This is a genomic window from Lacrimispora sphenoides JCM 1415, from assembly GCF_900105615.1.
GTDB lineage: Bacteria > Bacillota > Clostridia > Lachnospirales > Lachnospiraceae > Lacrimispora > Lacrimispora sphenoides.
In genome coordinates, this window is record NZ_LT630003.1 from 3,480,172 (window position 1) to 3,595,514 (window position 115,343).

Here is a 115,343-nt window from a genome sequence, read left to right on the forward strand (position 1 = left end):
AAAGAAGAAAGGTCATAAAGCTTTGATAAAAAGCCAAATGTGGCATCAGCAGTTTCTTCTTCACCCGGTTCTTGTTTCAAGAGCAACAGCATGTCCATTAATACAGTAAAGAGATACGGATTCATTCTAAGAGACAGAACCCCATATCGGATCACATCAGACGGAGTCCCGTACATTTTGCAGATTCCAAAAAGCATCTGATATACCTCAGCGAGAACCCCCACCATTGCTACCTTACCATCTCCTTTATACTGATCCAGCAAATTCAAAGCCTGTTCCAGATAACGTTTGGCCTTTTGCATCTCTCCCCGCTGATAAAACCATAATCCCGTCCAATATTCCAGATCAGGGGAAGAGCCTGCGAAATCCTTTGCCTCTTGATAAATAGCTATAATATCTTCTTCCTGTCCAGAATTCTTTCTATATTTTATCTTAATCAGCTTTGTAAAGTCTCCCCTTTTTCTATCTTTACCGAAAGAAGACTCTTCCCGCTCTATGGCCTTTAAACAAGCCTCTTCTGCTTCATTAAACCGATTTACCACATAAAGAGAATCTGCCAGATAGGACCATGTATCTCCATTTAAAGGATTTTCTTCTAATTCTCTTTTTAAAAGAGAAATATTCCGATCTATCTTCCCCGTCTCTTCGTAGACAGACTCTGCATAGCCGGTATGGCTAATGGTAAGATCCTCTGTTGCATCAAGAATTGTTAATTTTATATCAGCAGAAAGGGATAACGATTCATGTATCCTGTTTTTATAACGAAGTTCCGGGATGTTCCTGAAAATCCGGCATTGAGGAAATATGTTAATCACTCCTCCCGAATCATTAAGGTTAGCCATTGTACAATTCAATGCCACGGCCCGTAGGGCAGGGGAAAGGTCTTTATCCAGTTTTCTTAATAGGGGCAGGATCTTTTTCGCCTCCCCGTCAGAAAAATACTCATCCGCATCCAGAAATGCAATCCAGTTTCCTTTCGCCTGTTCCAAGGCAAAATTCTTGGCAGCAGAAAAATCATCGTTCCAGGAATAATGAAAAACCTTTGCCCCCATCTCTTTTGCAATCTCAACGGTATTGTCAGAAGAACCAGTGTCCACAACGATTTGCTCCCAGACAATATCTTTTCCCCAGCTTAAAGCACGCCGGATATTCTTTTCTTCATTTTTAACAATCATGCATTGGGAAAGCCGCGTTACAGACTTCATAATAAAAACTCCTCCTGATTTATTATAAAATTCCCCCGGAAGAAAGTTCTTCCGGGGGAAGTGTTGTCAAAACGGAATAGCAAGAGAATTACTTTAATAACTGTAAAACTCCCTGAGGAAGCTGATTTGCCTGAGCAAGCATAGCCTGAGAAGCCTGTACAAGAATGTTGTTCTTGGTATAAGACATCATTTCCTTAGCCATATCAACGTCACGGATGCGGCTCTCAGCTGCTGTCATGTTTTCGCTGGTAACTCCAAGGTTGTTGATTGTATGCTCAAGACGGTTCTGTAAAGCACCTAAATCACCACGGGTACTGGATACAGCATTGATTGCATCCTTAATCGTAGCAACTGCAGCCTGAGCGCCAGTCTGAGTGCTGATATCTACACCGCTAAGTGTAAGGCTAGCAGCATCCATATTACCGATTGTTACTGTTAACTGGTTGAAGGTATCGGAAGTATCACCAATCTGTAGTGTTAAACCAGAAGACTGAGTACCATCAAGCAGATTAAGACCATTGAAGTTTGTGCCTTTGGCGATACGGTCAATTTCAGATGTTAAGGAAGTTACTTCCTTCTGAAGGTTCTCACGATCAATATCATTCTGATAAGTTCCGTTAGCTGACTGGTGAGCCAGTTCAACCATACGATTTAACATAGAGTGAACTTCTGTTAAAGCGCCTTCAGCGGTCTGTACCAGAGAGATACCATCATTAGCGTTCTTCTGAGCTGTCTCAAGACCTGTAATCTGTGCTCTCATCTTCTCAGAAATAGCCAGACCAGCTGCGTCGTCGCCTGCACGGTTGATTTTGTAACCAGAAGATAATTTCTCAAGGTTCTTGCTTACTGCTGTGTTGTTGGTTCCTAACTGTCTGTGTGAGTTTAAAGCTGCGATGTTGTGTTGAATTCTCATATGTATTTCCTCCTTGAATGTGTTACAGGGAAATCCTTTTCCCTGAATGTAATGTTTTCCTAATTAAAATTAGGAAATAAGAAAATAATTTTGACGGAACCTATGCGGGGTACCATCCGCAATTATGGCTCCAAATTTCTGACACTTGTGTCTTCGGAAGAGTAGATGACTTAGGATTCTAAAGAATTTAACTATGTCTCTATTTAACTTCCTTTCATGTACATTATCGTATCAAAGGGAATAAAAGATAAGTCTTTTTTTAATATTTTTAAATATTTTTCCATCTTCATTTTTAATAGAAATACCGGTCTGCCAAATACCATGTAAATAAGTGTTATCTTGTCACTATCTAAAAGGGGATATGCCTCGGCATCCCCCTTTCCCTCTTTATGCTTTAGTATTAACAATCTGCCCAATCCCATTTACAGGCATCTGTTTAGGAAACGCCGTCTCCACCATCTTAAGCAATCCCTCCGCAGCAACTTCCTGAGAGTCCATAGCTTTCTTCGCAACGCTGATTCCTGCACTCTGCTGTACTCTAGCAAGGCTCATCTCCATGCTCATTGCGCCAATATCCATCCCTTTCAATCTCCTTTCACAGAATACACCTCATGGCAATTCCCGGTTTATCTTCCTATATTTATATCGGCTATATTATTCACTTATATAATATACTACATATTTTCTTTATAACAATCCAAAGTAAACCAAAACTCCACACCGCCCTTCACATTGCGGGCACCGCAGGACTTATTATGGGAATCCATAATAGCCTTAACAATGGAAAGGCCAATACCACTACCCCCATATCCCCTTGTATGTGCCTTATCCACCTTAAAAAACTTAGTCCAAATATTAGGTAAGTCTTCATCCGGGATATTTTGACCGGTGTTAAATACGGTTACAAGAGCTTCCTCTCCATTCTCCTCTGCCGTAAATACAATCTTACGCTCACCCTCCAAATGATTCAACGCATTATTTAAGTAGTTTGTAATAACTTCTTCTATTTTAAATTCATCAGCAGATACATAAATTGGACCGCAATCCTCCAGCTTCACTTCTGCCCCTTTTTGCTGTATCAGAATTCGTGCCGAATTAATGACTCCGCGGATCAGCTCCGTCAGATCAAAGCGCTCCATCTCAATACTGTCATTGCCGAATTCAAGAGCAGTAAGATTAAGTAATTGACGGACCATGGTATTCATTTTACCTGCCTCGTCCATAATGACTCCGCAGTAATAATCTCTGCTGTCCGGATCTTCCGCCATCCCTTCCGTAAGACCCTCCGCATATCCCTGAATGAGGGCAATGGGTGTCTTTAATTCGTGGGAAACATTGGCGATAAAATCCTTACGCATTTCATCTATCTTTATCTTTTCATCAATATCCTTCTGCAGCTTTTCGTTAGCTGCCCTAAGCTGCCCAATGGTATCCTTTAAGGTGTTGGACAGCTGGTTCATACTGTTGCCCAGTACCCCGACCTCATCCTCCTCTGCACCGGTGTATTTGGCATCAAAGTCCAACGCCGACATTTTTTCTGACAAGTTGGCAAGCTGTAAAATAGGAGACGTAATTCTTTTTGTGGTAAAATATATAAATATGCTTCCTATGAACAGCGCCACCACTCCTACATAAGCAAGGAATCGGTTCGCCAGTGCCACACTTTCCGTAATGCTGGCAAGAGGGACAGACATGAGGAAAATAGTTTTATTATCAGAAAAATACCCCCAGCTTTCCAGATAATAAGAATCGGAACGCCTGTCATATGTCTTCTGAACAATGTAATTGTCGTGTCTTTCTAAAATACTGGCTTCCGGTACGTTCTTTCCGAATATATATGCCTCTACCCTGTTTTTTAAAAAGAGCTGATCCCCGTTTGTGGACATAAGGGCCTCGTCAGTGGTGCTGTCGATCAACACCACCATCAGATTATATTTTTCTCCCATGGTTCGGAACATCTTCTGGGCCGGACCTTCATTTTTAAAATTCGGATCATAAGAATCCTTGTAATAATCAATGATTCCTTTCCCGCTTTCATTCGCCTGTGTTACTAACCTGTCGATCTGCGTATAGGCTCTCTCCAGAGTGTGCACCTTATCGTTGGTGTAAAAACTCTCCAGAAACCAGTTGTTTACAAACCATGTAGAAATTAGGACCAAGGCCATCAGACATACAAAAATTATAGCAAAACGCGCCCTGATGGAATGCTTCATTTAATCACCTCAAATGGTATCCTTTCCTTATACTTCGAATTTATATCCCATTCCCCATATAGTCTTTATATAGTCTCCCTTATCTCCCATCTTGTTTCTCAACTTTTTCACATGGGTATCTATGGTCCGGGCATCTCCAAAGTAATCATAATTCCAGACATTGTTCAATATCTTCTCCCTGGACAGAGCAATTCCCTGATTTTCCAAAAAATAAGCCAAAAGCTCAAATTCCTTGTAACTTAGCTCGATGTCTTTACCGTCAATGGTGACCTGGTGGGCCGCTTTGTCAATGCAGATCCCCCCTATTTCCACTGCATCTGCGGGAACGGCATTGCTGCGCCTTAATATGGCCTCCACGCGGGCCACTAAAATCTTTGGGCTGAAAGGTTTTGAAATGTATTCATCTACTCCCAGATCAAAGCCCTGTAGCTCGTCACGTTCTTCGCTTCTTGCAGTCAGCATGATAATGGGAACCTGGGAGTATTTACGGATTGTTTTGCAGGTCTCCCAGCCATCCATTTTAGGCATCATCACGTCCAGGATAATCAGCACAATATCTTTTTGTTCAAAAAAGATATCTACAGCTTCTTCGCCGTTGGACGCCTCGACCACGGAAAAACCCTTTACGCTCAAAAAATCCTTTACCAGTTTTCTCATTCTGGCTTCATCATCCACTACTAATATCTTTAACTGTTCCATATATAACCTCCTGAAATCAGATCCTTTAAATCACAAAGTATTTATTAGTGTTATTGTATCAAATGGAAAGGCGTATTTCTACATTTTCACAGAGATTTCACACGATTTAGAAAGAAATAGCTGATCACCAGATTATTCCCCTGACCTAGAAACGATATTCCGATTCGGGCAAACAAAAGGCAGATGCACTGGAAATAGCGCATCTGCCTTATTATAAAAATAAATTATCTTAACTCAGTTGTAGGAATGGTATCCATATCATCGAATGCCTGGTTTTCTCCGCCCATTGCCCAGATAAAGGTATAGTTACTGGTACCAGCACCGGAATGGATGCTCCAGGATGGGCTGATTACTGCCTGCTCATTCTGCATAACAATGTGTCTAGTCTCATTACCTTCGCCCATCATATGGAATACTACATTGTTCTCCGGAATCTCAAAATACATGTAAATCTCCATACGTCTCTCGTGGGTATGGGATGGCATGGTGTTCCATACGCTGCCCGGATCCAGAACAGTCATACCCATAGACAACTGGCAGGTCTCCAGTACGTCCGGATGGATGAACTGGTTGATCACGCGCTTGTTGGAGGTTTCCATAGCGCCCAGAGGCTTCTTAGCTGCCTTTTCAATAGGAATAAATGTGGTCTTACATGCTTTATGAGCAGGAGCACTCACCATGTAGAATTTAGCCGGATTGGATCCATCTTCGCTGGAGAAAGTCACTTCCTTTGTTCCCTTGGTGATATATAAGCAGTCCTTATATCCCATCTTGAATTCTTCCCCATCTGCAATGATCTTTCCTGCGCCGCCAATGTTGAAGATACCAACCTCACGTCTCTCAAGGAAATAGCTTGTACCAAAATTTTTCCAGATATCAATGCCCTTGTCTATGGAAACTGTCTCTGTTGTTGGCATGCAGCCTAAGGTAACCATACGATCTACGTGAGAATATACTGCAACTACCTCATTGGCTACGTATAAATTTTCAATTAAAAACTCATTTCTGGTTTCTTCTGTTGTGTAACGTTTGAAATCCTTCTGATTTGCTGAATAACGGATATCCATTTATAAAAAACCTCCTTATATAATTAATTTAGAAATAACTGACCAGCTTCATCGTATCATAAGGAGATTTTTAATTCAATATCTTCTTGGATAAATCGTCAAAAAGAACATAAAATCCAGTTTTTAACCTGGAAAATGAACAAATGTTTGTTGAATGGCTTTCTTATTTACGATTAGTAATTTTAAATTTTTCACTTCTTCACGCAGTAAATTGGCCTTTGAGGAAATCTCTTCACTGGAAGTAGAGCTCTGCTTAGCAGTGGATGTATCGCTCTGAACTACCGCAGATATCTGTGTAATGCTGTAATACACTTGATTAATGGCATTGGTCTCTTTACGGGATGTGTCTTCCACTGATTCCATATGTTCACCCACATACCTTACCTAATTTGAAACCTCCTTGAGGCACACAACCCGTCAGGTATATCTGCCCAGAAATAACCTTCTCCATCACCATAACGGGGATCCGCACAATACTCTCCGCATTTCTACGCGCTCGTTTTCATAGTATTTATAGTTATCTTTTAGTTTAACCATGATGTCCCTCCTCCGAAATTGCATTAACTTTTCTTAACTGCAATAATACCTCCCCAGCGAAAATTGTGCAATGGAACATTGTTCAGAATTATGAGGATAATTTAATTTTCTTGTTTTCTATTAATATAGATTTAGAAATAATCCATAGACATGAAAAAGAGGTGTTGAGGATCTACAATAAACAAGTTATCCCGAAGTTTATGCATATTCTTAAATTACATATAGCATTTGAATAAACTTCGAGATAACTTTTATAATATAATTAAATTTAATATTGCAATTCTATTATACTATACAATCTGATGAACAGACCATATGATTCCTCCAGTATTGGCTCCTCCAAGATTGAGAGTTAAGAATAAACCACTTGATACATAAAACAAACCAATTACGTCACCGCTGTTTAATTCTGCATCACAAGCTAGGGTAACAGTTCCATTACCTAATACGGCTCTCAAGGTCAGGAGAGTTACGGTGGACCTGTCGGACCCGTTGGACCTGTAGGCCCCATAGAACAGCATCCTTTGTTACATCTGCAAACTTTTCCTGAACACTCCTGTATAGCCGCCGCTGGGTTAATTTCATGGCCATCACTGGCATATTGCATATTACGACACCCTTTCTAAAAATCCATTAAGGAACATATTAGAATGTCATCAATAATACGTTCCATTTTTAAGGATGATTTGATTTTTGTGCGGCTGCAATAATGTTAAAATTGCTTTTTAGCCGTTCATTATCGGGGGCATATTCAAGAGCACTCTTTGCATGTTCCAGGGATTCCTTCGGCATGCCCAGCCAATAGGCAGCTATGGCGCAATAGTCATCCAGTGTATAATCCCAGGAATATCCCATATTGACAAAGGTCCTCGACTTTTCCTTTATCTTTAAAGCTTCTTTTGTTAAAAAGTAAGTCATGGCCCAATCTTTTATTTCATAGCACATTTTAGAGAACTCCACATAGGAATCACGCATATCCGGCACTTCTGCAATGGCTTTAAAATACCAGGCATATGCTCCATTCAAGTCTCCCATTTTATAGCAGGATTTTGCAATCCAGCGCATAGCGGCACATCGCTCATCACTCCATACAGCAGCCTGCATAGCCAGATAATCCTTAAGTGTTTCCATGCATTTTATCCATTGGCTTTTATACATATATTCTCTTCCAAGATAATACCGCATCCTCTCATCCTCCGGAGCTTCCTTCACAGCAAGCTCCAAAAGGGGAAGATAGGAACCCCGGGATTTTTCAGGGTCTGGGTAATGGCTGAGAATCATTCCTTCGATATATATGGTTTCAACAGGTAAATTTCCCGTATATTGGATATATTCATGGATAGGGCATTTCCAACGGAACCCCTGCCGGCTATGCACTTTAAAATAATAAAACTGAATGTCTGGAGTCCCATCTTCCTTAAGGCTCCAGTTATAAGGGTATCTTCCCATTTTTGCAGTAGACACAGAACCTTCCGGTCTATGGTTAAGCCATGCTTCCTCCAGCTGATTACGCCAGCCTGGCTCAAATAATTCATCAAGGTCCGTGCAGACGCAGATATCAATATCCTCCGGTACATGATCCAGGGAAATATTCCGCGCCACATCGAACCTCCACGGCTTAACTATGTCCACATATACAACCGCACCCCGTTCTTTCAACCTTTCAACAGTCCCATCATCAGAACCGGTATCCGTGACTACAATCAGGTCAGCTTCACTCATGGAGTCCATCCACTTATCTACAAATTGGACCTCATTTTTGCAAATAGCATAAACACAGATTTTTAGTTTCATGATGATTCCTCCGCCTTTTCCTGTTTTTTGATCCTGTCTTCAATCAATAGCAGATTATTTTGCAGCCTTTTATTAGAAGAATTTATGCTCAAGGCCATACGGGCATAATCCCTGGCCTTCTCATACATACCCATATTGTAAGCACTGACGGAAGCGTAATCATGCAAAGCATTTCCCCAGCTTTCTGGGTCAACCAGATAACTTCCTGAATTTCTTGAGATGGTTAAACCCTTTTCTGCCATGGCGAAGGTCAACGGCCAGTTTTTTTCCTTATAGGCTGATTTTACCAGAGCAAGATATGGTTCCCTGACATCCGGGCATTCCGCCAAAGCCCGAAAGAGCCATGATCTGGCCTCTTTCATATTCCCTTTCTCTTCATAACATTGAGCAATAAAGCGCATGGAGGCACTTCGTTCCTCACTCCATTGAGCAGTTTCAAGGGAAAGGTGTTTCTTCAGCGTTTCAATACCCTTATCAAAATTTCCATGATACACGTATTCTCTTCCTAACCAGAACATAGACCTGTCATCAAGCGGGTTCTCCTGAACAGATAGTTCCAAAAGGGGAAGATATTGACTTCTTGGCTTTGATAAATCCGGATAGTGATTGAGGGCCAACCCGTTGATCCATGAGATTTTCTCAGAACCTGAACCGCTGTATTCCAGAACCTCATGTACCGGATGTACCCAGCGATAGCCATGCCTGATATGGATTTTTTCCATAGGATACTGCTTTTGGGGGGTACCATCGGGATTAAAAGCAAAAGTAAATAAGTATCGTGCACGTGTGTATTCCGGCCTCCATAGCTCTTCCAGCTTTTGCCGCCATCCTGACTCAAAGACCTCGTCTAAATCGTTAGAAACACAGATGTCCATATCCTCGGGGACATGGCTTAGCGCCACATTGCGGGCTGTGTCGAACCGCCATGGGGATATAGTTTCTTCATAAACAATGGCTCCTCTTTCCCGAAGTCTTTCAACCGTATGATCGGTTGAGCCTGTATCCGTCACAATGACAGCATCGGCTTCGGATACTGCATCCATCCAGCGGTCTACAAATTGTTCTTCATTTTTACTGATTGCATATACGCAAATTTTATATTGATTCACTTCCACCGACTCCTTCAGTCATTTTAATTACAATTTTTATTCTACTAAAACCAATATATGCATCTTGCAGCCCATCCTGTGAAGAAACGGCTTTTGTGAATATTTGAGCGAACTAAAAAAGCCGGCTTAATGCCGGCCAAAAATCTTTATGTGAAAAAACATAATAAAAAGCTCCATCAACTTCCTAGTTTCACTTACCCCTATAGACGAATTGAACTTCATACTCCTATTTTGAGTTTTATAACTAAAAATATCTTCTATATTCTCCTATAGGAAACGGATTCTCTAATCCCAACACTCTTGGCCATAAGCCTGTGTCGTCAATGATAAATCCCATTATCATTCCCATATGGCTATGTAAATGCCTGAACTGCGCTAAAATCAAAGTGAATTTGTTGTATCCGCAATCAGGCGGAGTATCTAGAAGTTGGCTATCTGTTAGTTGTGAAAGGTAAACCTTTACTTTTATATCAATATCAGCAAAATAATCATTTATTTCTTCTCTTATAAGATATTTACTGGGAATTACATCTAAGTTATTCAAGTCCTTTTCATGTATTTCAGGCTCTACAAACTCTTTATCACTGGGATTGATAAACCATAAATCAAGCGAATGAAGCATATGATAAATATGTTTCCAACAAGGCATTTCACAATACTCTTTATTCCATAACTCATCTGGTACACAATCAATAACATTTTTCACTTCCCATAAAGCACGGACTGTCTGATCTTTTATAATCTCAACTAATAAATTTACTTCCATATTAATACCACCTCTCGAATTCAAATTTATATTTGTGATAATCATGATAGAAAATCCACTTGATACGTCTGACTTTGATCTTTCATATTTTAACCTCATCAAGTAAGTCCCCCACTGCAATGCTGGAAGGACATAAGTGGTGTGTTGGACTTACTTGTGACCGATAAAGCAGTGCATGCTCCTATATTCAGAAGGGATGCAAGCCCCTTCTGACAAGCTGCGAAAGCAGATATGAGGCTATGCCTGATAAAGCGGTGCACGCTGTGAGCAAATAGTGAAGCGTATTGGGAATATCCGATTGACTATTCTATTTTCTAAGTGAAAATATGGATTTAATATCTCGCCGTAACTTTATAGAAACAGAATTAATAATTAATTCTTCTATCGCCGAAATGCTTGCAATCAAACAAACCAAAATAGCCGCCGCATATAATCCTGTTCCAATATATAGAAATGGAAAGGTAAACAAAGCAATCCCTGTCAGCTTATTAGCATACGTGTGTAAAAATGCAAGTTGTCTATAACGAATAAAACCAACACCTAACGATATCAGGCGGACAACAGCAATCGCAGCGATCCAATATATTCCCCATAAAGGCAATTGAAAGCTTGGAACAAATATGGACAACAAAACTATAACCATGAAAGCATCAGCAATGCTATCCAGCATCTGACCTCTTTTGCTTACGGCATTCATCTTTCGCGCAATCATTCCGTCCAAAACATCACTGATGCCGCATAAAAAATATACAATGAGAAATTGTCTTGAAAATGGTTCCATTGTCAACAAAACCACGGTTCCTAACACTCTCGTCATTGTAATTAAGTTAGGAATATTCTTCATCTGAGCCTCCGGTATTCCCCTACAGCTGAAGCCGGCATATTGCCGGCTTCTCTGACAGTACGTGGCTTCACTCTCAATTATTTTTCAAAAGTCTCCACACCATATACTATTTCATAGATTTCTTTCTTATACGGAAGAAATTCCTCTTCCGTCACAGGTTTTCCATAACTCATAACCCACAGCTGAATCGGCTTATCCAAAGGCTTTAAAGGCAATTGCTCATAGTAAAAGGAATTGGAGTGAAATCCCAGCCTTTCATAAAATACTGCCCTGCTTCTGGTTATAGGGTTCTCCTCCGTGATTGGTTCTATTTCCAGAAATACAGGTTTTTCCGTTTCCTCCATAGCCTCTTGTACCAGCTGTTTTCCATATCCTTTTCCCCTGCATACTTCCGTTGTGGCCAAATGTTCCATAAAAACACAAGAGGTAAGATCCCAGTATCCCAGAAAGGCCACAATCTTTCCTTCCTCTTCTATCACACGGACTTTATAACAGGGATTACCGAAAACCCTTTTCTGATCGTCTTTTGTCCGGCGCTCAATATTTGGAAATGATTCCTTATAAATCTGGTATATTTCCTCAAAACGGGTCTGCGGGTTTTTTAATAACATAATATCAATCTCCTAATCTTTATCTGTAATTGTTTCTGCCTTTAAGTGTATCATTTCCTGCGAAAAGAAGCAATGGAAAAGCCTGCCCCCATTTTACCGGGGCAGGCTATCTTCATTTTATTTAATGGTAATTCTACCCTGTCCTGCAGGATTTGCATAATCAGCGCCTACATTGCCGCCTAAATTGCTGCGGATATAAGTGGAAAGCAAATCTACATCAGTCATGACTTCATCCCGGATCACCTTACTTCCCTTAAACATGGTCATACCATCACCGGCAGATTTTAACATGTAGTTATGGGAGGCTACAGTATAAGTCTTATTCACATCAAGAGGAGCGCCGCCTACCATAATATCGGATACCCGGTATGCTCCGTTTACTTTTATAAAATTGTCTTTTTCATCCAACTGTACATTGGAAGCCTTAGAGGTATCGATGGTATAAGTAAGACCTGATACTTGCAGGAAACCGCCATTTTCCTTCGGGCAGTTCCGGGAAGCCATTTCCAGGGCATCCTTGATCTGCTGGCCGGTTACTTCCACAATACAACCCATATTGCCGAATGGGAATACGGTGAGGGTATCATTATAGGTAATGTTGCCGGCTTTTATGTTGGCTCTGACACCGCCGCCATTGGAAAAGCCGATCTCTGCTCCAAGCACATAACGATATGCATCAGCAGACAGATCCCCAAGGTTTGTCTCCCCGCTTCTGACCGCACGGTTTCCGGTTGACGGGTCATTTACTGTAAGTTCTACATCCGTATGTCCGATCACAGCCTTCAATGTCTCATTGTACTGAGCCTGGATCGCCTTTACGAATTTGTCTGTATCATAGTCAATGGCCTTTCCGTCAGCTGTGACAGCGCTCTTTCCAGGAATCACCAGCTGAACTCCTACAGTCAGGACATTAGGATCCTTAATTTTATCTCTGTTTGCTTCATAGATTTCATTCCAACGGTTATAGGAGCCTAATTCTCTCTTAGCGATCCGGCTTAAGGAATCCCCATTCTTTACGGTATAAGCACTGGTGCCCGCTCCTGCCGGAACCTGGGAAACCAGTTCACTGGAAAATGTTCCATCTGTATGAAGTGTCAGCTTTCCGAAGTTCTTTAACTTTGTACCTGTCTGGGTAAGAAGTACATCCTGGCCATCCTTATTCTTTACGTACTTTCCATATTCCTCATGGGAATGGCCGTCGATTAATACATTAATGCCCGTAGTATTCTTGATCACGTTATCAGAGGTCCAACGGTCTGTTGTCCCGTTTACGCCCAGATGTCCTACCAAAATTACGTAATTAGCTCCCTCTGCTTTTGCACTGTTTACAGATGACTGGATCTGGTTATAGAGTCTTTGTCCATTTTCATCTTCACAAAAACCGTAAATATAGTTTCCATTTCCATCCTGGAAATAAGCTGGAGTGGATTTAGTAAAGCTTTCCGGTGTAGTTGCACCCACAAACGCGACCTTCGTATCCCCATATGTAAAGATCTTATAAGGAGCAAATACCGTTGAGCCAGTCCTTAAATCCATAAAATTGCTGGAATAGTAACCGCAGCTTAACTTTCCTGCCAATTCCAGAAAACGAGGCATCCCATAATCAAACTCATGGTTACCCGGCACTGCGAAGTCATAACCGACCTTATTCATAATGTCGATCAAATAACCTCCGTCTGACAGTGTCCCAATGGGCGCGCCCTGAATGGCATCTCCGGCGTCAATCAGCGTCACATATGGAGTCTGAGCCTGCATCTCTTTCTTATAGAGAGCAAGTCCCGCATATCCTATGTTTTCATCAACCCCGCAGTGGACATCATTGGTATAGAGAACCACGATATCCCTGTCTGCTGCCAGAGAAGAAAAGGATATGCCTGTCGTCAGGGACAGGACCATGAGCAGAGCCAGCCATAGTGACAGAAACCTTCTTGTCTTACTTCCTTTCATTGTTGAAACCCTCCTTTTGAAAAGTACGTTTTCCTCTATTATATCAGATAAATGTAAAAATAGTATATTATTTTTCCATATTTTAAAATTATTTCTTCCTTTTCTCAGGTTTCTTTTAGACCTGATACTTATAAATATAGAAAAGGGATACCCCTTCCGCCAAAAGCTGACACTTTTAGCAGAAGGGCATCCCTCATCAATCAATTATTCATTTTCTTCACTGATTTCTATTCCCAGCTCTACAAGCTGCTTCGGATCTACCATTGAAGGTGCCTCGGTCATCAGACAGGACGCATCTTTTACCTTAGGGAATGCGATTACATCACGGATGCTGTCTGCGCCTACCATCAGCATAACAACCCGGTCCAGACCGTAAGCAAGTCCTGCGTGAGGCGGAACACCATATTTAAATGCTTCCAAAAGGAAGCCGAACTGATCCTCAGCCTGTTCCTTTGTAAAGCCCAGCACTTCAAACATCTTGGACTGGATATCGCTCTGGTGGATACGGACAGAACCTCCGCCAAGCTCCGTACCATTTAACACGATATCATAAGCCTTTGCACGGACAGCGCCAGGATTGCTGTCAATAAGCGCCCAGTCTTCATCCATAGGCATGGTAAATGGGTGATGCATTGCAGTAAAGCGGCCCTGTTCTTCGGAATACTCAAGCAGCGGGAATTCCGTTACCCATAAGAATTTATAGTCATCCTTCTTCAGAAGCTCAAGCTGTCTAGCCAGCTCCAGTCTCAAGTTGCCTAATACGTCAAATACCACTTTATCCCGGTCTGCCGCAAATAAAAGCAGGTCTCCGGGCTTTGCTCCCATTGCATCTGCCAGAGTGTGAAGCTCTTCCTCTGACATGAATTTTGCAAAGGAACATTTATAGGTTCCGTCTTCATTCACAGCAAGATAAGCCAGACCCTTGGCGCCAAAGCCTTTTGCATATTCCACCAGGGCGTCAATTTTTTTACGAGGCATCGCTCCCTGTCCTTCGGCATTGATACCGCGGACAGAACCGCCGTTTTCAAGCGCACCCTTGAACACTGCAAATTCCGTATCCTTTACTACATCGGAAACATTTTTAAGTTCCATTCCAAAACGCATATCCGGCTTGTCTGAACCAAAGCGGTCCATAGCTTCTTTCCATGTCATTCTGGTAATTGGAAGCTGGATTTCAAACCCAGTGATTTCCTTAAATAATTTCTTTAACAGCCTTTCATTGACTTCCAGCACGTCCTCCACATCCACAAAGGAAAGCTCCATATCGATCTGGGTAAATTCCGGCTGTCTGTCTGCACGGAGGTCCTCGTCACGATAGCATCTTGCCAGCTGGAAATAACGGTCATAACCGGAACACATCAGCAGCTGCTTAAAAAGCTGGGGAGACTGGGGAAGTGCGTAGAAAGAGCCAGGGTGGACACGGCTTGGAACCAAATAGTCCCGGGCGCCTTCCGGAGTGCTCTTAATAAGTGTCGGCGTTTCGATCTCTAAAAAGCCCTCTTCTGCCAAAAATGCTCTTGTTAAGGTGGCAACCTGGCTTCTCACTTTGATGTTCTTCTGGATATCAGGTCTTCTAAGATCAAGGAAACGGTATTTTAATCTCAGTTCTTCCTTTGTCTTGCTGTTCTCTTCGATGGGGAATGGAGGTGTTTCAGATTCGGATAATATCCTTAAGCTTTTTGCCCGTACTTCAATGGCTCCTGTGGCCAGGTTCTCATTCACTCCTCCTGCCCTTGTTTCCACTTCGCCGGTCACTGCGATAACAAATTCACTTCTTAATTTTTCAGCCTTTGCAAAGCTTTCAGCTCCGCAATCACTTTCTTCAAAAATGATCTGCAGAATTCCGGTACGGTCTCTTAAATCAACAAAAATGATTCCTCCCTTATTTCTGCTTTTCTGGACCCAGCCCATAACTGTTATTTCACTGCCCACATTGGCTGTTGTAACCTCTGTGCATCTATGTGTTCTTTTTAAGCCTAACATTGATTCTGCCATAATATCCTCTTTCCTGCCCATGTTTTTTGGCATATCAGTATGCCCTTAGGGCGTTCCTCCTGATAAATTTACTTAAGTGCATCCTTATAGAATTCCTTAAACAGTGTATAGCCTTCCTTCTCAAGGCCTTCTTTCTGGAACTTTTTGTTTTTATTCATCTGGGAAACCAGAACGGTCACACCCTTGGCCCGTTCTTCCATCGCCTCTTTGATGGCTCCATTCATCACATCATCACTTACACCCTTTTCGATCAGAAAGGCCACCTTGTCTTCCTTTCCGGGGACCGTGAAGCCCTCATCCATCAGGATGGTGATGATCCGTTCAAATCCAATGGAAAAACCACAGGCAGGCGTATCCATGCCGGTGAATTTTCCGATCATCTTATCATATCGGCCGCCGCCGCCTACAGAACCAGGGAATCCGTCAACCTGGATCTCAAAAATGGTTCCGGTGTAATAAGACATTCCTCTCACGAGGGTAGGGTCAAATACGATGTGAAACTGGCTGGTGGTAATCTGGCTCACACTGTCAATGATAGCCGCCAGGTTTTCCGCCTGTTCCTGATCCATCGCATCCTTTAAGACGCTGCCCAGGCTGCGCACTCCGGCAGCATCGGTTGTCGCTGACTCAAAAAGGGAAAGATATTTTTTAATTTTTTCCTCATCATAACCTACTTCTGCCAGTTCCCTTGCCACACCATCCATACCAATCTTGTCCATCTTATCCAGAATGATGAACACCTGGTCGTAAGATTCTTCCGGAAAGCCGCAGAAAGCTGCCATTCCTTTTAAGATATTCCGGTCATTGATCCTTACGGTATACCCCTTAAAACCAATCTTTCCAAGCAATGTGGTGGTAGCCAGGATCAGCTCGATCTCTGCAAGCCTGGTGGAATCCCCCAATATGTCGATGTCACACTGGACAAACTGTCTGAAGCGCCCTTTTTGTGGACGGTCCGCCCTCCACACGCTTCCCATCTGAAGGGATTTAAAGGGAGCGGCCAGGGATGCCGCATTATTAGAATAATATCTGGATAAGGGAACGGTCAGGTCATACCGGAGGCCGCTGTCAACCAGATCATTTTCAGCCTGTGCTGTCTCCAGATTTAACTTTTCTCCCCGCTTCATGATCTTGAAAATCAGCTTTTCATTATCTCCGCCCTGTTTGCTGGTCAGGTTCTCGATGTGCTCCACACAGGGAGTCTCGATGGAATGAAAGCCGAAGCCGCCATAGGTTTCACGTATCTGGTTCATCACATATTCCCGTACCTGCATTTCGGCGGGAAGAATATCCTTCATTCCGGTAACCGGTTTCTTTTTCAATGCCATTTCGTTCACTCCGTTATTTTCTTAATTTTTAACATGCCTCTATTGTAAATTACATTTCCAATTTTGCAAGCATTTTTTCTTTTCTTTCCAGCATTTCGTCGATTCTTGCAATATACTGTTCCACATCCTTGACATTTTCCACCCGCTCCAGACGGTTTTCAGATGGGAATATCACCTTTGTGGTAGTTCCTGCCCCGCAGGCTATAATGGTCTGCTTTTCTTCCATAATTAAAATATTATAGATGCAGGCTTTGCCTGGAAGAGAATAGCCGACGTTTTCAAAGTTTCCGGCCATGTTTTTCTGACGGTAAAGGTAATAGGGCTCCTGCCCCATGCTTCTGGCATAGGAGGCAGTCAAATCGATCATTTCCTGAGTATTGGTGATCTTTAAATCCCCGTACTTTTCCTTAAACATATTAAGGCGGGCCGCACGCTTGATGGCAAGGGAATGAACGGTAATGCCATCTGGCCCGAGTGCCTTTATCTCCTCCATGGTCCGGGTCACATCTTCCATATCCTCTTCCGGCAGGCCAATGATTAAATCCATGTTGATATTGTCAAAGCCCAAAGACCTTGCCATGGAATACCGGTCCTTTACCATGTCTACGGTATGGCGCCGGCCGATGATATCCAGGGTTTCCTGCTTCATGGTCTGAGGATTAATGGATATACGGGACACACCATGGCTTTTTAGAACCTGAAGCTTTTCTATGGTAATGCTGTCCGGGCGTCCGGCCTCAACGGTAAATTCCTTTACCGTGGTAAAATCAAAGGTTGTTTTCATCCTGCGAATCAGCTTATCCAGATGAAGGGCGGAAAGGGAGGTAGGCGTACCTCCGCCGATATAAACCGTATCAAGGGTCCTTCCTGCCATTTTCTTTGCCGTATAATCCATTTCCTTAAATAAAGCTTCCAGATACTCTTCCATGCGCTTTTCCCATTGTCCGATGGGAAAAGATGTGAAGGAGCAGTAAAGGCAGGTGGTGGGGCAAAAGGGGATACCTACATACAAGCTGTAGCCGCGGCTGTAATCAATGGCGGAAATGAGTTCCATCTCCCGCCTGGCAATCTCCAGGCTTAAATCCACTTTTCCGTCACTGGTTAAATAGGTATCCTTCATGTATCTGCGGACTTCGCCATCTGTATACCCTTCCAAAAGCTTTGTCATGGCGATTTTGGTAGGCCGGATTCCCGTTAAGGTACCCCAGGGAAGCTCAATCCCTGTAAGCTCCTGAACCATGCCATATAGCATCCGTTTAATCCGGTTCTTGGTTTCAAAGCGGTCTGTAAAATCCACTTTAGTGGATGAAGAACTTACAATGCCCTTCTCAAAATCCTGGATTGCCAGCTCAAAATCAGCCTCTCCTGTCCTGCCCCGGACAAGAAGACGGTATGCCTCTTCTGGGCTTTCCTTGTGAACGAAGCCCTCTCCCGGATAAAATGCCATTAAAAGCTCTCTGATATCCTGCTCAAAGGACTGGTCGTCTAATATTAATCCTATCATGTGTTTTCCTCATCTGTACCCATGCTTTTTGGGCATATCGGGATACCCGCAGGGTGCTTTCCTCTTGATGCTTCCTATCCTCTGTATAATGCCACCGGGTTGTATACTTTCTCATGACCAATCGTGGTCGCCTCCCCATGGCCCGGATAAACAAGAGTATCGTCAGGCAGGACAAAAAGCCGCTCCTTTATGGAGTTTAAGATCTGGGACTGACTTCCCGTAGGAAAATCTGTTCTTCCCAAAGACTCCAAAAAGAGTGTGTCCCCGCTTATGAGGACATCTTCAGACTCTATTAAATAACAGACCGAACCTGAAGTATGGCCTGGGGTAAACAAAACCTTAAAGGCCATTCCTGCAAGGGAGAGGATGGCTCCATCCTCCTCATATCCGTCTGCATGAAGCGCACAAGCCTTACCAAAGGAGGAAGACAAATTGACAGACGGTTCTGCCAGCATCTCTTTTTCCTGCTTTCCAGCATAAATTTTCACATCGGGAAATGCCTCTTTGATATCTTTTACCGCCATAATATGATCAAAATGCCCATGAGTCAGGATAATCGCCTCCGGAATCAGGGAAAGCTCCCGGCACAGATCCAGGATATATGCCCCGTCTGCACCCGGATCCACGATTACCGCTTTTTTAAGGGATTCCCGGTATATTACATAACAATTGGTTCCAAGCTGGCCCACAGGACAGGTCTTTATTCTGAAATCACTCATATTATTATCTCCTAACTGAAACTATCTTTATGTAAACCTGATACAAATCCGGTTCAGACTACTTAGAAAAACACGCGTTCCAAATTTTATCATTGGGCTCAATGCTCGTGCAAAAAGAGAAAACTGCGTTATCCCGCAGTCCTCTCAATGTCTATGACTCCTTCGATTTGTCTCAGCTTGTCAACCAGCTTGCCAAGTTCTTCCACGCCATGAATATCAAAGGTCATGGTAATGGTCGCCTTGCCCTGCTTGTTGGTTCTGGAGTTCATGGAGGTGATGTCGATCTGCCTCTCTGTAAATACCTTGGATATATCGACAAACATGCCGATCCGGTTATTGGCAAATATCTTGATCTCCGAGGAATACCGTTCCTTGGTGTCATCACCCTCCGATTCCTGCCATTCCGCATCAATCAGACGATTCCGCTCGTCCTCAGGCAGGTTTAAGACGTTGACGCAGTCTGTCCTGTGGATAGAAATCCCCCGTCCGCGAGTTACAAAGCCTACGATCTCATCTCCCGGAACCGGGCTGCAGCACTTGGAAAAACGGACTGCAAGGTCGTGGATTCCCTTAACCACGATTCCGCTGCCCGAGCGTCTCTTGACTGGCAGCCTGTTGCTCATATCCTCTATGTCATTTAAAATGCTGTTGTCCGTAACATCTTTCTTAAGTTTCTTATTCCGTTCATCCACCATCTTATTGATGACCTGGCCTTCTTTCAGGCCTCCGTGTCCGATGGATGCAAGAACGGATTCCCAGTCACGGAACGCATAACGCTTCATGACCTTTTCCTGGTATTCCGGCTTGCTGATCTCAGAATAAATGATTCCCTTTGTCTTACAGTAGCGATCCACCATTTCCTTGCCGCGAAGGATGTTATCTTCCTTCAGCTCTGTTTTGAACCATTGGTTGATCTTGTTCTTAGCCTGGGTGCTTTTCACTATATTCAGCCAGTCCCGGCTGGGGCCCCTGCTGTTCTGGGAAGTGATGATCTCCACCTGGTCGCCGTTCTCAATCACGTAATCAATGTTCACCAGTTTTCCATTGACTCTGGATCCCACCATCTTATTGCCTACCGCACTGTGTATGGAGTATGCAAAATCAATGGGCGTAGAGCCGGCGGGAAGATTCTTCACATCTCCGGAAGGGGTGAAGCAGTAAACACTGTCGGAGAATAAATCCAGATCTCCCTTTACCATGTTTAAGAATTCCTTGTTATCGGACATGTCCTTCTGCCATTCCAGGATCTGACGCAGCCAGCTTAACTTCTCTTCCTCTTTGCCTGCTGCCACCTGTCCGCTTCCGCTCTCTTTATACTTCCAATGGGCGGCAATACCGTATTCTGCGGTACGGTGCATATCATAAGTACGGATCTGGATCTCAAAGGGCTGCCCATTGTTTCCGATCAGAGTGGTATGAAGAGACTGGTACATGTTGGGTTTCGGCATCGCAATATAATCTTTGAAACGGCCGGGAATGGGCTTATACATCTCATGGATCACCCCAAGTGCGGCATAGCAGTCCTTTACGCTGTCAACGATAATACGAACCGCAAACAGATCATAAATCTGGTCCAGAGTCTTGTTCTGGTTCACCATCTTTTTATAGATGCTGAAAAAATGCTTCACGCGGCCATCTACTCTGGCTTCGATCCCGCCGGTCCGTAAATGTTCCTGTACTTCATCTACAATGCTCTTTACAAAAGTTTCCCTGGCATCCTTTTTTAAAGATATTTTCTCTGCCAGCTCATAATATATTTCCGGCTGCAGATATCTTAAGGACAGATCATCAAGCTCGATCTTTATCTTGGAAATACCAAGGCGGTGGGCAATGGGAGCATAGATTTCCATGGTCTCCTTTGCCTTTTCCTTTTGTTTTTCCGGTTTCATGTACTGCAGCGTCCGCATGTTGTGGAGGCGGTCCGCCAATTTGATGATAATGACGCGGATATCCTTTGCCATGGCTAAAAACATCTTCCTTAAGTTCTCAGCCTGAATCTCCATCTTATCCATGGACCAGGATATCTGGGTCAGTTTGGTGACGCCGTCCACTAAAAGGGCCACCTCTTCCCCGAATTCCGCCTTCAGCTCATCTAAGGACATGATCGTGTCCTCGACCACATCATGAAGGATCCCGGCGGCAATGGTCTCTTTATCCATCTCTAAATCAGCCAGAATAATGGCAACACAAAGAGGGTGAATGATATACGGTTCACCCGATTTTCGCCTTTGGTCCTTATGCGCATTATCCGCAATATGATATGCCTTTTCTATCATGGTGATATCATCGGAAGGGTGATATCTCCTTATACTGCGGACCAGTTCTTCATAAAGTACGTCCGGGCTGGTAAAATCAGCCGGAGCTTCCAGATCCACATCCACCTTCCGCTTTTCCGGACGTTCCTTTTCCAAAGCCGCCAAATTATTCTTTTCCATCATTGGATTATCTGCCATATGCCGTCACCCTTTTGTTGCATTCCTGGTTTCCACCTATTTTTAAACGTAGTTATCATTCATTATAATTATTATTGTCGAAAAATGCAAATATTTTTTCTTTCTGTCTATTTTCAAGGAAAGCTCCTTCCAGCGCATACCGGTTCATCTGTCTTAGATCCGCTTCCGTAAATCCCATATATTTCTTAATGAGCTCTGCTTCCTTTTCCAGTGTGGTATCTGAAACAGTCATGTTATCCGTATTGTAGGTAACCCTGATTCCCCGGTCATAAAAGGCCTTTAACGGATGCTCCTCTATGGAAGGAACGGCTTTTGTCTGAAGGTTGCTGATCACACACATCTCTAAGGTAATCTTTTCCTTTTTTAAGAGGTCCATACATGCCTCTGACTTGATTGCGGCACATCCATGTCCGATTCTCTTTGCTCCGTAATGGACCGCTTTTGTGATATTTTCATAATCACCGCACTCTCCCGCATGTATGGTAAACGGAATGTCTCTCCTGCCGGCCTCCTTAAAAAGAGGCTCAAAGTGCTCCATGGGGATCATACCCTCCGGCCCTGCAAGATCCACTCCCACTACACCCTTCCCAAGATAGGCCTGGGCCAGTTCAAAGGTTTCCTCATTTTCCCGGTCGGGCCCGTTTACCATTGCACAAAGAAGGATCCCTGCATGCATATGGGACTTTTCTGTGCCCTTCCTCACTCCTCTTATGACCGCTTCTAAAGCTTTTTCCTTTGTCAGTCCCTTTCCCGTATGGAGCTGTGGAGCAAAACGGATTTCACTGAGAATCAGTCCCTGGGAAGCCAGCTCTTTTGTCAAATGATGGGAAGCCAGTTCCAGAGCTTCTTCTGTCTGAAGCAGCATCCCCGGCAGATCAAAGCACTTTAAATAATCCACTAAGCTTTCACAGTTTTCCCCTGCAACAAGGCTTTTCCTTCCGCCTAACCCTTCAAAGTCATATCCGACCTGCGCCGCAAGCAGCTTTACAGTCTCAATGGATAAAGATCCATCCAAATGGAGATGAAGGTCAGTTTCCAATCGTTTCATAACAATCCCTCCTTTTGTTAATGAAAACATTTTAACATACTACTGGGAAAGTAACAATTATTTCATGATATACTTCTGCTGCATCCGCCTCTTTATGTATATAAAATCAAACAAATGCTACTATTGGTGAGGAAGCCTCACCCTCAAAAGGGATAAGTATCACTACAAAGAATGTTTATATTGTATGAGAAAAGATTGAGAATGGGAAGATAGACGTTAAGAATTCCAAAAAATAGAAAATTCATATAATTTTTCAGTTCTTTTTAAGAAACGTGCGTTATAATCAACCACATCAGATACACCCTATCTGAAATCAAAACCATGAAAGGTGTGAGAAGCTTGAAAAAATATACAATAAACCTATTATGTGCAGGCATCTGCATCCTGGCGCTCACCGGCTGCAGCACAAACAGCAATGCCACCACCGCAGCAGCAGCCCAGACTGAAGCTCAGCAGGAGCAGCCGACAAAAGACTCCGGCATTCTGGCTAAGATCACTTCAGTTGATAACCAGACCATGACGGTGATTCTTGCAAACAAAGGGGAGAAACCAGAAGGTTCCCCTGCACAAGAGGGCAGGAATAACGGAACAACTCCGCCGGATAGGTCTTCAGATGGCATGTCTCCTCCCGAAAAACCGGCTGATGATGTGACCCTTCCCGAAAAATCAGAGGAAGGAGCCTCCCTTCCTGATAAACAGGCAGATGACAGCGGAAAGACAGGTTCCGCTAACAGGGAACGAAAGCAGCCGGAAATGAATTTCGACGGGGAATCAAAAACCTATACCATTTCTGATTCTGCTGTCATTACGAGAGGCATGGAAAAAGAAAGCGCTTCTGTTTCTGATCTGTCCGCGGACACCGTGGTACAAATCACTTTAGATGGAGATACTGTTTCCAGCATCAGCATTATGAATTAACTGTATTCCGTCTGCAGATATTCTGCAGACGGTTCTCTCCGTTACTTAAAGATAAGGGGATTTATATCCGTTCTATGGAATTTCCCCCTTTACAACTTCACTGCTTAAACAAAAGCACCACCACCTCAAAGGATTGTCTGCTGTATTCATAAGCCGCAATTTTATCAACCTCATCACCGACTTCATCCAGATCATAGGGATTTCGAAATGCCGCCATAGCCATCGGTATCTTTAACTTTTCCAGTTCTTTTGCCAGGAAACTCTGACCACGGTTTAAATGTCCATTGTAAGTGCCAAGTACAAGATTGGTATATCCCTTACCGTTTACCTTATCCAGTATTTCGTTTATTTCCCTTGAATCCGGATCTATGGAAAAAGAATACGCATCTCCCCCAAACCTTTCCTGCATATATACAGCAAACAGCAGATCCTCCATCACACGGCTGGAGGCCAAAGTGGAACGGTAGGCAAAACAGCTTAAAAATACTGGATTTTCTCCTATAAGATGGCCATATCCCCTTTCCCGGTTCGTAAACCGTATGCTGTCACGAAACAGTGATTTTACAAACTCTCCCGGTTCCTTAAGGGATTTCTTTCCCACAACTGCATTGGGCGCTGCATATCTTTTTTTGTATGCCAGGATCCGATCCACAGCATCATCTATCCGGGATAATGGAATCTCGCCGGTTTCCACTGCCCTCTCTATTTCCCTGGCCGCTTCCGCTGCAAGACCTGCCGTATGGGAAATGAATACAAGATCCACACCTGCCATTATGGCCTTTTTGGCTCCGGAAGCAGTACTAAAGTATTCTTTAATGGCATTCATTTCCAGGCAATCGGAAATCACCAGTCCTTCAAATCCCAGCCGGTTTCTCAAGATTTCCCGGATCATGGTTTCTGACATGGTTACCGGTAAATTTTCTTTTTCGATTTTGGGAAACAAAATGTGGGCCAGGGTTACGGCTGTGGCTCCTCGCCGGAAGGCTTCTATAAACGGGATCAGCTCCTCCTGCTCCAGCTCTTCATAGGATTTCCGGATGCTGGGCAGGGAAAGATGAGAATCCACTGCCGTATCGCCATGGCCCGGAAAATGCTTCACCGAACACATGATTCCGGAATCTAAATATCCTTTCACCATTGCACAGCCAAATTCGGTTACCACGGCCTTATCCGGTCCAAAGCTTCTCACACCGATCACCGGATTATCCGGGTTGTTATTAATATCCAGTACCGGAGCCAGATTGAAATTGATTCCCAGCTCTCTTAATTCCTGCCCCGTAAGAAGAGCCGCCTCATATGCATTTTCCTTATCTCCGGTCTGTGCAAGAGCCATTTCTCCCGGTATGCTGACCGATCCTTCGGGAAGTCTTCTTACAACTCCACCCTCCTGGTCGATGGTGATAAAGGCATATTCTCCGGTTTCTTCCTTTACCAGCCTTTGAATGGACTCACAAAGTCCCTTCAGCTGGTTCCTGCTTTCTATGTTATGGGAAAACAAGATAACGTTCCCAACCTTATACTCTCTTACCAGCCGTATCATGTCTTCACTTAACTCTCCGGTGGGAAAACCGGCCACGATCATTTGTCCGATCTTTTGTTTTAATGTCATTTCCCCCATACTCCAGTCACCTCTTTCATTTATAAAGATGATATGCTTTTTTGCGCTCTGAAAACGCTTTTGCATCCCTCTCAAACCCGGCCAGCAATTCTTCTTTTGAAGAGGTATTCTTTGTCAGCTGATCTGATCCGAACAAAAGATCTTCCATCCGCATGGTGCTTCCCTTATAAGGATCCAGAAAAGAAAAGCGGTCTTCATAAATGGTCTTTATTGCATCAAGAAGCTCCAGACCGCAGATCGTGGACCGGAAGGCCCGGCTGTCCGTAACATGAATATGGATTCCTTCGCAGGCTTCTCCCTTAAACTTTGAAAAATAGGGTGTAAAATAAGCCGGGGAAAACAACACGCCTGGAAGTCTTTTTTCTGTCATATGCTTTACAAGCTTACCTGCATCTATAAATGGCGCACCGATTATTTCAAAAGGTGCCGTAGTTCCCCTTCCTTCTGATATATTTGTTCCTTCAAAAAGGCAGGTTCCCGCATATACCAGGGCAGTTTCATATCTTGGAATTCCCGGGCTTGGCATCACCCACACATGACCGGTCTCCGGATGCATGGTATGCCTGCTCCATCCCTCACAGGGAATTACCGTCAGCCGGCATCCAAGGTTTTTCTCCTCATTTACCATAAGGGCCAGCTCTCCCACCGTAAGACCATAGCGCATACACAGAGGATAAGCCCCTACAAAGCTTTCAAATCCGGGGTTTAAGCAGTTGCCCTCCGCCAGATCCCCCAGAGGATTATACCGGTCCAGTATAATAAGCTCTTTTTCATATCTAGCGCACTCTTCCAACGCATAGATCATCGTTGATATAAAGGTGTAATATCTCACCCCAAGATCCTGAATATCATATACTACGGCATCCACTTTATCTAACATATCCCAGGTCAGCCTCTTTGAATTTTTACGGTACAGGCTATATACCGGCAATCCGGTATCCGTGTCTATGTAGTCCTCTACATCACCGCCTGCGCCAACATTTCCCCTGACTCCGTGCTCAGGTCCAAACAGGGCTGTCAGCCGGTATTTTATATGAAGTATGTCGATGGTAGAATTTAAATGCCTGTCAACGCCTGAAATAGAAGTGATCAGGCCAAGACGTTTCCCATCTAAAACCTTATGCCAGCGGTCCACACAATCGATCCCGTTTTTTACCATATTGACCCTCTTTATAATTCCGATGATATTACCTTTTTTTGTTCCTGATCCACATCAAATGCCTCTGCGTACCCGGTTCTTGCCAGACAGCCGTTTACTCTCATGAGATGCTCATAATACTCTTTATAGGGAAACGATGGACTGTGCACGGCAAACCAATGGGTGTCAATGGCTTTTTTCCATAATTCAAATCCTTCTTTTGATACTTCCAGATAAATATATTTTTCAAAGCCAACAGAATCTTCCCAGTTTTCCGCATAGTAGGGCCCTTTTGCAAAATGAGCGCCGTTTTCCCTTTGAAGTCCGGAAAGTCCTGCGAAAAACTGGGCATCCTTAACGATCCTGTGGGTTGTTTCATGATCTTTGTGCATGCTGTTCTTCCAATGGGTCAGCAATGCAGCGGGCCGGTATTGCCGGATCGTATCACAAAGCCGGAACCTTACCTCCTCATTGTCCGGCAATTCTCCATCCGTGTAAGGGAATACCACTGCCTCCCCTCCCAGCATTTTGGCAAAGGAAACGGCTTCCATTTCTTTTTGTATTCTGTATTCTTTCACAGACCTATCAGGCGGATTCCCTCTTTCCCCGCCGGTTAATGCCACGGTAACGATCTGGTAACCCTTAAGCGCCATAGTCGCCAGAAATCCACCGCTCGTCAGCTCTGCATCTCCCACATGGCCTCCTATTGCCATGATGCACTTTCTTTCTCCATTCATCCGTCTTTCCATTCCTTCCTCATATCCGCCCAGGTCCTTACAATCCGGAAACCTGCAGCTTCATAAATATTTCTTGCCGGATTATTTTCTCCTGTAAAAAGGCTCATAAAATCTGCCCCCTTTTTCTTCAGGCTTATGCATAACCTGCAAAACAGAATTGTTGATATCCTTTTCCCCCGGTAATCGGGATCCACACCGATTCCGCAAAAATATCCCCTTCCGCTCTTTTCTACATCCAGCGGTCCTGTAAAGCCGATCACTTTGCCATTGTGTGCTGCGATCAGAATGGGACGGCTGTTTTCTCCCTTTGCCGCCTCCCCCAGAATGTCTCTTTCCCACAAAGGATTTTGGAACTTATGTATCATTTCTTCCATGCCGTAATGCCTGTCAGAATTATAAATCTCTATGGTAATATCCTCTTTTTCCAACCTTTCTTTGATGTCTGCTGCAAAATCAGGTTCAGAATAATCATCAAGGTCTAAATAATAGCTGTTCTGCATGGCATAATCCCGGTACCTGCAGTTTTTGAAGAAAAGGTAGGCATTACTACCCACGTCCACTCCCGGAGCATTGGGGTGATCTGCCGCCTTTTTCCCCGGAATCTGCCAGGGAAAGGTCATGGGATTAAAGAAAACAATTTCTATCCTTGAAACTCCGCTTTCTTTACGTAGTCTGTCTTCCAGACAGGCAAGCATTGCTTTTCCGATTCCCTGTCTCTGCATTTCCTTTTTTACAGCAATCATGGAAAGATAGGCTCTGCTCTCGCCGCTTAAAAAGCAGCCGGACGCAAATCCCCAGCCGTGTTCTTCCAGAATGGTGATTTTGTGCACTTCTTCTGCCTGGTCTTCCATAAAAAACTTAAAAAAGTCACTCTGGCTTTCAAAGGGACAGAACAATACCTCTTTTGTACGGACCGCATCTTCAAACAATTCATAGGCGGTTCCTACATTCTCTTTGTTCAGATCCAAAAATATCATCCAAATCACTCCTTATGGCTGAAAAACTGAGGCAGATATTCTTTATGTGCTTCCAGCAGCTCATAAAGCACGGCCTTTGCTTCTTTCTGGGATCCCACCAGGGGATTGATCATTAGTGCCAGCAGGGCCTTCTGCGGGCTTCCGGTTATGGCCGCCCGGCACCCGGCTATTTCAAAAGATTTGATCTGCTGCAAAAGACCGTTGACCGTCCATGGCAGTTCCACACCGTTTACCGGAACCGGTCCATCCTTTGTTATCCTGCAGCTGACTTCCACGATCTCATGATTTTTGAAATTTTTTATGGCTCCTCTGTTTACGGTGTTTACTACCTGAATATCTCCCTTGTCATTATAAATGGAATGGATCAGATTACATGCAGAATCACTGTAATAAGCACCGCCCCGCTGAGAAAGTAATTCCGGTTTTTCATCCAATTCAGGGTCCTGATAAAGCTCAAACAGCTTTTTTTCCACCTGTTCCACAAGCTCTGCTCTTGTCTCATGTTTTTCATACTTTTCCAGGGCTTCTTCCAGATATTCTTTTGCCATATAATAATATCTGTGATAGGAGCATGGCAGCACTCCAAGCTCTTTAACAAAATCTTTGTCCCAGCTGACTGCCTTTATATTTTTCACAACGCCGCCTTCCCCCCAATGGCTGACCACGTCTTCCGTTATGTCCTTTCCATCTGCCTCCACTCTGGTCACGTACACCATATGATTCAGACCGCCCATGGTGACATTCACCTCTTCCATAGGCCTTCCAAGCTGATCTGCCACCGCTTTATGCATTCCGTAAGGGACGTTGCACAGCCCGATGAACTTCCGGAAACCGCTGTAATGGTTTACTCCCTCCATGACCATGCCCACCGGATTTGTAAAGTTGATCAGCCATGCTTCCGGGCACAGTTCCTCCATGTCTTTACAGATATCCAAAATAACCGGTATGGTCCTCATTCCTTTGAACATACCGCCTGCACCATTGGTTTCCTGGCCCAGAAGTCCGTGCTTTAAGGGGATCCTTTCGTCTTTCACTCTTGCCTGCAGCTGTCCCACCCGCAGCTGGGTTATGACAAAATCAGCTCCGGGAAGGGCCTCTCTCCGGTCCAGTGTTGTACGGATTTTCATTGGAACTCCTGCTTTTTTTACCATACGCATTGCAAATTCAGCTACAATCTGTAATTTTTTCTCACCCTCAGGGATATCCACCAGCCATAGCTCCTTCACAGGCAGGGTTTTGTACCTTTTTAAAAATCCATCCACCAGCTCCGGTGTGTAACTGGACCCTCCTCCGATTGCTACGATTTTCACACCTTTTTTCATGACTGAACGCCTCCTTCTCCGCTTTGCAGTAATAAATACAGGGCCCCCATTCTCCCTGCCAAATTTCCCTGTTCACAGGCCTCGATGGCCGTATATGGTTCCAGGTGGGGATAAAGGGCATATACCGCTTCTTTCATATCCCTTATAAATATCTTATTTTCACTGATTCCCCCGCCGATCAGCAGTATTTCAGGATCTACCGTGACAGCAAAGTTGCCGATCACCATTGCACCCTTGTAAAGCCATTCCCGGTATACCCGGTCAATGTCCGGCTGGTCCAGGTGGTTGAATATATACGCTCCATCCACCTCCCTGTCAAGGATCTCCGATACCTTTCTGACCAGAAGAGAGGTTGCTCCTGCCCCTTCTGCCGCCGGCTTTCCATCTGCATCCCGGAGGCCGACTCTGGTAAATCCCACCTCCCCGGATTTAAAGTGGCTGCCCCGGTATAATTCCCGGTTTATGATGATGGCACCGCCAATCCCGGTTCCAAAGGTGACCATGCAAATATCCCTAAAACCCCTTCCCGCTCCTCGTACCATTTCTCCCAGTGCGGCACAATTGCTGTCATTTTCAAGCGCAACGGGAATCGGATAGTTCCTGTTGATCTCTTCCTTTAAACGATATGCCCTGAAATTAGCCCCCACGCTGAAATCAGTATTTTCTCCTGTTACCGGATGGATAAAACCCCCCATGCAGATTGCAACGCCGCTTATCTGATCCACATAGGTCTCCACGATCCCCATGAACTGCCGGAGAAATTCGGCCGGCCGTTTTTCCGTTGGTGTACTTCCTTCATGAAGAACCCGGTATTCCGGATCCATAAGGCTGTACTTAATGTAAGTACCTCCTATATCAATTGCCAGGTATTGTTTCATAGCCGTTCCTTTCCGCTATCTCCCGTAATATGATCCTGACGGCCCCCTGGGCAGCTTCCCCCCTCATCTTCATGATCTCCAGCTGGGGAAATCTTTTTTTCGCCTTTTCACGAAACAGGCAGTATATCTCGTTATTTTTCATTAAAACACTTCCGCTTACAACCAGGGAAACCGGAGACTGAAAATGAGTCAGTACGGCTCCCGCCAGCTCCGTCAGTTCTTCCCCGCAATGATCCAGAATCTCCGTGGAAGCCTGATCCTTCTCCCTGATTCCTTCCTCCAGAAGGGGAGCCAGGGCGGCGATCTCTTTTTTGCTTCTCCCCGGCTGATACAGCCAGGTGATAAGACCCTCCACAGAATCCATCTTTAGATAGCGGAATGTTTTTTCCTTCAATACGGTCTGCCCCTGTCTTCCATCCGATGACCTTACCACTGCTTTTAAAATATCCCTTCCAATGGCATAGGCACTTCCGGCATCATCAATGATATGGCCGTAGCCCCCGGCCCGGAACTTAGCACCGGACTCATTGACCCCATAACAAATCGAACCGGTCCCGGCAATGAGTATAACACCGGCTGGCTCCTCTAACGCCCCTGCCAGGGCAGTTTCATGGTCTCCCACCAGCCTGATCACTCCCTGCATCCCCTGTTCTCTTAAACTCCGGGTCAGCAATTTTGCCGTATCCCGGTTGCTGATTCCGGCGGCGCCAATGCAGATACCTATGCAGCCACTCATATTCATACCTGACAGTTCCAGTTCTCTCTTTAAATCCGTCAGCGTATGTTCTGCCGCTTCCCGGGACTGTCCGTTGATGTTTAAAGGCCCTAAACGGAAACTTTTCGCTGGATCACCATGAAGTCCGGCTACCATTACAGTGGTGGCGGTCCCGCCCCCATCCATTCCTATTACAAACGGTCCGTTCATTTGATTACCCCCCTTTTCCTTCCGTTATCCCTTCACCGCACCCACCGTTACTCCTTCCAGAAAATATTTCTGCAAGGTAAAGAACAGTATAAACATAGGCAATGCCGAAATCGTTGCCCCTGCCATCATGGGTGAAAAATAAGTGGTATTTGCAAAACTGAAATTTTTAAGTCCGACCTGAATGGTCTGCATCTGTTCATTGTTGCATATCAGAAACGGCCAGAAAAAGGTATTCCAGCTGCCCATAAAGGTCATGATCGCCATAACGGATAAAATTGTTTTTGAAATAGGTATGACTATTTTTATCAGGATCTGAAACTGATTGCAGCCTTCTGTCCTTGCCGCTTCCAGAATAGAAGTGGGTAGGGAAGAAAAGAACTGTTTCGCCATAAATACATTGTAGAAGGTGACCAGAGACGGCACGATCAATGCGGTGTAAGTATCTGTCAGCTTCAGCACATTGGCTACCAATATGTACAACGGAACCTGCGTGACCTGATAGGGTACCATCATCGCAAACAACAGCAGGAAAAATAATATCTTACTTCCCGGAAACCTTACTTTTGCAAATGCATACCCAGCCATCCCGGCAAAGACCACATTGCTTAATGTGACGACACCCGCGACGATCATAGAATTTACGATCCAGCGGAACGAGCTTTTGCTGAATCCAAAAAAGAATTTATAGGAATCCAATGTTACAAATTTAGGAAACAGAGTATAACTGGCTGCCCCAATCTCATTTGGCGTTCCAAAGGATGAGATAACCATGTAATAAATTGGAAACAGAGTCAGGACGGCCAAGAAGAGCAGGATGGCTGCCATTGCCCCGTTTCTTAACACTGATTTATATTTTTGATCGTCCCCATATTGCCTGAATAAACCCATACCAGCCCTCCTTCCTAGTACTCAACATCTGCAGCCATTACCTTAAACTGTAAGACTGCAAAAACCGCAATGATTCCTGCCAATAATAATGCTTGTGCACATGCTTCCCCATAGTTAAAATATTTGAAAGCATTGTTAAATATTAGCAATCCTACCATAGTAGTGGCATGATCCGGTCCGCCCCCTGTCATTAAATACGCCGTCTGAAATGCCTGAAACGCATTGATCACTCCGGTGATAGTCAGAAAAACAGTGGTCGGTTTGACCATAGGCCATACTACGTATTTGATTCTCTGCATAAAGGTGGCTCCGTCAATATTGGCAACCTCATAATAAGTAGGATCAATCCCAAGCAATGCAGCTACATAAATAATGACAGTAGAACCAAGGCCTGAGAATATTGTCATGATAATCAGTGACAGCATAGCCGTCTGAGAGCTCCCCAGCCAATTCTGATTCTGGATCCCAAATGCCCGGATCACCGAATTTAACAGGCCGCTTGGCAGAGGATCAAATATCCATTTCCATACAAAGGAGAGAGCTACTCCCGATGCAATCCCGGGCAGATAAAATACTGCTTTAAAAAATGACTGGCTTCTCTTCTTAAAGGGAACCAGCAGAATGGAGATGATAAATGCCACCAGTATGGAGATGGGCACCGTTACGGCCGTATACACGGCAGTGTTCCAGATGGATTTAAAGAAAAGTCCGTTTTTCAATGTGTTACTGTAATTGGCAAATCCCACAAACTCTGTTTTTAGGGGCTTGTAGGATTGAAAGCTTACAATTGCCGCCTGGACTACCGGATATAATGTGAAGATAATAAATGACACAATGGGCACGAATACGAAAACATACCCCCATTTGGCATCATTGTTTAACCGCTTTCTTTTCTTTGCTGTCTGCATACGCCTTCCCCTCTCCCTTCATTCTAAAAAGCATAATGATCCCCCAAATAAGAAATGGGCATTGGCACCTGTTACGATTACCAATGCCCGTAAATCATGAAAACCTATGGATCTCATCTTCCATTAATCCATGACACAGCCTTCCTCACCAAACGCCTCAACAGCAGCCTTTTTAATGGCTTCGTGCATCTCCTCCGGGGTAATTTCACCTGCTAATAACCCCTGGAATTTTGGCAGAATAACCTCATCCTCAATTTTTATCGCCTTTGCTCCTAAATCAGCCGGGATATCAGGTCTGGCTTCCGCCACCTGGGTGGCAAGATTTTTAACTGCATTTGTATTATTCTCATTTTTTCCTTCCATCGGAGGAAGGGAAGCAAATGCTTCTTCTCCGGATTTGCATATGGGGCTGATATAAAGCTCCTGACAGGTTTCTGCCGCTCTTTTACCGCTTGCCAGGAAATAGGCAGCCTTTGCTACGTTCTTTAAATGATCCGGGCTTGGTTCATCCTTGCCGCGGAAGCACACATATCCATCTACCGCTCCCTGGGCCTGCTGCTTATTTCCCTGGAACGTAGGAACCGGCAACACGATGTATTCCACTTCCTGGCTTCCTTCAACCGCACTTCCGTCATTTGCGGCCAGCTTTTTATTATTATCGGCAGCTAACTTTTCAAATACCGACAGTCCCTTGCCGGTGATCATGGTCTGCCCGGTCAGGAACATGTTCCATCGTTTTCCCGCATCCACGGAGCTTAATTCTTTCGGCATGGAGCCATCGTCGATTAAAGCTCTGATATCTTTTAAAAATGGAACCATGTGACTGCTCGTATATGTATATTTTGAATCCTTGTCAAAGGCGGCAGGCATACCTGCATTTTTTACAAAGATTGAAAAATAATCCTTTGCCGCTACTCCTGAACAGGCAAAAACAAAGCCGTACCGGGAATAGCTGTCTCCGTCCTTTACCACTCCTTTTTTGATGGCTTCCCGAAATTCTTCGTAGGTCCAGCCATTTTTCTGTATTCCCTGCCAGTCGATCCCTGCTTCCTCCAGCATGGCCTTATTACCGCCGATAGCCTGTATCTCCACATAGGCGGGGAATCCATAAAGCCCGTCACCATTTTTAAAATAGTTGATAATATCTGCATTGTAATCTTCTATCATTTCCTTATCCGCATATTTGGTAATGTCTACCAGCATTTCCGTGTCCAGATATTTTGTAACCCCGGTAGAGCCGATAAAGGCAATATCAGGCGGAGAGCCGGCATTTACCTGAACATCCAGTTTTTCCGTAATGTCTTCCCAGCTTGCCGTTGTGATCTGCAGCTCCAAATCGGGATTGGCTTCGTTAAATTCCTTTGCATATTCCATCAGTTTATCCTGATAGGATGCAGAAACAGGCGGAAGCAATGCCTTAACAATGTCTTTTCCATTGCTTTGCTGCACCGCAGTGCCCTTTGCGGTAGTTCCGCAGCCCGCCAGTGTACTGGCGATCATGGCTGCTGCCAACAATACGGATAGTTTTCTTTTTTTCATGTTTTCTCCTCCATTATTTTTTATATCTGCTCTATGGCGTAATGCACATGTCCATGTGCTTTTGCCAACTTCTCCCTCGCCTTTATGGGAATGCGATCCCTGCCCCAAGAGCTGCCATTTCCTCATGGCTGTTTCCATTATATATTTATGAATTCTTTTTGTCAAAGAATTCATATAATTACGAAATATTGTTTCACACCTTGAAATAATATTTCAAATTTCACCATCATTTTCGACATTTATTCTTATATTTTCCCACAATATTCCATTCTATTTAAGCATTTTTATCATTGCATTCTTAAAGAATATCTTTTTCCATCACTCTCCATAGTTTCGTAAAAAGAAGCAGGTCAGATAGTCTGTATATACAAGACATTTCTGACCTGCAAATGCAATGAATTCTGTGGTCAAGCTTTGTATTATCTGATTTGTACTACTCCATCCACTACCCACTCTCCATTTGCGTTGACAGCGTAACCATCTGGAGTGATGGTGCTATTAAGCATTGCGCCATATTTGTATTGCGTTGCCTGATTAACCGGATTGAAGAAGAAACATTTTCCGTTAATCCATCTCCAGCCTGTGACCATAGCGCCGTATGAGCCATCATGATTTTCGCTTAAGTAGTACCAGCTGCCATCTCCGTCCAAATACCAGCCTGAAATCATATACCCCTCTGCATCAAAGCGATACCATGACATCTGGCCATTATAGGAACACTGATACCATTCATTTTTCGCATATGTTCCATTATTCTTGAGAACCTTCCAGCCTCTGGCATTCTGTTTCCATGTAACCATGCCATAATCTTTATCTCTGTCTGAATCACTGGAACGGTCTGGCCTTTCGGGATTCTCTGGCCCTCCCGGATTTTCTGGTCCGCCAGGATTTTCTGGTCCTTCCGGATTCTCTGGCCCTTCCGGATTTTCTGGTTCCTTTGCAAGTTTCACATCGTCTCTGTCACGAATACGTATACGAGACACAGAATCCTCGGAGTCACCTATGACAGTTCTGGACGAGAGTCCTATTGCCGACATATATGCACCGATTTTTAAATCCTCTATCACCTTATCCTTTGTAATATATCCATCAATGAATATTCTTGCGGGCTTACCTGACTGATCCTGCAGCATAATCGTTTCTACCAGATTATTCGGCGCATCAATGGAAATAACCTTGCCGCTTACCGTGACTAAACTGCCGAGGTTTTTGCCCTCATAGGCTTCTTTCGTAGTTTCTTTAACAGGCTCTGGAAGTTCCTTTATATTTGTATCAATTACCATAATCTTCTCTACTGCCAGCTGTCTCTCTCCTTGATAAGAAGAAGTTTTTCCAAATACCCTGACGGTCTGACCCGCTCTTATATCTCCGGATACAGGGAAAAGATTAATTCCGCCGGTATGATCCTGCACATAGATACTATCGAAGAAAGCAGTATCTTTATCATAACCGGAGGCGTTAGATGTAGCTATGCCTTCAATAATAAACCGCTCGCCCTCGCCAGCCGCCTGTACTTCCTTAATAGGCGTAATCTGCAATTGATTCGTCTTCTCTAATAAATTTGCCATAATCTGGTAGTTGCTGTAATCATTGGTGGCTGCACTGTCAAATGTCAGCTGGAAATCACTCATAGTCGAACATCCTGATAAATATAGTGTCGACGATTCGCCATCGCTGAAATAAAGCTCCTGAGTAGCTGCCAATACAAAACGTCCGTCCAATTTTGCCAATGCATCTCCTGATAATCCTACACCATCATTATCCAGACTCTTTGTATCTGCCGGTGCATAAACCAGAGGCGCCGCTCCTGATGGAAGCATGGCGGTGTCATGGATTGGATTTTCACTTTCATCCACTGCATAAATGTCCGCATTGCCATATGTGTTGAATTTAAGACCTGCATCCACTCCGGTTATATATGGGTTCAGCAGATTATAATCGGTGCTAAGGATCCCCCACAATCTGCCATCATTGCTGCCGGCGCTTTGTAACTCATCATCTGCAAAACGGAATGTACTTTGAAGAGCTTTAAGGATCTTATTCTGCTGAGCCGACATATGATCCCCTGCCTTGGAAACATCACCTTTGAAGCCATCATATGCCTCATAGGAATCACTCCAGGAACAGATCATAATCGTCTTTCCGCCCTTTTTAGCAAAAGCTCTGATAGCATCAAGTTCTTCCTCTGAGTAGTTCTTATAATCCTCTCTCAGCTTTGTACCATCACGTCTGGAAGGTGCATTGAACAGAACGCCAACATATTTGTCATCCTTTAAAGCGGCTAACAGCTCCTCACTGGTGTAAAGGGTGACCATCCGGATATCGTAATCACCCGCTAAAGAGGTGAAATTACCCATACTGTCCTTGTAGTTTCCATTCACATATTCATTATAATGACTGGCATCTATTGCAAAATATTTCATCTTCGAACTGTCACGTACATCAATTTGCAGAGTAAAGCTGAATGTCTTGCGATCACCTTCCAGTTCCATTTTGGCAATGACTTCTATTTCATTTACTCCTACCTTATCAAGTATAAACGCTTTGTTAACCGTGTAAGTTTCCAATGACTTTAAACTCACGTTCAGTTCTTTACTTTCAAGCACCTTATCACCAGTTTTAAATGTCAGGCTGGTAAGCGTGGCATCTGATTCTTCATTGTTGAAAGCTGTGACTGTAAACTTCACCGGTTCGCCTGTCACTGGTACATCTGTATCACAAGTAAAGGAAGATATGCCTGCTTTTGCGGCTGAACCATACCACACAGGAGCCGTTACGGCTATATTTTTATCAGCCTGGGTAACACGTATGTAATAATATCCTTTCTTTGCAGGAAGCTCAAAGGTGAACTCTCCACTATTTCCGGTGCCTTCTTTTTTCCCTGCTATTGCGCCGCCATTTGTCACTACCTCTACACTTTTTATGACATCTGTCGGATCCGGGTCATATACGCTTACAGAAATATTCAGCGTTTTTACGTCCTCTGACGCATCCAGGACACTTCCCATAAGCTCATCATTCAAAGTATACATGATATTTAAATTCTTATCTTCTGTCGCGTATACATGCATATCTTTCAGCGCACTTAAAATCCCTGTCTCCGATAAATCATCTGTGATGACGACTGTCCTGGCCGTATTCGCATTGCCCCAACGCCCTTTATGATTATCCTGGTTATTGGAAGGCGCTAAATGCCATCCCTTATCCAGTGCTTTCGTATATTCATTGTAGCTTGGGAAATATCCGCCTGAACCGATGGAGCCTTCGCCATTGCCTACTTCTACCAAGACCATTTTGGCATCTCTTGCCGGTGTATAGTATGCAAAATCTGAAAATGTACCAAACGTCTTTCCTGGGTGGTTGAACTGTGAAAGATTCGCCAACGGGTCTGAATCAGCAGTCAGAATGTCATAGTACGCCTTCAAACCCGCATCATTTTTCTTGTCATTAAGCGTGGTATTGTTGCGGCTTACCAATCCTGCTGAGCCAAATGTATTGATGTGACCGGGACCGCCGGACCAGGTCATCTCAAAACCGGATAACGCCTTTCTGGTACTGGTTTCATTAAACGATCTCGTCTGCTCCCTGTATTCCTCCCATATGGCCCTGCTCCCAGGTGTCATAAGAGACGGATCATTAAGCGCCTCTTTTGGATTGGGTGCATCTTTTGTATCAAAATAGTTGGAATGATCTGTAAAAGATACAAATTGTACATTGTCTTCTTCCGGTATATTGGCAAGATAATTAAGACCATCTTTAACAGATCCGGAACCATCCGAATAGTTCGTATGCCCATGAAGCTGTCCGAAATATGCGGTGAAGGCAGACTTACCGATCGCAAACTTCCAAGTCTCAGTAAAAGACACTTTATCTTCCCGAACAACCGTCACCTGCGCATTATAAGTGCTGTCTTCCAGCACCTTGGGCGTAAAAGCATATGTTGCGCCGTCAGCAGCTGTCTCTTTGAGATTCATAGGCTGGTTTGTATAAATAGCAGTGCCGTCTGCCTTACTGAGAGTGAGACTTACCGAAGGGTTAGTTCCGCTATTTGCCAGCTTGATAGAAATCTCAGGCGCTTTCACGTCTCCTGTCGCCTTATTTCTCTCAGGAGTAACCGCCAGTACCTGCGGTTTGTCATTGATAGCGATCGTAACGATCCCACTTTCTGTTTCGAGACCGGTTTTATCCTTCGCTTTGAATTTTATGTATAAGGCCTGCTGACCCTTAGCAAAATTTTCTGCCGGAATAACAGCTTCATAATTGTTCGTATCCTGATTAAATGTCATGGAAATTGACTTGTCTTGCATCGCCTCTGAGGGCCCGAAAAGAACCTCTACACTTGCCACGCCCACATTATCCCTGACCTGGACGGATATTGGATACTCCTGATCCGGTCTTGCATCAATATAGGTGCCTAAGGTAATAACTGGTGGTTTGGTGTCATTTTTCACATAATAAACAGGAAAACCATTTTTCTCTTCTGTGCCGGTGTAAAGCTGAATCGTCTGATTATATCTGCCTATCATAGCAGTCAGATCTACTGTCTCTCCTTCTTCAACGCCTTCCGGATATGGAGCTGCCTGATAAATATTAATCGTACCTGTTGCATCAGTTACAGGCGTACTGCCTGATGTATTAAGCTTGCCCAGTTTGACATCCTCTATCAGAACAACTCTGTTAATAAGTCCGCTTTTCTCTACATCAGCAGTACCAGCCATGGCTTTTATCTGACTGATGGTATACGTTACAGGCGGTATCGTCGCCTCATCCTGCTTAACAGCGACTTTAGCTTTATCTTTCGTGGATGTTATCTGAGGCATACCATAGCGGATCTGGTAATCTCCCGTGATTTCCAGGATATCACCTATCCTGGCATCATCCGGCGCAGCTCCATAGATATAAATGCTGTACTGGCTGCCATCGATCTCGGACTGGAGCACCGGATTTCCATATGTAGTAGCCAGATATGACAGTTCCCCTCTAACAGTCACATCTTTTGTGTTCTGTCCTAATGCCAGCACATCTTTAATTGTCATCACTTTGCCGGCTTCACGGATTGTATAGGAAAACTCAGCTATTTCACTGTCTTCCAGCCCTTCCTTAACTGCGCGCACATAGTATGTAACCGGTTCATCAATCGTCAGCTTGTCAGCGTTTGAATATTTTATCCATTCATCGGCATCAAAAGACTCCGTATTGTACTCGATTACAGCATCTGATGTTGCCGTAGAGAATGTGAGCTGCGTTCCTTTCAGTACCTGTCCGGCTGCCGGTGTTGCAATAGGTGTCTTGCATTTTGTCTCTCCCGGTTGATTCCCGCCTTCCTCATAGGAACTGTTGTGTGGCTCAGGCTTTCCAATCTTAAAATCAGCTTTATTATTGTCGGTATCCACTGCCGGGTCCTTACGGATAGCTGCGGTGGAACTTGACATTGCAGCGGTAGGTTCGGTCTCATATTCCTTCGCCGTGGTGCCAACTCCTACTAAATCAACGAAATTCTCATCTTCTTTGCCTGATAACTTCTCGCTGCTTTTGGACAATGCCGCTGCCCCGCCTCCTTGAGCCATGTTGATGTTACCCACAGCATCAGGTTCTGGAAGTTCTGGCGCATCTTTATTATTCCCATCTGCTTCTTTTATCAGGTAGTAACCGCCAGCTTCGATGGTCCCTGAAAGTTTTGTTAATTGAATGTTTGCAGAACCAAATACGTTGCCACCCAACCACTGGATTGACCACCCATCCATGTCCACATCTTCATCCGTAGGATTGTACAATTCAATAAAATCACTCTTCCATATACAGCCACTATTGCCACCGCCGCCATATACCTGACTGATCACTACGTGGTCTGCCAGAATGATGTCACTAAGTGCGGACTTATCTTCTACAGGTTCCAAAGCACTTGCTTCCTCTTTTACAGCGCCCGTATCTCCCTTATCCTCCGTATCTCCCGTATCTCCCTTATCGCCTGTATCTCCCTTGACGCCTGTATCTCCCTTATCGCCTGTCTCTTCTTCCGGCTTTTCTGGAATGTCTGCATCCGTGTCCTTGTCCGCCTCACTGGGGCTGGCTTTATTCCCTCCCCCACTGGAACGTTCTACCCCATACCCGTTTGTCAGGTTCGAATCTGTCTTCATCGCAAAACCAGGCACGACTAACAGATTCATACACATGGCAACTGACAGAAACAAACTTAACAGCTTCCTTAAGTTCATAACTTTTCTTCTCCTTCCATTTTTAATGGTATCACTTAATTAACCTTATTATAATGAATTATAAAAAAGTACCAATTTTATATATACTTTAAATACAAAATATGTGAATATCGTCACTACTTTTTCCTATATTTTTTATTCTTTTCATTTAGCGCCATGACCGGCTTGTCCACCCCATTCTTCCTGCTGCATATAAACGCGCTTAGGAATGCTACTAATGGCACAGTCATTACAATACCTATGGAACCCGAGATACCCTGTATAATCTCCAACGCCATCATGTCACTGTTAATAATCTGCAAATATGGATAATCAAAGATTCGAAACAGTATCAACATATTAAGTGCCGATCCAGCAAAAGCTAATATCAGCGTGTTGGCCATAGTCCCCATGGCATCCCTGCCTATATTAATACCCGACTGAATCAGCTTTTGTCTGTTCAGCTCTGGATTCAGCTGATGCATCTCAAATACTGCAGACGTAATAGTCAAAGCCACATCCATAACTGCGCCAAGTGCAGCTATGAGTATGGCACTGATCAATAATCCGCTGATTTTCAGACTTGTCCCATCTGCACGGAGAATTAATTCTTCCGCCTCCGACATATTAAAACCGTTTATCGGCGTAGCAACTGCCGTAAGAGCTGCTGCGGCCCCGGCCATCGCTACGCCGCCCACACACCCAATGGTTGCACATAAAGTTTTCATGGATAAGCCATTTAACAGTACCAATGAAACAGCTGTAGTAACAGCTGCTATGACAACAGATGAAAATATAGGATTAATGCCATGCCTTATCATGGGTATAAGCAAAAACCATATATCTACAATAGCAAATGCAAGCCCCAGTATAGCGGCTATTCCTTTCTTTCCCCCGAAAACAGCTAAAAACAGCACGAATATCACCGTCAATCCAAGCAATGCCGGACCCCTGTTATAATTGGGGATGGATGCGATATAGGAAAGCCCATTGGCATCTGTATCCATCCTGGCGATTATTTTCGTACCTACTTTTAAGTCCACATTATTGTATGCATTCATATAATTAACTGCCGGTAATGTCTTACCTCTGTCCTCACCGCTGTCTATCTGCACATAGACTTCCTGTACTCCGATACGCAGCCCTTCTGTCCAGTCTTCTGCCTTTGCCTCGTCTCTGATGATTTCAGTCACATGTGCCCTGGCAAACCTTATCTGGCTTGCCGCCGTTGGTACTTCCCCTGGCAGTGGTTGATTGATCCATATGAGAATTGCTATAAATACCATGCAGAAGAGGAATGAGGCCAATAGTTTCATGCAGAATGTTTTCTGATTTTTCATTTTAAGTACACCTTTCTTCGAAAGGCATCAATGTTGTTATGAACCCTGCGCCCTTCGTCCTGTTTATTTTGTATGTTTATTAAGTTGCATTGCCGACACACTTCAGAGCCCTTATAGGCGGTAACATATACAAAATTTTCCGCTAATAATGCTCTGGAAGCGTTTAACAAGTAACAACTGGAAATATAGCGTTCTGTATAATTCTATTCCGGTCTTAACAACTTAAGTACACCTTATGAATAAAAATGAAAGGTTTCAATCTCATTTTAAAATAGACCCTGCAATAACATAGACTTTTTTGTTTTACGGCTCAAATAAATTAAAGCACTCTAAGCTGCCGCAGTCACTCCTGTATAGCAGGCAGCTGATGAAAAGATTGCAAAAAAACAGGCCAGAATGTCTGTAAAATAAGACATTTCTGACCTGTAAAGGCAGCAAATTATGAAGCTGTTATAGCAGTGCTTTTAACAGCAGATATTCGGTATATTAAAGGACCATACACCACAGAGGAATGGTCACCAGGGATAGCAGGGTAGTCACAACCACGCATTTTGTGGCAAAAATATAATCCCCCTCATATTTGGACGCCAATATGGCAGTAGTGCTTCCGGCGGGCATTCCGGTCAAAAGGACGGATACTCCGGTCAAAAGGGGTTTTACATGGAAGGCCCGGCAGCATGCGTAAACCAGAAGAGGGAGCAAAAACAGGCGGATGAAGGCATACCTTACAATCCCCCAGTCTAATATGCTTCCCGGCTCTACCTCCGCCAGTATAGCGCCGATTAAGACCATAGATACGGTGGTGGTACAGCCGCCTACGCTCCTGATGGTGTTTTGCAGGAATGGGGGCAGAGGCAGCTGGGTGATCATGAGAACCAGGCCAATATAGACCGCTATGATACAGGGATGTGTCAAAACCTTTTTCACAACGGTCTTCCGGTCCGGGCTTTCCGTAAAATACGAAACCCCGGCAGACCACATAACGATCCTTTGAGGGATCAGAAATATGGAAGCATACATGAGCCCTTCTGCCCCATAAACGCCTTCTGCGATGGGATTTCCCATAAAGCCCGCATTGGAACAGACCGTACCATACTGAAGCACTTTTTTACGGCTTTCCGGTTCCCTGTTATAGAATACCTTTGCAAACATAAGGCACCCAATCTGGATCAGACCGGCAATGGTAAGGATTACAGCAAAGCCCTTTAAGATATCCAGATTAAACTCAATAAAAAATGAATTGATGATGTTGCAGGGAAGGATCAGATAGATCACGAGGTCCGTGAGAATGGACTTTGCCCCCTCGGGCAGGATCCCTTTCTTTCTCAGCACAACACCTGCTGCTACCAGGAGAAACAGCATCCCCTGGAGATTTAAAAGACGATTATAATCCATGTTTAGCTCTCTTCTTTGGATTTCATATATTCATCCATGGCCAAAGCAACGACCTTTGAGTAGGCAACTGCTTCCACCACGGTCCTTGCTCCCAGCACCACATCTCCGGAAGCGAATATGCCCGGAATGGTTGTCTGGCCTTTTTCATCTGTCATTAATAATCCGTTCTGGCTGGCCAGTAAGCCCTTGGTGGTATTCACCAGCTTGCTTTTCGGCCCCTGGCTGATGGAGATGATGGTAGAATCCGCCAAAACCTGTTCCCGTTCCTCATCGATGCCAATCTGGTTTCCTTCCATATCATAACGGACATTCTCAAATACCGGACCTTCATCCGTAATCTCAACGATCTGTTTCCCAAACTGAAAAGCCGCTCCGTCAAGCTTTGCATAGGCTGTTTCGTGATCGCTGGCATTGCTGGATAAGCCTCTGGCATAAAGAGTCACCTTCCTGGCTCCATGACGGATCACGGTCCTTGCCACATCCATGGCTGAGTTTCCCATGCCAATGATGGCAACCGTCTCTCCCAGGTCATAGGCATCGGGGTTTGCCAGATAATCGATGGCATAATGGACATTTCCCAGGGATTCCCCTTTCACTCCCAGAGTTTTCGGCCTCCAGACTCCGGTTCCGATAAAGATGCTCTGATAGCCGTCACGGATTAGATCCTTGATTTCAAGGGCGGTTCCGATGGCAGTATTCGGGCGGATCTTCACTCCGATTTCCAGAAGCTTCTTTTTGTAGCGCTCTAAAATGGTCTTTGGAAGGCGGAAGTCCGGTATCCCATACTGGAGAACCCCTCCCACCTTATCCTTGGCATCAAAGATCGTCACGCTGTAGCCTTCCTTGGTCAGAAGAAAAGCAATGGTGATCCCTGCCGGACCTGCACCGATCACCGCCACCTTTTTCCCGTTTTTCGGCTTGCACTCCACCTTCAACTTGTCAAAGATGGTATCAGAAATGTAATTTTCTATGCTGCTGATATGCACCGGCTGTCCCTTTCTTCCCAGAATGCAGTGGCCCTCGCACTGTTTTTCATGATTGCACACAAGAGAACAAACCAGGGACATGGGATTGTTTTCAAACACCTTTTCTCCTGCTTTGTTTAGACCTCCATCCTTAAATGCTTCGATCATCTGGGGTATGGGGGTATGGATGGGACAACCCTGCATGCACAGGGGTTTCTTACAGTTTAAACATCTGTTTGCTTCATCAATTACATGAACTGCCATAATTCATCTTCCTCTCTTTTTCTATCGCGTACCCTTCGTTGAGACAAAGGTACAAAAACTTTCCTTTACCTATTAATTTTATCAATCGTCAATCGGATATTCACAATCCGCGCTCCTGCTTAATGAGGTTAAATTTCAAGTTGCACATTGTATACAGTTTTTATTATTTTTCACATCATAACATACTCAAAATAATAAAATCAATAGGTAGCATTTATGTATAGAAAAAAATAAATTTTGACAAAAATATATCGAATTATGGGCGGTTCATTCCTATGAATCAAAAAAAGAATCCGGCTGATAAGGGCGAATGAACATGTCCAAACACCGCTATCCCGGATTCTCTGTTTTGATAATTATTTTCCCTCGTAAGTAATCATGGCTTCCACATCATAACCTGCAAGCTTTTCTCTGCCATTTAATCCTGCAAGTTCCATGATAAAGCAGATTTTCACCACTTCGCCCCCAAGCTCTTCAATCAGCTTTATGATGGCTCCAATGGTACCGCCTGTAGCGATCAGATCATCTATGATGACCACCTTTTGCCCCGGTTTAATGGAATCCTTATGGATCTCAATGGTCGCCGTGCCATATTCCAGCTCGTAATCAGCAGACAGGACCTCCCTTGGAAGCTTTCCCTTCTTTCTCACCGGAATAAAGCTCTTATGCTCTGCATAGGCTACCGGAACGCCAAAGATGAAGCCCCTTGACTCCGGTCCCACTACTGAATCATATTCCACCCCTTTTAACATCTCCCGTATGCCATCCACTGCCAGAGAAAGCCCGTCTGGATCTTCCAGAATGGTCGTCACATCCCGGAATATGATTCCTTCCTCTGGAAAATCCGGAATGCTTGTGACATAATCTTCTAATCTTTTCATTATCATACCTCGTATTATTATAGTTTGTACCCAGGTATAGGGGAATTCCCCTATCCTCTTGGATGGGCACCCGTATAGGCACGGCGCAGATCTTCTCCCTGAGTATAGTTCATATACATCTGGGTCGTAGCCATATCGGAATGGCCAAGCATAGCTTGTACCGCATGAATATCCGCTCCATTGCGGAGCAAATGCGCCGCAAACGAGTGGCGCAGAGTGTGAGGCGTAATGTCCGCCTTGATCCCTGCCTTATCCCCATAGAATTTTATAATCTTCCAAAATCCCTGACGGCTCATGGATTTCCCGTTGCAGTTGGTAAAAAGCCACTCGGATTCCTGATCCCTCAATAAATATCCCCTGCCACGCTCCATATAGGCAGAAAGGGCCAGCTTGGCCACTTTTCCAAAAGGAACCATGCGCTCCTTATGTTCATCCCGGCAGGTTATATAACCAATGGATAAGTTTATGTCGGCCTTTTTTAGATGAATCAGCTCCGATACCCGGATTCCGGTTGCATAAAGCAGTTCCAGCATGGCCCGGTCCCGAAGCTCTTTGGGAGATTCGCCGCCTGGCTGGCTTAACAGGCTGTTCACCTCATCTACCGTCAATATGGTAGGCGCCTTTTTTTCCACCTTGGGCGCTTTTAACAGCTCTGCCGGATCCTTTCGGATTCTCCCTTCCTTGCATTCAAAATGAAAAAACGCCTTCATGGAGGCCATACAGCGTGAAATGGTAGTGGTAGCCTTTCCCTCTTTCTCCAGGTGCAGAATATAGGAAGTAAGACTGGTCTTTGTCACCTTGTCCACTGACCTGATTCCCTGCCGCTCTAAAAAAGAGGCCAGCTGCATCAAATCCCTCTGATAAGATACCTCTGTATTTTTTGATGTTTTTTTTATCTCTCTCAAATAAATGATAAAATGATTAATCTCTGCTACCATCTCCATATCCCCTGACCTTTCGGCTTCAAAAATGCCTTAAAATAAGGCTTCTTCCTAACATTATATAGACTATTTTCGATAAAATCAAACACATTTTTCCCACTATCAAGACATTTTAGGGCTACTTTACATAACATGTACTAGATATTGGTAATGCATGACTTTTTTTCGCAAGATATGGGGAATTGGATCAATTATTTTTTTTCAATTCTTTCTCTTTAAAGAACCATTTTTAAGAAAAATGGGTTGATCCAGGCCTCGCAGGCGCTCCCAAGAGCGGCCAGAAAGAAAAGCAGCAAAAAAGCCGGAATCCGAAACCGCCGTCCATTTTGCAAGCCCCACAAAAGAAGGATGCTCCAAAGGAGAAGGTAACAAACCCCCTGAGGCATGACTGACATAAGGAACACAGGTAGCCCCATAAGCCCCTTCTGAACGGTTATGATGGAGAGGACAAATCCCATGGAAAAACCGATTCCTGCTGTCAGCAGACAATACATTGGAACTGCATAAGCAGTCAGGCCGATAAGCCAGGCTATCCATACCTCAATCCCCCGCTGCCTTAACACCTGATAAAAAAGCTGGATCCGCTCCCCTTTGTCCAGATTTACATTTCTGTTCAAAAGGCTCATATAATATACTGCTTTCTCCATTAATGACGGGTAACAGAAATTTGCCATAACCGTTCCGGCAATAAGCCCGGTAAAAAAGCAAAGGAGATAGCGGTCCTCTGCCCTTAGATTTCGTTCCAGTGAAACGTGCATTCCCCCTGGTCCCGGTCTTCTTCTCAATTGGTATCTAAGCGTACGAAATAAACTGGCCATTAAAAATCCCCCTGCAGGTTGAAAGACATCTTTTTTCAACCTTATGCCTGCAAGGGGACATTTATTCTTGTAAAGCAGTAAGCCAGGGTCGGGCTATTTTAACCTTACCGGGACTGCCGTTTTTCGGTCTTTTTTCTACTTCACGCCGTACTTTCTCGCATATGCAAGGATTGCCGCAATGGTCTTCCCATCGGTAATCTCTCCCTGGTAAATCTTCTGCTCCAAATCAGCTACCTCCCATTCCTCCACCTCAATGTATTCGTCTTCATCCAGGTTCTGCTTCGAAGGCTCTAATTCCCTTGCAACAAAAATATCGATGGCTTCATCACAGAAAGCTACCGTAGTGTTGACGCTGATTAAATACTCCAGCTTATCCTTATCTGTCTTATAGCCGGTCTCTTCCTCCAGCTCCCTGTGGGCACAGTCAAGCTTTGGTTCATCGGGGCTGTCAAGGGCTCCGGCCGGGATCTCCAGGGTATAGCGGTCTAAGGCATTGCGGTACTGGCGCACCATGAGAAGCTTCCCGCTTTTCGTTACAGGGACCACAGCCGCTGCTCCGTTATGATGGATGAAATCCCAGTGAACCAGATGGCCGTTGGCATCCACTGTGTCCTCATAAATTTTTAAAATATTTCCCTCATATTTTAATTCTCTGTCAAGTCGTTTCACGGGCTTTTGTTCCATTGTCTTACCTCCATGTCCGGTATTATGAACCTGCGGTTCATAATCCTCATTTAACCTTTGTGCTGACGAGCGAACTCATCTTCGCTCTCTTTTCGTTCCTTTATAGTTTCTCGCACTTTTTAAAACAGGCATCCGCAGCTTTTATAACCGCATTGCGGAATCCGAATTCTTCCAGGGCCGATACTCCCTCAATGGTGGTACCTCCCGGCGAACACACCTTATCTTTTAAGGCTCCCGGATGCTCCCCTGTCTCCAGAACCATCCTGGCACTGCCAAGGACTGTCTGAGCAGCCATCTCATAGGCTGCCTCCCTTGGAAGGCCATACTTTACCGCGCCGTCTGCCAGTGCCTCGATAAACATATAAACATAAGCAGGAGAGCTTCCGCTGGCACAGACCACCGCGTTCATAAGCCGCTCTTCTACAATCCGCATCCTTCCCAGTGAACGGAAGATATCACCGATCGTCTCCTTCTCCTCCTGTGAAAAATCCTTCTCATCGTAGCAGACTCCTGTCATTCCTTCCCCAAGAAGAGCAGGGGTATTTGGCATGGCACGGACCACCCGTATCTTTTCTCCCAGCTTCTCTTTTAGCTGGGCTGTTGTAATGCCGGGAGCAATGGAAATGATCACATGGTCCTCTGTCACTTCCTCACGGATATCAGACAGCACCGGGGCAAAATACTGGGGTTTTACAGCCAGTACCACATATTTCGACTGGTCCGTACACTGGGCATTGCTTTCCCCATGGGCCACTCCCATCTCTGAACTGATCTGCGCACACCGTTCTTTATTCACATCGGTAAAAATGATCTCTTCCTTTTCGTATGTCTTTAATAATCCCTTTAAGATTGCAAAACCCATATTTCCGATTCCGATGATTCCTATTTTCGCCATAATCTCTTCCTCCTGCTCTTGCTTTTACATCTGCAATAAATTATTGCATCATTCCAGCACTATTTTTCCAAATGTCAATCTTTGGAATTCTCTTGATTGACGGAAATGATTCGAACCCCCTTCTTCCGAAGGACTGCCTTTTCCTGCTCCTTAAATACATGATCTGTTATGATTCCCGTATAATCAGCCAGGCAGTTGATCCGGTTCATTCCCTGCCGGTTGAATTTGGAATCATCCACTGCCAGAAAAGCCTGCTGGCACTGCTTTACAAGCTGACGTTTTAAAAATGCTTTATCTGTGGTAGGCGTCAGAACATAGAACTCACCGCTTATGGCGGCTGCCCCGAAAAATCCCGTATCAAACCGGAAATCCTCTATCATCTGGGTGGTGTAATAGCCTAAGGTACTACCTGTGGACTTCTGGACATAACCACCGCACAGGATCAGCTCTGCCTTGCTGTTTTTCATGAGAAGGGCAATCTCTAAGTCGTTGGTAATGACCGTCATATTTTCCTTATCCATGATCCGCTTTGCGATCTCATAGGTGGTGGTTCCAGCGTCCAGATATACGGTAGTCCCTTCCCTGATGAATTCCTCGCATTTTTCTGCGATCTGCACCTTTTGTCCATGATTCTTCACGCTTTTATCCGCATAGGCCACCTCGGTCTTGCTTACTGCTCCTCCGTGGCAGCGTTCGATCAGCCCCTCCTTCTGGAGCTTTTCCAAATCCCTGCGGATGGTCATGGGGCTGACGTCAAGCTCTTTTGCCAGCTCTTCAACCTGGACGCTGCCATCTTCCTGTATCATGTTCAGAATCTTAATCTGCCTTTCCGCCATCATCATGAGCTGTTCCTCCTGTCATGGAGCCTGTACCTGTTTCAGCATAAAAATCCCTGCCGCCGGAAGCTCCGGCGGCAGGGCATCTGCTTTCGCACAAATTCCCTTATGTATATCATAAATGATTACAGGAAAATACTCAATATTAAAACTTCAACAAATCCAACGGCCCATGCTATAGTGGAAGTGATGGAATAGGTGAGGATCTGGTCCTTTACTTCTCCAACTCCCAGGGTCCGGTTTACCACCCAGAAATAGCTGTCATTAAAGTAACTGAAGAACAGGGAACCCACACAGCACGCCATGGCTCCCAAAATGGGATTCACTCCCGCAGCAAGGATGATGGGGGCTGATATGCTGGCCGCTGTTGTCATGGCAACCGTGCCGGAACCTTGAATAAAGCGCATGGCTGTTGCAATAAGGAACGGAAGGATGACAATGGGAACCGCCGTACCTGCCAGTGCTTCCGCCATATAGGTACCAAGTCCGCTGTCCTTAATGATCTGTCCTAATGCACCGCCTCCTCCGGTCACCAGCATGATGATTCCCGCAGATGCCATCCCCTTTTCCATTTCCTTGATCGCCTCTTCTCTGGTAAGGCTTCTTCCAAGGGTAAAGATCGCCAGCACAAGCCCGATTCCCACCGCTACGATAGGGCTTCCCAAAAACTGGAATACCATCATGAATCCGGAAGTTTTTCCCAAAGCGCTGGAAACCGTGCTAATCAGGATCAGGATGATGGGAAGGAACAGAGGCGCAAAGGATTCCAGGGTGGAAGGAAGCGTTTCAGAACCAATGGAAAAATCCTGGGAATAATCCGGCTCCTGATAGGGGAGGCGTATAAAGCCTTCTTTATCATCAGGAATCTGGTAAAGTTTTTTTCCGACCCATCTTGCATAAGCCGTACAGGCCACGGTCATGGGAATGGCGATGACAAGGCCATAAAGAATAAACTTTCCTACGTCCACACCAAAGATACCGCATACGCCCAAAGGCCCGGGAGTGGGCGGCACAAGGCTATGGGTGATCACAAGCCCTGCTGCCAGAGCCGCCCCCAGGGAAATCACCGATTTTTTCGTCACCCTTGAAATAGCCTTTGCAATGGGTGCCAGGATCACAAATCCGGAGTCACAGAAAATAGGAATGGAGACCAGAAATCCCGTAAGGGCCAGAGCTTCTTCTTCTCTCTTTTTTCCAAAAAGCTTTAAAAACGTCTGAGCCATCCGCTTGGCTGCCCCGGTCCGTTCAAAGATCTGCCCCATCATCACCCCAAAGCCAATGATAATTCCTATACTCCCTAGTGTTCCCCCAAATCCGGTTGTTATAGAATTAACAATGCCAAAGGTCTTCCCATTTTCCAAGGTAATATTTACAAGAGGCATGCCCCCTGCCACACCAATGATGAGCGATGCCATGATCAGAGCCAAAAATGCGTGGATCTTTGTTTTCAGTACCAAAAATATCAGAATCACAATGCCGATTAAAAGAGCAATCATCATTCTCTCGCCGCTAAGTCCTCCTACCATAAAGAAACCCTCCTCTTAAATTTTTACTGCCCCATTTACGCCTTTTTAAAGCGGGGGGAATACTTAGCTGCCAGCAAAATAGCTTCGACCATGCTGACAGCGCCTGCCTTTCCGGTTCCTGCGATGTCAAAGGCCGTGCCATGATCTACCGAGGTCCGCAGGATGGGCATCCCGTTGGTAATGGCAATGGTCCTGTCAAAATCCAGGGTTTTTGTTGCGATATGTCCCTGGTCATGATACAGGGAAAGCACGCTGTTAAACCGCCCCTGAGCTGCCTGATGGAACACGGAATCTGCCCCGATCGGGCCTGCCACCGGATACCCTTCTTCCTGTAATTCCAATACGGCCGGGATGATCTCCTTCACCTCTTCGTCACCGAACAGACCGTGTTCCCCGCAGTGAGGATTCAGCCCTGCAACCGCCATAGTCCCCTCCTCTACCCCAAGCCGCTTTAATGCCTCAAGACAGCGCTTCACATAATCCTTGATCCGCTCCCTGGTCACCATATCCAGCATGTTTCTTAAGGATACATGCCTGGTTAGGAAGAAGACCCTCAGCCCGTTGGTCTCAAACATGGTAAGCGGATCTTCCGTCTCCGTCAGGGCGCTGAATATCTCCGTATGACCGATAAATGGAATGCCTGCCGCCCTTAAGGCCTCCTTGTTGATGGGAGTGGTTGCCACCGCATCCGCCCTTCCTTCGTTTGCCAGCCTGATGCTTTCCTCAATGTATTCATAGGCTGCCCTGCCGCACATTCCGCTGACCTCTCCGAATGCAAACTGGTCCATGTCCACGTTATCCAGGTCAATGAGGTTTAATATTCCTTTTTCAAAGTTCCCCTCCTCCGGCCCCTTTACCGTCTTGATCCTTAAATCCGCCCCTGTGATCCTGATGGCCTGCTCCATGATCTTTTTATCCCCTACTGCTATGCAGCCGGCCGCCTCAGTGACCCTTGGCTCTGCAAGCGCCTTTGCCACGATCTCCGGGCCAATGCCCGCCGGATCTCCTATGGGTATTATGATTAGTGGTTTGCTCATATTTATTTCCTCCAGTTCTTAGTTTGCATATGGTTATTTATAGTTTACAAAAATAGTTTCTCTTTTAAATATGTGATGCACCGGTTGGCAGCATCCGGCTCTCCGACCATCCCTCCCTTTGTTATGATGGACACCCCTTCGAAATCCCCCTTTAAAAACTTCCCGTAGGCAGCAAGGGGGAGAACCTCATCAAGGAGGCATAAGCCGGCGGTATTAAACTTCCGGCAGATGGCCACCGTAATATCTCCGCCGCTGCTGTAGATCCCTTGAAAGCTGCTGTTATATGTAAATACCCGACAGGTAATTTCCGCAAAGGAATCGCAGATCAGCCTGGTCATCTCATCCACTCCCCCTGGATAGCCGGGTTCGTACCGCTTAAAATCCACCCTGTTTTCCGGGTAGATCCCATCCCCTGTAACAGTAAGGATTTCATAAGACTCACTGGCAGCTAAAACCTCCTTTACTGTCCGTTTGATTTCCTCCTCCCGGCTTTCTTTACTTTCCAGGAACCTGGCAGCGGAAACAAAAATGTTATGGGCAGTCCGCTGGGTCAGCCAAAGCTCTTCCATCTGTTTTCTAGTCACAGGATTTACGCTCCCCACTACGGCCAATATCTTGTTCTCTCTCCCCCTGTCCGGCGGGACAATCCGCTTTCTTGCAACGGTGGAGGTAAACACGCCTGGATCCACTGCAGCAAATTTGATCCCGCTTGTAATGGCCGCATCAGCGATCAGGTCTAAATCCTCCTGGGTCACACAGTCCATAACGATGATCCTGCACCCAGCCTTTGCAAGCCCCCTGATCCGTTCCGCCAGTGCATGCTTTCCTTCCATCATACCGTTCATCTGGATGCTTCCTACTTTATATCTGCTTTGGCTTTCAAAAACTTCCTTCACATCCGATGTGAATACAGGAGTCTTAGGGTCCAGGGCAGCCTCCGTTTTGTGAAGGGGAAGCCCCTTTACCATCATGTACCCTCCGATCACGATTCTTCCCGAAGCCGGAAAGCATGGGGCACAGATGGCAGTATAGTCCGGTCCCAGAGCATCTAAAAAAGCATCCGTCTCCCTCCCGACATTTCCTCTGAGAGTGCTGTCAATGCGCTTTGCATAAACTTTGACCTCTTTATTCTTCAAAAGGTTGGTCACGTTAAATACCCGGTTATAAGCCGTCTCGCTGCTTGCTGCTCTGCTGTCTGTTGGATACATGATACAATCGCACTGATCGAACAGGGACAGATTCAACCGTTCCGAATTCATTACGGTGTAGGTCCTGTAATTCATCTTCTTAAGCAGAACCCCTGTGGCATTCGCTCCTGTCAGATCATCTGCTACCACAATACATTGAGGCATAGTTCCTCTCCCTTCTCAGCACCAGTTCCGGCATGGGAACTCATTGGTGCCGAAACCGACTTTTGTTCGTTTATGTTCATTATTAATGTTCGTTTATGTTCTAAATATTACATTGTCTGTTAAATATTGTCAATATACTTTTTATATTCTTTTAATTTTTATTACATCAATCGGATATCCGCAATCCACTCCACTGCCCGATGAGGTTAAACACAAAGACAGCTTAATAGTAGCCCTCATATCTTTGTATTTTGTAAAATAGCATGATACAGTTTTCAAAGTGATATAGAAATCAGCCCGGAGGTATGGTATAATTTTCCCATTAACAGGAAAGCGGGAAACACAGCTAAATCACATACCCAACAAAGTGATAAACCAAAATTTATAAGGAGAAAACAGGTGGAAGTAAGAATTGAACTGGCATATGACCGGCCTCAGGAAGTTATCCATTTGTTCACTGAATATACGGATACGATTATTACGAAAGATACCGAAGTAGCAAAATGCCTTAATTCCCAGCACTATGACGATGAAGTGAAAGAATTGTGTGAAAAGTATGGTTTGCCCAATGGCCGTCTCTATCTTGCCTATTTAAACAGTGATACTGTTGGATGTGTAGCTTTAAGGCAGCTGGATGTTCGCTTTTGTGAAATGAAACGATTATATGTCAGACCTGGATATCGGGGAAAACATATAGGAAACGCTCTGATTGAGCAAGTGATTGCAGATGCCAGGCAAATTGGATATAAGCATATGCGTTTAGACACTTTCCCTTTTATGGATCGCGCCATTCAGATGTATTACCGGTATGGATTTTATAAAATTGTACGATACAACGATAATCCTGCTACAACGGCAGTTTTCATGCAGCTGGATTTGTAAATGAAGCTAATATCTCCATGCGAAATCCATGCACCACTTGAGCATGCTAAAATGAATGGACCGGTTTATCATGACTGATATTTATCCTTATAAAAAAATTATTTTCCCTATTGACATTTTATTTTTAATCTCATATACTGTAACAAATCAAAGTGATAAACTGTTGAGCAGGAGTAAGTAAGATCTTAACATCATGCACAGAGAGCTTCCGGTTGGTGGGAGGAAGCGTTGATGTCTGGTCTGAATGGACCTGCGAGGGCGGCTTGAAACCGGTTTATGATCGGGAGTAGGTGTCGACGGGTTTCCTATCCGTTATCAAGGGGAGACACATGTTAGTGTGTTATAAAGCGGGAGAAGTCTATCTTCTCCAATCAGGGTGGTACCACGGAACCGTAATTTTCAGGCTTTCGTCCCTCTTATCCATAGCAGTATGGAGGAGGGACGGAGGCCTTTTTTATGTTCCTCTCCGGTTGCTATAGGGTGTTTACTGACTGCAAAAGACATGAGTACTAACTAGGAAAGGAGCGTAATAAACCATGAACATCACGCCGGACTGTAAGGAAATCGAAGCGCTTGCCGCTTCCTATCCTGTTATCCCGGTCTGCAGGGAAATCTTTGCAGACATTGTCACACCAATTACCCTGCTGCGAAAGATCGCAGCCAAAAGTAACCGGTATTATCTGCTTGAAAGCATTGAGGGAGGCGAAAAATGGGGACGCTACTCCTTCCTTGGCTATGACCCGGTTCTTAAAGTCACTTTAAAGGATCATGTGGTAAGGGTACATCATTACAGCCAGCCGGAGGCCGACCAGGTGATCCGGACCAGGGAGCCCTATGATGTGCTGCGAAATATCTTAAAGGATTACCGTTCCCCAAAGCTTCCCGGGCTTCCCCCCTTTACCGGAGGATTTGTAGGGTATTTTGCATACAGCATGATCGGCTATGCGGAACCGGTCCTATCCATCAAAAAGGGAACTTGCAATGACTTTGACTTAATGCTTTTTGATACGGTCATAGCCTACGACCATTTGAAGCAGAAAATCAGCCTTGTGGTCAACATGAAAACCGACCGGATCATGGAAAATTACGGGAAGGCCTGCACAAAACTGGAAAGCATTGCAGCCATAATCGGAGAAAATATCCCGCTAAAAAAATCCGCGGTCACCGGCAGGCCAAATTTCAGCTGCAACGTGACCAAAGAGGAATACTGTTCCATGGTAGAGCGGGCAAAGGATTATATCGTGGACGGGGACATATTCCAGGCAGTGCTTTCCAGACAGTTTACAAGTGATTACCAGGACAGTCTTCTCAATGCCTACCGGGTTTTAAGAACCACCAATCCATCCCCCTACATGGTATATCTTCACATGGAGGATACAGAAATCATAAGTACTTCCCCTGAAACCCTGGTCCGCTTAAAGAATGGACGGCTCACCACCTTTCCGGTAGCCGGCTCCAGACCCAGGGGTAGGAACGAGGATGAAGACCATCGGCTTTCCAAAGAGCTTCTGGAAGACGAAAAGGAGCTGGCAGAGCACAACATGCTGGTGGACTTGGGAAGAAATGATCTTGGTAAAATCGCGGTATTTTCCACGGTGGAGGTAACAGGCTATCAAATGATCCACCGTTATTCCAAAATCATGCACATCTGTTCCCAGGTGGAAGCGGACATTACTCCTGACCGGGATGCCTTTCATGCCATTGAGGCGGTCCTTCCGGCAGGCACCCTTTCCGGAGCTCCGAAAATCCGGGCCTGTGAGATCATCGAAGAACTGGAAACAGAGCCAAGGGGTATTTACGGAGGGGCTCTGGGCTACATTAATTTCACCGGAAACATGGACACCTGCATCGCCATACGCATGGCGGTAAAGAGTCAGGGAAAGGTATACGTTCAGGCGGGCGGCGGCATCGTGGCTGACAGCGTTCCGGAACGGGAGTACGAAGAATCGGAAAACAAGGCAAAGGCCGTGATCCGGGCCATTGAAACCGCAGGGGAGGTAAATGACTGATGATTCTACTGATCGATAATTACGACAGCTTTACCTACAACCTGGTCCAGATGTTCGGCGGCCTGAATCCGGATATCAGGGTCATACGGAATGATGAGATGACCGCGGAAGAAATAAGGGAATTATCTCCAAGACACATCATCCTCTCCCCTGGTCCCGGCTATCCAAAAGACGCAGGAGTATGCGAGGACGTGGTGAAAAAGCTTTCAGGAACGATCCCCATTCTTGGGGTATGCCTGGGGCACCAGGGTATCTGTGAAGTATTCGGGGCAGAGATCACCCACGCAAGGAAGCTGATGCATGGAAAACAGAGCCTTCTTGCCATCGATGTTTCTGATCCCATCTTCCACGGGCTTCCAAAACAGATCCTGGCAGCAAGATACCACTCTCTCATCGCCGCAAAAGATTCTCTTCCTCATTGCCTGACCGTTATCGGGACTGATGATATGGGGGAAATCATGGCAGTAAAGCATAAGGAATATCCCCTTTACGGGCTTCAGTTCCATCCGGAATCCATCCTGACCCCAGATGGAATGACCATACTTAAGAATTTTTTATCCATTCATATAAAGGAGGCAGATTAGATGATTCAGCAGGCAATCCATGAAGTAATATCAGGGCAGGATTTAAGCTTTGAAGCAGCAAAAGAGGTCATGAATGAGATCATGAGCGGGGAAACCACCCCAGCCCAGATGGCAGCATTTTTAACAGGTCTTCGGATGAAGGGTGAGACCATTGACGAGATCACTGCCTGTGCCACGGTCATGCGGGAAAAGGCATTAAGGCTGGAACCGGACTTTCCGGTCATTGATATCGTTGGAACCGGCGGCGACGAGGCAGGGACCTTTAACATTTCCACATCCAGCGCGTTTGTGGTGGCCGCAGGAGGAGTTCCGGTGGCAAAGCACGGCAACCGCAGCGTTTCCAGCAAAAGCGGGGCTGCCGATGTGTTGGAGCACCTTGGTGTGAATTTAAATCTTACAGCGGAGCAGTCGGGGATCCTATTAAAGGAAACGGGCATGTGTTTCCTCTTTGCCCAGGCATACCATTCCTCTATGAAATACGCCGGACCTGTGCGGAAAGAGCTTGGAGTGCGGACCATCTTTAATATCTTAGGCCCTCTCTCCAATCCGGCCGGAGCCACCATGCAGCTTTTAGGGGTCTATGACCGGAAGCTGGTAGAACCCCTGGCCCAGGTATTAAGCAACCTGGGAGTCAAGCGGGGACTGGTGGTCTGCGGAGATGACGGGCTTGATGAAGCCACGGTCACCGGTCCCAGTCACGTATGCGAGATCCGTTTCGGAGAACTGACGCCCTATGAGATCACACCGGAGCAGTTTTCCTTAAACCGCTGCATTCTTCCAGAGCTGGTGGGCGGCACACCTGCAGAAAATGCCCAGATCACCAGGGATATCTTAAACGGAAAGCTCCGCGGGCCAAAGCGGGATATCGTCATCCTAAACTCTGCTTTAAGCCTGTACCTGGGAATCGATGACTGCACGATTTCCCAGTGCATCAAAAAAGCGGCCCATCTCATTGATTCGGGAAAAGCCGCCATAAAGCTTGAGGAGTTTATAAAAAAGACCAATGAGGTGGTTTTATGATACTTGACAAACTGGCTGCTGCCTCCAGAAAACGGGTGGCCGCAACAAAAGAAAAAATCCCTATGAAGGCCATGGAAAACCTGGCATTTGAAGCCTTGGAAAAAACGAAGGGAAATAATCTTTCCTTTGAACGAAGTCTCTCCTCCCCAGGCATTTCATTTATCTGTGAGATAAAACGCGCCTCTCCTTCCAAGGGCCTCATAGCCCCCGAGTTCCCCTATGTGGAGATCGCAAGGGATTACGAAACTGCAGGGGCGGATGCCATATCCGTTCTCACGGAACCGGAATACTTTCTCGGGAGCAACGACTACCTGACAGAAATCAGCCATGAGGTGCAAATTCCCCTTCTGAGAAAAGATTTTACGGTGGACCCTTATCAGATTTACGAGGCAAAGGCCATAGGCGCTTGTGCGGTTCTCCTCATCTGTGCCCTTCTGGATACAAACGCCCTGAAAGAAAATCTAAGGCTATGCCAAGACCTTGGCTTAAGCGCACTGGTCGAGGCCCACGACGAGGAGGAGATCCACTCCGCCCTTTCAGCGGGAGCCAGGATCATCGGAGTAAATAACCGGAATTTAAAAACCTTTGAGGTGGATTTTAATAATTCCCTCCGCTTAAGGAGGCTGGTCCCCCCTGATGTGCTCTTCGTGGCAGAAAGCGGAATCAAAACAGAAACAGACATCAAATTCCTGTCAGAAGCCGGGGTAAATGCCGTTTTGATCGGGGAAAGCCTGATGCGTTCCCCTGACAAAAAGAAAATCATAAGCGGTTTTAAGAGGGCGGCGCAATGAACTTCAAAGGAAAAAAGATCAAAATATGCGGACTGACCCGAAGGGAGGATATCCTGGCAGTGAATACCTGGAAGCCGGATTATGCAGGCTTTGTATTCGCCCCTGGAAAGCGCCGGATTACAGGGCCGAAGGCACAGGAACTTAGAGAGCTGCTGCTGCCGGAGATACCTGCAGTGGGCGTTTTCGTAAACCACCCCATAGACGATATCCTGTCCCTTACCGGGAATGGAATCATTGACCTGATCCAGCTTCACGGTGATGAGGACCGGGATTATATGATGGAATTAAAAAGCTACCTGGCCCCCGGCTTTCCTGTCATGAAGGCCATACGGGTCCGGCAGTCAGTAGATATGAAGAAGGCTGAAAACCTTCCTGCGGATTTCCTGCTTTTTGATACTTATACCAAAGGACTTTACGGCGGCAGCGGGAAAACCTTTGACTGGTCCATGATACCGGACATAAAAAAGCCCTGGTTCCTGGCAGGAGGCATAGACTCCTCAAACGTCAGGCAGGCCATGAAAACAAAGGCCTTTTGCCTGGATCTAAGCAGTTCCGTGGAAACAGAGGGCAAAAAAGACCCGCAAAAAATAAAAGAGATCATACAAATAGTAAGGAGTGAACAGCCATGTCAAAAGGAAAATTTGGACAGCACGGCGGACAATTTGTCCCCGAAACACTGATGAACGCAGTGAATGAACTGGAAGAAGCTTATGAAAAGTACAGCCATGACCAGGAGTTTTTAGCAGAGCTTTCTGACCTCCACAAAAAATATACCGGAAGGCCCTCTCTGCTCTACTATGCGGCGCGGATGACAGAGGATTTAGGTGGCGCGAAAATATATTTAAAGAGGGAGGATTTAAACCACACCGGCTCCCATAAGATCAACAATGCTCTGGGCCAGGTCCTTCTTGCAAAGAAGATGGGAAAGACCCGGGTCATCGCTGAAACAGGGGCCGGACAGCATGGCGTTGCTACCGCTACCGCCGCCGCTCTTATGGGAATGGAATGTGAAGTTTTCATGGGCAAAGAAGATACGGACCGTCAGGCCTTAAACGTATTCCGCATGGAGCTTTTGGGCACAAAGGTTCACGCTGTCACAAGCGGCACCCAGACCTTAAAGGATGCGGTCAATGAGACCATGAGAGAATGGACCAACCGGGTGGCAGATACCCATTATGTCTTAGGCTCTGTCATGGGCCCTCACCCTTTTCCGACCATTGTCAGGGATTTTCAGAGCATCATCGGAAAAGAGGTCCGCTCTCAGCTTATGGAAGCAGAGGGTAAGCTTCCTGATATGGTGATCGCCTGTGTGGGAGGCGGAAGCAATGCCATGGGAATCTTCCATGAATTTGTAAACGAGACTTCCGTAAAGCTGGTGGGCTGCGAGGCCGCCGGGCACGGCATTGAAACAGGAAAGCACGCGGCCACGATTTCCACCGGCTCTCTTGGAATCTTCCATGGCATGAAGTCCTATTTCTGCCAGGATGAGTACGGCCAGATCGCCCCTGTTTTCTCCATTTCCGCAGGACTTGATTATCCTGGCATCGGGCCGGAGCATGCGGCCCTTCATGACTCAGGAAGAGCCAGCTACGTCTCCATTACGGATCAGGAGGCCTTGGAAGCCTTTGAATACTTATCCCGTCAGGAAGGGATCATTCCGGCAATAGAAAGTGCCCATGCCGTAGCCTATGCCAGAAAGATCGCTCCTTCCATGGGAAACGATGAGGTCATTGTCATTAATCTATCAGGGCGGGGCGACAAGGATGTGGCAGCCATTGCCCGCTACAAGGGGGTTGAAATCTATGAGTAGAATAAGCGAAGTATTTTCCAGAGGAAAGGCATTCATCCCATTTATTACGGCAGGAGATCCCGACCTTGCCACCACCGAAGAGCTGGTTCCTGCCATGGCCGAGGCCGGAGCGGATTTGATCGAGCTTGGAATCCCATTTTCTGACCCAATCGCAGAGGGGATCGTGATCCAGGAAGCCGATATGCGGGCTTTGGCGTCAGGAACTACCACGGATAAGCTTTTCAAATCCGTAAAACGGATACGCCAAAAAACCGATGTTCCTCTGGCTTTTATGACTTATATTAATCCGGTTTTTGTGTATGGAAGCGAACGGTTTTTAAAAAATGCGGCTAAGTGCGGCATTGATGCCCTGATCGTGCCGGATATGCCTTTTGAAGAGAGGGAGGAATTGCTGCCCTACTGCAAGAAATACGGAGTCGAACTGATTTCCCTCATCGCCCCCACTTCCAGGGAGCGTATACGGACCATTGCAGCTGGATCGGAAGGATTTATCTACTGCGTTTCCTCCATGGGCGTGACCGGGGTGAGATCGGAAATCAATACCAACATTGGCGAAATGATTTCCTTTGTAAAGGAGGTAAAAGAGATTCCCTGCGCCATCGGCTTTGGAATCTCCACCAAGGAGCAGGCAAGGGAAATGAGCAAACATGCGGACGGCGTCATTGTGGGCAGCGTCATTGTAAAAATTGCCGCAAAATATGGAAAAGACTGCGTAGGGCCTGTCTGCGACTACGTAAGGGAAATGAAGTCCTCCATTTCCGGCTGAGGGCTGGTAAGGGATGTTTCCCTTGACAAGCCGGAGGGGGAATGCTACACTAGTGCCACAAGAGGGAGCTCGTAGGCGGGCTGAGAGGAAGTAATCAACTTCGACCTTTATAACCTGATTTGGGTAATGCCAACGTAGGGATTCATATGGGATGATTGCATATTTCCGAGCCTATACCTGTTGGTATGGGCTCTTTTTCTTGTTTTTTACCGAAAAGCCCTTACAATCCCTACCTTCGCAAGAAAAAGGAGGAACAAACATGAATTACACCACACAAATGGATGCTGCAAGAAAAGGCATTCTGACAAAGGAACTGATGACAGTAGCTGAACACGAACAATGGGAGCCAGAAAAGCTGCGGGAACTGGTAGCGGAAGGAAAAGTCGCCATTCCGGCAAATAAGAACCACAGCTGCTTAAAACCCAGCGGGATCGGCTCCATGCTGAGAACAAAGATCAATGTGAATCTTGGAACATCAAGAGATTTGAATGATCTGGACATGGAGCTTCAAAAAGTAAAGGACGCAGTTCTCATGGGGGCAGAGTCCATTATGGATTTAAGTTCCTTTGGAGATACCCGGAAATTCCGAAAGAAGCTGACGGGAGAATGTCCGGCTATGATTGGTACGGTTCCTATTTACGATGCTGTGGTTTATTATCACAAACCCCTTCGGGAAATCACCGCCGGGGAATGGATAAAAATCGTGGAAATGCACGCGGAAGACGGGGTGGATTTCATGACCATTCACGTTGGGATCAACAAACTGACCGCCAGAAGATTCAAGGAAGCAAAGCGGCTGACTAACATTGTTTCAAGAGGAGGGTCTATTATCTTTGCCTGGATGGAAATGACCGGAGAGGAGAATCCCTTTTACGAGCATTATGACCGCATACTGGAAATCTGTCAGAAACATGACGTGACCTTAAGCCTTGGAGATGCCTGCCGGCCGGGCTGTATAGAGGATGCATCTGATATTTCCCAGGTGGAGGAACTGGTGACACTTGGAGAGCTGACAAGAAGGGCCTGGGAAAAGAATGTACAGATCATTATAGAAGGCCCCGGCCATATGCCCCTTGATCAGATTGCAGCCAATATGAAAATCCAGCAGACGATCTGCAAAGGAGCACCCTTTTATGTTCTGGGACCTCTTGTCACCGATATTGCACCGGGATATGACCATATTACCGCAGCAATCGGTGGAGCGGTGGCAGCTGCTGCCGGAGCAGCGTTTCTCTGCTACGTGACTCCTGCGGAGCATTTGAGACTGCCAGATGAATCAGATGTGAAGGAAGGAATCATTGCAGCCCGGATTGCTGCTCATGCGGCTGACATTGCAAAAGGCATTAAGGGTGCTAAGGAATGGGATCATAAGATGAGCGATGCCAGGAAACGGCTGGATTGGGAAACCATGTTCCAGCTTGCCATTGACCCGGAAAAGGCCAGACGCTACCGGGCCGCGTCAAAACCGGAAAAAGAAGACACCTGCTCCATGTGCGGCAATTTCTGCGCCATGAAGAATATGAACCGGATTTTAGATGGAGAGATCGTCGATATTTTTGATGAATAATACGCAATCAGCGCCCCAACTTGTTAGGTTAAAATTACATAAACAGGAGGAACTTTCATGAAAGATCAAATATCTTCAACAATTTGCAACAACTCTTCTGCCGATTCAAGAGTACGGGTAAAAAAGCTGGTGATCAGCGGAATGCTGACAGCGCTAACCGTTGCGCTCTCCGGCTTTTCCATCCCGGTTGGAGCTTCCAAATGCTTTCCGATGCAGCATCTGGCAAATGTTCTGGCTGGGGTATTCTTAGGGCCTGTCTATGGTGTTTCCATGGCGTTTTGTACTTCTTTCATACGGAATCTCATGGGAACCGGAAGCTTGCTTGCCTTTCCGGGAAGCATGGCCGGCGCGTTTCTTGGTGCCTATCTGTTTCAAAAGACCAGGAAGCTTTTGCCCGCTTATCTTGGAGAAGTGGTTGGAACCGGGCTGATCGGAGGGCTGCTCTGCTATCCGGCAGCCATCTTCCTTATGGGAAAAGAGGTAGCTGTCTTCTTCTTTGTAGTTCCATTTCTTATGAGCACTCTGGCAGGGACCTTATTGGCTGCAATTTTACTGGCAATGCTGCGCCGCCTTGGTCTTTTTTCCTATTTTGAGCGGCTCATCAATGAATAGGGGGAAACAGATATGAGTCTAAAGATTAACCATTCTCTGACCGGACTTGTCAGGGAAAAACGGCCCGTCATCCACTGTATCACCAATTATGTTACGGCCGGAGACGTGGCAAATACCATATTAGCCTGCGGCGGCTCACCCATTATGGCGGACCACCCGGAAGAGGTTTCAGAAATAACCGCCTTATCCGACTGCCTTCTTTTGAACATTGGGACTCCGGGAGGGACTACAAAAGCGGCAATGGAAAAAGCCGGACGGGAAGCAAACCGGCGTAGCCTCCCTGTCATCTTTGACCCGGTGGGAATCGGTGCTTCCCGATATCGGACCGAAACTGCTCTTTCCCTATTAAGAGAAGTTAAGATTACCGTTATCAGGGGAAATGCATCGGAACTTCGGATTCTGTTAAAAGAACTGACCGGGAAGAACGCAGGAAGCGGAAACGACTCTGTTTCTCCCACCCGGGGAGTTGATGCTTCCTTTTCTGATGAGATCAGGGAGGATACCCTGGAATCTCTTACGGTAGCAACCAGGGCACTAAGTGCTGCAACAGGGTCTGTGACCGTCATGACAGGGGCCATTGATATCGCTTCAAACGGGGAGGAAACCTGGCTTATCAGAAATGGCTGTCCCCAAATGTCCCGTATTACGGGCAGCGGCTGTATGCTGGACGGTATAATTGCCGCCTATATAGCCTCCACAGGGCCCGCGCCATCCCAGCATGCCATTTTCGAGGCGGCCGCTCTTGCCACGGCTGCTGCCGGTCTCTGCGGGGAACGGGCAGCAAAAAAAGCGGAACAAACCTTAAGTGGTACCGGAAGCTTCCGCTGCTGCTTTCTCGATGAGGTAAGCCTTTTGGATGAAGATACCTTGAAAGGAGGAATAAATATTGAAGTTTCATAGAGATATGCTTCTCCTCTATGCAGTAACAGACCAGGCATTTACAGGAGAAAAAACCTTAACAGAGCAGATTGAAGAAGCTCTTTGTGCCGGAGTGACCCTACTCCAGCTCCGAGAAAAGTCTATGGACAAACGTTCTTTCCTGGAAGAAGCCTTACTTGTCCGTGAGCTTACAAAGCATTATGGGATCCCGCTAATCATCAACGATGATGTGGAGATTGCCCTTAAGTGCGGGGCAGACGGCGTACACGTTGGACAGGATGATTTATCTCCTTTGGAGGTCCGCCGGCTAATCGGCCCGGACCGCATTCTGGGCGTTACTGCTAAAAATGTAAGTCAGGCAAAAAAGGCATATATGGATGGGGCGGATTATATAGGCTCCGGAGCCATCTTCCCAAGCCCTACAAAAAAAGATGCCGTTCCCTTAACCCTGGAGCAGCTGACTGCGATCTGCCGTTCCGTTCCTATTCCTGTAACGGCCATCGGGGGAATTACGGTTTTAAATGTTTCCAGCCTGAAAGGAACAGGCGTGGCCGGGGCTTCGGTGGTTTCCGGCATCTTCGGACAAAAGGATATAACCGCAGCCGTCCAGCGCTTAAAAGAACAGCTTTTAAAGGTGGTGAGCCCATGAGCCTGATTCTTCCTACGTTCCTCACCATTGCAGGCACCGATCCCAGCGGCGGCGCCGGAATACAGGCGGATTTAAAGACTGCTGCGGCTTTGGGTGTCTATGGCTCCAGCGTTATCACCGCCCTTGTTGCTCAAAATACTACGGGGGTTTTTCTGACGGAAACAGTTAGTCAGGAAATGCTTGCCAACCAGCTGGAGGCCGTATTTACGGACATTCCTCCAAAAGCAGTAAAGATCGGCATGGCCGGGACTTCCAGTTCTATCGAAATCATTGCGGAAAAGCTGGAAAAATATAACCGCTCTCCTGTAGTCGTAGACCCGGTCATGGTATCCACCAGCGGACATTCTCTTTTAAATCCACAGGATGTTAAGACTTTAACAAGCAAGCTGTTTCCTTTAGCAACTTTAGTTACCCCCAATATCCCGGAGGCAGAAGCACTTTTATCTACAAAAGGGCACAAGATATACAGTAGAAAAGATATGGAAGAAGCCGCCGCGGAGCTCTTTCATATCTATCAGGTATCGTTCCTGTTAAAAGGAGGCCATAATTCCCAGGGGGCCGATGATGTTCTATGCTGCAACGGAACTGTCACCTGGTTTCCAGGAGAACGGATCGACAATCCAAATACCCATGGAACCGGATGTACCCTGTCTTCTGCCATTGCTTGCGGACTGGCTTTAGGCATGGGGCTGGAAGAAAGCATCCGGATGGCAAAGTCCTATCTAACCGGTGCATTAAAAGCCGGATTAAATCTGGGAAAAGGACGAGGGCCTTTGTGGCACGGTTGGAGAACTTAATAATCCCCAAAAAGCTTTTTACCGGTTATGGCGGGAAGCATTACATGCTCCCGCCATAACCGGTATTTTCATTTCCTATTGCAGAATCCCGTTTTATTTGCTTTCCAGTTTCCTGTAAAGATCGATCATCTCTTCGGCCATGACCTTAAAGATCTCAGCGCTCATCATCTGATCCTCTGCATGGGTCAGAATAAGCCCCATAGACACTGCCTCTCCTGCCGCTTCTTTCTGAATTAAGTCCGCATGAGGCAAATGGCCTTGTTTCATCATTTCGTCCCCTTCCAAGATCAGATGATCCGCTTCTTCATAGTTTCCTTGTTTTGCCTTTTGCACTGCTTTGATATAGTTTGATTTTGCTCCGCCGGCAGCAGTGATCAGCTGAAAGCAAATAAGTTCCATTTCCTGCATTTTTCCACCTTTTCTCTCTGTACAGTAATTATCATTCCTGGGTCTGATTTTCCTGCTTCTCATACATTTTGTCGATAACCCTGATAAATGGAAGGTACACGAAGAATGACAATGCCAGGATTCCCACCTGAAGCAGTGCCGTCCTCCAGCCTCCGATCAAAAATCCTGAAATAATGGGAGGACAGGTCCAGGGCACCAGAATCCCTTTATACATGGGACAAAGCCCTGTATAAATTGCCAGATACTGAATGGTTCCGGACAGAACAGGCATGATCATGAAGGGGATCGCCATAATGGGGTTTAACACCACCGGTGTGCCAAAAAGCACCGGCTCATTGATGTTAAAGAATGCCGGTCCGATTCCCAGCCTGCCCACCTGCCTGCACTGGTTGGATTTGGCAAAAAAGGTAAGATAGATTACCAGTCCAATGGTAATCCCTGCCCCTGTAACCGTCATAAACTGATCCAGAAACTGCTGGGTAACAATGTGTCCGCCATTTGCCAGATTAAGCTCCTGTCCGCTGTCAAGAATAGCCTGATTGGCGGCAGTATTGGCCGTAAGGAGGGGACCCATGATTCCCCCAACAAGGGTTGAACCATGAATTCCAAAGAACCAGAAAAACGGAATCAAAAATCCCATGGCAACAACTCCGCCAAAAGAATCGGTCAGGCCCTGAAGCGGAATCTGAATGGTTTTATAGATCCATTCCATTGGGGTCGTGGCAAACATGTTTTTAACAACCGCATAAATGATGGAGGCTGCGATAATAACAACCGCGCCCGGAATCAGGGCCGTAAAAGAGGTGGCAACTCCGTCTGGTACTCCATCCGGCATTTTAATGGTAATGTTTTTCTTTAAAAATACGGTATAGATCCAGCCTACGATAAGTCCGATCATGATAGCGCCGATCATTCCCTGTCCGCCGGTCCATGTCTTAAAAATAACGCCAACGTTAGCTCCCTCCTGGTTGGTTACCTGGGAAGGCTGAAACAGCAGATAAGTACAAAGGGAAATCACCCCCGCCGGCATTCCGTTATATCCCTCATTTTTTACATAGGTATAGGCAATGCCTATGGAAGCGATAAGAGCCATAATATTGAAGGTGCTTTCATATACCTGATTCAGCACCGGTGTAATTCCTACTGACCCCAGCCAGTTGGCAAAAGGTGTATATGGAAAATTTGCCAGAAGCAAGAAAATAGATCCGATGATCATCATTGGCATGGAATACAGCAGACCATCCTTTAATCCCCGAATTGCCTTTGTATTGATAAACACCATCATTTTAGGAATCACTTTATTATTCAAAAAATCTTTCATCCTCACTGTCCCTCCCTTTCTTTTCTCATTTACCTGACAGCTTCCGTGCAAACTCCAGAACCTTTTTTCCATTGCACATGCCGTAATCGATCATAGGGATCACATCCATTGGTACCTGATGACTTTCACATGTCTTTAAAACCTTGTCCTTTAAGTATCCTACCTGAGGACCAAGCAGGGCACAGTCTACTCCGCCCAGATTTTCATCTAAGTCATTGACCGGAAATGCCATGATATCCGCTTCCAGTCCTTCCTGAGCCGCTGCCTCCCTCATTTTACTAACGAGCAGGCTTGTGGACATTCCCTGATTGCAAAATAACCGAATCTTTAACATACTTTCCCCTCCTATAATTCCTCTCCGTTTGTTTGAATCACCTTCTTAAACCAGTAAAAGCTTTCTTTTCTGCTCCGTTCTCCTGTTCCGTTTCCCTGATTGTCCTTATCCACATAGATGAATCCGTAGCGCTTCTCCATCTCACCGGTCCCGGCAGATACCAGGTCAATACAGCCCCAGGGTGTATATCCCAAGAGATCCACTCCATCCTGTTCCACACATTTTTTCATAGATTCGATATGAGCCTTTAAATATTCGATCCGGTACCCGTCATGGATGATGCCGTCATCTCCCGGCTTGTCATAGGCACCGAAGCCATTTTCCACAATAAACAGAGGAAGCCCGTACCTGTCATACAGCCAGTTCATGGTGTAGCGAAGGCCTTCCGGATCAATGGGCCATCCCCACTGGCTTGCCTGCACATAAGGGTTTTTCACCCTGTCCCGGCCTTCCCGGTAATCATACTCCGGATTATCGTCCCTGTGCTTCACAGTAAAGGACATGTAATAGCTGAATCCGATATAATCCACACAGCCTGCTTTAATCGCTTCCAAGTCTTCCGATGTGATATCAAGAACCATCTCTTTCCGTTTCCAATATGCCTTTATGTATTCCGGATATTGCCCTCTTACATGGACATCAGCAAACCAGTAGCGTTTCTGCATGGAAGACATGGCCATCATCATATCTTTTGGATCACAGGAGTAGGGATAAATAGGGCACATGGCCATCATACAGCCGATCTTAAAATCAGGATTTATCTCATGTCCCGCCTTTACTGCCAGAGCTGATGCCACCAGCTCATAATGGGCAGCCTGGTACATCAGATGTTCCCGGTTATCTCCTTCTTTAAAACGAAGTCCTGAGTTGGTAAATGGTGCAAAGTCTCCGTCATAATCAGCCTGGTTATTGATCTCGTTAAAGGTCATCCAATAGGTCACCTTGTCCTTATACCGTTCAAAGCAAGCTTTGGCAAACTTCACGAACAGCTCCACACAGATGCGGCTTCTAAAGCCGCCGTACTTAACCGCCAGTTCATATGGCATTTCAAAGTGGGACAGGGTCACTACCGGCTGGATCCCATGCTTTCTGCACTCATCAAATAAGTCGTCATAAAACCGGAGGCCTTCTTCATTAGGTTCTGACTCTTCTCCCGTAGGAAAAATCCTGGTCCAGGCAATGGAGGTGCGGAAGCACTGAAAACCCATTTCCGCGAAAAGAAGAATATCTTCTTTATATCGGTGGTAAAAATCAATGCCCTCATGGTTGGGGTAATAGTTTCCTTCTATGACACCATCCGTGATCTCCCGTTCCTTTCCATTGGCTCCAGCTGTCATCACATCGGCAACACTGACGCCTTTGCCTCCTTCTTTCCAGGCTCCTTCCAGCTGATGGGCAGCTACTGCACCTCCCCACAGAAAATCTTTTCTCAGCATGTGTATTGTTTCCTCCTTCAATCATTTGTCTTTATGGTAACATCAGACCGCTTAAAACTCCAACGAAAAAAATACCACATTCAATCTGGCAGTTCCTCGCAGTCTGAATGTGGTATCTTTATTCTTCCAGAAGATCCAGTAAAGTCTCATACTCCGGTTTCCGGATCATTCGTTTCACTGCTTCCTTATTAAGGGCAAACCGTGCAGTCGTTTCATAAAAGGTCTGACGGTTTCTATCCTCTTTTCTTCCTATGGAAATCAGCAGGACGATCTGGACCGGAAGCTTGTTCCAGATAACCGGCTCTTTAAGGATCGCCACATAAGCAAAGGTTTCCTCTGAAGCGATCTGGTTTGGGTGCGGGAGGGTGATATAATTTCCATAATCCATCTGGGCAAAGGTTTCCCGCTCCAGCACCAGCTCATAAAAATTATCATCCACCTTTTCCTGCTTTTTGATCACGCCGCATAAATCCTTTAATATATCTTCCTTATGCTTTCCTTCCATCCCTGTAAGCAGGCGCTGCGGAGTATAATACCGCTTTATGATCCCACGGCTGTTACCTCTTCTAAGGGTTTTTGTGATCTTCTGGATATCATCTGCTTCCAGAAATGCCCCTACCTCTACAATAGGCACCGGGACCTCCATGGGAATAGGAACGGTGGAAAAGATATAATCGACCTTCTGGAAATCGAAATGCTCCAGCTCCAGAAGATCACAGACATAGATATTCCTTAAATAACCGGAAAATTCACTCTCATATTTGTATTTTAATAACCGGGAGCTACCCTTTCCCGTGCTGCATACCACAAGAATATCTGAGCAGGGATCCATCTTGTCCTTTTCTAAGGCCAATTGGAAGATCAGGGCAAAATATCCGATCTCATCCTCGGAAATATCCTTTTTATAATGCTTTTTAAGGACTCCTACTGCTTCATAGGATATCTGATATGCCAGGCAATACCTCTGCTTAATGTCTTCCAGAATGGGGTTTTTTAACGGAATATCGTACCGGATCCTGATATCAAATGGGACCAGATGCTGGTTTAAGGTCATCCGTATCTCAAAATTATTATGCATTTCCAATCCGTATTCCCTGCTTACCAGCTCCATCATGGCAAGGGCTAACTGGTCGGTCTGCTCCCTGATCACAAAATTGATGTCGTTTTCCAGAGTGCTTCCGATCATTCTTTTTCCAGCCAGATACAGTAGGAGATAATGTTCCTCATCAGCCGTATAGACGATCTGTTCCTGGGTTCCGATAGAAGAAATAAGCTCCCGGATGAGGGCGGATTCCTTACCCCCTATTTCCGGCAGGTTTTCCTTGTCCAGCCGAAGATAAAAGCCTGACTTCATCCGCTTCCTGGCCACATAGGTATATTCCACAAAATTCTCAAAGGCAATCTCGGAAAGACGGATCCCATACTTCTTTAAAAGACCTTTAATCACTTCTGCCAGATGGATCATTTCGCTTTCCTGATGGCTGATGTCCACCCCTGTTAAGCCCTGTCGCTTGATAAAATAATCGCTTAACAGCCTGCGGATATCAAATTCCTCACCCTGGATCCTGATCCCGTAATTAGGCTTCCGTTCAATGGAAAGGCCGTAGCGCCTTAATATTCCTTCCACCGTTTTAAGAGAATTGGACAGGGTGGATTTTGAAACAAAGAGAAAATCACAAAGCTCATCGATCTTGATATAATCCATCCTGGATATCAGGTATGCCAGCAAATATTCTCTTCTCTCATGTTCTCTTTCCGGAAAATGCTCCGTATTGTCCCTTTCTTTCTTTATGTAAGCGTCAAATTTCTCCTGGTCATGAATCCGAAGTATATATCCATATCTCGCTTTTGAGCTTATTTCCGCTCCATGGCCTTCCAGCAGCCCGCTTAAATCCTTCAGTCTCAGCCGAGCCGTCTTCTCACTGACCTTCAGCTGTTCCGCCAATGCCGAAGCCGTTCTGTATTCTTCCTGACTCAAGAGCATCAGCAATTCCTGCAACTGTTTCCAAAGCATAGCCGTCTCCTTCGCACTTTTTGTCCCACGAAACCTTATTATCAGCATAACATGGCAGGCGTTATTTTTCCATTCAGATTTTTACCACATTAATTCTGGTAATTAGAGGCATGTGGGCCGGGAACCTTCTCCCATGATTTATACAAAAACAGTGCCGGAGGCCTGAAATTGCCAGGCACCGGCACTGCTGTCAGAGTATTTCTATTAATATTTACCGCCGGTCATAAAATCATCAGCTGGTTCTATGGCTGGGTTTGGAGCCCTATGAGCCGCAATCCTTTCGCCTGAATCTCTTAGCTTAAATCTGTTTACCAGACTCTTTAACATCTGTGCCTGTCCCGAAAGCTCCTCGCTTGCAGCCGCGCTTTCTTCTGATGTTGCGGAGTTGGTTTGTACAACTGATGAAATCTGTTCAAGTCCTGCTGCAATCTGAGTAACCGCATAAGACTCTTCCTCGGAAGCTTTTGCTATTTGCCGGATTCTTTCATCCACGCTCTTAGATGCATCCACTACCTCAAGAAGTGAGCCGGCAGCATGATCGGCCAGTAACCTGCCCTTCTCAATTGCCTCCACCGTGCTTTCGATCAGTGCCGTGGTATTTTTTGCGGCTTCGGCTGATTTTCCTGCGAGGTTTCGCACCTCATCCGCCACCACAGAAAATCCCTTGCCCGCTTCGCCGGCACGAGCCGCTTCCACAGCGGCGTTTAAAGCCAGGATATTCGTTTGAAATGCAATGTCATCGATGGTGTGGATAATTTTACCGATCTCCTGAGAGGTATCGGTGATTTCCTCCATTGCCTTCATCAGCTGCTGCATTTGCTGGTTGCTTTGTGCAACCTCCTCTCCTGATTCCTCCGATAAGCGGCTTGCCTGTTTGGCATTGTCCGCATTATTTTTGATCCGTTGGGAAATTTCAGTGATGTTGGACGTAAGTTCTTCCACGGAACTTGCCTGCTCAGCCGCTCCCTGGCTTAAAGTCTGTGCGCCGTCTGACATCTGCCCCGCTCCTGCCGAAACCTGATCAGAGGCTGTATTAATTTCCGCGAGGGTTTCGCTTAAATTGCGGTTAATGGTTCTCATGGCACTTAATATCTCCTGATAATCGCCGATGTACTTTTCCTCATATTTTGTATCGATCCGGAAATTCCCCTCGCTCATTTCCTCTAATAAGTATTTTATATCCTGAATGATGGACCTCAAGTTCTCCGCCATTTCCATAAAGGTTCTGGAAAGAATCCCAATCTCATCATTGCTTTGTGTATCTACCTGTATTGCAAGATTACCGGCAGCGATCTCAGCAGCGGCAGAAACCACACCGTTAATCGGCTTCAGCGCCTTCTTTAAAACAATGATAACGATGGCAGCCACAGCCACCAGCGACAAAACAGAAACAGTTACAATTGTAGCCGTTAATATTTCGATATCTTTATTTAAGTCAGAGGTATCCAATGCAGTCTGTGCCCACCAATGGGTTCCTTCCACATCAATCGGATAAAAAAACCGGGATACTTTATGCCCATCCTCAAGGACAGTGGTACAGGAAAATGCTTTTCCCAAAGCTGCTCCATCGGTAACCTTCTTCATTTCTTCCGGATTTTTTAAAAATTCAGAGAGATTATGGCCAATGTCTTCGGCAAATCTACTGTCGTATACCGTGGTAAAATCATCTGTAAGAATACCAACGTATAGTGTTTTATAATCTTCGGAAGATGTGGTGATCTTATTAAAATGACCAACATCAATATCAGCTGCGATCACTCCCCGGAACTCATCTTTATTCATAACGGGATATGCGGCAGTGATCATGGTAGTGCCATGATATTCGTAAGGCTTTGTAAAATAAGGCTTGCCGGTTAATTTCACAGGCTTATAATAGTCCTTATCACTGTAATCACTGTATTTTCCAAAAGGCTGCACTTTTTTATTGGCAGCATCTTCACGATTTACATAAAACCCATAATCCTCTATGCTTTTATCGAACTTGCCAGGCTCAAAAAAGATTCCGAACCCAACGATATCCTCATCTGCCACAACCGCAGAGCACATGCTGTTAAGCAAATAATTTTCTACTTCAATGCTTAAATCAGACATTTCCGTGTGATACACCGTGCTTTTTACCTTGATGTCCTCGGCAGATGAGATAACCGCAGCTCCCTGGTTATAGGTCTTACCAATATAATCCTGCATTGCTGCTGCCTGTTTTGATGCTGCATCCAGGATCGCCTGTACCTGGTTTCCATTTGCGTGGGCCAAATTTGTAAGCTCAGAGCGTACCGCTGTACCGGTTTCATTGCCTGAAAGACTGACGACTATAATACTTAAAATAGCAAAAACCACAAGCAATGCTGCTGTGATTACGATTGCAATTTTCTCTGAAATTTTCCTGTATTTTTTTCGCTGTATGTTTCCTTTTCCAATTTTCATGTGTATTTTCCTCATATGATTGTTATTGTAAAATTCTGCCATCAATAATCTGACTTTCTCTCCTATTTTTGATGCGGCGAAACATACATAGTTACATATATGTATAAATTACTTTTATTTTTGTTTACTTCCACTTTTACCTCTCCCCCCCTGCCGCAAATCCGTGTTCCTCTCATAGTTTGCGTATTTTCCTATCTGCTTATATTTGAACCTGTACTGATTAATTGCCGCCTGCCAGCCGTAAGCATAACTGTTAGTTCTGCTGGTTACAGTACAATAGTAAAAAGGTACACCTTGATATCACTGGCAAAATGTAAAGAGAATAAGAATAATATGTGTGAAATATGTTGTATTTTGTCGAAATAGTGCTTATAATAAACGTAGTATTTTTAGGCTGTTTATATTTGATAAAAAGGTGTACCTTTTTAACAAATAATCTACTGCTGTAATCCCCGTTTTATTTGCAGGAATCCACGATAGAACAGCATTTTTATTTATTCGGTTTTCATTTTTATATTTTGACCTGCAGGCTTTTGTTTTCATAAATACTATTATAGTAGAATAATCTCTTGACCTCATGCCATAATTAAGAATGACAGGAGGTTATTTTAATGAAAAATTTTTATGGATACATGAGGGTCTCCTCATTAGAACAAAACACAGAACGGCAAAAGGTAGAGCTTCTGCGCTGGGGCATTATTGACAAGAACATATATTGCGACAAATTATCAGGAAAGGATTTTAACAGGCCCCAATATCAAAAGTTAAAAAGAAAATTAAAAGAGGGGGATGTTCTAGTTGTAAAAAGCATTGACCGTCTGGGAAGAAATTACGATGACATACAGGAAGAATGGAGGGAAATCGTGAAAGCCAGAAAAGCTGATATTGTGATTCTGGATATGCCCATTCTGGATACAAGAACAAATAAAGATCTGATCGGCACCCTGATTTCCGATATTGTCCTTCAGCTCCTCTCCTATGTAGCACAGGCGGAGCGGGAAAACATCAAACAGCGTCAGGCAGAGGGGATTGCCCTTGCAAAAGCCCAGGGGAAGCATCTGGGCCGATTTCCTACCCCCATTCCTGATGAGTTTTACCCGGTTTATGAAAAATGGCAGAAGCGCATCTATACCCTTGAAACCGCAAGCAAGGAGTTAGGCATTACTGTCAGCCAGTTTCGGACAATGATAAAAAAACACAAGTCAAATACAAAGACTTTTTAAAACAGCCCCAATAGGAAATAAAACAGGCAGAACCGCTGCTTTTCATCAACGATCCTGCCTGATAATATAAACACAGATTTCTATTCACATATGTGGAAATATCGATTCCTCTCTTGACCGATCCAGTCAAACGAAAGTCAAATATCCGCTTTCTTAGGAACCAATCTCACTTCAAAAACAAATTCCTCTTCATCAAACCGGTATTCTTTCCGAAGTTCCGGTCCGCAGCTTGCAGATCCGATCCCGTCCTGGCGGTAATCCAGGCAAAGGACCGTATAGCCTGAGACTGCCAGCTCATAATTATGGGCTTTATCTGTCAGCTCCTCCTGAGTATAAACCGATGCATTAAAAGAAAATGTCCGTTCTGAAGCTGCCGAAAGAGAAACTCCCCCACCTTTTACCGTTACAAAATCACAGTCGCTCCGGCTTCCGTTCTCCTGAGGCTTTAAATAGTCCTCGTGCATTTCTTTTACCCCGGCAGTAAATAACCCGTGATAGCTTGTTCTTCTCTTATCCAGGTAATTTTCCACCGGTCCCAGACCATAATAGGTTACCTGATCCATGCCCTTTGGAAGGAAAAGGCGAAGGCCAAACCTTGGAAGCTCTGGAAATTCCATATCCCTTTTCACATCCAGCTTTCCATTCAAAACTCCATCATTTCCGATGGTCCACAATGCCTCAATCATTAATATTCTCTGGATCACAGCCGCAGTAACGGACAGAATGGTTCTTATTTCCACCTGCCCATCCTTTAATTCATAAGAGGTTTCATAAGCCCTGGATATGGCCCTGTCATAATGGGCTTCCATCCACTTATTCTTTATATATCTGTCATTATCCGTTGGTGCCCTCCAGATGTTATATTCCATGGGGCGCTCCAGAAGAGTCCTGTTTTCAAACAACATATCCTGGAAACAGCCGGTCAGCTTGTTGTAGGTATAAGCAAAGTTTGTACCGTCTATATAAAGATAACGGTCATCTTCCCGAATCACCGGGCACGCCCTTTCCTCGTCATTAGACTCCTGTTCTTTTAACAGGCAAACCCCGGTCTGGTTTCTCATATCTTCATTTTCAAGGAGTATTTCTTCAAATCCCAAAAGGCTTCCGGCTTTTAAAAGGGCAGTATTCTGCTTTAATAAATACTGAACCTTCAGATAACATTTTCCCTTTTGAGGGACCTTAAAGTCCAAATTCAGACTGCCTATGCCATGAGGCTTTATTTCCGGCATTTCTCCGTCCTTAAGGATTCCCTTTGCGGTGACCGCTCCGTCACAGGTCACCTCATATTCAATTACCGCATAATCCTTCAAACCAATAAAATCCATGCGGTTTTGAAGCACCAGCTCCTTCTTTTCCTGGTCAAAGGAAACAAACCTTGCCGGACGGTACACATTTTTAAATTCCATCAGACCGGTGTGAGGTCTTCTGTCCGGGTATACCAGGCCGTCCATACAGAAATTGCCGTCATGAGGATACTCGCCGTGATCTCCTCCATAAAGGTACATGGGTTTTCCATCCAAGGTCCTGCCCTGATAGATGGCATGGTCACACCACTCCCAAACAAACCCGCCGCAGACCTGGTCATACTGGTCAAACACCTTAAAATAATCTTCCAGATCCCCCGGTCCATTGCCCATGGCATGACTGTACTCACACAGGATAAAAGGCTTTCCGGTATTTCTTCCAATGTATTCATGAATTTCTTCCAGCTTCGGATACATGCGGCTGTATAAATCCAGATTGGAAAAATCATAAGTCTTGCTCCGGTCACGGTAACGGGCCGCTTCATAATGGGTGAGCCTGGAAGGATCAAAGGCTTTGGTCCAGGCCAGAGCGGCTTCAAATGTGCAGCCATAGGCGCATTCATTTCCCATGGACCAGATCACAACACTTGACCGGTTCTTATCCCGTTGCACCAAACGCTGCGTACGGTCAACCGTGGCCTGGGTGAACTCCGGATTATCTGCAATGGCCCTGTTCCAGCGGCCATGCACAGCTTCTATGGAACGATCTTCCATGTAAATGGAATTGGTTCCGTGGCTCTCATTGTCTGCTTCGTCAATGACATAGAAGCCGTACTCATCGCACAGCTGGTAGAACTGAGGCCCATTCGGATAATGGCTGGTACGGATTGCATTGACATTATGCTCCTTCATGATCCTTAAGTCTTTTTTCATCTGTTCCAGGCTGATGACGGACCCTGTCACCGGATCACTGTCATGGCGGTTGACACCATGGAATTTGATCTTCTCCCCGTTAAAATAAACCACTCCGTCTTTTACGGTGATTTCCCTGATTCCCAGGCGGTCCACGATCACTTCATTCTGGCATTCCAGAACAAAGGTATAAAGGTAAGGCTGCTCTGCATTCCAAAGCACCGGATTATCTATAGTCAAAAGAAGGCTTCCATCCTGTGGGATTCCTTCCTGGCTGGCGGCCAGCTCCCCTTGGGGATCATATACCAAAGTTTTTATTGGAACGTCTTTCCCAAAAAAGGTGACTGCTGCCTGGATATGAACCTGATTCTCTTCCCGGGAGGTTGTTAAAAAATAATCAAAAATTCCCTCTTCCGGCCTTTTTAAAAGATACACGTCCCGGAAAATGCCGGTCATGCGGAATTTATCCTGATCTTCCAGATAGCTTCCGTCGCACCATTTTAAAACAAGAACAGCTAAAGTGTTTTCTCCCTCACGGATCAGACTTGTCACATCAAACTCGCTGGTGGAATGGGATACCTGGCTGTATCCCACATAGCTTCCGTTCAGCCACACATAAAAACAGGAATCCACTCCTTCAAAGTTTATGTAAGCTCTGGGAGCATTCTCGTCCCTTTCATACATAAAATGGCGGACATAAGCCCCGCATGGATTTTCAGCCGGTACATAGGGTGGGTCCATGGGGAAGGGGTAGCGGATATTGGTATATTGGTGCCTGTCATATCCATAGTTCTGGAAACAGCCGGGAACCGGGATATCATCATAATTTCCGGTATCATAGCCTTCCTGGAAAAACTCCTCTTTTACATCATAAATACTGTCAAAATAGCAGAATTTCCATGTCCCGTTTAAGAGTTTAAACCGGTCAGAATTTTCCCTGTGCTCCACAAGGTCAAATCGCGCTTGGGAAGCAGGTATGTAGTAGGACCTGTTTGGCATGGTGTTCTCATGAAGCAAGTGGAGATTTTCATAATGTTTGGGTACGATCATGGTTGAATCCTCCTTCGTTTATTACCTTTATTATAAAATGTAAGGATAGAAAATCCATATCTCCAATTAGACAAACTATGCACAAAATGATACTGTTGGTTTTACACACTCCTTTAAATGCGTACTTTTCCGCTTAAAATCGAGATTCTTGAGACTTTCAAACTCACCAACTGCTACCACCTGAAAATAGTCAAAACCAGGGGGCCTGCAGTCAAAATGCAGTCAGAAAATGATATAATTCTATAAATAGGCGGGCCCGTAATTCCGGATACCCGCCTATACATTACTCCATTATCTTAAATTTTTATGAGTCCCGACCCATGCCATGAGGTACGTCATTTTCCATACATTCCTATTAATTTCTAATTATAAAGCATTTTTGTACTTAAATCATTTCCTACTATTTACAGGAATTGCAGTTATTGTCTACAATAATTGCGGAAAGTGATGCATGATCAATAGAAGTAACGCCAACCGTAGCAGCGCCGGCAACCCTAGCAACTACGCTGTAAGTGCAGCAGTCATCATTGCACAGATCACAGTCGCAAACGAAGAAGGTGAAGGTGTTAGCTTCAGTAATAGCTACAAGCCGTGAGAAAGTCCAGATTGGTCCTACGGGAATAGGAGTCAGCATATCCTTACACTGTTTGAATACCTGGAAATTCAGAGTAATTACAGCAGCGGTAGTAACGATATTACTTGCAAATTCTAATTTAATGCATGGGTTTTTTAAAGCTTTTGTATCAACGCTTACAGTGGCCAGAGTAAATGCAGCACCAGCAACTGTTGCCAATGGTATGGTTACGCCTCCCTGGCTGCCGCATTTTAATATTGTTCTGTTTGGCTTTAAGTGCTTTCTGGGACGTTCGCATACGATATTGCAGTTGCAGTCCTGACATTCATCACAATCGCATTCACGATCTTCAATATAATAATCACTCATAATGCTACCTCCATATATTTATATAGACAGATAAAATAATATTTGTTCCAACAGTCATATTCCATTATATTATAAAAAAAAGAGTATGCTACACTTAAGAAGGTACAATCTTTTTATGGACCTCAAATACTCGAACCTGCCTATACTTTACTCTGCCAATCCCGGCTATCGTAGCGCCCCGTCCTTGTCCGGTGTGAGCGTCACCGGCTCCACAACCATTTTACCTTCACCGTCCAGGCAATAAACCTTTCCGGATTCAGCGATCAGAGTGTCAAACCAATACCACTTGTCCTGATCCTGATGCCAATCATTCTGGATCGGCTGGCCGGTATCGCCATTGTAGAAGCGCCAACCACCGCCCTCCTGTTTCCACCCAGTTTGGCCAATGACATAACCCCCCATATTTTTCGCCACACCTACGCTAGCGACTTATATAAAGCAGGAGTAGATATTAAGCAGGCGCAATACCTCCTTGGACATCCTGACATCCGGACTACACTTGGCACATACACTCATTTAGGTTATGCAGATATTGAAATTGATAAATTAGAAACTTATTACGATGCAGTCAAAATGCAGTCAGATAATGATATAATCTACTTTTTGTATAGGCTGGTCCGAAATTTCGGATACCCGCAGCAATTTGTTGATGAAAGTATCCTGTACTTGTAATATTTTAACAGTATGTATAATATAATAAAAAAGGCAATCGCCACAGGGTGGTTGGCTAATTAGAAAAGCAAAACCTTCCCAACCGGCCAAAGTACAGGGAAGGTTTTAGTATTTAGCGACACATCTTTAAGACGAATGTCAGCAGTGCCAGAAAGAACGCGCCAAAAGACATTAAGTCCTTAAAATCAAAATACTTCATGAGCAACACCTCCATTCTATGTAGAATCGAGGCCTACCATCCTATACACGATTGCCAGCAGTATGTACCTGCCAGTATAATTATATGTTCCAACTTGAGCATATACGATTAATAATATCTTACAAATTCCTTTGGGACCCTATTCCGCCAATCCTGGATACTGTAATGTCATCATGATGGCGGACCACTCTGTCCACAGGAATGCTATATTTCGCCATCAGATCCTTAGTCAGCTCTACGGCCACCAATACTATTCTGATTCCTGCATTCCGGGTGGACGTATGATTTTGCCCCACAATGCCATACAATATCCTTTATCTCAACGGACTGCCAGACTTCCCCATCAAATCCAACATAATAGTGAGCTCTGGCCCAAATGTATTGGGAGGCGTAATACTTGCAGTTTGCTTCTGCCCCTCCCAGGGTTCCTACATAATGGATCACAATGAAAGCAATTTTTTGATCTGCATACCATTCCCCCATTTCATAAGAAAAGGCCCAGTATAATCCCAGGCCTAAAAGTTAGATTTCACAATAATTATTCAGTTTTTCTAGACTGCTTAATAATCTGATCTACATATGTACTCAATCCGGCAACCAGAACACCCTGCGTAATGGCCGTAAATATCGCCATAGCAATTTCCTGCCCGGTCTGGTAGCTACTTGTGCCCAAAACGTATATACCACACAACACAATGCCCACAGCCCCATTGATGAGGGGGATATACTTATCTTTGATGGTCTGGCTCTTTTTAATCGCCTGTCCTAAAAAGTACAGAACTACTGCCACTACGATCAGTTCCGGTTTGACATAATTCATAATCTGTTCCATAATTAATCCTCTCTTTCTTCCGGTTCCTCCGGCATGGATAATAAATTGTCTTTAAGTCTCGTTGCTACATCATTCCCACCCAGGTCATGATAGGCATCGTACATCCGCTTTACATTCTCTTTGGTATAAATGAGACGAAATCTTTTATCCTGGTAATGATTGTATACACCGATTATTCTATCTCTAAGCAGCGCTTGCATTCCGTCATGGAGTGCTTTATTTATTATGCCTTCCTCGGCTTGTTTCTTAGCAATCCTTCGATACCTCCAACCCAATAAAGCGGATATAATTAAAAATAGCCATTATACCCAATGCCTGTCCATATACTTTATGATTTCTAACAAAGGACCATGCCTCATTCTTTCTACTTTTCATATTCTTTTCCGATGATATCCAGGTATTCTTTCTCTGTGACCCAACGCCCCACCGCATTCCATACCATTTTCTCCGTCCAGTACCCTAAATCACAATACTTTTTTTCTTCTACCTGAGCCTCTTCCACCAAAATCCATTCTGGGAACACCTTGTTCCTCTTTTCAGTCTGTTCGTCACACTCCTGGCAAAAGCTCAGACCAAGCTCAATTTTATCATCCCCGCACCCAGGACACTCATAGCCATCACCCCCGTGCCCTGCTTCAATTTTAATTTCCGCCATCCTATTCTCCTTTTCACAAACTCTTCACAAATTCATCAAAATCCCGTCACAATTTCCTGGTATATTAATAACTGTTAAGAGGCCAATAACCTTTAGATAAAACTTTTTTTCATACAGCCGGTAGGATTTATGATCTTTCCGGCTCCTTCCTTTTTCATTGAATTACTCTTATTTCAGATTTATTTAAGAATATGATGCTATACTATGGCCATAAAGACAAAGTCTTTATAACCTTTCACTTAGCCGACATGACTCTCCGGTCTTGCCGGCTGCTACCTTTTTTACGGCATATACTCTGGAAAATCATAAATTGACATCTGCACTGCTGGATAATCTTCCCAGGCTACTCAGATGTAATCAAAAATACGGCCCCAGCCATATCTTCCTCCAATAACTTCATCAACGCAACGAAGTAGTTATTTGGCGCTGCCATTTTATCAGTAAAAATGAAACCGTTCGAGTCATTAACTATGCCAAGCCCCCGGCTCTCATTTGAAGATTTTCCCAATCTATCCTCCCATTCTTAATAATCTTTCGCTTGACTTCTTTGTAATACCGTGTTACACTAGGTCAGTATTTAAAATAAAGTTTTGATTTCGCATATATTTGTAAGTCATTATTCTATTGATGATTTACAAGTATATGCGATTTTTAATTTTAAGAAGAATACAATATAATTTTAAGGAGGTATCTTTCATGAAAAAAGGTACAGTAAAATGGTTTAATGCACAAAAGGGGTTTGGTTTTATTTGCGATGAAGAGGGTAATGATATATTCGTTCATTTCTCCGGTCTTGCTATGGAAGGTTATAAATCATTAGAAGATGGCCAGTCAGTTGTTTTTGAAACAACCACAGGAAATCGTGGTCTTCAGGCTGTTAATGTTCACATCGCATAATCTCTCACCGCATTAATTAATCACATCTAGCCTATCCATTTTCTTCAAATACCAAATTGATAAAGTGAATATGTACCAAAAATCTGTATATTAAAAAGTCAGAGCAATGTTTAATCATTACAGCTAAGTCAGCGGGGTTTATTATTATATACCCTGCTGACTCAACCTAAAATTTCAATTAATAGCTTCTGAATTTCTCCAGACAATCAAAAATACAGCCCCATATCAAAATGCATATAAAACCCTAATCTTCTCTATTTTTATCAAGGTGTTCCATCACTTATTCAAGATAACACTCCATATACAAATTATAATAATAAGATTTATCATTGAAATCTTTTTCTATAACTGGTAGCTGATTGGATTGTGTACTTGTGTCTTTCGCCAAGTGCTGATTATCCAAAACACCAACAGCCGCTTTTTTAAATCAGTTTTTTATTCGGCAGTGAGATTTCTGCAGAGACACGATCAAAACATGGACAGAATCCCTTTTCCTTTCATCCAGTTATGAACGCTAGCTTTATATATAAAGCCAAGTTGAAAACATGAGCCTATATGTGGTAAAATCGTTCTCATACCATAAGCTGCTTTGAAAAAGGAGTGTTCAATATAACAACAAAGAATGATAATAAAGGAAGAGTGTCAAAAGAGAAGGAAAAGGCCAAGTCCGCTTAACATTGACTCATTTCCTACCGTAAATAAAAAAGGAGACTAGATATGTACACCAACACCGGCTATATGAATCTGACGGACGACGAACTGGAGGACCTCACTCTTCCTCTTAAGGCAAACAGCTGCGGCGTCTACCGCCTGATTACTCACCCCGTCATGTCCACCATACGGCCTTTGGGACGTCCTGATTATCAGCTTTTATACGTCGCATCAGGAAATGCATGGTTTTCCTTCCAAAATGAGACCGTAGAAGTCCCTGCCGGAAATATGGTACTTTATAAACCTGACGAACCTCAGAAATACGCCTATTATCTGGAAGATAAGCCAGAAGTATTCTGGCTTCATTTCACAGGTAAAGAAGCCGAAGATTTCATAACCCAGGCAGGCTTTCTTGATAGCAGAATCCTATACACCGGTGTTTCATCCAAATACCAGGAATTGTTTCTTTCCATAATCCGTGAACTCCAGCTCCCCCGCCCCTGTTTCGAGGAATTGGCAGCCCTTCATCTCATGCAGCTTTTCCTGCTTTTAAAGCGGCAAAGGGAGGAAGGGGGATTGCAAAAAACTGAAATACAGAAAGAAATGGAAAAAGCGGTCCATTATTTTCACGAGAACTTATCTACGGATATCGAAATTGACCATTATGCAAAAAAGCTGCATATGAGCACCTGCTGGTTTATCCGCAGTTTTAAGCAGTATACTGGAATGCCTCCCCGCAGGTACTTAACCTCCATCCGGGTGAAAAAGGCCCAGGAGCTGCTTGAAAGCACTGACTACGGCATCGGTGAAATCGGAAGCATTGTCGGCTATGACAATCCCTTATATTTCAGCCGCATCTTTAAAAAACAAACCGGTACTTCTCCCGCAGAATACAGAAAAGCGGCAAGGTGAGCATTCCTCCCCTGCCGCTTTTTTTATCTTCCCACCAAACGATAAGTCTGCCGGTATTCCTTTGGCGTTATCCCCATATACCTCTTAAAGATCCTTCTGAAATAATCCACATCCTGATATCCGCACTGGTAGGCAATTTCATTTCCTGTCTGGTTTGTCTCTATGAGCATTCTGCACGCCTTATTAAGCCGTGCCTCGTGGATCCCCTCCGTAAGTGTCTTCCCATAAACCGCATTATAGACTCGTCCCAGGTAATCCGGGCTGCAATCCAGTCTGTCGGCTAGTATGGAGGAGGATAAAGGCTCTTCAAAATGATTCCTGATATACTGTCCCGCCTGGTTTGCCAAAAGTACTTTCTGCCCGGTCACCTCCATTGGAGAAAGGGAGTCACTGAGCTCGCACAGCAATTCTAAAAGCACCAGGTTTAAGATAGTCCGGTCGCCCCTTAAGACATCCTGCCGCTTGATAAAGCGGCGGAAAAGTTCCTCAAACTGCTCCGGCTTTCTGATACGGATAAGCTGAGGCAGGGACATAATATCCCGTCCAATCCTCACCGCCTCTTCTTCCAGATGAAAATGAAGCCAGTAAAAATTCAAATCTTCCTCAAACTCTCTTGTCCCCCAGTGATGCCTTCCGGGAAACAGAATCAGCGCTTCCCCTTCCTCCACGTTATATGTTATGTCCTCTTCAGCAATCCCCAGGATCCCGGAATTTACATAGATAATCTCAAAGGAATCCATGACCCGGTCCGCATGGCGTCCCTTACCGCCTGTCACCAGATATCCTGCATTTAACGCCCTCACCGGAAGTACGGCCTTTAAATTTAAGTAATGTTCCATAGTTTCCTCCTGTCACCTCGGTCGGAATCCTCCAGTTTTTCGCTTCTTTTTCCTCTTGTATCCCTTCCATTATACTGGCAATATAGAGAGAGGAAAACCTTTAAAAACAGAATATCAGATATCTAACAAAAAGAAAAGGGGATTGTGGCAGTTATGTCACGGAAGTTCAATGATTGAAGCAGTATTACTCTTAAAAGAAAAAGTGTCCCGCACCTTTTTCAGCGGAACCACTATGACAGAAGCAGATTTTACCAAAGGCAGAAGACTCTTTATTGCAGAGGGCTGCTGCGCCAATGGTATCGTTACACTGACCACCGGAGCATTTCTCTCCGGCTATGCCAATTCACTGGGAGCCACGGATTCCATAAACGGGATCATCGGTTCCATCCCGGTACTTCTCTGTACTCTTCAGATGTTTTCCTCCATCCTTTTGGAAAGCCTCTGCCGGAAAAAATGCCTGATTTCCAGTTTTTCTTTTATTCACAGGCTCCTTCTGGCTTCTGTCTTTTTTGTGCCCTTGTTTATAAGAGATCCCGGACTTCGCCTGGCAGCGGCAATCACTATTTATGGAGTCGCTCATTTTTTCGGGGCCTTTATTGGAACCGGGACAGGGAACTGGATCTTACAGCTCGTTCCGCAGCACATGAGAGGAAACTATCTGGGAAAAAAGGATTCCTTTGCTTTTGCCTTTTCCACCATCTTAAGCCTGACCATGGGATGGGTCATGGACCGGTTCCGCAGCTTTTCCATGGAACAGACCGGATTTCTGGTGGTAGGGACTGTAGTCTTTTTCGTCGCCTGTATGGACTTCTGGTGTCTCTCCTCTATCAGTGAACCGGAGAGCCTTCCCCACCGCCAAAAGCTCCAGGATGCATTATGGAAGCCATTGGCCGATAAGGAGTACCAGAAGGTCATGCTCACCTATATGTTCTGGAACCTGGCCCTTCAGATCGCAGGCCCATTTTTCAGCGTATACATGGTCACAGGACTTAAGTTAGATTATACATACATTACCTTTTTAGGCCTCATTTCCTCAACTGTCCGGGTATTGGCGGCCTGGCTCTGGGGGCGTCTGGCCGATGCTACTTCCTGGCTTTTGGCAGCCCGCTGTTCCATGGGAATGCTGGGACTTGTCCATGCCAGCTGGCTTTTCATGACCCCGGAAACCTGCTATACCCTTCAGCCTATATTGCAGGCATTGTCCGGTGCTGCCTGGGGAGGCATTGCCATATCCGTCTTTAACCTTCAGTATCATTATGCCCCTGCGGAAAAACGGGTGCTTTATGTCAGCTCCAATTCCTCCTATGCAGGACTTTGCGGCTTTCTTTCCACCCTTCTTGGAGCCTTCCTACTCAGGGTCTTTCCTACCCTGGAAATAGGGGGACTTCCCATAACCGGAATGCAGCTGCTCTTCCTTCTTTCCGGGACCCTGATCCTGGGATGCGTATTTTACATGGGAAGACTCAAGTCTGTCTCCCTTTAAATCCGCCGGTCTTTACAGGACTCCCGGATTATCAGCTCCGGCTTTAAGATCCGCTCCACTCTGCTTTCTTCATCGGGAACATTGTTCATCTTTTCTATAAGAAGCTCCGCCGCCATCGCCCCCAGCCGCTCCTGGGGGTGGGCGATGGTGGTCAGCTTCACAATCCCATTTTCTGCGATAAAGGAATTGTCATAGCCTGTAACAGAAATATCCTCTGGCACGGAAAGCCCGCTCTTTTCAATGGTTTTCATGACCTCAAAGGCAATCTGGTCATTGTAGCAGACGATTCCGTCAATTAACACCCCTTCTTCCAGCTTAAGCCTTAACGCGCCTGATGGCTTTGACGTACGGTCCTCGGTGTGGAACCAGACAACCATATCCGGATCATAAGAAAATCCCGCCTCCTGAAGAGCTTTTACATAGCCTTTGTGCCGGTCCCTTCCCTGGCTGTCATCAGCCTTGAATATCCCCAAGATGTGCTTATGCCCTAATTCGATCAGATGCTTTGTCACCAGATACCCACCCATACAGTCATCCATCAGGATATGGGGTTTGTTCATCATGTGGGCGTAACAGCCCTGAATGAATACATAGGGGATCTGGTAAAAATCCAACTTCTCATAAAGCCCCTTGTGGCCGCACATGATCTCACTTTTGCTTGGCTCTATGATGAGCCCGTCAATGTCCTTTTCAAGGATCTCTTCCAGACATCTGCTTTCCTTAAACCTGCTGTTTCCCGTATTTTTCAGTATAATGCTGTAACCGTTTGCCGTGAGTACACGATCAATTCCCTGGATCAGCCGCGGAAAAATATAATCAGACAAATAGGTGGTAATCACCGCGATATTTCCTGACCCCTTTTTTCCTCCCGCTTTTCTGGAAACAAAGGTTCCCCGGCCATGTTCTGCTGTAATAAATCCCTCCTGTTCCAGAATGGAAATTGCTTTTCTCACCGTGTGGCGGCTTACATGACAGGAGGCCGACAGTTCATTTTCCGAAGGCAGCCGGTCGCCCGGCTTTCTCTTACCTGAAATAATATCCTTTTTCAGTTCTTCCATTAACAGATAATACTTTGCTTTTCCGCTGTCCTCCGCCATATAGGGCTCCTTATGATTCTTTATTCTGGCCGTAATATGCATTCGGTCCATGTTTGCGCATAAAATGTTTATCCTGCATGCATTTGGGCGCCGGTAAAACCGAGGGATTCAACAGTTCCGTCATAAGGTTCATCTTTGCGATTTCCTCCAACACAACGGCATTGTGGACCGCAGCTGCTGCATCGGTTCCCCAGGTAAAGGGTCCATGGTTTTTGCATAAAACCGCCGGAACATGCATGGGATTCCTATCCTTAAAGGTTTCGATGATCACTGCTCCCGTATTCTTCTCATACCCGTCCCGGGTCTCTTTCTCCGTGAGATTTCTGGCACATGGAATTTCCCCGTAAAAGTAATCTGCATGGGTGGTTCCATAGCAGGGGAGGGCCCTTCCTGCCTGGGCCCAGGATGTAGCCATGGGGGAATGGGTATGAACGATCCCTCCTATTTCCTTAAATGCCTTATAAAGCTCCAGATGGGTGGCAGTGTCAGAGGAAGGCCTTAACTTTCCTTCCACCTGATTACCGTCAAGATCCATGACCACCATATCCTCTGGCGTCAGTTCTTCATAATCCACCCCGCTGGGCTTAATTATGAAAAGCCCCTGTTCCCGGTCAATTCCGCTGACATTTCCCCAGGTATAAGTAATAAGTCCTCTTCTGGGCAATTCCATGTTTGCCTCGTATACAATCCTTTTAAGTTCTTCCAGCATGTCAGCTTCCTCCTTTTTGCTTTCCATATTATTTTAAGTGATCTACTGCGGCACGCTCAATGGAAAGTCCATTTCTGTACCGTTCCATAAAGGCCTGAAAACCTGCTTCATCCTCAGGATCAGGCCCCATTCTGGTCCCCCCGTCATCCTTAAATACCTTTTCAGCCAGGTAAAGATCCAGGGATTCCCCTTCCTCCTTCTTAAGCATGTAGGAGGCTAAAAGAGCAGCTCCCCAGGCTCCTCCTTCCCCGGCTGTCTCCATGACGGAAACCGGAACGCCCAGGGCGGCAGCCATGATCCGCTGTCCCACTCCTTTAGTCTTAAATAGTCCTCCATGGCCCAAAAGTACATTAAGCCGGACTCCTTCCTCAAAGAGGATATCCATTCCCATCTTTAATGCTCCCAAAGCGGTATAAAGATGGACTCTCATAAAGTTTGCAAGATTAAACCGGCTTTCCGGTGTCCGGACAAACAAAGGCCTTCCCTCTTCAAAATGGGTGATGTGCTCTCCGGACAAATAGCCGTAGGAAAGCATACCTCCCCCATCTTTATCTCCTTCCAGGGCCTTCTGGTAAAGAGTGGAAAACAGGGTATTCCTGTCTATTTTCATTCCCGCCGCATCCGCAAATTCCTCAAACAGGGAAACCCAGGCGTTTAAATCTGAGGTACAGTTGTTGCAGTGAACCATTGCTACTGCATCACCGGCTGGAGTGGTGACTATATCGATTTCCGGATATACTCTGGAAAGCTCTTTTTCCAGTACCACCATGGCGAACACACTGGTCCCGGCGGATACATTGCCGGTTCTTCTTGCCACGCTGTTGGTAGCCGTCATCCCTGTCCCGGCATCACCTTCCGGCGGGCAAAGGGGTATTCCAGGCTTTAAATTCCCGCTGGCATCAAGAAGCCGTGCCCCTTCCTCGGTCAGGGTCCCTGCCCTCTCTCCTGCTGTCAGCACCCTTGGCATAATATCCCGGAGCTTCCAGGGGAACTGACGGGGTGCAACCAGTTCATCAAACTGTTCAATCATGCGCTCATGGAAATCCTTTGCAGCACAGTCCACGGGAAACATCCCTGCACAGTCTCCGATGCCAAGGACCCGCTCTCCCGTCAGCTTCCAGTGGACATAGCCTTCCAGGGTAACCAGGTAATCAATTTCCGGCACATGCTCTTCCTGGTTAAGGATTGCCTGATAGAGGTGGGCAATGCTCCATCTCTGTGGGATTTGAAAGGAGAACAGCTCCGTCAGCTTTTCCGAAGCCTCTTCTGTCATGGTATTTCTCCAGGTCCTAAAAGGCACCAGCAGCTCCCCCTCCTTGTCAAATGCCATATACCCATGCATCATGGCAGAAAAACAGATGGCTCCAATGGTGGTAAGAGTTTCCCCATACCGCTCTTTCACCTCCTCTGCCATGTTTTTATAGCTTTCCCTTACTCCCTCCCAGATATCCGGTATGGAATAGGTCCAGACGCCGTCTACATACTGGTTTTCCCAGTCATAGCTGCCGGAAGCAATGGGATTATGTTCTTCATCTACCAGTACGGCTTTAATTCGCGTGGAGCCAAGCTCTATTCCCAGAGCGGTTCTCCCTTCCCGGATCGCTGCCCCTATTTGTTTTTCCATCATTTGAAACCCCTCCTGAATTATGTCCGCCCTTTTTCCTAAAGGGCGGCCCCTGTTATTTATTTAACGATATGCCATAGAATTCCATCTCAATTCATTTTTCAAATCTCTGATGGTGGTTTTTTCATCAATGAAAACAGCTTCAATTCCCATCGCTTCCGCCCAGTCACCCATCTGTTCTGCCGATAAATCATAGGTAAAGGCTGTATGGTGGGCGCCGCCGGCTAAAATCCAGCTCTCCGCTCCTGTGGTAAGATTTGGCTCAGGCGTCCAGAACGCAGTGGCAACCGGAAGCTTTGGCATGGTCTTTTCCGTCTTTTTACAATTTACAGTGTTGATGATCAAACGAAAACGGCTGCCCAGATCAATCAGGGATGTTGCTATCCCCTTTCCTTCCTTTGCAGTAAATACAAGACGTGCAGGTGCTTCCCTATCTCCCATGGACAGCGGATTTACTCTGATGCCTACCGTTCCATCTGCGATGGTGGGGCAAACCTCCAGCATGTGGGCCTGTAAGATCCCTTCTTTGCCGGGAACCAGGTTGTAGGTGTAATCCTCCATAAAGGAAGTTCCCTTCGCGCCCTTTGCCCCTTCGGTCATGATCTTCATCAGGCGCACCATAGCTGCTGTCTTCCAGTCTCCTTCCGCCCCGAAGCCATAGCCCTTTTCCATCAGGCGCTGGATGGCAAGGCCGGGAAGCTGCTTTAATGAGCCTAAATCCCCAAAGTGAGTGACGATTGCCTGATAATCCTTATCCTTTAAAAACCGTTCAAAGCCAAGCTCGATCTGCGCCTGAACCGCCACATGGGTCTTAAACTCCTCATGGTCCATGCCTTCCGTTAAAACTTCATATCTGCTGTAATATTCCTCCACCAGGGAAGAGATATCACCTGCTGCCACACCCTTTACATAATCTGCGATTTCATTGACTGGATAGGCATCGATCTCCCAACCGAATTTCATCTGGGCCTCTACCTTATCTCCTTCAGTAACCGCCACGTTTCTCATATTGTCAGCAACCCGGACCACGCGGATATGACTGCTTTCCATAATTCCCACCGCAGTCCGCATCCAGGAACCGATCCGCCTCTGGACTCCTTCATCATCCCAATGGCCTGCGATCACCTTTCTCGGAATCCCCATTCTGGTGACCATATGCCCGAATTCCCGGTCGCCGTGGGCCGACTGGTTCTCATTCATGAAATCCATATCAATGGTATCATAGGGAATCTCCCGGTTAAACTGGGTGTGCAGATGAAGCAAAGGCTTCCGGTACTCCTGAAGCCCTAAGATCCAGGACTTGGCAGGAGAAAAGGTATGCATCCAGGTAATCACGCCTGCGCAGGACTCATCGGTGTTAGCCTCATGAAACAGCCTGCGTATGGAGGTATTATCAATCAGCACCGGTTTTAAAATCACCTCATAGGGAAGAGCACCGGATGCGTTAAGACTTTCCGTGATGATCCGTGAATGCTCCGCAACATTTCTTAAGCATTCCTCACCGTAAAGATCCTGAGAGCCTGTTGCAAACCAAAATTTATATTCTTTTTTCACCATGTTTTACTGTCCCTCTCTTTCATTATTTTCCAAGCCGTATCACATTCCAAGACGCCTTGTGCAAGGTACTTGTCATGGTACCGCCATCCAGTGCAGACTGACTGGTTTGCTTTGGAGCCACCCGTTGGCAAAAAGGCCCGTTCTCCGCTTTCAAATCATCGCTTTCCAAAACCACATGCTCCAGAACCCGGTATCCTTCAAAGCTCCTCACATCCACAGTCAATTCCGCATCCTTTTTAAGATCCCTGTTCACCGCAAAGATGGTCACTTCATGAAGAGCCTCATTGTATACGGACACAGCTTCTACCGCAGTCACATCTTCATGGGCTGACGTATCGAATTTTGGCGTACTGATGACCGGGACAAGGGCCGTTCCACGTCCATATTGGGAAGCATGCATAAATGGATAAAAGATTGTCTGTCTCCATGCCTTTCCGCCTTTGGCTTCCGTCATAATGGGCGCGATCACGTTTACGAGCTGGGCCAGACATGCCATCTTCACCCGGTCCGCATGCTTTAACAGGGTAATAAGCATAAGGCCTACCAAAAGAGCATCTTCAAAGTTGTAAATGTCCTCCAGCATAGGAGGTGCGACCTGCCATGGGTGGTTTTTCGTGATGTCATCATCCGCCGCATTGGAGTGATACCAGACATTCCACTCATCAAAGCTGATCTTAATATCCTTTTTGCCCCTCTTTTTGGCCTTTACAAAATCACAGGTGGCAATGACGGTGCGGATAAACTGATCCATATCATCGGAGGAAGCAAGAAAATCCTGGCTGTCCCCCTTTTGGTTCCCATAATACTGGTGCATGGATATGTAATCCACATAATCATAGGTATGCCAAAGAGTCACTGCCTCCCAGTCCGGGAACGTAGGTATGGCTAAGTATGAACTTCCGCAGGAAACCAGTTCAATGTCAGGGTCAATGATCTTCATGGCTTTTGCCGTTTCTTCTGCCAGACGCCCATATTCCTCCATGGTCTTATGTCCGATCTGCCATGGACCATCCATCTCATTTCCCAGGCACCAGGTCTTTATGTTATGAGGCTCCTTATAACCGTGGCTGATTCTTAAATCACTGTATTTGCTGTTGCCCGGATGATTGCAGTATTCCAGCAGATTGCATGCATCCGCAATTCCTCTGGTTCCTAAGTTTACCGCCATCATTACATCAGAGCCTGCACTTCTGGCCCATGTTGTAAATTCATTTAGGCCAACCTTATTCTCCTCCAGACTTTTCCAGGCCAGATCCAGACGCCTGGGTCGATCATTTAAAGGCCCCACGCTGTCCTCCCAGTTAAAGCCAGATACAAAGTTGCCTCCAGGATACCGGATGATAGGAACATTTAATTCCCGTATCAGTTCCTTCACATCATCCCGGAAGCCATTTTCATCAGCAGATACATGTTCCGGACAGTAAATCCCGTCGTATACAGCCCGCCCCAGATGCTCTATAAAGGAGCCATAGATTCTTTCATCGACCTCTGCAATGGGAAACTCCCTGTCAATTATCATTTTTACTTTGTGAAACTCCATTGATATGATCCCGCCCTTCTGCCATAAACCAGACTTGTTATGTTCCAAATACCTTTTTATAAGAGTGACAAAATATCCTCTAACTATAATTTATTACTTGTACGCACCATTGCACAAGTTGTTTTTATGTATTTTACCACAAGAAGGCAGGTTTTACAAAAATATCCCCTAAGAGCCTGAAGAGAGAACGCACAAGGAATACACGTATTCTTTCTGATTTCTATGTTTTTTCCACAATCCACTGAATAAACCGAGGGAAAATGCACAATTTTAATTTTAAAATTCATGAATGTTTGTTGACACTTTTTCAGAAAAATGAGTTATATTAATAAATGTAACCCCCCCCCAATACATTATATAGTTTTTGCTACACCCCATAAGAAACGAAATACCTTCTCCGAAAAAGGACCAGCTTCCCCAGCTGGTCCTTTTCATTTTCTTTTATTCTTATGTTTATTTTTTATTCCGGCGTTGTTTTAAAATCTTTTCAAACGCTTCTTCTGCCCCTTCCGCTTTTAAGCGCCGCCTTCTCTCTTCTCTTCTGAGAGCGATCTCTCTGGCCTCTTTCTTTTTCTTATAAATGAAAAATCCGGTTCCGCCGCCTGCCAGTCCAAGAAAAGCAGCAATTCCTGCTATCGTAAGCACTCTGCTTCCCTTATGATCCGATGACTTTTTATTGGCGCCTGAATTTGTTTCTGATTCCACTGGTTTTGCTTCTGTGGATCCCTGTTCTGATTCCTGGCTCGTTGGTTCCGGAGCATTCTTCTCCATTAAGTAGGCCTGGCCCACCTTTCTGTCATTGTAGGAATATTGGATCATAGCTACCGCCCCTTTTGGACTTCCTTTCGGAAGCTCTGTTACAAGAGTCTTATCCGCCTGGGAGAACTCGGCTCCTTTGGGAATGGTTACAGTGCTGTCCGGTTCTAATTCCAGATCAGAGGGTTTATAAGATGTCCCTTTTATCTCAACAGGTTCTTCCCCTGATATATAACTGGTTTCATTCCCTGTAACAGGGAAGTTTTCAAAACGGCTGAAGCCAAATTCCAAAAGAGCTTTACCATCAATAAAATATTGCTTCGGGCTTCCCTTTAAAATAACGGAGATAAGCCTTTTTCCATCCTGCTCCCCATAGGTCACAAGGGTATTTCCTGCTTTAATTAGATATCCAGTCTTTCCTGCCACTGCTGACGGACAATAAAATTCACTCTTTGTATCCTTGGTCTTTACCAGACGATGCTCGTTGTAAATGGTAAGCCCCTCCGGATTATTGGATGTGGGGGGAATATTATGGCTGATTGCAGAGCTGATCTCCACAAGCTTTTTATTGCTGTAAGCAGCCTTTGCTATGAGTGCCATATCATAAGCAGTCACATACTGGGTGTCTCCATTAAGCCCTGACGGATTGTCAAAATGGCTTTCCGTACAACCAAGCTCCTTGATCTTATCATTCATCATGTCTACAAATCCCTCTCTGCTTCCGGCCACATGCTCCGCAAGAGCATTCGCTGCCTGGTTGCAGGAATGAAGGATCAGAGAGTAGAGACAGTCTTCCACAGAAAGCTTGTCACCTGTATCCACATTTAATTTATTGCCGCTGCCCTCCTCCACATTGTAAATGGCATCCTTTGAAAAGGTCACCATGTCGTCGAGTTTCGCGTTCTCTAAAACAATAAGAGCAGTCAAAATCTTCGTTATGCTGGCTGGCGGATAAGGGGCATGGATATTCTGGCCAAATATGACGGCCCCTGAATCCCCGTCTATAACAATCCCGGCTTCCGCCTGGATGCCCGTATCAGACGGCCAGTCCGGTTTCGCATATACAGTCATTAGAAACAGCTGGCTGACCAATATGCAGCTAATCAGTACTTTTATCCTCCGATTCACGTATCATCCTCCTGACATGAAATATGCCTTAAAGCCGCATTCAGATTATTATACGGTTTTAAGGCATTATATTACTTCGCACAATTTATTACTTGCCCCAAGATTTTTTAACTATAAGTATCTTACTGACCTTAGACCAATCTGAAAAAGGGCATTTATATTATAATACATCAAATCTTTGTTATATTCAAGAAAAACATTTAGAACTATATTGCCTTTGTTTGCTCTTTCTTATACCGTGAAGGCGTAACACCATATGTGGGTTCATTTCTCCTAAAGAAAAACTCAATTAAAAAATGCCCCAAACCCGCAAAAATACTAGTTTTTTACGGTTTAGGGCATTTATCATCTCAATCTGAACATTTACTTCGCGTAATCTGTAACTCTGGACTCCCGGATCACATTGACTTTGATCTGTCCCGGGTATTCCAGAGATTCTTCAATCTTCTTGGAAATATCACGGGCTAAAAGAACCATATCGTCATCGTTAATCTGCTCCGGTACTACCATAATCCGAACTTCGCGTCCTGCCTGAATGGCAAAGGACTTGTCCACTCCCTTAAAGGAGTTGGTAATATCTTCTAACTGTTTTAATCTGTTTGTATATGTCTCCAGAGTCTCTCTTCTTGCTCCAGGTCTTGCGGCAGATATTGTGTCTGCTGCCTGGACAATGCAAGCGATAAGGCTCTGTGGTTCAACATCGCCATGATGTGATTCCACAGTGTTCAGCACGATTGCAGATTCCTTATATTTCTTACATAACTCCACACCGAGCTGAATATGAGAACCTTCCATCTCATGGTCAACGGCTTTTCCGATGTCATGTAGTAAACCGGCACGCTTGGCCATGCGGATATCAAGGCCGATTTCTCCGGCCAACAGCCCTGACAATTGGGCCACCTCAATGGAATGCTTTAATGCATTCTGACCGTAGCTTGTTCTGTATCTCAGCTTGCCAAGCAATCTGATGAGTTCCGGATGAAGACCGTGAATGCCCACTTCAAGAGCAGCGGCTTCTCCTTCTTCACGCATATTGGTTTCTACCTCTTTTTGTGCCTTTTCCACCATTTCTTCAATTCTTGCAGGATGAATACGTCCATCCACAATAAGGCGTTCCAACGCGATTCTGGCTACTTCTCTACGAACCGGATCGAATCCGGATAATACAACAGCCTCAGGGGTGTCATCAATAATGAGTTCCACTCCCGTAAGGGTCTCTAACGTACGGATGTTACGGCCTTCCCTTCCGATGATTCTTCCTTTCATCTCATCGTTTGGTAGCTGCACGACTGAAACCGTAGTTTCTGCCACATGGTCAGCAGCGCATCTTTGAATGGCTGTAACCACGTATTCCCTCGCCTTTTTTTCGGCTTCTTCTTTTGCTTTGTTGTCAAGTTCCTTAATTAATTTCGCAGTGTCATGTTTAACGTCATCTTCAACAGATTTTAAAAGATATTCTTTTGCCTGTTCGGAGGTAAGTCCAGAAATTTTTTCCAGTTCCTGAATGCCTTTTTCATAGAGAGATTCCACTTCGGTATTTCTCTTATTCAGGGCGTCCTCGCGAGCAGCCAGACCTGCTTCTCGTTTTTCCATAACCTCGGACTTCTTGTCCAGGTTTTCTTCCTTGCTTAGTACTCTTCTTTCATAACGTTGAAGCTCAGCTCTTCTTTCCCTGGTTTCCTTCTCCAGTTCATTCTTAGTCTTTAAAGACTCTTCTTTTGCCTCAAGGAGAGCTTCGCGCTTCTTTGTCTCAGCGGTCTTTAATGCTTCATCTATTATTTCCCGGGATTTTTCTTCCGCAGTGCCAATCTTGCTTTCGTAAGCATTTTTACGATACGTGATGGCAGCAGACCAGGCAATAAAAGCAACTACTACTGATACTACAATTGCAATCAATATAGCCATGAATACTGATACTGACACAGGAGCACCTCCTTATTAGATTTTCATTGTACAACAATACAACACTACAATTTTAAACTGTTTTATACATTATGTCAAGTATTTCGCCCCTGTTTCAGGTATACTTATACACATTTTCCTTGTTGTCAGTATTCACTATAAATTCCGCCTAAAACACGGCTTATTGCATCGTAAGAAAAACCCCGTCTACCCAAGGCAGCCATCATTTTTCCTCGTTCCTTAAAGTCCATTTCCTCCGCTTTTATGCGCTTCTTATTCACATAGGCCCGTATCTGCGCCTCTTCATCCACAGGCTGTTCTCTAAGGATCTCCTGGATCACCTCTTTGTCAAGACCCTTTTTCTGCAGTTCGTACTGAATCTGCCGCCCGCTTTTCCGCTCTGAATTGAATTCCACGTATCTGCGGCCGTAGTTCTCATCGTTGATAAAGTTATGTTCTTTTAAAAAATCTATGGCGTAATCGGCAGCTTCTTTCGGATACCCTCCATCCTTTAACTTCCGTCTCAGTTCCTGTTCCGTCTTATCTGAGGATTTCAGAAGAAAAAGGACCCTTTCCCTGGCCCTTTTAAACAAAACCTCATTAAGGATCTCCTGATAAGTCTCTTCGGAAAGCGGCGTTCCTTCCTCTATCCCAAATTTTCTGATTTCCCCTCGATATAGGACAAGAGTAAAGTCTTCATCCAGAATGACTTTACTCCTGCGTTTATCAACGGGCACAATTTCCACAACTGTCATATAGGCCCCTTATTTTAACTTTTTTCCGGCGTTCATGAATTCGCCGGCCAAAACCTTGCGGAGATTACTCCTTGGGAGTTTCGTCTTTGCTTTCCTCTGCCTTGATTCTCTTGCTTTCCTTAGTGGCAGCTGAACCAGCACTCTCCGACGCTATACTGCTTTCTTCATGAAGCCCATACTTTATACGGACCTTGTTCTCTACCTCCAGGCAAACTGCCGGATTATCCTGAAGATAAGTCTTGGCATTTTCCCGGCCCTGGCCGATCTTGACATTATTATAAGCAAACCATGCTCCGCTCTTTTCCACGATATTCTCTTTTACCGCCAGATCCAGGATATCTCCTTCCTTGGAAATACCTTTGCCGAACATGATGTCGAATTCTGCCTCTTTAAATGGCGGTGCAATCTTATTCTTTACTACCTTTACACGGACCCGGTTACCTACCATATCTCCGCCCTGCTTTAAGGTCTCGATCTTACGGATATCCAGGCGGACAGACGCGTAGAACTTAAGGGCACGTCCACCCGTAGTAGTCTCAGGGCTTCCAAACATGACTCCCACCTTCTCACGAAGCTGGTTAATAAAGAGAACAATACAGTTGGACTTGCTGATGATGGCCGTCAGCTTTCTAAGAGCCTGGGACATCAGACGCGCCTGAAGACCCACATGGGAATCGCCCATATCACCTTCAATTTCGGCCTTTGGCACAAGAGCTGCGACCGAGTCCACGATTACTATGTCAACAGCACCGGACCGAACCATGGTTTCCGTGATCTCCAATGCCTGCTCTCCGTTATCCGGCTGGGAAATGTAAAGGTTATCAATATCCACTCCAATGTTCTTGGCGTAAACAGGATCAAGGGCATGCTCCGCGTCAATAAATCCCGCGATGCCGCCTCTCTTCTGAACCTCTGCAATCATATGTAGGGCAACCGTCGTTTTACCACTGGATTCCGGCCCGTAGATCTCCACAACCCTTCCCTTTGGAATTCCTCCCAGGCCAAGAGCAATATCAAGGCTTAATGCTCCTGTAGGTATGGTCTCCACGTTCATATTTGTGCCTGAGTCGCCCAGCTTCATAACAGAGCCTTTCCCATATGCCTTTTCTATCTGAGTAAGGGCGGCATCAAGCGCCTTTAGCTTATCATCTTTATTCATATTATCCTCCGACGCGAACAAATGTTCTTTTTCTGTTTATAATCATAGTATACTTCCGGGCAAATGTCAACCAGAAATTTATTCTTCTGAGCTCAATACGCATCACACTCCTGACCTGTACAGCAAAAAATCATTTTAATATATTCAATAGGGACGTTTTGGCGAAATGCCTGAAAGTTGAAGAAAAGACAAACTGCATTCATACTGTTAATTTACTATAGCATAGGAGGATTGGAGGTGCAACTACTATTTTGTAATAATGTCATCGGAATCAGGCCACATCATGCGGTATATCGAATGCTCCCTGGCCGCTCAAATACAGTTGTGCCTTCGCTTCATACATATGAGTGAACCGAAGTCTTAAACCACTTTATCATCTATCCTGCAATAAGCAAAATTAAGGAAAAAACCGTGCTATTCCCAAAATAATCCAGGTAAACACGGCTTTTATTATCAAACAGTTCACAAGAGTAATCCCCCATCAGCTCATCCCAAGTGTCTGCATCGTGGAAAGGCAGGTAACAGCATTCCTTTCCCACTATAGCCTTCCGCACTCTCTATCAGTTAGTCCCTGCATCTGGAAGCCGGCGGTATACTTTGCGGAAAGCGGAAAAAATTCTCCGGATCGTACTTTGCCTTAATTCCGGTCAAGCGCTCAAAGTTACCGCCATAGTATACCTTTGGCCAGTTTTCGATGGACAAATCCTGGGTGTTGATATAAACACCATTGGTATATGGCAGCATTTCCCTTCGAAATTGATCCACCCAATGAATACCGGGGCCTGCACCCTCGGGCTCGTTCCATGTGGCATAAATAGACATATTTGACAGCGCATTACGCTGGAAGTACGCTGTGGCTTTGCTGGAAATATCAGCTACCGCCCCACCCAAACCATGGAACAGGAGAGACACAGAAGCGGTTGGGGGATTTGTAATAAAACGCTGTATGATGTCAATTGCCTCATCCGGCAGCAATTCATCGACATAAGGCCCAACGCTTTTAAATGGCTCCGGGCTAACGGGCTGGGTCTTTCCAATGCGGGCTGCGGCTTCTACCCATGGTATATCCTCAATAAATACACTAGTAGGTGAACCGGACCGGAGCAAGGGACGAAGCAATTCGCGCAATACTTTGGCTGAGCCGAGAAACACCCCTTGTGCAAGCAAAAAGGATTGCTCTCCTGATATAATCGATAACAGCGGTGTAAACCTGTTGTCTGCGTCGGGAAGCGTGTATTCCTGCCAGGTCTTTAGCACCGGTTTTAAGTCTTCAAGTTCCCAGTTGATTGCAGCATAAGCCACCGTATCGATTTCGTGCGTACGAAAACGGAAGGAAGTGCATACGCCAAAGTTACCTCCGCCACCCCCCCGCAGGGCCCAAAACAGGTCTGGGTTGCGGTCGGCGCTTGCATGCAGCACACAGCCATCTGCGTCTACCAATTCTGCCTCCAGAAGATTGTCAATAACAAGCCCCCAAGGTCTGGAAAGGCTGCTATGCCCACCGCCCGAGGTAACGCCAGCAATACCAGGGGTGGGGCATAACCCCGGCGGAACGACTAAACCCTGTGAACCAAGTTCTTCTATAATTTCAACATTCCGAAGCCCTGTCTGGAGTGTGACTGTGCCTTTTTTGCGATATATCTCCAGTTGTTTCATTTCGCTGACATCGATGATAAGCCCGCCATTCAGCGCAGACAAACCCTCATAGTTGTGGCGTCCAGAGCGCATTCTAAGCGGTACTCCGGTATAACGCGCCCAGCGTATGGCATTGATGACATCCTGTGTTTCCTTTGCGAATACAATAACCAGTGGAAATTTATTAAAAAACGTATTGAATTCCTGGCGGGCGGAGTTGTACAGCGGATCATTTGGTAAAACAATCCGTCCGGTCAGTTCGGGCTCTTTTCTATATTTCATTGTTATTCTCCTTAATATTTGGACGCATAACATGCATGGTCCTCTTATAATATATGGCTCGTACAATGCTTTATTTCCCGAACGTAACCGCTGTCAAGAAGCCAAGTAAATCATATTTGCAAACAGCGCTGCAAACTGCTAATCTCAACTGTCCCACCAGAGCTGGGTATAAAATGGCGTGATTTACAAGCAAAATAGCATACATTAGCTCAAACATAGCCGGCTGAGAAATACGTTTTTATTCCTGCCATTAAGGACCTTCCAATGGCAGTGATGCAATTGTGGGCCTTTTTATAAGGGTAAGAGCCGTGTATTGGCTGTTATAACTCAAAGTCCCATAAATGATCGACTAAAAGATCAGGGCCTCCACGGGTCAAATTTTCCCGTAGAAGCCCTGTTGATATTCTTACCATTCTACTATTACATCAAAAGCCTCTCCACATCAAGCATCCCCCATCCCTGCTGATTTATGGGAAGACCCAGATCCACGGCCCGCTCTCTTAACATCAGTTTCACATCCCGGTTGGTCATATAGGGATATTTCTGAAGAAGAAGCGCAATTGCCCCTGAAACCAGGGGTGTCGACATTGAGGTTCCGCTTTTGGCAAGGTATTGCCCTGATTCGTTGGCGCAGCTGATAATCCCTGCCCCCGGAGCGATGATTTCCGGTTTGCAGATGCAGGCACCGGTGGGACCTCTTCCAGAATAATCAATCATCCGGTTTCCCATTACATTAACCTCTTTATAGTCATCTGAGCACCCCACAGTAATCACCTTCCGGCTGATTCCCGGAGTTGTGATCGTATTCATGCCCGGTCCCATGTTTCCTGCGGCCACACAGACCACCAGCCCGTCATCCCATGCCGCATTTACTCCACGCACGAGAACTGAATTCTCTGTCATCCCCTTTTTCGAAAAGGAACCAACAGAAATATTTACAATCCTGATCCCATACCTTTCTCTGTTATCACGAATCCATTTAAGTCCGGCCAGCACATCAGAAGCATAACCATTCCCTTTTTTATCCAATACCTTAAGCATAATGATATGGCACTCTGGTGCTATGCCCATATACATTCCTCCGGAAGCGATGCCGCTGCCTCCAATGATTCCTGATATATGAGTCCCGTGACCGTTATCGTCATAGGTATCCCTTCTGCGGTGTACAATATCTACAAAAGCCGCCATTCTATGTTCAAAGTCCTCATGAAGATAAATCCCCGTATCGAGAACTGCAACTCCAATCCCACGCCCTGTATAGCCCATATGATGGGCAGCATCACAGTGTATTGCTTCTCTCACATGATTCACAGTCCATTACCTGATTCCTTTTTTATTAGGATATTCCGGTTTGGCTCATGTGGTTTCTTTTCCTCTAAAATACGAAGGAGATTTTAGTCAAATACCATTTACTTTCTGCTTGTCCGTTCCTATAATGGATATAGAATAACAAGTAAGGAGATTATTATTATGGAAAATCATCGATCCGATGCCACTTTGCTGACACAGAACCTGATCCGCATCGACAGTACGGATCCCGGTGCTTACGAAAAAAATATTGCCGAATATATTTTTAACCGGCTATCTTCCCTGTCTGTCCCTGTCATAAAAAAAGAGGTCCTGCCGGGCCGTTATAATATTATGGCAAAAATTAAAGGAGAAATCGACGACCCTGCTCTTGTTTATATCTGCCACATGGATACGGTAACCATTGGAGACGGCTGGACAACCGACCCTCTTGGAGCAGAGGTTATTAATGGAAGGATTTATGGCCGGGGAGCCTGTGACATGAAATCCGGACTTGCCTGTGCGCTCTCCGCCTTTTCCGCCGTGGCAGAGGAGGCGGCTTCCGGAAAAATCCCCAGGCATTCCTTTGTTTTCATCGGTACTGTTGATGAAGAAGATTTCATGCGGGGAGTTGAGGATGTGATAAAAGAAGGCTGGGTGACTAAAAAAAGCTTTATTCTTGATACAGAGCCAACAAACGGACAGATCCAGGTTGCTCATAAAGGGCGTACCTGGTTTGAAGTCACCGTTACAGGAGTGACCGCCCATGCGAGCACTCCCTGGAAGGGGGCCGACGCCATTGCCGCTATGGCCGAGATCATATCTTCCATACGCCGCCGGATCGGAGAATGCCCCTCTCATGAGGATCTGGGCATATCTACCGTCACATTCGGCCAGATCGAAGGAGGATACCGCCCATATGTGGTTCCTGACCAATGCAAAGTATGGATCGACATGCGCCTGGTGCCTCCCACAGATACAGCTGCTGCCATCTCCATTGTGGAACAGGCCATCCGGGAAGCTGCGATCGCTGTTCCAGGGATCACCTCTTCTTATGAGATCACAGGAGACAGGCCATTCATCGAAAAGGATGAAAACTCCTATTTATTAAAAGCCCTGAAAGCCGCAGCAGAGGAAACCACAGGAAAAACAGTCCCTGTTTCCTATTTCCCCGGGTACACAGACACCGCTGTCATCGCTGGAAAGCTTCACAATCCCAACTGCATGTCCTATGGTCCCGGTGACCTGGAACTGGCCCATAAGCCGGATGAATTTGTCCCCTGTGAAGATATCTTAAGATGCGAGGAAGTGCTCACCAGACTGGCACGCTCCATTATCTTTTAGTATTTTCTTCCGGGTCCGGAATTGAAGTGAACCCAAAATGTTGGTTGAAACGCTAACATGGAGGGTTCCTTTTTTATGTAAAAGAAAAAAACGGGAAATAAACACCCATCGACTTAATATCGACAGATGTTTTCAAAAGGAGAATGGGACTGTTGGATTCCACCTACTCTAATTCAACACCTTTTAGATATAATTGCTGCAGAATAAAATCATTTATTCGATTATTAATTTCTGTTTTATCATATAAGCCATTGCAAATGTCATAAAACGCACCTACACTAATCTCACAAACAATTTTTTTACTTCCTCTTTTCCGTTCAAACTGGAAGATTCCATCATCATAAAATATTGTATAATCCTCATTGCTTTCTAGTCCCCTTAAACAATTCCTTATACTTTTATTTCTGTAAGTACCAGGAAATAAATGCCAGGTTCTACCCATTATATCTTTCACCTCCATATTAATATTATATACCAAGGTTTACCGAAAGAAAGTAAATATTACCTACAAATTTCGATAATTTTCTTATGCTAAAGTACGATACGCAAGAACACGACTCCTGCCAATGAGACTTCTTTTAAGGGCAGTATTGAAGAAGAACTCTATGATGTCCTGTACTATACTCTTGCTATCGCCAACCTGTATGATATTGATCTGGAAACATGGATTCCTATGAAAGAACGTATAAACGATGAAAAATACGGAACCCACAATGCAGACAAACTCCTTTCAAATGAATGGCATGGACCTTTCCGAATAATTCCACTGATTGGTCGTATTTATGTCACTAGTTGCGTAATACCTATTATTTTTCAAATAGTTCATGAGGGAGAGTCCAGATTTTTTTGCAATTTTATCAACATCTGATTTTTCCTCGTGAAGATTGAATTAAGAAAATCTTCATAATCTATTCAAACAATATACAAACTTTTCTCGAGGCGGTGTGTTATACTAATACCATAAGAAATGCACAATGTATCAATTATCCTTTCACCCTTTTTGAAATCCGAAAATCCTAAGAAAAATCTCCCCTGTGTCATGTGGCACAGGGATTTTTCTGCCCAAATTAAGAAAATACACGGTTTACAGGTAAAAAATAAAAGAGAAGTTTCCGGAATCTCCGGAAACCATCTCTCCTTCATTTATAATTTCTTACGAAATTATTAATATTTCATATCCTTCAGCACGTCACAAAAATCAAAGGTGGCAAAATAATCCCTGGGAGTCTCGGCCCTGCGGATCATCTCAACGGATCCATCTTCTTTTAAGAGCAGCTCCGCAGACTTTAATTTCCCATTATAATTATATCCCATGGCAAAGCCATGAGCTCCTGTATCGTGAATGAAAAGCAGATCGCCCACGGATATCTCAGGAAGGTTCCGGTCAATGGCGAATTTGTCATTATTTTCACAGAGAGAGCCTACCACATCATATTTATGGCCGCACACATCTCCCTCTTTTCCCATAACAGTGATATGATGGTAAGCACCATACATGGCCGGTCTCATTAGATTTACCGCACAGGCATCAACGCCGATGTATTCCTTGTGGGTGTGCTTCTCATGAATGGCCCTTGTTACCAGGCCGCCATAAGGCCCAAGCATGAAGCGTCCAAGCTCTGTGTAAATTGCCACATCTCCCATTCCTTCCGGCACCAGAATTTCTTCATAAACCGCTCTGACCCCTTCACCGATGGCCTTGATGTCATTAGACTCCTCCCCCGGACGGTAAGGAATTCCGATTCCTCCTGACAGGTTAATGAAAGAGATATGGGCTCCCGTCTCCTTTTTAAGCTCTACCGCAAGCTCGAAAAGCACCTTTGCAAGAAGAGGATAATATTCATTGGTTACCGTGTTGCTCGCTAAAAATGCATGAATTCCGAAGTTTTTAGCTCCATTGCTTTTCAATATACGGAAGGCCTCAAACATCTGCTCGGTCGTCATTCCATATTTGGAATCTCCCGGATTATCCATAATGTCATTACTGATCTTAAATATACCGCCCGGATTGTAACGGCAGCTGATGGTCTCCGGAATATGCCCGATGGCTTTTTTAAGAAATTCTATATGAGTGATGTCGTCCAGATTGATGATCCCGCCGATTTTGTCCGCATACTGGAATTCCTCTGCAGGCGTGTCATTGGATGAAAACATGATATCAGAGCCGGTAAAGCCAAGGCAATCAGACATCATAAGCTCTGTCATGGATGAACAGTCCGCTCCGCACCCATAATCCTTTAAAATATTCAGGATAAATGGATTGGGCGTGGCCTTAACCGCAAAATACTCCCGGTACCCTTTATTCCAGGAAAACGCCTCCTCTAACTTCTGGGCATTCTCCCTGATTCCCTTTTCATCGTATAAATGAAAAGGCGTTGGATACTCTCTCGCGATCTCTTCTAACTTTTCCTTTGTAACAAATGGTCTCTTGTCCATAGCTTTCCTCTCCTCTCGTAGCTTACCATATGCAAAAAGAGCCTGTCTCCGGCACATCTGCTGTAAGCTACATTGTACCGGGGATAGACTCCTTTGTCTACACTTTTCTTGTATAATTATTCATAGCAGAAGTAATCTGCGGTGTGCGATTTTAAACCTGCGGTTTTACTCGCTTACGGGCATCCCTTAATCTACGGTTACGACCCTCATGATGTTGGTATGTGCTGCCGGTTCATTTTTTCTTACCGGATTCACCACACCGGCAGTTACTACTACCGTTTCATTTTCCTTAACAATGCCTTTTGACTTTAACAGTTCCATGGAGGAATAAATCAAAACGTCAGTGGATTCTGCACGCTTTCCATGGAATGGCTTTACGCCCCAGTATAACTGCATCTGGCGAAGGGCGGAAGCACTTGGGGACAGGCCGATGATCAGGCTTTCCGGTCTCCATTTGGATAACAGTCTTGTCGTGAAGCCGGTGATGCTTGGAGCAACAATCACTCTGGCTCCCAGATCATGGGCAGTAGCAACAGAAGAATAACATACGGCGTTGGATACATTATGCACATTGACAGCAGAAACCTTGCGCTCTCTGTATGCGCTGTAATCCAGATGCTTTTCTGTCTCTTCCACGATGGACGCCATCATGGAAAGAGCTTCAACCGGATATTTACCCATAGCGGTCTCGCCGGAAAGCATTACTGCATCTGTTCCGTCATAAACTGCATTTGCCACGTCCGTTACCTCTGCTCTGGTTGGGCGGGGATTGCGGATCATGGAATCTAACATCTGGGTTGCCGTAATAACAGGTTTGCAGGCTTCGTTGCATTTTTCGATGATACGTTTCTGAATGAATGGAACCTCCTGGGCCGGAATCTCAACTCCCATGTCACCGCGGGCAACCATGATGCCGTCACTGGCTTCGATGATATCATCCAGGTTTTCAATGCCTTCCGCGTTTTCGATCTTGGCAATAACGGCAATATTGGAACCATGCTCTTCCAGGATTTTCTTTATTTCGTTTATGGCATCAGCGGTACGTACAAAGGAAGCTGCAATGAAATCAAAGCCCTGCTCGATACCAAACTTTATGTCCATTTTGTCCTTGTCAGTAAGCGCCGGAAGCTTTACCTTAACATTCGGAACATTGACGCCTTTTCTCTCTCCCAGCTCGCCGCCGTTAATGATCTTGCATGTAATCTCTTTGCCCTTTACCTCGATGACTTCCAGTTCAATCAGGCCATCATCAATGAGGATACGGTTTCCTGGGACTACATCTTCATTCAGGCCATCATAGTTAATATGTCCTTTTGTTTCATCTCCAACGATTTCCTCTGTTGTCAGGATATAGATTTCTCCCTCTTTCAGATTCACCTTTTTGCCGTCCTTCAAAAGTCCGGTACGGATCTCCGGTCCTTTTGTATCAAGAAGCGCTGCAATCGGAAGGTCAAGTTCCTCACGGATGCTCTTCAGTAAATTAAGGCGCATCTTCTGCTCCTCATAATCACCGTGTGAAAAGTTGAATCTGGCAACATCCATGCCGTGTTCGGCAAGTGCCTTCATCATTGCGTAATCGTTGGTATTAGGTCCCATGGTGCAAATAATCTTGGTTCTCTTCATCGTTATCCTCCGTAGCTAGTTGGTCGTATCACCGGTTGTGGGGTTGGACGGTGTTACATGTTTATGTGTATACAAATGCTCAGAACAGTATTCAAAACTGCCTTCGCATTTTGAACAATAACGGAATTCCAGGTTTGGGGAGTCCTTTTCGGTCCGCCCGCAGACGGCACACCGGTGGTGTGTCCATCCCTGGGGCTTTATCTTCATCTGCTTATTAAAATTTTGCTTTCTTTTGATCTCTTTTGGATTGAACCGGCTTAAATTCCGTGTCAAAACAAAAAAGATGATAAAGTTCAATAAGGACATGAATATCGTGACTCTGGTCGCTATATTGCCAGTGATAAAGCCATACAGGAAATAGATTCCGTTAAAGATGGCCAGCCATTTGGCTTTTATAGGAATCACGAAAAACAAAAGGAATTCCAAATCCGGAAATGTGGCGGCAAAGGCAAAGAACAGGGAATAATTGAGAAATTCCGTTGTCAGATATACCGTTTTTCCCATGAAAACATACACGATCAGCGCCGCCGCCACATGACCGATGACTCCCATGAAGAAATAGACATTAAAACGGAATGCTCCCCAGATCCTCTCCAAGTTTACTCCCAGCATGTAATACAAATACATGCTGATCAGGCTTAAGAACGTGCCGCCTCCCGGCGGATAAATCATAAAAGTGGCTATTCTCCACACCTGGCCGCTAAGTATCTTCCCAGCGTCAAGGGACAGGTACTGCCAGTAAAATCCCGGTGCGAGCATCTCCATTAAGAGTCCCACACCATACATACCGATGATATAGTACATCAGATTCGGAATCGCATACTTTCTGAATCTGTGTTCAAAATTATAAAAAAACTTCATGCTTTCCTCTTTTCTGCCCATGACTTTTGGGCATAAAGGTATACCCCCAGGGTGTCTCCTCTTCTCTGCTAAAGCTAAAACAGATCCTTTTTAGAAAAAATCCACGCTACAATCAGCGTCAGGGCCAGCGTCAGACCTAAAACGATGATAAAGCCATGAGGATTATCCGCAAAAGGCATGCCAAGGGAATTAACATTCATCCCGTAAAAGCTTGCCACCATAGTTGGTATGGACATAACAATGGTGATGGTTGCCAGAAACTTCATTACAATATTTAGGTTATTGGATATAACGGAAGCAAATGCATCCATGGTCCCGCTTAAAATCCCGCTGTAGATGTTTGCCATCTCGATCGCCTGCTTGTTCTCTACAATGACATCCTCCAAAAGCTCCGTATCCTCAGGGTACTTCTTGATTTTTTCATTTCTCATCAGTTTTTCAAGCACCATCTCATTGGAGCGTAATGATGTGGTAAAGTAAACAAGGCTCTTTTCCAGCTCCAGAAGCTCGATAAGTTCCCGGTTCTTAGTGGATTTATGAAGCTTCTCTTCCACCTCCCCGCTCTTTTTGTCAATAATCCTTAAATATTGCAGATACAAAGATGCATTCTTATAAAGAATCTGCAGGATAAACCGGGTTTTCATATAAGTGTGGAAATCCCTTACCCTGCCGTCCATAAATGCATTAAGAACTGTGGTGTCTTCCAGACAGACTGTAATGATAGCATCATCAGTCGTTATGATACCCATTGGTATGGTAACATACCAGTCCTTGCCGCCGCGTTCCTCTATGGTGGGAACGTCTACCAGGATAAGCGTGTAATGATCCTCCGTCTGGATACGGGAACGTTCTTCCTCATCAAGAGGAGCCCTTAAGTCATCGGGATCGATTTTACAGGTGTTGGCGATTTCCAGGATCTCTGTGGCAGTAGGATTTGTAAGGGCGATCCAGGAACCGGGAGAAAGCTCATCCTTTTGCTGAATCAGGCCGTCTTCTGTTTTATAAATCTGAATCATAGCTTTTCTCTCTTTCACTGAAAAATCTAAATAAAAACGTTGGCAGACTTTGACTTATACATTATAATTTCCCAGGCCATTTTTGTCAAATGAAAAGGAACCCCTTTTCGTTAACTTAAACAAATTTTACTAGAATTAACATTTTTTTAGCATGTTATGGCAATTGTATTATTTCTTATTTTATGTTAAACTGATGTTCGGTGAGTCAGCAACTTACTTTTACACAAAAGGAGGCAGGGGATACCCCGCACATATGATTACATATCACACATTAGGAATCGATATCGGTTCAACAACGGTTAAAATAGCTGTATTAAACGAAGACCATGAGATCTTGTTCGCTGATTATGAGCGGCATTTTGCAAACATACAGGAAACACTGGCAGGCCTTTTAAAGAAGGCCTTTGATAAGTTGGGCCCTATGGAAATACGCCCTGCCATCACAGGCTCTGGTGGATTAACTCTGTCCAAGCATTTAAAGGTTCCCTTTGTCCAGGAGGTTGTATCGGTCGCAACCTCTCTTAAGGATTATGCCCCACAGACCGACGTGGCAATCGAACTCGGCGGAGAAGATGCAAAAATTATTTACTTCACCGGCGGCATTGACCAGCGTATGAATGGGATCTGTGCCGGTGGCACCGGGTCCTTTATCGATCAGATGGCAGCGCTTTTACAGACCGATGCCTCCGGTTTAAATGAATATGCGGCCAATTATAAGGCCATTTACCCCATTGCCGCGCGCTGCGGCGTATTTGCTAAAACGGACATCCAGCCGCTTATCAATGAAGGGGCTACCAGAGAAGATCTTGCCGCTTCCATTTTTCAGGCAGTAGTGAATCAGACCATCAGCGGTCTGGCTTGCGGAAAGCCCATCAGGGGCCATGTAGCCTTCTTAGGCGGCCCGCTCCATTTCCTTCCGGAGCTTCAGAAGGCATTTGTCCGCACCCTCCATTTATCCGGAGATGAGATCATCGCTCCGGAGCATTCCCACTTATTTGCTGCCATCGGTGCGGCCATGAATGCAGAGGAAACACAAGAAGGGAACATCTCCCTGGAAGAACTGATTGAACGCTTATCTTCCGGCATCCGGATGGAATTTGAAGTAAAGCGCATGGAACCACTGTTTGCGGATCAGGCTGATTTCGACGCGTTCATAGACCGTCACAACAGCCACTGCGTTAAAACGGGTGATCTATCCACCTACCATGGAAAATGCTTTTTAGGGATCGATGCAGGTTCCACCACCACTAAGGTGGCTCTAGTAGGCGAAGACGGCACCCTGTTATATAAATTTTACAGCAGCAACAACGGAAGCCCGCTTGCAACAGCGATCCGGGCTATGAGTGAAATCAAAGAACAATTGCCAAAGGACAGCCAGATCGTATGGTCCTGTTCGACTGGATACGGAGAAGCCCTCTTAAAATCAGCGTTCCTGCTTGATGAAGGAGAAGTGGAGACCATCTCCCACTACTATGCGGCAGCCTTCTTTGAACCAAAGGTTGACTGCATCCTGGATATCGGCGGTCAGGACATGAAATGCATCCGCATTAAAAACGGCACTGTGGACAGTGTCCAGCTGAACGAGGCATGCTCCTCGGGCTGCGGCTCTTTTATCGAAACCTTTGCCAACTCTCTAAACTACCAGGTAGAGAATTTTGCACAGGAAGCCATATTTGCCAAGAACCCCACCGACTTAGGGACCAGATGCACGGTATTCATGAATTCCAACGTAAAGCAGGCCCAAAAGGAAGGGGCCGAGGTATCCGATATTTCTGCAGGGCTTGCTTATTCAGTCATTAAAAATGCTCTGTTTAAAGTAATAAAAATTACAAATGCTTCTGATTTAGGCCAGCATGTGGTGGTCCAGGGCGGTACTTTCTATAACAATGCCGTTTTAAGAAGCTTTGAAAAGATAGCAGGCTGTGAAGCCATCAGGCCTGATATTGCAGGCATCATGGGAGCCTTTGGCGCCGCTCTTATCGCAAGAGAACGCTACGAGGAATCCAAAACAACCACCATGCTGAGCCTGGATAAGATTCTGGGACTACATTACGAAACCTCCATGGCCCGGTGCAAGGGCTGTACCAACAACTGTGTCCTTACCGTTAACCGTTTTGACGGAGGCCGCCAGTTTATCACAGGAAACCGCTGTGAACGAGGCCTTGGTAAAGAAAAAGCAAAAAGGGAAATACCAAACCTCTTTGATTATAAAAACCGCCGTATGTTTGATTACGAGCCCCTTAGTCCGGATCTTGCAGAGCGGGGCACCATCGGCATTCCCAGGGTCTTAAACATGTATGAAAACTACCCCTTCTGGGCTGTTTTCTTTAAGGAACTGAAATTCCGGACCGTGCTCTCCCCTCAGTCCACCAGAAAGATCTATGAGCTTGGCATTGAATCCATACCAAGCGAATCGGAATGCTATCCGGCAAAGATCGCCCACGGACACATTGAATGGCTGATCAAGCAGGGAATTAAAACCATATTTTATCCCTGCATTCCCTATGAACGGAATGAAACCCCTGATGCAGGAAACCATTTTAACTGCCCTATCGTCACCTCCTACGCAGAGAACATCAAGAACAACGTGGAAGGTATTAAATCAGAAAATATCCGCTTTTTGAATCCGTTCATGGCTTTTACCAACGAAGAAATACTTACCGGACGCTTAACAGAGGTATTTGCAAAGGAATTCCAGATTCCGGCATCTGAAGTTGCAGCCGCCGCCGGGAAGGGCTGGGCCGAGCTTATGGCTTCCAGGTCCGATATGGAGAAAAAGGGGGAGGAAACTTTAAAGTGGCTGGAGGACAACGACCGGCATGGAATTGTGCTGGCAGGCCGCCCCTATCACGTGGATCCGGAAATCAACCATGGCATCCCGGAACTTATCACTTCCTATGGATTTGCAGTGCTTACGGAGGATTCCATTTCCCATCTGGCTGAAATTGAACGCCCTCTGGTGGTTACTGACCAGTGGATGTACCACACCAGGCTTTACCAGGCCGCCGCTCTTGTAAAAAAAGAGAGCCGCCTGGACTTGATCCAGCTGAATTCCTTTGGCTGCGGTCTGGATGCCGTTACCACAGACCAGGTTAATGACATCTTAACCGGCTCCGGCAAGATCTATACGGTTTTAAAGATCGATGAGGTCAATAACCTGGGAGCTGCCAGGATCCGCATTCGTTCCCTGATTGCGGCACTGCGGGTGCGTGACAAACGCCACTACGAGCAAAAGGTGGTTTCCAGCGCTTATCATAGGATTATGTTTACCAAAGAGATGAAGAAGGATTACACCATCCTGTGTCCTCAGATGTCTCCCCTTCATTTTGATTTAATTGAACCAGCCATCCGTTCCTTTGGCTACCGGGTGGAGGTCCTTCAAAACGACAACCGCTCTGCCATTGATACCGGGTTAAAATACGTAAACAACGATGCCTGCTATCCGTCCCTGATCGTGGTAGGCCAGATCATGGATGCACTTCTCTCCGGTAAATACGATTTAGACCGCACTGCGGTGTTCATGAGCCAGACCGGAGGCGGATGCCGGGCTTCCAATTATATCGGCTTCATCAGGCGCGCCCTGGAGAAAGCAGATATGGGGCATATCCCGGTCATTTCCGTCAATGCAAATAACATGGAGTCAAACCCTGGATTCACCATCACCCTGCCCATGCTGACAAAGGCCATGCAGGCAGTGGTATACGGCGACGTCTTTATGAGAGTGTTATATGCAACACGCCCCTATGAGAAGGTACCAGGCTCAGCCAACTCCCTTCATGACAAATGGAAAGAGGTGTGCATCGAATCCCTGTCCAGGAAATCTCCGGACATGATGACCTTCTCCCGTAACATAAAGGGAATTATCAGGGATTTTGACAATCTTCCAAGAACTGCCGTTCAGAAGCCCAAGGTAGGAATCGTAGGAGAAATCCTTGTTAAGTTTTCACCTCTGGCTAACAATCACATTGTAGAGCTGCTGGAATCAGAAGGTGCGGAAGCTGTTATGCCGGACCTGATGGACTTCCTTTTATACTGCTTCTACAACAATAACTTTAAGGCCCAGAAATTAGGCGGCAAAAAAACCACCGCAGCCTTATCCAATATGGGAATCTCCCTGCTTGAATATTTCCGCAGGACTGCAAAGAAGGAGCTGTTAAAGAGCAAACACTTCACAGCCCCGGCCCACATCGGAAATCTGGCGGATATGGCAAAGGAATTCGTATCCATCGGAAACCAGACCGGCGAAGGTTGGTTTTTGACCGGAGAAATGCTGGAGCTGATCCACAGCGGCACCAATAATATCGTGTGCACCCAGCCCTTTGGCTGCCTCCCCAACCACATCGTTGGAAAGGGTGTCATAAAAGAGCTGCGGAAAGCTTATCCTGATTCCAATATCATTGCCGTGGATTATGATCCCGGCGCAAGTGAGGTAAACCAGTTAAACCGTATTAAGCTGATGCTCTCTACTGCCCAGAAAAATATGCGCAGAGGGGAAAATCCATCAGAGACGATATAAAAAAGATACCGGGAAGAATCGAACGATCTTCCCGGTATTTTTTTTTGTAAAAATCCTGGAAACGGTCTGGCACAGGAAAATAGCAAGGGCAGACTTCCACGATAATACATGGCAACATATACAAAAAGCTTCCGTATAAAATATACATTTTATACTAATTGTCAAATCTCTGCACTAAGTAGAGTGAAGCAAATTGTTCTTTATTTTGCCCGATAATGTTGCTATACTACATGACATAAGCAGTCTATGGTGATATTTACGGTTAATTTATGAAATTATCCAGATTAATCGGTCGTTTTGCACGGTACCCGGAGGAAGGAAACATGATTGGAAAAGGGGGATGCAGGTGTTTACAAGCAGGGAAATTCAAGTTGCATGCAAAATACTGTCCGCCAAGGGCAGCATTCGAATCAAGGATTTGGCTGACGAGTTCCAGGTAAGCTCCCGGACCGTACAATACGATTTAGAAAATATAAAGTTCTTTTTCAAGAAACAAGGCATTGAATACTGTTCAAGCCCCGGCAAAGGCATTTGGGTGAATTGTATGAAACAACAGAGAGAACATGCCCTTGCCGAGCTTTCACAGCAGCAGAAAATAAACATCCATCTTAGCCAGGAAACCCGGGTCAGGCATATTTTGCTGCAGCTTCTGTTCCGCGATGGTTATATTACAGCAGGCGGACTTGCAGAAGAGCTTAATGTAAGCCGCGGCACAATCTTAAGCGACATGGACTATGTGAATGTTTTTCTTGAGGGCAGCGGACTGTTTTTTAAAAGGCAGGTGCGTCTCGGCTATCGCTTAGACGGCTCGGAAATCGCCCTGCGTTCTCTGGCTGAGAAGCTTTTGCGCGACAGTATGTCAGTTTATGATATCTACAAAATGATTGACAGGATAAAGGACGGTATCTCAAAGGAAACGCCGCCCTTACAGTTAAGCGGAGTCTCTGCCGGAGATTATAAAGTGGTTGAGGAAGTGATGATCCGTGCATACCGCGACCATGGTTCGGTGCTTCTGGAGGATAATATCGTAATCATGGCAACCCGCCTGCTGGTCAGCCTGTCCAGAGTCCGCATAAAGAAATACATTGGGGATTCCATGCAGGAGGCGTTAAAGGATGAAAATGGACTTTCTCTTTATTGGTGCGAGGTTTATGAAAAAAACAATCTTCCCACATTGCAGGATGAATTCGATTATGTACAGGGACGATACCAGAAGACACAAATGCAGGTAGATGTTGCGGGGTTAAGCGTAGACCTGATACAGAAGGTCAGCATCATGGAGAACTTTCCGTATTATGAAGACAATACGCTGTATTCAAGACTTTTAAACCATCTGCGCCATGACCTTTCCCACATGTTTTCAACCGAAAAAAATGATACCGACCGAAACCCCTTCCATGACCTGATTATCAAAAACCACTACCATCTCTATAAGAGCATAAGGACCGTATGCAGGCATCACATTGATGATGCGTATCTGTTTCCCAATGAATCTTTTATATCCTATCTTGCGCTGCATTTTCTGGTGGCACAAAAGAATTTGGGTGTCGGGCGGAAAATGAGGGTCGTATTC

General features: G+C 45.3%; 95 protein-coding genes, 1 riboswitch and 1 other annotated feature (2 of these 97 only partly in view). Of the genes, 22 read left to right on the forward strand and 73 right to left on the reverse strand.

Annotated features, from left to right (window positions below; genetic code table 11):
* From BMX69_RS15805 to add, 20 genes are all read right to left on the reverse strand, one after another.
* A protein-coding gene (locus BMX69_RS15805; protein WP_100042870.1) for a glycosyltransferase crosses the window boundary here: on the reverse strand, positions 1-1,205 show its 5' portion. It extends 127 nt beyond the left edge of the window; 1,205 of the gene's 1,332 nt are visible here — the first part of the coding sequence; it begins with the start codon at positions 1,203-1,205; its stop codon lies beyond the left edge, outside the window.
* Positions 1,206-1,293: 88 nt separating this feature from the next.
* Positions 1,294-2,118 (reverse strand): flagellin N-terminal helical domain-containing protein, encoded by an 825-nt coding sequence (locus BMX69_RS15810; protein WP_054790100.1) that lies wholly within the window; start codon positions 2,116-2,118, stop codon positions 1,294-1,296.
* Positions 2,119-2,321: 203 nt separating this feature from the next.
* On the reverse strand, positions 2,322-2,540 hold the full coding sequence (locus BMX69_RS24490) for a hypothetical protein (protein WP_054790099.1): 219 nt from the start codon (positions 2,538-2,540) through the stop codon (positions 2,322-2,324).
* The gene (locus BMX69_RS15820) at positions 2,506-2,697 is read right to left on the reverse strand and encodes a YjfB family protein (RefSeq protein ID WP_100042872.1); all 192 of its coding nucleotides are present in this window, start codon (positions 2,695-2,697) and stop codon (positions 2,506-2,508) included. The genes BMX69_RS24490 and BMX69_RS15820 overlap by 35 nt, the downstream gene beginning before the upstream one ends.
* Before the next feature lie 95 nt (positions 2,698-2,792).
* Positions 2,793-4,331 carry a sensor histidine kinase gene (locus BMX69_RS15825; RefSeq protein ID WP_100042873.1) on the reverse strand — a complete coding sequence of 513 codons (1,539 nt, stop codon included), beginning with the start codon at positions 4,329-4,331 and terminating at the stop codon, positions 2,793-2,795.
* A 27-nt stretch (positions 4,332-4,358) separates the two neighbouring features.
* Complete coding sequence (locus BMX69_RS15830) at positions 4,359-5,030, reverse strand: response regulator transcription factor (protein ID WP_100042874.1); 672 nt, start codon at positions 5,028-5,030, stop codon at positions 4,359-4,361.
* Between the two features lie 224 nt (positions 5,031-5,254).
* On the reverse strand, positions 5,255-6,097 hold the full coding sequence (gene kduI, locus BMX69_RS15835) for a 5-dehydro-4-deoxy-D-glucuronate isomerase (protein ID WP_054790098.1): 843 nt from the start codon (positions 6,095-6,097) through the stop codon (positions 5,255-5,257).
* A gap of 123 nt (positions 6,098-6,220) precedes the next feature.
* A complete protein-coding gene (locus tag BMX69_RS15840; protein ID WP_100042875.1) occupies positions 6,221-6,460 on the reverse strand; it encodes a hypothetical protein in 240 nt (79 codons plus the stop codon).
* A gap of 849 nt (positions 6,461-7,309) precedes the next feature.
* Entirely contained in the window at positions 7,310-8,428 is a 1,119-nt protein-coding gene (locus BMX69_RS15850) for a tetratricopeptide repeat-containing glycosyltransferase (RefSeq protein WP_054790095.1), read from the reverse strand.
* A complete protein-coding gene (locus BMX69_RS15855) occupies positions 8,425-9,537 on the reverse strand; it encodes a tetratricopeptide repeat-containing glycosyltransferase (RefSeq protein WP_100042876.1) in 1,113 nt (370 codons plus the stop codon). Before BMX69_RS15855 ends, BMX69_RS15850 begins: the two co-directional genes overlap by 4 nt.
* A 244-nt stretch (positions 9,538-9,781) precedes the next feature.
* On the reverse strand, positions 9,782-10,303 hold the full coding sequence (locus tag BMX69_RS15860; RefSeq protein ID WP_054790168.1) for a hypothetical protein: 522 nt from the start codon (positions 10,301-10,303) through the stop codon (positions 9,782-9,784).
* A 307-nt stretch (positions 10,304-10,610) separates the two neighbouring features.
* Positions 10,611-11,147 (reverse strand): CDP-alcohol phosphatidyltransferase family protein, encoded by a 537-nt coding sequence (locus BMX69_RS15865; protein ID WP_054790094.1) that lies wholly within the window; start codon positions 11,145-11,147, stop codon positions 10,611-10,613.
* A 77-nt stretch (positions 11,148-11,224) separates the two neighbouring features.
* Entirely contained in the window at positions 11,225-11,758 is a 534-nt protein-coding gene (locus BMX69_RS15870) for a GNAT family N-acetyltransferase (protein WP_100042877.1), read from the reverse strand.
* 117 nt (positions 11,759-11,875) lie between these two features.
* Positions 11,876-13,705, reverse strand: a complete 1,830-nt coding sequence (locus BMX69_RS15875) for a bifunctional metallophosphatase/5'-nucleotidase (RefSeq protein ID WP_100042878.1) — start codon at positions 13,703-13,705, stop codon at positions 11,876-11,878.
* 204 nt (positions 13,706-13,909) lie between these two features.
* On the reverse strand, positions 13,910-15,700 hold the full coding sequence (aspS, locus tag BMX69_RS15880) for an aspartate--tRNA ligase (RefSeq protein ID WP_100043874.1): 1,791 nt from the start codon (positions 15,698-15,700) through the stop codon (positions 13,910-13,912).
* Between the two features lie 68 nt (positions 15,701-15,768).
* Positions 15,769-17,028 carry a histidine--tRNA ligase gene (gene hisS, locus BMX69_RS15885; RefSeq protein WP_100042879.1) on the reverse strand — a complete coding sequence of 420 codons (1,260 nt, stop codon included), beginning with the start codon at positions 17,026-17,028 and terminating at the stop codon, positions 15,769-15,771.
* A 49-nt stretch (positions 17,029-17,077) separates the two neighbouring features.
* Positions 17,078-18,532, reverse strand: a complete 1,455-nt coding sequence (gene hemZ / locus BMX69_RS15890; RefSeq protein WP_100042880.1) for a coproporphyrinogen dehydrogenase HemZ — start codon at positions 18,530-18,532, stop codon at positions 17,078-17,080.
* A 74-nt stretch (positions 18,533-18,606) separates the two neighbouring features.
* Positions 18,607-19,251 carry an MBL fold metallo-hydrolase gene (locus BMX69_RS15895; protein WP_100042881.1) on the reverse strand — a complete coding sequence of 215 codons (645 nt, stop codon included), beginning with the start codon at positions 19,249-19,251 and terminating at the stop codon, positions 18,607-18,609.
* Between the two features lie 128 nt (positions 19,252-19,379).
* Positions 19,380-21,686 (reverse strand): RelA/SpoT family protein, encoded by a 2,307-nt coding sequence (locus tag BMX69_RS15900; RefSeq protein WP_100043875.1) that lies wholly within the window; start codon positions 21,684-21,686, stop codon positions 19,380-19,382.
* Between the two features lie 73 nt (positions 21,687-21,759).
* The gene (gene add, locus BMX69_RS15905; protein WP_100042882.1) at positions 21,760-22,752 is read right to left on the reverse strand and encodes an adenosine deaminase; all 993 of its coding nucleotides are present in this window, start codon (positions 22,750-22,752) and stop codon (positions 21,760-21,762) included.
* Positions 22,753-23,091: 339 nt separating this feature from the next.
* On the opposite strand from add, the gene BMX69_RS15910 reads away from it, so the two are divergent.
* Complete coding sequence (locus BMX69_RS15910) at positions 23,092-23,670, forward strand: hypothetical protein (protein ID WP_100042883.1); 579 nt, start codon at positions 23,092-23,094, stop codon at positions 23,668-23,670.
* A gap of 97 nt (positions 23,671-23,767) precedes the next feature.
* Here the strand turns inward: BMX69_RS15910 and nagZ are convergent, their stop codons facing one another.
* The 23 genes from nagZ to BMX69_RS16025 form a co-directional block, all read right to left on the reverse strand.
* Complete coding sequence (gene nagZ, locus BMX69_RS15915; protein ID WP_054790167.1) at positions 23,768-25,288, reverse strand: beta-N-acetylhexosaminidase; 1,521 nt, start codon at positions 25,286-25,288, stop codon at positions 23,768-23,770.
* A 16-nt stretch (positions 25,289-25,304) separates the two neighbouring features.
* Complete coding sequence (locus BMX69_RS15920; RefSeq protein ID WP_100042885.1) at positions 25,305-26,447, reverse strand: exo-beta-N-acetylmuramidase NamZ family protein; 1,143 nt, start codon at positions 26,445-26,447, stop codon at positions 25,305-25,307.
* Between the two features lie 11 nt (positions 26,448-26,458).
* On the reverse strand, positions 26,459-27,175 hold the full coding sequence (locus tag BMX69_RS15925) for a PIG-L deacetylase family protein (RefSeq protein WP_100042886.1): 717 nt from the start codon (positions 27,173-27,175) through the stop codon (positions 26,459-26,461).
* Complete coding sequence (locus tag BMX69_RS15930; protein WP_100042887.1) at positions 27,160-28,140, reverse strand: GNAT family N-acetyltransferase; 981 nt, start codon at positions 28,138-28,140, stop codon at positions 27,160-27,162. The genes BMX69_RS15925 and BMX69_RS15930 overlap by 16 nt, the downstream gene beginning before the upstream one ends.
* A gap of 5 nt (positions 28,141-28,145) precedes the next feature.
* On the reverse strand, positions 28,146-29,462 hold the full coding sequence (locus BMX69_RS15935) for a 6-phospho-beta-glucosidase (protein ID WP_100042888.1): 1,317 nt from the start codon (positions 29,460-29,462) through the stop codon (positions 28,146-28,148).
* Positions 29,459-30,340 (reverse strand): ROK family protein, encoded by an 882-nt coding sequence (locus tag BMX69_RS15940; RefSeq protein ID WP_054790089.1) that lies wholly within the window; start codon positions 30,338-30,340, stop codon positions 29,459-29,461. Before BMX69_RS15940 ends, BMX69_RS15935 begins: the two co-directional genes overlap by 4 nt.
* Positions 30,318-31,265, reverse strand: coding sequence for a BadF/BadG/BcrA/BcrD ATPase family protein (locus BMX69_RS15945; protein ID WP_100042889.1), 948 nt, complete (start codon positions 31,263-31,265; stop codon positions 30,318-30,320). The genes BMX69_RS15940 and BMX69_RS15945 overlap by 23 nt, the downstream gene beginning before the upstream one ends.
* 24 nt (positions 31,266-31,289) lie before the next feature.
* Positions 31,290-32,153 carry a carbohydrate ABC transporter permease gene (locus BMX69_RS15950; protein ID WP_100042890.1) on the reverse strand — a complete coding sequence of 288 codons (864 nt, stop codon included), beginning with the start codon at positions 32,151-32,153 and terminating at the stop codon, positions 31,290-31,292.
* Between the two features lie 14 nt (positions 32,154-32,167).
* Positions 32,168-33,061 carry a carbohydrate ABC transporter permease gene (locus BMX69_RS15955; protein ID WP_100042891.1) on the reverse strand — a complete coding sequence of 298 codons (894 nt, stop codon included), beginning with the start codon at positions 33,059-33,061 and terminating at the stop codon, positions 32,168-32,170.
* A gap of 123 nt (positions 33,062-33,184) precedes the next feature.
* Positions 33,185-34,600 (reverse strand): ABC transporter substrate-binding protein, encoded by a 1,416-nt coding sequence (locus BMX69_RS15960; protein ID WP_100043876.1) that lies wholly within the window; start codon positions 34,598-34,600, stop codon positions 33,185-33,187.
* Between the two features lie 419 nt (positions 34,601-35,019).
* Positions 35,020-40,815: a CehA/McbA family metallohydrolase gene (locus BMX69_RS15965; protein ID WP_100042892.1), complete on the reverse strand. Its 5,796-nt coding sequence runs from the start codon at positions 40,813-40,815 to the stop codon at positions 35,020-35,022.
* 116 nt (positions 40,816-40,931) lie between these two features.
* Positions 40,932-42,134 carry a YibE/F family protein gene (locus BMX69_RS15970; protein WP_100042893.1) on the reverse strand — a complete coding sequence of 401 codons (1,203 nt, stop codon included), beginning with the start codon at positions 42,132-42,134 and terminating at the stop codon, positions 40,932-40,934.
* Positions 42,135-42,620: 486 nt separating this feature from the next.
* On the reverse strand, positions 42,621-43,529 hold the full coding sequence (locus tag BMX69_RS15975; RefSeq protein ID WP_100042894.1) for an AEC family transporter: 909 nt from the start codon (positions 43,527-43,529) through the stop codon (positions 42,621-42,623).
* Between the two features lie 2 nt (positions 43,530-43,531).
* A complete protein-coding gene (locus BMX69_RS15980; protein ID WP_100042895.1) occupies positions 43,532-44,758 on the reverse strand; it encodes an NAD(P)-dependent oxidoreductase in 1,227 nt (408 codons plus the stop codon).
* 356 nt (positions 44,759-45,114) lie between these two features.
* Positions 45,115-45,639, reverse strand: a complete 525-nt coding sequence (locus BMX69_RS15985) for an adenine phosphoribosyltransferase (RefSeq protein ID WP_054790083.1) — start codon at positions 45,637-45,639, stop codon at positions 45,115-45,117.
* Positions 45,640-45,689: 50 nt separating this feature from the next.
* On the reverse strand, positions 45,690-46,577 hold the full coding sequence (gene xerA / locus BMX69_RS15990; RefSeq protein WP_100042896.1) for a site-specific tyrosine recombinase/integron integrase: 888 nt from the start codon (positions 46,575-46,577) through the stop codon (positions 45,690-45,692).
* A gap of 218 nt (positions 46,578-46,795) precedes the next feature.
* Positions 46,796-47,398, reverse strand: a complete 603-nt coding sequence (locus BMX69_RS15995; protein WP_100042897.1) for a stage II sporulation protein M — start codon at positions 47,396-47,398, stop codon at positions 46,796-46,798.
* 135 nt (positions 47,399-47,533) lie between these two features.
* The gene (locus BMX69_RS16000; protein ID WP_054790080.1) at positions 47,534-48,082 is read right to left on the reverse strand and encodes an NUDIX hydrolase; all 549 of its coding nucleotides are present in this window, start codon (positions 48,080-48,082) and stop codon (positions 47,534-47,536) included.
* A 100-nt stretch (positions 48,083-48,182) separates the two neighbouring features.
* On the reverse strand, positions 48,183-48,977 hold the full coding sequence (gene proC, locus BMX69_RS16005) for a pyrroline-5-carboxylate reductase (RefSeq protein WP_054790079.1): 795 nt from the start codon (positions 48,975-48,977) through the stop codon (positions 48,183-48,185).
* A 74-nt stretch (positions 48,978-49,051) separates the two neighbouring features.
* Positions 49,052-49,819 carry a DeoR/GlpR family DNA-binding transcription regulator gene (locus tag BMX69_RS16010; protein WP_054790078.1) on the reverse strand — a complete coding sequence of 256 codons (768 nt, stop codon included), beginning with the start codon at positions 49,817-49,819 and terminating at the stop codon, positions 49,052-49,054.
* 119 nt (positions 49,820-49,938) lie between these two features.
* Positions 49,939-51,339 carry a GntP family permease gene (locus tag BMX69_RS16015; protein ID WP_100042898.1) on the reverse strand — a complete coding sequence of 467 codons (1,401 nt, stop codon included), beginning with the start codon at positions 51,337-51,339 and terminating at the stop codon, positions 49,939-49,941.
* Positions 51,340-51,374: 35 nt separating this feature from the next.
* On the reverse strand, positions 51,375-52,376 hold the full coding sequence (gene pdxA / locus BMX69_RS16020) for a 4-hydroxythreonine-4-phosphate dehydrogenase PdxA (protein WP_100042899.1): 1,002 nt from the start codon (positions 52,374-52,376) through the stop codon (positions 51,375-51,377).
* 44 nt (positions 52,377-52,420) lie between these two features.
* A complete protein-coding gene (locus BMX69_RS16025; protein ID WP_054790077.1) occupies positions 52,421-53,728 on the reverse strand; it encodes a four-carbon acid sugar kinase family protein in 1,308 nt (435 codons plus the stop codon).
* Positions 53,729-54,127: 399 nt separating this feature from the next.
* Between BMX69_RS16025 and BMX69_RS16030 the strand changes: the two genes are divergently transcribed.
* The 13 genes from BMX69_RS16030 (at position 54,128) to thiD (ending at position 66,094) form a co-directional block, all read left to right on the forward strand.
* Positions 54,128-54,610 carry a GNAT family N-acetyltransferase gene (locus BMX69_RS16030; RefSeq protein WP_054790076.1) on the forward strand — a complete coding sequence of 161 codons (483 nt, stop codon included), beginning with the start codon at positions 54,128-54,130 and terminating at the stop codon, positions 54,608-54,610.
* Positions 54,611-54,764: 154 nt separating this feature from the next.
* Positions 54,765-55,028, forward strand: a binding site (T-box leader).
* Between the two features lie 118 nt (positions 55,029-55,146).
* On the forward strand, positions 55,147-56,619 hold the full coding sequence (locus BMX69_RS16035; RefSeq protein ID WP_100042900.1) for an anthranilate synthase component I family protein: 1,473 nt from the start codon (positions 55,147-55,149) through the stop codon (positions 56,617-56,619).
* Positions 56,619-57,203: an anthranilate synthase component II gene (locus BMX69_RS16040; RefSeq protein WP_100042901.1), complete on the forward strand. Its 585-nt coding sequence runs from the start codon at positions 56,619-56,621 to the stop codon at positions 57,201-57,203. The genes BMX69_RS16035 and BMX69_RS16040 overlap by 1 nt, the downstream gene beginning before the upstream one ends.
* Positions 57,204-58,223 (forward strand): anthranilate phosphoribosyltransferase, encoded by a 1,020-nt coding sequence (gene trpD, locus BMX69_RS16045; RefSeq protein ID WP_054790074.1) that lies wholly within the window; start codon positions 57,204-57,206, stop codon positions 58,221-58,223.
* Positions 58,220-59,014, forward strand: a complete 795-nt coding sequence (gene trpC, locus BMX69_RS16050; protein ID WP_054790073.1) for an indole-3-glycerol phosphate synthase TrpC — start codon at positions 58,220-58,222, stop codon at positions 59,012-59,014. Before trpD ends, trpC begins: the two co-directional genes overlap by 4 nt.
* Positions 59,011-59,694 carry a phosphoribosylanthranilate isomerase gene (locus BMX69_RS16055; protein WP_100042902.1) on the forward strand — a complete coding sequence of 228 codons (684 nt, stop codon included), beginning with the start codon at positions 59,011-59,013 and terminating at the stop codon, positions 59,692-59,694. Before trpC ends, BMX69_RS16055 begins: the two co-directional genes overlap by 4 nt.
* Positions 59,640-60,824 carry a tryptophan synthase subunit beta gene (trpB, locus tag BMX69_RS16060; protein ID WP_100042903.1) on the forward strand — a complete coding sequence of 395 codons (1,185 nt, stop codon included), beginning with the start codon at positions 59,640-59,642 and terminating at the stop codon, positions 60,822-60,824. The genes BMX69_RS16055 and trpB overlap by 55 nt, the downstream gene beginning before the upstream one ends.
* Entirely contained in the window at positions 60,817-61,590 is a 774-nt protein-coding gene (trpA, locus tag BMX69_RS16065) for a tryptophan synthase subunit alpha (RefSeq protein ID WP_100042904.1), read from the forward strand. The genes trpB and trpA overlap by 8 nt, the downstream gene beginning before the upstream one ends.
* Before the next feature lie 51 nt (positions 61,591-61,641).
* A riboswitch (TPP riboswitch) is annotated at positions 61,642-61,748 on the forward strand.
* Positions 61,749-61,849: 101 nt separating this feature from the next.
* Positions 61,850-63,157 (forward strand): phosphomethylpyrimidine synthase ThiC, encoded by a 1,308-nt coding sequence (thiC, locus tag BMX69_RS16070; protein WP_054790072.1) that lies wholly within the window; start codon positions 61,850-61,852, stop codon positions 63,155-63,157.
* 57 nt (positions 63,158-63,214) lie between these two features.
* Entirely contained in the window at positions 63,215-63,769 is a 555-nt protein-coding gene (gene thiW, locus BMX69_RS16075; RefSeq protein WP_100042905.1) for an energy coupling factor transporter S component ThiW, read from the forward strand.
* A gap of 12 nt (positions 63,770-63,781) precedes the next feature.
* The gene (gene thiM, locus BMX69_RS16080; RefSeq protein ID WP_100042906.1) at positions 63,782-64,669 is read left to right on the forward strand and encodes a hydroxyethylthiazole kinase; all 888 of its coding nucleotides are present in this window, start codon (positions 63,782-63,784) and stop codon (positions 64,667-64,669) included.
* Entirely contained in the window at positions 64,656-65,297 is a 642-nt protein-coding gene (thiE, locus tag BMX69_RS16085; RefSeq protein WP_100042907.1) for a thiamine phosphate synthase, read from the forward strand. The genes thiM and thiE overlap by 14 nt, the downstream gene beginning before the upstream one ends.
* Positions 65,294-66,094, forward strand: coding sequence for a bifunctional hydroxymethylpyrimidine kinase/phosphomethylpyrimidine kinase (gene thiD / locus BMX69_RS16090; RefSeq protein ID WP_100042908.1), 801 nt, complete (start codon positions 65,294-65,296; stop codon positions 66,092-66,094). Before thiE ends, thiD begins: the two co-directional genes overlap by 4 nt.
* 93 nt (positions 66,095-66,187) lie before the next feature.
* Here the strand turns inward: thiD and BMX69_RS16095 are convergent, their stop codons facing one another.
* The 6 genes from BMX69_RS16095 to BMX69_RS16120 form a co-directional block, all read right to left on the reverse strand.
* Positions 66,188-66,502 (reverse strand): PTS sugar transporter subunit IIA, encoded by a 315-nt coding sequence (locus BMX69_RS16095; RefSeq protein ID WP_025229881.1) that lies wholly within the window; start codon positions 66,500-66,502, stop codon positions 66,188-66,190.
* A 31-nt stretch (positions 66,503-66,533) separates the two neighbouring features.
* Positions 66,534-67,823, reverse strand: a complete 1,290-nt coding sequence (locus BMX69_RS16100) for a PTS sugar transporter subunit IIC (protein WP_100042909.1) — start codon at positions 67,821-67,823, stop codon at positions 66,534-66,536.
* A gap of 25 nt (positions 67,824-67,848) precedes the next feature.
* Positions 67,849-68,157 (reverse strand): PTS sugar transporter subunit IIB, encoded by a 309-nt coding sequence (locus BMX69_RS16105; protein WP_092243147.1) that lies wholly within the window; start codon positions 68,155-68,157, stop codon positions 67,849-67,851.
* Positions 68,158-68,168: 11 nt separating this feature from the next.
* Positions 68,169-69,593, reverse strand: a complete 1,425-nt coding sequence (locus tag BMX69_RS16110) for a 6-phospho-beta-glucosidase (protein WP_054790068.1) — start codon at positions 69,591-69,593, stop codon at positions 68,169-68,171.
* Positions 69,594-69,711: 118 nt separating this feature from the next.
* A complete protein-coding gene (locus tag BMX69_RS16115) occupies positions 69,712-71,607 on the reverse strand; it encodes a BglG family transcription antiterminator (protein ID WP_160117920.1) in 1,896 nt (631 codons plus the stop codon).
* A gap of 204 nt (positions 71,608-71,811) precedes the next feature.
* Positions 71,812-74,031, reverse strand: a complete 2,220-nt coding sequence (locus BMX69_RS16120) for a methyl-accepting chemotaxis protein (protein ID WP_160117921.1) — start codon at positions 74,029-74,031, stop codon at positions 71,812-71,814.
* Positions 74,032-74,642: 611 nt separating this feature from the next.
* Between BMX69_RS16120 and BMX69_RS16125 the strand changes: the two genes are divergently transcribed.
* Complete coding sequence (locus tag BMX69_RS16125; protein WP_025229887.1) at positions 74,643-75,254, forward strand: recombinase family protein; 612 nt, start codon at positions 74,643-74,645, stop codon at positions 75,252-75,254.
* Positions 75,255-75,391: 137 nt separating this feature from the next.
* On the opposite strand, the gene BMX69_RS16130 is transcribed toward BMX69_RS16125, so the two are convergent.
* Together BMX69_RS16130 and BMX69_RS16135 are read right to left on the reverse strand one after the other, a co-directional pair.
* Entirely contained in the window at positions 75,392-78,460 is a 3,069-nt protein-coding gene (locus BMX69_RS16130) for a glycoside hydrolase family 2 TIM barrel-domain containing protein (protein WP_100042912.1), read from the reverse strand.
* A 400-nt stretch (positions 78,461-78,860) separates the two neighbouring features.
* Entirely contained in the window at positions 78,861-79,403 is a 543-nt protein-coding gene (locus BMX69_RS16135) for a DUF4489 domain-containing protein (RefSeq protein WP_100042913.1), read from the reverse strand.
* Positions 79,404-79,703: 300 nt separating this feature from the next.
* On the opposite strand from BMX69_RS16135, the gene BMX69_RS16140 reads away from it, so the two are divergent.
* Complete coding sequence (locus BMX69_RS16140) at positions 79,704-80,075, forward strand: tyrosine-type recombinase/integrase (protein WP_100042914.1); 372 nt, start codon at positions 79,704-79,706, stop codon at positions 80,073-80,075.
* A 424-nt stretch (positions 80,076-80,499) separates the two neighbouring features.
* On the opposite strand, the gene BMX69_RS16145 is transcribed toward BMX69_RS16140, so the two are convergent.
* From BMX69_RS16145 to BMX69_RS24175, 5 genes are all read right to left on the reverse strand, one after another.
* Entirely contained in the window at positions 80,500-80,757 is a 258-nt protein-coding gene (locus BMX69_RS16145; RefSeq protein WP_242941277.1) for a peptidoglycan recognition protein family protein, read from the reverse strand.
* 55 nt (positions 80,758-80,812) lie between these two features.
* On the reverse strand, positions 80,813-81,106 hold the full coding sequence (locus BMX69_RS16150; protein WP_025229889.1) for a phage holin family protein: 294 nt from the start codon (positions 81,104-81,106) through the stop codon (positions 80,813-80,815).
* Between the two features lie 2 nt (positions 81,107-81,108).
* Entirely contained in the window at positions 81,109-81,306 is a 198-nt protein-coding gene (locus BMX69_RS24725; protein WP_242941278.1) for a hypothetical protein, read from the reverse strand.
* 164 nt (positions 81,307-81,470) lie between these two features.
* The gene (locus BMX69_RS16160) at positions 81,471-81,761 is read right to left on the reverse strand and encodes an XkdX family protein (RefSeq protein WP_100042915.1); all 291 of its coding nucleotides are present in this window, start codon (positions 81,759-81,761) and stop codon (positions 81,471-81,473) included.
* A 343-nt stretch (positions 81,762-82,104) separates the two neighbouring features.
* Positions 82,105-82,269, reverse strand: a complete 165-nt coding sequence (locus tag BMX69_RS24175) for a hypothetical protein (protein ID WP_157724429.1) — start codon at positions 82,267-82,269, stop codon at positions 82,105-82,107.
* Between the two features lie 188 nt (positions 82,270-82,457).
* Between BMX69_RS24175 and BMX69_RS16165 the strand changes: the two genes are divergently transcribed.
* Together BMX69_RS16165 and BMX69_RS16170 are read left to right on the forward strand one after the other, a co-directional pair.
* Positions 82,458-82,658, forward strand: a complete 201-nt coding sequence (locus tag BMX69_RS16165; protein WP_025229895.1) for a cold-shock protein — start codon at positions 82,458-82,460, stop codon at positions 82,656-82,658.
* Between the two features lie 717 nt (positions 82,659-83,375).
* Positions 83,376-84,221, forward strand: coding sequence for an AraC family transcriptional regulator (locus BMX69_RS16170; RefSeq protein ID WP_100042916.1), 846 nt, complete (start codon positions 83,376-83,378; stop codon positions 84,219-84,221).
* 23 nt (positions 84,222-84,244) lie between these two features.
* Here the strand turns inward: BMX69_RS16170 and BMX69_RS16175 are convergent, their stop codons facing one another.
* Complete coding sequence (locus BMX69_RS16175) at positions 84,245-85,060, reverse strand: helix-turn-helix transcriptional regulator (protein WP_025229897.1); 816 nt, start codon at positions 85,058-85,060, stop codon at positions 84,245-84,247.
* A 169-nt stretch (positions 85,061-85,229) separates the two neighbouring features.
* On the opposite strand from BMX69_RS16175, the gene BMX69_RS16180 reads away from it, so the two are divergent.
* A complete protein-coding gene (locus tag BMX69_RS16180) occupies positions 85,230-86,543 on the forward strand; it encodes an MFS transporter (RefSeq protein WP_100042917.1) in 1,314 nt (437 codons plus the stop codon).
* Here the strand turns inward: BMX69_RS16180 and BMX69_RS16185 are convergent.
* From BMX69_RS16185 to BMX69_RS16235, 11 genes are all read right to left on the reverse strand, one after another.
* Positions 86,540-87,640, reverse strand: coding sequence for a GntR family transcriptional regulator (locus tag BMX69_RS16185; RefSeq protein WP_100042918.1), 1,101 nt, complete (start codon positions 87,638-87,640; stop codon positions 86,540-86,542). The two genes, BMX69_RS16180 and BMX69_RS16185, sit on opposite strands and share 4 nt — an antisense overlap.
* 10 nt (positions 87,641-87,650) lie before the next feature.
* Entirely contained in the window at positions 87,651-88,349 is a 699-nt protein-coding gene (locus BMX69_RS16190) for an L-ribulose-5-phosphate 4-epimerase (RefSeq protein ID WP_054790058.1), read from the reverse strand.
* A 28-nt stretch (positions 88,350-88,377) separates the two neighbouring features.
* Entirely contained in the window at positions 88,378-89,976 is a 1,599-nt protein-coding gene (locus BMX69_RS16195) for a xylulokinase (protein WP_100042919.1), read from the reverse strand.
* A gap of 60 nt (positions 89,977-90,036) precedes the next feature.
* Positions 90,037-91,530 (reverse strand): L-arabinose isomerase, encoded by a 1,494-nt coding sequence (araA, locus tag BMX69_RS16200; RefSeq protein ID WP_100042920.1) that lies wholly within the window; start codon positions 91,528-91,530, stop codon positions 90,037-90,039.
* Positions 91,531-91,552: 22 nt separating this feature from the next.
* Complete coding sequence (gene arfA / locus BMX69_RS16205) at positions 91,553-93,049, reverse strand: arabinosylfuranosidase ArfA (protein WP_100043878.1); 1,497 nt, start codon at positions 93,047-93,049, stop codon at positions 91,553-91,555.
* A 474-nt stretch (positions 93,050-93,523) separates the two neighbouring features.
* Positions 93,524-94,954, reverse strand: a complete 1,431-nt coding sequence (locus BMX69_RS16210) for a D-alanyl-D-alanine carboxypeptidase family protein (protein WP_054790056.1) — start codon at positions 94,952-94,954, stop codon at positions 93,524-93,526.
* Positions 94,955-95,317: 363 nt separating this feature from the next.
* Positions 95,318-96,859, reverse strand: coding sequence for a ribonuclease Y (rny, locus tag BMX69_RS16215; protein WP_174715241.1), 1,542 nt, complete (start codon positions 96,857-96,859; stop codon positions 95,318-95,320).
* A gap of 143 nt (positions 96,860-97,002) precedes the next feature.
* On the reverse strand, positions 97,003-97,611 hold the full coding sequence (locus BMX69_RS16220; protein WP_100042921.1) for a regulatory protein RecX: 609 nt from the start codon (positions 97,609-97,611) through the stop codon (positions 97,003-97,005).
* 64 nt (positions 97,612-97,675) lie between these two features.
* Entirely contained in the window at positions 97,676-98,770 is a 1,095-nt protein-coding gene (recA, locus tag BMX69_RS16225) for a recombinase RecA (protein WP_100042922.1), read from the reverse strand.
* Between the two features lie 564 nt (positions 98,771-99,334).
* The gene (locus BMX69_RS16230; RefSeq protein WP_100042923.1) at positions 99,335-100,687 is read right to left on the reverse strand and encodes an FAD-binding oxidoreductase; all 1,353 of its coding nucleotides are present in this window, start codon (positions 100,685-100,687) and stop codon (positions 99,335-99,337) included.
* A gap of 420 nt (positions 100,688-101,107) precedes the next feature.
* Positions 101,108-101,998 carry a S8 family peptidase gene (locus tag BMX69_RS16235; protein ID WP_100042924.1) on the reverse strand — a complete coding sequence of 297 codons (891 nt, stop codon included), beginning with the start codon at positions 101,996-101,998 and terminating at the stop codon, positions 101,108-101,110.
* Between the two features lie 159 nt (positions 101,999-102,157).
* Between BMX69_RS16235 and BMX69_RS16240 the strand changes: the two genes are divergently transcribed.
* A complete protein-coding gene (locus tag BMX69_RS16240; RefSeq protein WP_100042925.1) occupies positions 102,158-103,318 on the forward strand; it encodes a M20 family metallopeptidase in 1,161 nt (386 codons plus the stop codon).
* Between the two features lie 163 nt (positions 103,319-103,481).
* On the opposite strand, the gene BMX69_RS16245 is transcribed toward BMX69_RS16240, so the two are convergent.
* The 5 genes from BMX69_RS16245 to BMX69_RS16270 form a co-directional block, all read right to left on the reverse strand.
* Positions 103,482-103,778 (reverse strand): ubiquitin family protein, encoded by a 297-nt coding sequence (locus BMX69_RS16245; RefSeq protein ID WP_166433202.1) that lies wholly within the window; start codon positions 103,776-103,778, stop codon positions 103,482-103,484.
* A gap of 704 nt (positions 103,779-104,482) precedes the next feature.
* A complete protein-coding gene (locus tag BMX69_RS16255; protein ID WP_100042927.1) occupies positions 104,483-105,754 on the reverse strand; it encodes a diaminopimelate decarboxylase in 1,272 nt (423 codons plus the stop codon).
* A 186-nt stretch (positions 105,755-105,940) separates the two neighbouring features.
* Positions 105,941-107,377 carry a pyruvate kinase gene (gene pyk / locus BMX69_RS16260; protein WP_100042928.1) on the reverse strand — a complete coding sequence of 479 codons (1,437 nt, stop codon included), beginning with the start codon at positions 107,375-107,377 and terminating at the stop codon, positions 105,941-105,943.
* 15 nt (positions 107,378-107,392) lie between these two features.
* Positions 107,393-108,238, reverse strand: coding sequence for a rhomboid family protein (locus BMX69_RS16265; RefSeq protein ID WP_025229922.1), 846 nt, complete (start codon positions 108,236-108,238; stop codon positions 107,393-107,395).
* Positions 108,239-108,312: 74 nt separating this feature from the next.
* Positions 108,313-109,254 carry a magnesium transporter CorA family protein gene (locus BMX69_RS16270; RefSeq protein WP_100042929.1) on the reverse strand — a complete coding sequence of 314 codons (942 nt, stop codon included), beginning with the start codon at positions 109,252-109,254 and terminating at the stop codon, positions 108,313-108,315.
* A gap of 253 nt (positions 109,255-109,507) precedes the next feature.
* Between BMX69_RS16270 and BMX69_RS16275 the strand changes: the two genes are divergently transcribed.
* Positions 109,508-113,770, forward strand: coding sequence for a 2-hydroxyacyl-CoA dehydratase (locus tag BMX69_RS16275; protein WP_100042930.1), 4,263 nt, complete (start codon positions 109,508-109,510; stop codon positions 113,768-113,770).
* Between the two features lie 544 nt (positions 113,771-114,314).
* Positions 114,315-115,343, forward strand: partial view of a BglG family transcription antiterminator gene (locus BMX69_RS16280; protein ID WP_160117922.1) — the 5' portion only. It continues 594 nt past the right edge of the window; only the first 1,029 of its 1,623 coding nucleotides appear in the window; its start codon is at positions 114,315-114,317; the stop codon falls past the right edge of the window.

Excerpts from the sequence above, each read along its gene's own strand:
- BMX69_RS16140 (WP_100042914.1), top strand. The coding sequence starts at position 79,704 with ATGCCAATCATTCTGGATCGGCTGGCCGGTATCGCCATTGTAGAAGCG.
- BMX69_RS15920 (WP_100042885.1), bottom strand. The coding sequence starts at position 26,447 with ATGGTAAAAAACGGGATCGATTGTGTGGACCGCTGGCATAAGGTTTTA.
- BMX69_RS16245 (WP_166433202.1), bottom strand. The coding sequence starts at position 103,778 with ATGGAGGTGAAAGATATAATGGGTAGAACCTGGCATTTATTTCCTGGT.
- hisS (WP_100042879.1), bottom strand. The coding sequence starts at position 17,028 with ATGGCATTGAAAAAGAAACCGGTTACCGGAATGAAGGATATTCTTCCC.
- BMX69_RS15935 (WP_100042888.1), bottom strand. The coding sequence starts at position 29,462 with ATGAAAAAAGGTGTGAAAATCGTAGCAATCGGAGGAGGGTCCAGTTAC.
- BMX69_RS16015 (WP_100042898.1), bottom strand. The coding sequence starts at position 51,339 with ATGGTAGGAGGACTTAGCGGCGAGAGAATGATGATTGCTCTTTTAATC.
- BMX69_RS24490 (WP_054790099.1), bottom strand. The coding sequence starts at position 2,540 with ATGGGATTGGGCAGATTGTTAATACTAAAGCATAAAGAGGGAAAGGGG.
- BMX69_RS16195 (WP_100042919.1), bottom strand. The coding sequence starts at position 89,976 with ATGATGGAAAAACAAATAGGGGCAGCGATCCGGGAAGGGAGAACCGCT.
- BMX69_RS16180 (WP_100042917.1), top strand. The coding sequence starts at position 85,230 with ATGATTGAAGCAGTATTACTCTTAAAAGAAAAAGTGTCCCGCACCTTT.
- BMX69_RS16125 (WP_025229887.1), top strand. The coding sequence starts at position 74,643 with ATGAAAAATTTTTATGGATACATGAGGGTCTCCTCATTAGAACAAAAC.
- BMX69_RS15955 (WP_100042891.1), bottom strand. The coding sequence starts at position 33,061 with ATGCAGACAGCAAAGAAAAGAAAGCGGTTAAACAATGATGCCAAATGG.
- BMX69_RS16240 (WP_100042925.1), top strand. The coding sequence starts at position 102,158 with ATGGAAAATCATCGATCCGATGCCACTTTGCTGACACAGAACCTGATC.
- BMX69_RS16145 (WP_242941277.1), bottom strand. The coding sequence starts at position 80,757 with ATGGGGGAATGGTATGCAGATCAAAAAATTGCTTTCATTGTGATCCAT.
- aspS (WP_100043874.1), bottom strand. The coding sequence starts at position 15,700 with ATGGCAGAATCAATGTTAGGCTTAAAAAGAACACATAGATGCACAGAG.
- trpA (WP_100042904.1), top strand. The coding sequence starts at position 60,817 with ATGAGTAGAATAAGCGAAGTATTTTCCAGAGGAAAGGCATTCATCCCA.
- BMX69_RS15950 (WP_100042890.1), bottom strand. The coding sequence starts at position 32,153 with ATGGGTTTATTCAGGCAATATGGGGACGATCAAAAATATAAATCAGTG.
- BMX69_RS15930 (WP_100042887.1), bottom strand. The coding sequence starts at position 28,140 with ATGATATTTTTGGATCTGAACAAAGAGAATGTAGGAACCGCCTATGAA.
- BMX69_RS16265 (WP_025229922.1), bottom strand. The coding sequence starts at position 108,238 with ATGAAGTTTTTTTATAATTTTGAACACAGATTCAGAAAGTATGCGATT.
- BMX69_RS15895 (WP_100042881.1), bottom strand. The coding sequence starts at position 19,251 with ATGAGTGATTTCAGAATAAAGACCTGTCCTGTGGGCCAGCTTGGAACC.
- araA (WP_100042920.1), bottom strand. The coding sequence starts at position 91,530 with ATGGTGAAAAAAGAATATAAATTTTGGTTTGCAACAGGCTCTCAGGAT.
- BMX69_RS16095 (WP_025229881.1), bottom strand. The coding sequence starts at position 66,502 with ATGCAGGAAATGGAACTTATTTGCTTTCAGCTGATCACTGCTGCCGGC.
- BMX69_RS16220 (WP_100042921.1), bottom strand. The coding sequence starts at position 97,611 with ATGACAGTTGTGGAAATTGTGCCCGTTGATAAACGCAGGAGTAAAGTC.
- BMX69_RS15970 (WP_100042893.1), bottom strand. The coding sequence starts at position 42,134 with ATGAAAAATCAGAAAACATTCTGCATGAAACTATTGGCCTCATTCCTC.
- BMX69_RS16110 (WP_054790068.1), bottom strand. The coding sequence starts at position 69,593 with ATGCTGAGAAAAGATTTTCTGTGGGGAGGTGCAGTAGCTGCCCATCAG.
- BMX69_RS15825 (WP_100042873.1), bottom strand. The coding sequence starts at position 4,331 with ATGAAGCATTCCATCAGGGCGCGTTTTGCTATAATTTTTGTATGTCTG.
- BMX69_RS15860 (WP_054790168.1), bottom strand. The coding sequence starts at position 10,303 with ATGGAAGTAAATTTATTAGTTGAGATTATAAAAGATCAGACAGTCCGT.
- BMX69_RS16055 (WP_100042902.1), top strand. The coding sequence starts at position 59,011 with ATGAACTTCAAAGGAAAAAAGATCAAAATATGCGGACTGACCCGAAGG.
- BMX69_RS16175 (WP_025229897.1), bottom strand. The coding sequence starts at position 85,060 with ATGGAACATTACTTAAATTTAAAGGCCGTACTTCCGGTGAGGGCGTTA.
- pdxA (WP_100042899.1), bottom strand. The coding sequence starts at position 52,376 with ATGAGCAAACCACTAATCATAATACCCATAGGAGATCCGGCGGGCATT.
- proC (WP_054790079.1), bottom strand. The coding sequence starts at position 48,977 with ATGGCGAAAATAGGAATCATCGGAATCGGAAATATGGGTTTTGCAATC.
- BMX69_RS16275 (WP_100042930.1), top strand. The coding sequence starts at position 109,508 with ATGATTACATATCACACATTAGGAATCGATATCGGTTCAACAACGGTT.
- BMX69_RS16190 (WP_054790058.1), bottom strand. The coding sequence starts at position 88,349 with ATGCTGGAAGAACTTAAAAGGATTGTATACGAGGCAAACATGGAATTG.
- BMX69_RS16115 (WP_160117920.1), bottom strand. The coding sequence starts at position 71,607 with ATGCTTTGGAAACAGTTGCAGGAATTGCTGATGCTCTTGAGTCAGGAA.
- BMX69_RS15940 (WP_054790089.1), bottom strand. The coding sequence starts at position 30,340 with ATGAAACAATACCTGGCAATTGATATAGGAGGTACTTACATTAAGTAC.
- BMX69_RS15875 (WP_100042878.1), bottom strand. The coding sequence starts at position 13,705 with ATGAAAGGAAGTAAGACAAGAAGGTTTCTGTCACTATGGCTGGCTCTG.
- BMX69_RS15900 (WP_100043875.1), bottom strand. The coding sequence starts at position 21,686 with ATGGAAAAGAATAATTTGGCGGCTTTGGAAAAGGAACGTCCGGAAAAG.
- BMX69_RS24725 (WP_242941278.1), bottom strand. The coding sequence starts at position 81,306 with ATGCAAGCGCTGCTTAGAGATAGAATAATCGGTGTATACAATCATTAC.
- BMX69_RS16040 (WP_100042901.1), top strand. The coding sequence starts at position 56,619 with ATGATTCTACTGATCGATAATTACGACAGCTTTACCTACAACCTGGTC.
- thiM (WP_100042906.1), top strand. The coding sequence starts at position 63,782 with ATGAGTCTAAAGATTAACCATTCTCTGACCGGACTTGTCAGGGAAAAA.
- kduI (WP_054790098.1), bottom strand. The coding sequence starts at position 6,097 with ATGGATATCCGTTATTCAGCAAATCAGAAGGATTTCAAACGTTACACA.
- BMX69_RS15830 (WP_100042874.1), bottom strand. The coding sequence starts at position 5,030 with ATGGAACAGTTAAAGATATTAGTAGTGGATGATGAAGCCAGAATGAGA.
- BMX69_RS15810 (WP_054790100.1), bottom strand. The coding sequence starts at position 2,118 with ATGAGAATTCAACACAACATCGCAGCTTTAAACTCACACAGACAGTTA.
- BMX69_RS16135 (WP_100042913.1), bottom strand. The coding sequence starts at position 79,403 with ATGAGTGATTATTATATTGAAGATCGTGAATGCGATTGTGATGAATGT.
- BMX69_RS16230 (WP_100042923.1), bottom strand. The coding sequence starts at position 100,687 with ATGAAATATAGAAAAGAGCCCGAACTGACCGGACGGATTGTTTTACCA.
- BMX69_RS15960 (WP_100043876.1), bottom strand. The coding sequence starts at position 34,600 with ATGAAAAAAAGAAAACTATCCGTATTGTTGGCAGCAGCCATGATCGCC.
- pyk (WP_100042928.1), bottom strand. The coding sequence starts at position 107,377 with ATGAAGAGAACCAAGATTATTTGCACCATGGGACCTAATACCAACGAT.
- BMX69_RS15975 (WP_100042894.1), bottom strand. The coding sequence starts at position 43,529 with ATGGATTATAATCGTCTTTTAAATCTCCAGGGGATGCTGTTTCTCCTG.
- BMX69_RS16270 (WP_100042929.1), bottom strand. The coding sequence starts at position 109,254 with ATGATTCAGATTTATAAAACAGAAGACGGCCTGATTCAGCAAAAGGAT.
- BMX69_RS16185 (WP_100042918.1), bottom strand. The coding sequence starts at position 87,640 with ATGGCGGAGGACAGCGGAAAAGCAAAGTATTATCTGTTAATGGAAGAA.
- BMX69_RS15995 (WP_100042897.1), bottom strand. The coding sequence starts at position 47,398 with ATGGCCAGTTTATTTCGTACGCTTAGATACCAATTGAGAAGAAGACCG.
- BMX69_RS16010 (WP_054790078.1), bottom strand. The coding sequence starts at position 49,819 with ATGATGATGGCGGAAAGGCAGATTAAGATTCTGAACATGATACAGGAA.
- recA (WP_100042922.1), bottom strand. The coding sequence starts at position 98,770 with ATGAATAAAGATGATAAGCTAAAGGCGCTTGATGCCGCCCTTACTCAG.
- xerA (WP_100042896.1), bottom strand. The coding sequence starts at position 46,577 with ATGGTAGCAGAGATTAATCATTTTATCATTTATTTGAGAGAGATAAAA.
- BMX69_RS16150 (WP_025229889.1), bottom strand. The coding sequence starts at position 81,106 with ATGGAACAGATTATGAATTATGTCAAACCGGAACTGATCGTAGTGGCA.
- trpD (WP_054790074.1), top strand. The coding sequence starts at position 57,204 with ATGATTCAGCAGGCAATCCATGAAGTAATATCAGGGCAGGATTTAAGC.
- BMX69_RS16025 (WP_054790077.1), bottom strand. The coding sequence starts at position 53,728 with ATGCCTCAATGTATTGTGGTAGCAGATGATCTGACAGGAGCGAATGCC.
- add (WP_100042882.1), bottom strand. The coding sequence starts at position 22,752 with ATGAAACGATTGGAAACTGACCTTCATCTCCATTTGGATGGATCTTTA.
- BMX69_RS16165 (WP_025229895.1), top strand. The coding sequence starts at position 82,458 with ATGAAAAAAGGTACAGTAAAATGGTTTAATGCACAAAAGGGGTTTGGT.
- thiW (WP_100042905.1), top strand. The coding sequence starts at position 63,215 with ATGAAAGATCAAATATCTTCAACAATTTGCAACAACTCTTCTGCCGAT.
- BMX69_RS15945 (WP_100042889.1), bottom strand. The coding sequence starts at position 31,265 with ATGAACGGACCGTTTGTAATAGGAATGGATGGGGGCGGGACCGCCACC.
- nagZ (WP_054790167.1), bottom strand. The coding sequence starts at position 25,288 with ATGGGGGAAATGACATTAAAACAAAAGATCGGACAAATGATCGTGGCC.
- trpB (WP_100042903.1), top strand. The coding sequence starts at position 59,640 with ATGTCAAAAGGAAAATTTGGACAGCACGGCGGACAATTTGTCCCCGAA.
- BMX69_RS15965 (WP_100042892.1), bottom strand. The coding sequence starts at position 40,815 with ATGAACTTAAGGAAGCTGTTAAGTTTGTTTCTGTCAGTTGCCATGTGT.
- thiD (WP_100042908.1), top strand. The coding sequence starts at position 65,294 with ATGAGCCTGATTCTTCCTACGTTCCTCACCATTGCAGGCACCGATCCC.
- BMX69_RS16170 (WP_100042916.1), top strand. The coding sequence starts at position 83,376 with ATGTACACCAACACCGGCTATATGAATCTGACGGACGACGAACTGGAG.
- BMX69_RS15985 (WP_054790083.1), bottom strand. The coding sequence starts at position 45,639 with ATGAAAAGATTAGAAGATTATGTCACAAGCATTCCGGATTTTCCAGAG.
- BMX69_RS16130 (WP_100042912.1), bottom strand. The coding sequence starts at position 78,460 with ATGATCGTACCCAAACATTATGAAAATCTCCACTTGCTTCATGAGAAC.
- trpC (WP_054790073.1), top strand. The coding sequence starts at position 58,220 with ATGATACTTGACAAACTGGCTGCTGCCTCCAGAAAACGGGTGGCCGCA.
- BMX69_RS15870 (WP_100042877.1), bottom strand. The coding sequence starts at position 11,758 with ATGTTATTAAAAAACCCGCAGACCCGTTTTGAGGAAATATACCAGATT.
- BMX69_RS16120 (WP_160117921.1), bottom strand. The coding sequence starts at position 74,031 with ATGAAAATTGGAAAAGGAAACATACAGCGAAAAAAATACAGGAAAATT.
- BMX69_RS15865 (WP_054790094.1), bottom strand. The coding sequence starts at position 11,147 with ATGAAGAATATTCCTAACTTAATTACAATGACGAGAGTGTTAGGAACC.
- BMX69_RS16160 (WP_100042915.1), bottom strand. The coding sequence starts at position 81,761 with ATGGCGGAAATTAAAATTGAAGCAGGGCACGGGGGTGATGGCTATGAG.
- BMX69_RS16105 (WP_092243147.1), bottom strand. The coding sequence starts at position 68,157 with ATGTTAAAGATTCGGTTATTTTGCAATCAGGGAATGTCCACAAGCCTG.
- BMX69_RS15925 (WP_100042886.1), bottom strand. The coding sequence starts at position 27,175 with ATGGAAAGACGGATGAATGGAGAAAGAAAGTGCATCATGGCAATAGGA.
- BMX69_RS15840 (WP_100042875.1), bottom strand. The coding sequence starts at position 6,460 with ATGGAATCAGTGGAAGACACATCCCGTAAAGAGACCAATGCCATTAAT.
- BMX69_RS16100 (WP_100042909.1), bottom strand. The coding sequence starts at position 67,823 with ATGAAAGATTTTTTGAATAATAAAGTGATTCCTAAAATGATGGTGTTT.
- rny (WP_174715241.1), bottom strand. The coding sequence starts at position 96,859 with ATGGCTATATTGATTGCAATTGTAGTATCAGTAGTAGTTGCTTTTATT.
- BMX69_RS15850 (WP_054790095.1), bottom strand. The coding sequence starts at position 8,428 with ATGAAACTAAAAATCTGTGTTTATGCTATTTGCAAAAATGAGGTCCAA.
- thiC (WP_054790072.1), top strand. The coding sequence starts at position 61,850 with ATGAATTACACCACACAAATGGATGCTGCAAGAAAAGGCATTCTGACA.
- arfA (WP_100043878.1), bottom strand. The coding sequence starts at position 93,049 with ATGATAATTGACAGGGAGTTTCCCATTGCAGAGGTCGATGAAAGAATC.
- BMX69_RS15820 (WP_100042872.1), bottom strand. The coding sequence starts at position 2,697 with ATGGATATTGGCGCAATGAGCATGGAGATGAGCCTTGCTAGAGTACAG.
- BMX69_RS16255 (WP_100042927.1), bottom strand. The coding sequence starts at position 105,754 with ATGGACAAGAGACCATTTGTTACAAAGGAAAAGTTAGAAGAGATCGCG.
- BMX69_RS16000 (WP_054790080.1), bottom strand. The coding sequence starts at position 48,082 with ATGGAACAAAAGCCCGTGAAACGACTTGACAGAGAATTAAAATATGAG.
- BMX69_RS15980 (WP_100042895.1), bottom strand. The coding sequence starts at position 44,758 with ATGGCAGTTCATGTAATTGATGAAGCAAACAGATGTTTAAACTGTAAG.
- BMX69_RS16035 (WP_100042900.1), top strand. The coding sequence starts at position 55,147 with ATGAACATCACGCCGGACTGTAAGGAAATCGAAGCGCTTGCCGCTTCC.
- hemZ (WP_100042880.1), bottom strand. The coding sequence starts at position 18,532 with ATGATAGGATTAATATTAGACGACCAGTCCTTTGAGCAGGATATCAGA.